This is a genomic window from Aeromonas popoffii (genome assembly GCF_037818705.1).
Lineage (GTDB): Bacteria > Pseudomonadota > Gammaproteobacteria > Enterobacterales > Aeromonadaceae > Aeromonas > Aeromonas popoffii.
In genome coordinates, this window is the sequence record NZ_CP149129.1 from 272,672 (window position 1) to 387,274 (window position 114,603).

Consider the following 114,603-nt stretch of genomic DNA (forward strand, 5'->3'; position numbering starts at 1 on the left):
ACCAAGTACCAGTTCTAACTGTGATGGTATGGTTACCAAAATTAAAGAATATTCAACGTTGAATCAAGAAGATCTCAAGACTCTTAGATATAAATTTTTAATTATACATTGGATGACTTCCGTCTTCGTTATGGCTCGGTAATTGATGACACAATTACTGAATTGGAAATGTCGACAGCGCTGACTCATGAACAAATCGGGCATCACGTACTTCGTAAATTACGTGTATTGGAATCATTTTATGTCAATATGGGATTTCGATTTTATCGAGTTGCTCAATCCCAAAAATGGGAACAACTTCATCAAGAATGCATCGACATGGATGGGAAGTGGTCCGCTATGTGAATAAGTGCAAAGTTCAAGTGGGCATCGCATTAAATCAGGTAAGAAATTTGATGTCCTGTTCGTCTTGGTAAATAACGGTAAGATCAGTTTCGAGTTTAACAAAAGAAAGAAAAGGCTTGATGGTTGTGAAGCGGATGAGCTGGCCATTATAAATCATGGCTTGTACTTAAGACTGTCGGTTTCTGCTGAAACTGATTGGAAATATTATTAACACAGGACCTTTGTCAGGAAGGGTTATGAAAAGTAAATTTTTCTTTGCAACTTTATTCATATGCAGCATTAGTGGTTATGCTAGTCAGCACAACCCTGAAAACGAAGACATAGAAAGCAATGTTTTAGGTGTGTGGGAGAATAAGATCCCTGGCATAAATTGTCATGAAATACGTGACTTCAGAAAAGATGGTATTGCATATGCCAGTGCGGCAAATCAATTTCTAAAGTTAAAATACAGTATTAGCCCTACCCCGACAGCCTCAGGTTTTTATAAATTAAATGAATCAGTTTTATCAGACAATAGAGGCCATGACTGCTTTGACAGCCCTATGTCAGACATACAGGACTACAGTTTTTATTTAAAGTTTTCAGCATCCCAAAATGCGTTTGCAGTATGTCTAGAAGAAAACATTGATACATGCGTTTCCCTCTATGTGAAAAAATTGCATAAAAAACAACCTGAATAAACAAGGGGGGCGCCCTCTGGGTGAGATCGCGCACGATTTTTGGGTATGTTCATCTTGTTTGAACGGTTCCTATGGTATTAGAAGTCAATTACTTTGGCCGATACACGTCAACTCTCCTGCCACTGGGGGATAGCCGATGTGAACGCGGACGGCACAACCGATCCGCTGTGCGATTGAGTTGAGCGTACACTTATTACCAATGTGGCAAAGCCCTCTTTAACAGGAGCTCTGCGTTGATGAATGCCCTGTGTTGACTCACCGTTTCTACTGCGCAGTCATAGACAGCTATTGATCCGGTCAATTGATTTGGATAACGATTTAAGAGGTATCAATGAAGCAGTATCAAAACTGGTTGGCCCACTATCTGGTCTGCCGTCGTGATGGCGATCATGCCATGGCGGCTGAATTGGCTTGCAGCATCTGTGGATTTTGGCAGGCTAGAGGCGATGAGGCTGAGCATGCCAAGTGGCAGAGGATCTATCAGGATCACTTACAGCAAACCACCTGACGAGCAAGGCTAATGGCCATGGACGGCGCCGCATCAGCGTTATGCCTGTCAGGTGGAGCCGCAGTATATCAGCCTCTCATGCGAGACAAAAAATAAAGGAAGCGGCCCTTATGGGCCGCTTCCTTATGCGGCTGGTAATCCACTTTCGACGAACTCCGCCCAGGTATCCATCATAGGCCTACGCTGGTCCAGCAGGTCAGTGCGGTGGTATGCCGCTTCCACCTTATTTTGGATAAGGTGCGCGAGTGCTCGCTCAGCCAAGTCCCTGGGATAGCCTTGTTCGCTACACCAATCCCGGAACGTTGAACGAAAGCCATGAGCAGTAGCCAGCCGTTCAGGCGTCGTGCTTGGGGCCTCGACTCTTCTGAGCAGGGTGGTCAGTGCCATATCTGTGAGCGGTACTTGTTTACGTGGGGACGGGAAAACCCATTCACCATGCAGCCCCCGCACCTTCTCCAATACGGCCATAGCCTGAAGAGATAACGGAATGCGGTGAATGACTTGGGTCTTCATCCTATCAGCCGGAATGGTCCAGGTTGCAGCATCTAGGTCGAGTTCTTCCCAGCGCATGCTTCTCGCTTCACCAGAGCGGCAGCCGGTCAGGATCACGAACGACAGTAGGGCTCGGCTGACATCAAAGCGCTCTGCATTCGCCAAGTGCTGTTGGTAGAACGCTGGCAGTATCCGCCAATCCATCGCTGGTTGGTGCTGAGTGCGGATTGCTTTACTGGGCTGTAGTGGCAGAAGCTTATCCACGACATCGACAGGGTTTGCTTGGCAGAAGCCATGAGCCCATGCCCAGGCCATCACAGCATGAAGTCTCTGTTTCACGCGGGTGGCGGTTTCCGGGATTTCCAGCCAGATAGGCTGTAGTACACTGGCGATATGTGCCGGGGTGATGGCGTTGATAGGCTGCCGACCGATGATCGGGAAGGCGTATTGCTCCAGGGTCGAGATCCATTGCTTCCCATGCTTGGGGTTACGCCAGCCGGGTAACAACTGCTCGTGCACCTGACGAGCCGCAATTTCCACTGTGGGTATCGCAGGCTTACTGGCTTCTTCTTTCTTTATCTCCAAGGGGTCCAGTCCCTTGGCCAATTGTTCGCGCATCAGGCGAGCCTGGTTGCCCGCATCGGCAATAGAAATTTCAGGATAGATACCGAGCCCTGCGTTACGTCGTTTGCCGGTCATAGGGCTGACATAGCGTAATACCCATTTCCCACGCCCTTTCGTGGTTGAGGGATGCAGGGTAAGGCCGGTAATGCCGCCATGAGGTAGAGGCTTGTCATCGGGTTTGATGCTACGTGCTTTCGCATCAGAGAGGAGTGCCATAACAGATCCTTGATAAAGGCATGGTATGCCATTCAGTATGCCACTTTGAGTTGGTTATGGTTAAGTGGGATTGGACAGGGATGAACAAGGTTTCAGTGTAAGTGTATGATTTTGATTGGTGAAATGAATTTGGTTGGAGTGTGTCGGGCTTATTTATAGCGGTCGTCCGCTCCGCCAGTAACAAGAAGCCCAGTCTAACGACTGGGCTTTTTTCGTTTCCGACCATTCGACACCCGCTTTTACCATTATCCCCCCCCTCTTCCTTTCTCTATGCCGAGCCATCTTGATGATCGCCGCTGGCTTTAGTTGTCGTTATAATGGCCGCCCTCAAGCAAGGTGATGGTATGACAGCAGAATATCTACAGCGATTCGGGGGCATTGCCCGTCTTTATGGTCAGAGCGCACTTGGCTCCTTCAGTCAGGCCAGGGTCTGCGTGGTGGGGATCGGCGGGGTAGGCTCCTGGGCGGCGGAGGCGCTGGCCCGTGCCGGCATCAACCAGATCACCCTGATCGACATGGATGATATCTGCATCACCAACACCAATCGCCAGATCCACGCCATGCAGGGTACGGTTGGTCGCCTCAAAACCGAGGTGATGGCAGAGCGCATTCGCGCCATCAATCCGGATTGCGAGGTGATCGAGGTGGATGATTTCGTCACGCCCGACAACCTGGCCGAGCATATCAAGCGGGAGTTTGACTATGTGGTGGATGCCATCGATTCAGTCAAGGCCAAGGTGGCGCTGATTGCCTTCTGCAAGCGCAACAAGATCCCTGTGATTGTGGCGGGTGGTGCCGGCGGGCAGATGGATCCGACCCAGATCACTGTGGCCGATCTGGCCAAGACCATTCAGGATCCGCTGGCGGCCAAGGTACGCTCGGATCTGCGCCGGCTGCACAACTTCAGCAAGAATCCTGCTCGCAAGTTCGGGGTGGAGTGTGTCTTCTCAACCGAGCAGTTGAGCTACCCGGATGGTCAGGGTGGCACCTGTCAGGCCAAGGCGGCCAGCGATGGCTCCATGAAGATGGATTGTGCCTCTGGCTTCGGGGCCGTGACGCCGGTGACGGCGACCTTTGGGCTGGTTGCCGCCTCCCGGGTATTGAAGAAGATTGCCGAACGGGGCGCTAGAGCCGAACGTCTGGCAAGTGAAACGACAACAGCGATAGAAGCACCCTTGGCCAGTGATCAGGCCGACGCCTGATCCCGGATTGCCAACACGATAGCCCTGAGCCCGTTACCCCGTGACGGGCTCAGGTGTTTTTCCAGCCCCAGCTCGGTGAAATAAGCCTCCATGTCAAAGGCCTGAATCACTTCTGCGGATTGGTGGTTGAGCGCCGCCAGTACGATGACGATGAGGCCGCGGACTATGCGGGCATCGGAATCACAGGCAAAGTGCCAGCATCCATCCTCGGAGCTCTCTCCTTTTAGCCAGGCCAGGCTCTCGCACCCTTTGAGGCGAAACTCCTCCTGCTGCCACTCGGGCGGCAGTGCAGGCAGCCGCTTGCCGAGCTGGATGATGAGCCGGTACTGGTTCTCCCAGCCGTGAGCGGCGGCAAACTGCTGGCGGATGGTGTCGGCGTTGGGCTCAAGGCCGATTTGGGTATAGGTTACGAGGCTGTTCATTCGGTGGTTTGCCTTAGAAGAAGTCACTGAGTTTGTGCAGGGCGGCCAGCAAGGCGTCGACATCGTCCCGATTGTTGTAACAGGCCAGTGAGGCGCGCAGGGTGCCGCCGATCCCGAGTGATTCCATCAGTGGCATGGCGCAGTGATGGCCGACTCGCAGGGCGATCCCCTGCATATCGAGCAGGGTGGCGGCATCTTGCGGGTGGATATCCTCCAGCAGGAAAGAGACCGCTCCGGCACGTTGGTCGGGCTCGCCGACCAGACGCAGCCCCGGCACCTGCTGCAAGCCAGCGACCAAATAGTCGGTCAGCGCCTGCTCATGGCTGGCGAGCCATTTCCGGTCTTGCCCCATCACAAAGTCGACGGCGGCGGCGAGGCCGATAGCGCCAGCAATATGGGGGGTGCCCGCCTCGAACTTGAAGGGCAGGGTATTGAAAGTGGTGCCGCTGAAACTGACTCTGTCGATCATCTCGCCGCCCGCCTGCCAGGGCGGCATGCGTTCCAGCAGTTCGGTTCTACCCCACAGCACACCGATCCCGGTTGGGCCATAGAGCTTGTGGCCGGAGAAGGCGTAGAAGTCGCAACCAATGGCCTGCACATCCACTTCAAGATGAGCCACCGCCTGGGCGCCGTCGATCAGCGTCACGGCGCCCACCGCTTTGGCCGCCGCCACTATCTGTTCGACCGGATTGACGGTACCGAGGGCATTGGAAACGTGAGCCACGCTCACCAGCTGGGTCCTTGGCCCCAGCATAGCGTGATAGGCGGCCAGATCGAGATCGCCCCGCTCATCGAGGGGAATGACCCGGATAACCGCGCCGGTGCGCTGGGCGACCAGTTGCCACGGGACGATATTGGCGTGGTGCTCCAGCGTGCTGAGGACGATCTCGTCCCCCGCCTTGAGCTCGCTCATTCCCCAGCTTTGGGCCACCAGGTTGATCGACTCAGTCGTTCCACGGGTCCAGATCACCTCGCGGCTGTGGGGGGCGTTGATGAAGCGGGTGACCGCCTCGCGGGCGGCCTCAAAGGCGCGGGTAGCGCGACCACTCAGGGCATGGGCGGCGCGGTGCACGTTGGCGTTGTCGGCCCGATAGTAGTGCGCGATGGCATCCAGCACTGCTTGCGGCTTCTGGGTGGTGGCGGCGTTGTCCAGATAGACCAGAGGGTGGCCGTTCACCTCCTGCGCCAAGGCCGGAAACTGGCCGCGCAGTCGGGCGTGCTGTTGCTGATTCATGCTCCCCTCGTCATCATCTGGAAAAGTCGGCCATGATCCTGAAAATGGCGTTCGAACACAAGGCGCACGATGCTAGCCGACTGATGGTGTGTGGCGCAGCGATGCGGCTCACCCGCTGATTTCTGTTACAATGCCGCCCCTCATCATAAGCCAAGAGATCCGGCCCATGAAGCTCAACCCCAATCAGAACGAAGCGGTCAAGTTTGTCTCCGGCCCTTGCCTGGTGCTGGCGGGAGCCGGATCGGGCAAGACGCGCGTCATCACCAACAAGATCGCCTACCTGGTACAGCAGTGTGGCTATAACGCCCGCAACATAGCAGCCGTCACCTTTACCAACAAAGCGGCGCGGGAGATGAAGGAGCGGGTCGGTCAGACCCTGGGTCGCAAGGAGGCGCGGGGACTCATGGTCTCCACCTTCCACACCCTGGGCCTCGATATCATACGCCGTGAGCACAAGAGTCTGAATCTCAAGGCTAACTTCTCTCTGTTCGACGATACCGACCAGCTGGCGCTGCTCAAGGAGCTGACCGAGGCTGAGCTGGATAATGACAAGGACAAGCTGTCTGCCCTCATCAGCCAGATCTCCAACTGGAAGAACGACCTCATACTGCCGGCGCGCGCCATGCGTATCGCCCAAGGGCCGGAAGAAGTACTGATGGCCCAGCTCTACGAGCGTTATCACCGCCAGATGGTGGCCTACAACGCGCTCGACTTCGATGACCTTATCGTGATGCCGACCCTGCTGCTCAAGAGCAATGACGAGGTACGCACCCGCTGGCAGAACAAGATCCGCTACCTGCTGGTCGATGAGTATCAGGACACCAATACCAGCCAGTACGAGCTGGTGAAGCAGATCGTCGGCGAGCGGGCTCGCTTTACCGTGGTGGGGGACGATGACCAGTCCATCTACTCCTGGCGTGGCGCCAAGCCGCAAAATCTGGTGCTGCTCAACGAAGACTTTCCGAGCCTCAAGCTCATCAAGCTGGAGCAGAACTACCGCTCCAAGGGGCGCATTCTGAAATGCGCCAACATATTGATCGCCAACAACCCCCACGTGTTCGACAAGGCGCTCTTCTCCGAGCTCGATTACGGGGTGCCGGTCAAGGTGCTGTTTGCCAAAAATGAGGAGCACGAGGCGGAGCGGATCGCCGCCGAGTTGATGGGCCACAAGTTCATGAACCGTACCCGCTTCAAGGATTACGCCATCCTCTATCGTGGCAACCATCAGTCGCGCATCTTCGAGAAGGCGCTGATGACCAACCGCATCCCCTATCGCATCTCGGGCGGTACCTCTTTCTTCTCCCGTACCGAGATCAAGGACATCATGGCTTATCTCAAGCTGCTGGTGAATCCGGACGAGGACACCGCCTTCCTGCGGGTGGTCAACCTGCCACGGCGGGAGATAGGTCCCACCACGCTCGAAAAGCTGGGTCAGTATGCCAACCAGCGCGGCAAGAGCCTGTTTGCCGCCAGCTTCGAGCTGGGGCTGGAGCAATCGCTCTCCGGCCGTGGTCTGGTGGCCCTGCAGGCCTTCACCAACTGGCTGGTGCGACTCGGCGATCAGGCGCAGCGCGGCAACCCGGTGGAGGCGGTGCGGGACATGATCAAGGAGATCCACTACGAGGAGTGGCTCTACGAGACCTCCCCCAGCCCGAAGGCGGCCGAGATGCGGATGCAGAACGTCTCCACCCTCTATCGCTGGATCACAGAGATGCTGGAAGGGGATGAACTGGAGGAGTCGATGACGCTCGCCCAGGTGGTGACCCGTCTTACCCTGCGCGACATGATGGAGCGTAACGAGGGGGAGGATGATGCGGATCAGGTGCAGCTGATGACACTGCACGCCTCCAAGGGGCTGGAGTTCCCCTACGTCTTCATGGTGGGGATGGAAGAGGGCCTGTTGCCCCACCAGACCAGCATCGATGAAGACAACGTGGAGGAAGAGCGGCGTCTCGCCTACGTGGGCATTACCCGCGCCCAGACCGAGCTCACCTTCACCCTCTGCAAGGAGCGGCGCCAGTATGGTGAATCGGTGCGGCCCGAGCCGAGCCGCTTCCTGCTGGAGCTGCCTCAGGACGATCTGGAGTGGGAGAACCAGAAGAAGGTGACGGCCGAGGAGCGCCAGCAGAAGGGGCAAGTCGGGGTTGCCAACCTGAGGGCGCTGTTCAAGAAGGATTGAGCCGGCGGCTAGCCACGCTCACCCTTGGTCTGGGTGAGCAGGGGTGTGATATCGGCTCCCGGCATGGGGGGGGAGATGTAGCGCCCTTGTCCCATCAGGCAACCCATGTCGATCAGCTTCTGTAGCTGTTGCTGGTTCTCGATCCCTTCGACCACCAGGGTGAAGTCCAGATCCTGGCAGATATCGCGCATGGCGCGGATCAGCGCCAAATCCTTGGGGGATTGCAGCATGCGATGGGTGAAGCTGTCATCCACCTTGATGTAATCCACCGGGAAGTGGAACAGGGCGTTGAGGGAGGAGAAGCCGGTGCCAAAATCATCCAGACTGATCTGAATGCCCTTGGCCCTCAGCTCGTGCAGGGAAGTGAGGGCGTCGGAATCTTGCCGCGACAGCTCCCGCTCGTTGAATTCAAAGATCAGATAGCCAGGCGCTATCCCCTCGGTTTCTATGATGTCCATCAGCCGCATGATCTGCTCGTGATTGACCAGATGCTTGCCGGAGAGGTTGATGGCGACCTTGAACTTGCACTGGCCTGAGATGGGCAACCACGCTTTCAACTGTTGGCAGGTGTGGCGCAGTATCTGGTAATCCAGCTCTTGAATGAGGCCGCACTGTTCCGCCAACGGGATGAAGTCGAAGGCATCCTTGAGCACCCCCTCTTCGGTGATCCAGCGTGCCATCACCTCCAGTCCGGTCAGGCGGCTGTCCTTGAGCCGGATCACCGGCTGGAAATAGGGCAGTATGCGGCCCTCCCGCAGGGCCTTGGCCAGCATCTCTTCTGGTGAAGCCCAGGTCTGGGCAGAACACTCCTCCGAATAGCTGACGATGCGACTGCGTCCGTTGCGCTTGGCCTGATACATGGCCAGATCAGCCTGATGCAGCAGTTGGCTGATGTCGGTGGTCTGCTCCGATACGCTAGCCACCCCGAGGCTGACCGTGATGCTCAGCTCGTTGCCTTGCAGCCGGAAGGGATAAGAGAGGCGGCTGATGATGCGGTTGAGCACAGGGCTGATATCCTCCTCGTTTTTGCTGCTATCCAGATAGATGACGAACTCGTCCCCTCCCAGTCTGGCCACCATGTCGTTTTGCCGGATGCAGCTTTGCAGGCGGCGGCTCATCTCCTTCAGCAGTTGATCGCCAGCGCCGTGTCCCAGGGTGTCATTGACTTGCTTGAAGTGATCCAGATCGATGAAGATCAGCGAAAACCCGGGTGACTTGTAACGGTGGAAGTGGGTCATGGCGTGGTTGAGGTGGTTCATCAACAGGGCGCGGTTGGGCAACTGGGTCAACGGATCGTGCAGGGCATCGAACTGAAGCCTGCGTTCCTGTTCCTGATGCTGCTTGAGCTGCTTCTGCAATCTGAGGTTGGTCTGTCGCAGCTGTTGCAGGCGTTGATTGATGGAGTCTTCCGAGTTGATGTCGTGCAGCTGTTGACGGATCCGTCTCAGCTCCAGCAGCAGGGTCAGCTGGCTGCGCAAGAAGTCAAGGAACAGCCGATCGTCCGTCTCCAGCAGCTGCGGGGTGCTGATGATGAAATGGGCAAAATATTGCTGCTGTAGCCGCAGGGGTTGGCTGTACCAAAACAGCTGCTCCTTATGCTGCTCTATGTTGTTGGTGCTGTGGCACATGCCCGCGATGAACTCATCGCCGTGCAGCGGCAGCTCGGGATAGATCTTTTCCAACTGGTGGCTGTCGATGCGTACCAGCAGCACGTCCTTAATGGCCAGCATCTGGCGCAGCACGGCTTCCAGTTGGGAGAACAGGGCCTGGCTGGGCAGGGTATTGGCCAAGCGAATGATGCGATTGATGCTCTCGATTTTTTTCTGCCAGTCCGGGTCCTTGCGGATGAGCGGAGAAGCCAGCTCCGAGAATTGCGAGCCGGCCTGGGTTTCATTCAATCGTGTGGCGAGGCACTCCAGCAGCAAGCGTAGGGTGGGTAGCTCCTTGGGCTGGCTGCAGGCCAGCAACCACTGCACCTGACCATGTTCGATGGGAAATACACACCAGCCCTGGGCTTCATCAAGTTGGGTTAGCTGTTCAGTGAGCAGTGACGCTTCCAGCCCCAGCTGCAGTTTGAAACTATCGGAAATCTGATGTTCACATACCCAGTGCAGCCCAGACTCTGACAACCCCAGCATGCCGAAATGCTGCAGCGGGCAGAGCTGGTCCAATTGCTGGATCAGGGTGTCGTACTCTTTGGGCGTGGCAGAGGAGGGGGCAGGAAAATCCATAATGGCGGACATTAACGCCAGCAAGGGAGTCGAATACTGTGATGCTCTGGGTTGCGCTGACATAGAAACTCCCAATGTGCCTACCCTACAAAGAGTAGTCGGAAGTGAACAGATTGAAAGGGCCGCAAGTGCGGCCCTTTCAATCACTTAGAGCTTGTCGATCATGTAGTGAATGGCGTTTTCGATCTCTTCATCGCTACAGGTGGCGCAAGTCCCCCGTGGCGGCATGACACCCGCCTTGCCAGTGAAGCCTTCGATGGCATGTTTCTTCAATGTATCGATGCCTTGGGCGATGCGTGGTTCCCACACTGCCTGGTCGCCGCGTTTGGGGGCACCGGCAATACCCATGTCATGACAGGCAAAGCACGCACCCTTGTACACGGCCTCGCCATCACGTGGGCCGGATGGTGCTGCCGCCACAGGAGCTGCGCCTGCGGTCGCAATCCCTTCCAGATCCTTGGCGGTATAGACTTGACCGACAGGTTTTATCCGTTCGGCAATCGCTTCCGGCGACATATCATCGGCAGCAAACACCACGCCGGACAGACTGGCAGCCGTCATCCCGACAACCAGCAAATAGCTCAGTTTTTTCAACACGCTCATGTACTCCCAGCAGGCTTTTATTATCCCTAGAAAACGACGGGATTATAACCGAATAGTTACAGCCATTTAAACGCTTGTGTGTGAAGTGTTAAGCACTCTGCGTGCAAAGTTTCTTCGTCAGATCACAAACTGGCGAGGAGAGGCGCAGAAAAAGAAACCCGGTCTTCACCGGGTTTCATGGGATTGAGCCGCCGGGAGGCTTATTTATCCCAGCTGAGGATCACCTTGCCGGACTGGCCGGAGCGCATGGCATCGAAGCCCTGCTGGAAGTCATCGATATCAAAACGATGGGTGATGATGGGGGACAAATCCAATCCGGACTGTATCAGGCTGGCCATCTTGTACCAGGTCTCGAACATCTCGCGACCGTAGATCCCTTTGATAAACAGACCCTTGAAGATCACCTTGTTCCAGTCGATGGCCATGGTGGCAGGCGGGATGCCGAGCATGGCGATCTTGCCGCCGTGGTTCATCTTATCGATCATATCCTGGAAGGCGCTGGGCACGCCGGACATCTCCAGCCCCACGTCGAAGCCTTCGGTCATGCCCAGCTCGGTCATCACGTCGGAGAGTTTTTCCTTGGCCACGTTGACGGCGCGGGTGGCGCCCATCTTGCGGGCCAGATCCAGCCGGTATTCGTTGACGTCGGTGATCACCACATGGCGGGCGCCCACGTGGCGACAAACGGCGGCAGCCATGATGCCGATGGGACCCGCGCCGGTGATGAGCACATCCTCACCCACCAGATCGAAGGAGAGGGCGGTGTGCACCGCATTGCCAAAGGGATCGAAGATGGCAGCCAGCTCGTCCGGGATGTTGTCCGGCAGCTTGAAGGCATTGAAGGCCGGGATCACCAGATATTCGGCGAAGGCGCCCGGGCGGTTGACGCCGACCCCAATGGTGTTGCGGCACAGATGGGTGCGGCCTGCACGGCAGTTGCGGCAATGTCCGCAGGTGATATGGCCTTCGCCGGATACCCGGTCTCCCACGGCGAAGCCGCGGACTTCCTGGCCGATGGCGACTACTTCACCGACATATTCATGGCCAACCACCATGGGCACCGGAATGGTCTTCTGGGACCAGTCGTCCCAGTTGTAGATGTGGATGTCGGTGCCGCAGATGGCGGTCTTGCGGATCTTGATCAGCAGGTCGTTGTGGCCGAGTTCGGGGGCCGGTACGTCCGTCATCCAGATGCCGACTTCTTTGTGCAGTTTGGAGAGTGCTTTCATGGTTGTTCCTTCATGCCAGTCAATCACGATGAATGCAGAAAAAAGGGGCTGCAGCCCCTTGATTCAAATCAGATAACGCCGAGTTCACGGCCGATGCGGATGAAGGCGTCGATCGCCTTGTCCAGCTGTTCGCGCGTGTGGGCGGCAGACATCTGGGTGCGAATGCGTGCCTGACCCTTGGGCACCACCGGGAAGGAGAAGCCCACCACATAGATGCCGGCAGCCAGCATGCGGCTCGCCATCTCGGAGGCGAGCTTGGCATCTCCCAGCATGACCGGAATGATGGCGTGATCGGCCCCCGCCAGGGTGAAACCGGCGGCGCTCATCCGCTCGCGGAAGTAACGGCTGTTCTCTTTGAGGCGAGCGCGCAGGTCGTGACCGTCGGCCAGCATGTCGATCACCTTGATGGTGGCGGCGACAATGGAGGGGGCCAGCGAGTTGGAGAAGAGGTAGGGGCGGGAGCGCTGACGCAGCCAGTCGATCACCTCCTTCTTGCCGGAGGTGTAGCCGCCAGAGGCGCCGCCGAGTGCCTTGCCCAGGGTGCCGGTGATAATGTCGACCCTGTCCAGCACGTCGCAATATTCGTGGGTGCCGCGACCGTTCTCGCCGATGAAGCCGACGGCATGGGAGTCATCCACCATCACCAGGGCATCGTATTTGTCGGCCAGATCGCAGATGGATTTGAGGTCGGCGATGACCCCGTCCATGGAGAAGACGCCGTCGGTGGCGATCAGTTTGAAGCGGGCGCCATCGGCATCCGCCTGTTTGAGCTGGGCTTCCAGCTCGGCCATGTCGTTGTTGGCGTAGCGATAGCGCTTGGCCTTGCACAGCCGCACGCCGTCGATGATGGAGGCGTGGTTGAGGGCATCGGAGATGATGGCATCTTCGGCGCCGAACAGGGTCTCGAACAGGCCGCCGTTGGCATCAAAGCAGGAGGAGTAAAGGATGGTGTCCTCGGTGCCGAGGAAGGCCGACATCTTCTGCTCCAGCGCTTTGTGCTGGTCCTGGGTGCCACAGATGAAGCGCACCGAAGCCATGCCGAAGCCATGGCTGTCGAGCCCCTGATGGGCGGCGGCGATCAGATCCGGGTGGTTGGCCAGCCCCAGATAGTTGTTGGCACAGAAGTTCAGTACCTGCTCACCGCCGACGGCGATGCTGGCTTGCTGGGCGGAGGTGATGATGCGCTCCTGCTTGTACAACCCCTCAGCTTGCACCTGGTTCAGTTGCTCGGTCAGGTGACGATAGAATCCGTTAGACATCCTCGATCCTTATTGGCTATTTCAGCTGCGTATCAACAGAGGGCAACATTTTACTGCAATCTGTTGCGGCAAATTCAAATGATTGTGCTGATATTCAACAAGTGTGAAACAGATCTCACTAAGCTGGTTGGGCCAGCTGACGGTAGTGTTGTTCCAGCTGCTGGATCTGTCCGGCCACCTGCGGTTGGATATAGGGGCGCAGCAAAAATAGTACCTTCAACACCCCCTGATAGAGCAGCGGTTTGGTGATGCGGGTATTGGGCGCCTGGGCAATCTGGAAAGGGATCCAGCAGGTCACCACCATCTTGATGGTCTGGCCCAGATCGGGCAGGTCTGCGTCGTTGACGTCTATGATGCCCCCTTCACGCAGGCTCCTGAGCAGGGCGACCACGGAGGAGCGCATCTGCTCCTGGGCCTTGAGGTACTTCTGCTGCAGCGGTTCGTCGCGGCTCAGAATGTCCGGCAGGTTGGCGTAGAAAAAGCGGAACTGCCACATCAGATAGAAGATGGCATCCAGATAGCCCATCAGGTTTTCCAGCTTGATTTCGTTACTGCGCGCGGGGGTGAAGCTCTCGCTCAGGTGGCGGGCGTATTGATCAAAAATCGAGTGGATGATGTCTTCTTTATTCCTGAAGTGGTAATAAAGGTTGCCAGGGCTGATGCCAAGATGGGCGGCAATGTGGTTGGTGGTGATGTTGCGCTCACCCTGATCGTTGAACAGCTCGGTGGCGCTGTGAATGATCCTGTCTCTGGTTTTCATCACTGTTCCCTCTGGCGGGCCCGTTGCATCAAGGTCGAATCCCCTTGCGGCCCGTGATAAACTTTTCGGCAATTTCAAATTGGTTCACTATACACAGCTTTAACAAGCAGTCACACGTGACCATCAACGTACGCGAGGCAAACTCCATGATCGTAGTAACTGGCGGTGCTGGCTTTATCGGCAGCAATCTGGTCAAGCAGCTGAACGCTCAAGGACGGACCGATATCGTGGTCATCGATGACCTGACCGATGGCACCAAGTTCGTCAACCTGGTCGATCTGACCATTGCCGATTACATGGATAAGGACGAGTTCCAGGCGCGGATCGTCTCCGGCGACGAATTTGAAGAGTGGGGCGACGGTATCGAGGTGATCTTCCACGAAGGCGCCTGCTCCGCGACCACTGAGTGGAATGGCAAGTTCATCATGGAGGTCAACTACGAGTACTCCAAAGATTTGTTCCACTACTGCATCGAGCGGGAGATTCCGTTCATCTACGCCTCCTCCGCCGCGACTTACGGTGGCCGCAACGACAACTTCATCGAAGATCCCAAGTTCGAGCAGCCGCTCAACGTCTATGGCTACTCCAAGCAGCTGTTCGACCAGTACGTACGCCGCTGGATGCCGGAGATCAACTCCCAGGTTGTGGGTCTGAAGTACTTCAACGTCTACGGTCCGCGTGAGCAGCACAAGGGCCCCATGGCTTCCGTTGCCTTTCACCTCAATACCCAGGTGAAGAAGGGCGAAAAACCCAAGCTGTTCGAAGGTTGTGACGGTTTCCCGAACGGCGGCCAGATGCGTGACTTCATCTATGTGGATGACGTCTGCAAGGTGAACCTCTGGTTCTGGCAGAACCCGCAACACTCCGGCATTTTCAACTGCGGCACCGGTCGTGCCGAGCCGTTCCAGAACGTGGCCGAAGCCGTGATCCAGCATCACCAGAAAGGGACTATCGAGTACATTCCCTTCCCGGATCACCTCAAGGGTCGCTATCAGAGTTTCACCCAGGCAGACATGACCAAGCTGCGCGGTGTCGGTTATGATGCCGAATTCAAAACCGTTGCCGAAGGGGTCGCGGATTACATGGCCTGGCTCAACCGCTAACGGGTGAGCACAACGCGACCGTTTGAGCGCAAAACCGGAAGCAGACACTCGCTTGCTTCCGGTTTCTGGCGTCTGGCACGGCTTGTCGTTCCTCTCTTCTCCACCGGGTAACCGCGCAATGAATGTATTGATGGCACTCTCCCAGCTCGAAGTGACGGGAGCTGAGGTCTATGCCACCACGGTCGGTAACGAACTGACCCGGCGTGGTCACAACGTTTTTTATGTTTCAGATACCCTGACCAAACCGACCCTTGGTCCCGTCTTCAAGCTTCGATTCAACAAGCGCAGCATACTGCGCCGCTTCTGGCACGTATTTTACCTCATCTATCTCATCAAGAAGCACCATATCCAGTTGGTGCATGCTCACTCCCGCGCCTCTGGCTGGAGTAGTTATGTGGCCTGCAAGCTGACCGGTACTCCCATGATCACCACGGTGCACGGTCGCCAGCCGGTACACGCGTCACGCAAGGCGTTCCACGCCCTTGGCTATCGGGCGGTTGCCGTCTGTGAGGATATTGCACACCAGATCATCGACAACCTGGGGGTGGATCCCCAGATTGTGCAGGTGCTGCGCAACGGTATTGAAACCGACAAGTTTCAGCCCGTACCCGCGCCGGATAATCCCAAGCCGGTGATCGCCATCATTGGGCGGCTGAGCGGCCCCAAGGGGGAGCTCTGCTATCGCCTGCTGGACGAGGTACTGGATCTGGATGCCTGTCAGGTACGGGTGGTAAGCGGCAGCCAGTTGCCCGAGCGTTTCCACCGCTTCCAGCACCAGGTCGATTTCGTCGGTTATGTGGACGATGTCCCTGCCTTGATGGCGGGATGTGATTTGGTGATCGGTGCTGGCCGGGTGGCGATGGAGGCGCTGCTGTGCGGGCGCCCAGCGTTTGCCATCGGTGAGGCCAAGGCGATTGGTCTGGTGACTGAACAGAATCTGGCAGAGGCGCTGGCGAGCAACTTTGGTGACATAGGCCCCAAGGATCTGGCGATCAACTTCACCACCTTGAGGGCAGAGATAGCGCTCGCGTTGACCAGCAAGCGTGTGCCTGAGGCCATTCGCCTGTGCATTCAGGATGAGTACGGCTTGCAGGGGGTTGTATCCGGACTGGAAGCTATCTATCAGGATGCGGTGGTGGAGACCCTGCGCCGTGAGATGCCGGTCATCATGTACCACCGTTTCATCGAGCATGACAGCGAGAAGGGGGTGCATGGCACCTGGATGCCGATCGCCATGTTCGAGAAGCATCTGCGACTGATGAAGTGGCTCGGCTACGAGACCCTGACGTTCCGCGATCTGGCGGACAAGGGTTTTATCCATCGCCTTGAATACGGCAAGAAGTACCTGATGATCACCGCCGATGACGGCTATCAGGACAACCTGACGCGCATGCTGCCACTGCTGGAAAAATATGGTTACAAAGCTGTGGTGTATGTGGTGACCGGAGAGGCACATAATCGCTGGGATGTGGAGCACCCGACCAACCCGGATTCCCAGGTTTCCTTGATGAATGGGGAGCAGATAAAGGCCCTGGTGGCCTCAGGCCATGTGGAGATTGGTGGCCATACCCTGACTCATCCCCGTCTGAGTCAGCTTTCATCCGAGCAACAAGCTCATGAAATACAGGAAAATAAACGTCAGCTGGAAGCCCTGCTCGGTTATTCGCTGGTCTCGTTTGCCTATCCGTACGGGGATATTAACGACAGCGCCAAGGAGCAAGCCATCGCCGCCGGGTATCGTTTTGCCGTCGCGACTAACAGTGGTCCCAGAGCAATGCATCAAGATCCTTACCGGATCCGGCGCATCGCCATTTTCCCTCGTACCGATGTTTTTGGGCTGTGGCGTAAGATCCGCGGGAATTATGTTTTTAGAAAGGCATGATTATGACGCTAGTTACAAAATACGTTCATAGAATTAGCATTGTACTCTGTTCAATGACGTTGTTTTTCACATTGTGTGGGCTATTTATTGTTCCATTAGGCCAACATTATTTGACTAAGTTGCTGGTTTTATCATCCATAATAGGGGTGATAAATTACTTTGTAGGGAATAAAGAGCTGATTGGTGTCTCAGCAAAAAATCTTTACTGGTGTGTGTTAATTTACATTGTGGCAATTGGCATCAGTAGACTGGTTCACGATGATGAAAGCTGGTTGATAAGGAACTTATTATATATTTTGGCATTCTTTTTATTAATGCCAAGAGAGCCAGTTTTGGTTAGTGTATTCAAACTGGGTTCCTTGGTCGGTGGGATTGCTATTGGTTTGCTTGCTATATGGCAATATCATAATGGAATGCTTCGGGTTGAAGGGTTTACCAATGCTATCCTGTTTGCTCAAGGTGCACTTATTTTGGCCATCTTGAATAGTTTTTTCGCACAGGAATCATCATCTCTTTTGGCTAGATGTCTTTATATTATCAGCTCGATATTTGCAATTTCAGCTATATATCTATCTCAGAGTCGAGGTGCATGGCTGGCACTGGTCGTCGTAGTTACATTTGTACTTTTTGTTAAAGCTATAAAAGAGCCAATAAAATATTTTTCGTGGTTTTTAATACTATCTTGCGTGCTGGTAATTACTTTCTATGAGAGTGATATGTTAAGAGCCCGGATTCTCGAAAGTATTTCTGAAGTTAATCTGATGGAGAGCAACGACTATACATCATCATGGGGACTAAGATTAATGGCTTGGAGGAGTGCCTGGGCTGGGTTTGTTGATAACCCATTGCTAGGTGTTGGGTTGGATGGATTTAAAACCATGCAGCAGCAACAACTCTTGGATGGCATAGTAAATAAATTTTATGTTGATTATGGCATGTATCATGCTCATAACCAATTTATTCAAAATATGGTAATCAGAGGCATTTTGGGGCTGCTAGCAGCATTGGCCATATTGGTTTATCCGATGTGGTTATTTTGGCAACAATCAAAATTGGTCTCTGTAGGTTTTATAATTACACTGAGTACATTTGTTTGTGCTCTTACTGATGTTCCGATAGAACACCAAAACACTCTTTATATATATTTGATTTCTTTGTTTTTTATCTTTTTTAAGAACGAAGGCAGATTCAATGAAAAGGTTGTCTTATGACTAAACGCCTTTTGTTTTTTATTCATTCTCTAGGTATGGGGGGGGCTGAAAAAGTACTGCTCACATACGTAAAAGGATTGGTGGATAATTATGAATACCATATTACTATTGTTACCAACGAGGATAGTAGTGAATATGTTGTTGCTAAGGAGATCGCCAAGGTAGCAGAGATAGTTAATCTCGACTTTAAAATTGGTAATTCATTTTTTGCAAAATTGAATGGGTCAATAAAAAAGCGATATGCTATTAATAAATTGGTTGAGAGTAGCGATCTGGTAATTGATTTTCTTGATGGCGATTTCTTCAAGTATTTGAATGATTGCCCTAAGCCAAAGGTGATGTGGTTACACTCAAGTTTTTATAACCTTGAGGGACGTAAACGCCATATGCGAAAGCGGTGCGCAAGTTATGATAGAGTGATCCTGATCTGCCAAGATATGCTTGCAGAACTTCAAAGAGAGCAGATGAGTTGGTTGAAGAATGCTCATGTTTTATATAATCCTTTTGATTTTTTACGAATTATTCATCAGTCTGAGCAATATGAAGAAAACTCTGCGTTAGACAGGAAGCTGCTGCAGGAGGAGTATATATTGAGCGTCTCTCGTCTAGATGAGCAGACCAAGGATATTGAGGGGCTGATCCTGGCTTATGCCAGAGCACTGGATGGTGGGCTGAATAAAAAACTGGTTATCATCGGTGATGGCCCAGATAGGGAACATCTAATATCTGTAGCCGAAAAATTGAAATTGCATGATCGAATTCATTTTATCGGGCTTAAAGCCAACCCTTATGTATGGATGAAGCATGCTGATACCTTCGTGCTGAGTTCCCGAGGGGAGGGATTTGGTCTGGTATTGGTAGAGGCGCTATTGTTGTGTGGCAGGGTTATTTCTACCGATTGCCCTGTTGGTCCCAGCGAGGTCCTTGAGCGGGGGCGGCTTGGTACCCTGGTTCCTATGGGGGATGTATCAGCATTGACAGATGCACTTCTCAATCCACCTTCTAAAATATCGAATATTGATCTTAATAAATATTCAAGCGAGAGTGTCTTGCGAGAGTTTGATATGATGTTGCGAGAGCTTTTATAGACTATTTTCTCACCCTTATTCACTGGATGAGGGGTTTCTGAACGGTAGATAACATGATCCCAGTTTTTGTCATCAGTCTTTCCCGTAGCGCCGAACGCCGAGAGATGGCGATCAAGCAGATGAAGCATCTAGGCATTGAGTTCAGCTTTTTTGATGCCATTGATGGCCGTAATTTGACGGGGGAAGATGTTGGGCTTGTTGATATGGTTGCAGCCAGGACCTTTTCAGGCCATGAACTGAGTCATGGCGAGATAGGGTGTGCACTGAGCCATATCAAGCTCTACGAGATGATGGTGGCAAAGGGAATCGAGCGTTGCGTCATTCTGGAAGATGACGCTTACCTACACATGCACTTCAAAAAAATCGTTGAAAGGATAGTTTCATGCAACAGCTCTGACATTGCTTTTCTGCACCATGGCAAGGCTAAAAAGTGGCCTCTTTTGCGAGCCCTGCCAGAGGGTTACCGGCTTGCCAAATACAGGACGCCCAGCAAACACTCCAAGCGTGCTGTGTTGTCTGCTGCCGGTTACATGTTGACGCTGAGTGGGGCCAAAAAATTATTGGCCAAGGCCTATCCGGTGCGAATGCCGGCGGACTACCTGACGGGTCTCCTGCAGCTGACTGGCCTGACCGCTTCCGGCGTTGAGCCCTGCTGTCTGGATGTGGATCTCTTTACCACCACGATTGATGATCGGGCTTATGGCCACTATCTGGAATAAGCATGGGTTGAATAATAATGCCTCTGTCATGGCAGTGGATAGCCCTGACAGCACGGGGTAGAAGATAGGCTGTTGCATTTTGGATAACGTATGAATTTCAAAAAATTGCTCATCAATCAGATTGCCAAGTGGATGATTGGCAGGCAGCCTCTTGCCATTCCAGGTGCGGTAGAAGTGGAACCGACCCGTGTTCTGGTGATTTGTTATGACGCCATCGGCGACTTCATTCTCTCCCTGCCCGCCATTGCCCGGCTCAGGGAGATGTACCCCGCCGCTCGCCTTGAGCTGGTGTGCAGCAGGCGCAACGAGATGCTGGCGGCCTCGGTCGCCGGGATCGATGAATGCCATGTGATCACCTTGAACGATACCCTGTTATCGGCGGGTATGTGGTGTAAGCTGCGTGAGCTCAGGCACCGGCAGTATGACATGGTCATCAACCTGTTCGATGAGCCCGATGACATTGCCATGGCCAAGCTGTTGTTTCTGGCCAATGGTCGCCTGCAGTCATTGCCCTTGCGTTTCAAGAGCGAAGCGCAGCAGCGGGTGCTGCCACTGTTCAACCAAAAGGCCACCATAGTATCGTCACGCCCCATCCGGGAGCATTTTGTCTATCGCATGCTCAGCATGACAGGCGATCAAACACATGTGCCGGTCACCATACCGTCACCTTGCAATGAACAGCTGGATACCCGTGCTTATGGCCCCTATCTGCTGGTTAATCTGACGGGCAGTCAGGTGGGCAATTCGATGGTGGATGAGCAAATCAACGGCATTCTGGCCCAATTGCCAGTGTATCCGGGGGTTTCCTACCTGGTCTTCTCCAAGCGCCCTCTGGCATGTCAGCGGCAGGATATGACAGCTCTGTTTCCCGACACCATTCTCGATGCCGCCAAGATCATCAAGGATGCTCGGGGTGTCATCTCGACGGATACCTCTATCATCCATATCTCGTCTTCGTTCGGGGTGCCCACTCTGGTGTTGATGAACAACGAGTCCTGGCGCGATGCGTTTATTCCGCTCTCTGGCCGCAATCTCATCCTGAGATCGACCACGGATAACCTTTCCGCGCTTTCGCCTGTCGAGATCAGCCGTCAGGTCGATGCCCTGATGACACTGTAGTGGTGTCAGCCTGTTATCATATCTTCCCAATTCAACGGCCATCCTGGTAGATTCATGTTATTAATCAACGACCTGCAACTCAAGCGTGACATTCTTCGCCGCAAGGTGGGACGGTTTCTGTTTGATCGAAAACGGCCTGAACCCACCAGGGATAGCGAGGGAAAAGTCGTTCTGCTGCGCTGGGATGCCAAACTGGGCGATGCGATCGTCTCGTCCTGGGTGGCCCGTGAGCTAAAGCGAGTCAACCCGGCACGTGAGGTATGGATCGTGACAACGGCAGCCATGGCTCCCCTGTTTCGCGATCATTTCGGCATGGATAGGGTCATCGAGGTGCCCAAGCGCCCCGGTTATTGTCAACTCAGGCGGCTGGCACAGTCACTGGGGGAGGTCGGTTGCCTGGTTCACTTTGGCAAGATGTTGAAGATGAAGGATATCTTTTTCATCAGCCAGGTCAGGGCAGACTGGGTCGCTGGTATGGATGATGCCCTGCAGGCCATCAATCTCAAGCTGGGAGCCGCGTCCAGCGGCATGCACTTCTCCGACAAGTTTGCCCTGCTGTTGAATCGACTTGGGGTGGCAGACCCGGATCAGCGCTACATCATCCCGGCTCCGGGCCAGGAGGCATCCGTTGCGGGCTGGTGGCCCGATGATGTCGTGCTCTGCTTCAACCCTTATGGCAGCGGCAGCTCTCGCCGTCTGAAGCCCGAGCTGATCCGGCAGATGTTGGAGAGGATGTTGGACGCTTGCCCATTTGCTATCTGCCTGCTTTATCCACCAGGCATGGAGGCTGAAGTAGCGGGGATCCGGGCCGGGCTCTCCCGACCCGAGCGGATGGTATTGTCACCCGATGCGCCCTCGCTGGCGGGCCTTTTCGCCCAGTTGCGCCAGAGTCAGGGTCTCATCTCGGTGGATACGGCGACCATACATATCGCGGCCGGGTTGGAGCAACCCATTCTGGGTCTCTACAACCCGGATATAGGGGGCGGCAACGAGAATTTCATGGAGTGGCATCCCAATTCCCCACTGGCGACCGTCCTGTTCTCGGAGAATCTCCGTGAACAGGACATCAACTCTCTCAACCTGACCGAGTTCGACCGGCTATTCAGGCAGTGGTTGCTTGCCAATCAGGCAGCGCTGTCAGTCGGGCAATCACCAGTTCGGGTGTGATGGCGCGCAACAGGGTGTCGTCGATGAAGTCTTTCTCCGCATTTTGCGGCAGCTGGAAGGCCGGCCCCTTGGCATCGAAGATATCGATGGCTTGATAACGGGGGTGGTTGACCGGATTGGCAATGATCTTGTCGCCGCCGGGGGCCACTATGGTCAGCAGGGGCAGGTCGATGGCCTGGGCCATGTGGCGGGGGCCGGTATCGTTGCCGACAAACAGCTGGCAATGGGCGAACAGTCCCACCAGCTCCCGCACCGAGCGGGTCTTGATCTGATCAAACACGCTGCCCTGCAAGGCGGTGGGCAGCAGCGGCTTGAGACCGCGGTTGTACTCCTCTTCCCCTGGCCCGCAGTAGATCAGGATCTGGGCGTTGTGCTGCTCGATGAGCCACTGGGCAACCTGGGCGAAGCAGTCGATAGGCCAACGTTTGTAGTGCCCCAGCGAGTTGACCCCCATGGCGATCAAGGGCCGAGCGAGATCGATGCCGGCCGCCTGCAAGGTTTCACGTCCCTGCTGTTTCTCCTCCTCGCTCAGCCAGAGATGGTAATTACGATCTTCTTTGGCCAGGTTGAGGGGCTTGAGCAGCGAGAAGCGGTCGTCGATCAGGGTACTGTTACCCTGGAATTCGGTGTCTTTGCGAAAGCGTACAATGCGGTTGTGGCCGAGCCGCCAGGGGAAGGAGTCAAATCCTATCCGCAACCTGGCGCCGGAGAAGAGGCAGGTCAGCAGGCCTATCATCTGGCCCTGGCTGTTGACCACCACGTCATAGTGTTCGCGGCGGATATCCAGCAGCAGGTCTTTCATGTAGCGCCAGTCGTTGCGCCTGGCTTTCTCTATGATGAGGAGTCGATCAATATTGGGATTGCCCTGCGCCATACCCGCGCAATAATCCATGACCAGATAGTGAACTTCCCCGCTTGGATCGTTCTGCTTGAGGTTGTTGCACAGCGCGGTGGAGATCAGCACATCCCCTATCTGTTTGGTTTGTACTACAAGGTATTTCATAAGGCGGGCCTCAATAGAGGTCGTTGTTGGGCATCAGCGTGACAGCATACCGCACAAGCGAGTCAGATGCTGTCGGACAGGAATGAAAATCCGATCTGGCTCAAGCCAATAGCGGTGTGGTGCAGGCATGGAGTAGAAGCCCGTCGTTGACGGGCTTCTTGCATCCATTACTCTATGTTCTGAATTTGAATGTAGTTAAAAATTAATTTTTCTTTTAAAATCAATTAATTGTATGCGTGCCGAATTGTGGTTTATGTGCCCATGATACCAATTTTGATACCTTTAATTCGAGCATGATTGGGGCTGAGCATTTTTCACCTAGCCGAGCAGATGTTCGACCTGAATGTTGAGGACGCTAACCAGCTGAGTGACCTGCTGGGGGGTGAATCTATGGTCTGGTTGTTCTATTGCCACCAGTTCAGTCAATGAAACTCCCAACTTGCCAGCCAACTCTACCTGACTCAGACCACGGTAACAGCGCCAGGCTGCCAGTAGTGAAAAACCTTGCTCGATTTGCAGTCCTACCACCTCGTGGGGAAAGTAGACCTCGGTTTTATTTGTAGCAATTGTTTTTCTCTGATGAATGGCCTCTTGGCCAGCCGATGGATCGGCTATGGAGTTATCTTCCCAAGCGCCATACCAGACATCGCTCAGCGGGGCGAGGCAGTGCGCAGTGACCCAGGATTGTTCTGCAAACCAGTAGGCGGCCAGAGCCCGGTCTGATTCGGTCAGCGAGCCACGATCATATCGGCAGAGATAGCCTTCTATCTCATTGTCCAATACAGAACCACCGCCGCCAAAGCACCAGCTTTGTGATTCAACGTAATCTATCCAGCCATCCAGGGCATCGTCAAAATTTTTCAGCTGCCTGTTGATGGTGAAGGTAATAGCAAAGCCAAACACCTGAAACTCGCCAACATGCAGTTTTTTGCGTAGGCGGCGCGAGCGTTTTTTATGTACATCAGCGGGGTGAACCACCATCTTATTTAAATCCCTATTGTTGTCGATTGAAGTCGGAAAATAGATTTTCTGCGTAGTTAGCTAAGCCCACTCTACCGCTACTGCAGATATGCTACTGCTCCGAATTTAGCCGTAGCGTAGTAACACTCCCACGGGCGTGGGGAAGACAGAGATCGCCGTGATGTCACCACATCACGCATAGAAACACCCCCACGGGCGTGGGGAAGACTGGCGGATCTGCTCGGCAGTGAATAGCTGGTGAGAAACACCCCCACGGGCGTGGGGAAGACTACGGAATCGGGTCGCTATCGTACACGTTTTCAGAAACACCCCCACGGGCGTGGGAAGACATCGCTTTGGCGCCATGATGGCGGAAAGACCCGGAAACACCCCCACGGGCGTGGGGAAGACTGCAGGCCAGCCACACCGAACAGGTATGACTTGGAAACACCCCCACGGGCGTGGGGAAGACACCGTCAGGCGGCGGCACTGGCGGCCTCGCTCAGAAACACCCCCACGGGCGTGGGGAAGACAAGATGGTCAGCATTTTTGACAGGAATGAAGTGGAAACACCCCCATGGGCGTGGGGAAGACGCTGCTTGCTCTGCTGGTTCAGCCAGTAAGAGGGAAACACCCCCACGGGCGTGGGGAAGACTCACGGCCGGCGCTGCCCTGGTGGCTGCCGATAGAAACACCCCCACGGGCGTGGGGAAGACAAGATCACCAAGCCTTCGAACCGGCCCATATAGGAAACACCCCCACTGGCGTGGGGAAGACCTGCTGACGCGCTGTCTGCTGGCTCCCTTTGGGGAAGACCTCCAAATCCCAGACAGCATGCGGCCAGCATCGGAAACACCCCCACGGGCGTGGGGAAGACCGGCAACCGCCTGAACAAGTACGGGATCTGCTAGAAACACCCCCACGGGCGTGGGGAAGACGCGCCGGCCGTTCCCTACTGCGCAGCCGCCGCAGAAACACCCCCACGGGCGTGGGGAAGACGCCTCAGTCAGACCGCCAACGGCTTTGCGATAGGAAACACTCCCACGGGCGTGGGGAAGACTTCCCATCTTTTGCAGGGCCCATTATCGACATGGAAACACCCCCACTGGCGTGGGGAAGACATAGCCGCACATACAGCAGCAAAAAGAGGCATGGAAACACCCCCACGGGCGTGGGGAAGACCCCCTCAGCTGGCGGAATCTTATCCGCAGAGTAGAAACACCCCCACGGGCGTGGGGAAGACTGGGAGGACTACAAGCCCGGGCGGCCTGACCCGGAAACACCCCCACGGGCGTGGGGAAGACTTAACAGAAGGCCGGGCGTATCGCCTCGGTCAGGAAACACCCCCACGGGCGTGGGGAAGACAGCATCAGTCGCACTCAGGCGCAGACGTTTCAGGAAACACCCCCACGGGCGTGGGGAAGACATACCACGCTTGCCGAGCTTCAAGCCGCTGGTGGAAACACCCCCACGGGCGTGGGGAAGACAGGAGATCACCAACGGTAGGGCGGGACGTTGGAGAAACACCCCCACGGGCGTGGGGAAGACTGCGTAATGGTCAAGTTCACATGACCAGCGCAAGAAACACCCCCACGGGCGTGGGGAAGACCACACTGGGATGATCACGTCGCTGGCCCCGGTGGAAACACCCCCACGGGCGTGGGGAAGACGCTGTGTCGAGCAGCTGCTGCGCCAGCTCATGGGAAACACCCCCATGGGCGTGGGGAAGACGCCAAGGAACTGGATGTGTCAGGGCTGGTACCGGAAACACCCCCACGGGCGTGGGGAAGACTTATACAGGGACGGGATAAGTCCAGTAAGGGTGGAAACACCCCCACGGGCGTGGGGAAGACTCCTGCTTGGGCCAGCGAACCCAAGTGCGATCGGAAACACCCCCACGGGTGTGGGGAAGACTCCAGCAGACTGGCCGCAAGCTGGACACTATCAGAAACACCCCCACGGGCGTGGGGAAGACGAGAGAAGGCGCGGCTTATCATATGGCTTTGGGGAAACACCCCCACGGGCGTGGGGAAGACCACCCATGAGTAAGAAAGTTCCAGCACAAAGAAGAAACACCCCCACGGGCGTGGGGAAGACGCTGGCATGGCACGCGGTTACGACTGGGACGAAGAAACACCCCCACGGGCGTGGGGAAGACGAGCTGGTCGGCGAGTCCAACATCGGGAAGTCGGAAACACCCCCACGGGCGTGGGGAAGACGAACAACGGCAACGCATTCATGGCTGCAACATGGAAACACCCCCACGGGCGTGGGGAAGACTTGGCGCGCGAGGTGTATTCCTGCCCCATGGCGGAAAAACCCCCACGGGCGTGGGGAAGACGCTAGTGTAGCAGGGCACTGAGCATACGGTCTGGAAACACCCCCACGGGCGTGGGGAAGACCAGAGTTACAGTCGAGAGCTGGCCGCCCAGGTGGAAACACCCCCACGGGCGTGGGGAAGACGACCATGCGCCCGCCCACTGTGCGTCTGACCGAGAAACACCCCCACGGGCGTGGGGAAGACCAGAGTTACAGTCGAGAGCTGGCCGCCCAGGTGGAAACACCCCCACGGGCGTGGGGAAGACGACCATGCGCCCGCCCACTGTGCGTCTGACCGAGAAACACCCCCACGGGCGTGGGGAAGACTTAGCCGCGCGCAACTCAGCCCCGTCCACCTCGGAAACACCCCCACGGGCGTGGGGAAGACGACCCGACTCGCTCCGTGCGCCAGTTGATGATGGAAACACCCCCACGGGCGTGGGGAAGACTTGCCCCTTGGCAAGCAACAACAAACCCAGAGGGAAACACCCCCACGGGCGTGGGGAAGACTTTCAACAGCGAGATGTTGAGCAGTGCCATAGAGAAACACCCCCACGGGCGTGGGGAAGACCGACATCAGTCAAACAGCCCAAGCTGGCGCTGAGAAACACCCCCACGGGCGTGGGGAAGACCGGCACTGCCGGGGCCCAGCACGAGCTCACCGGGAAACACCCCCACGGGCGTGGGGAAGACGCCCGCTCGGTCAGGAGGTGCTGGTCGCGCTCGGAAACACCCCCACGGGCGTGGGGAAGACCCGATAGTTAAATAAATGGCTTGAATGGTCATGGAAACACCCCCACGGGCGTGGGGAAGACATCCGCTGGCGCTGCTTACCGTTACCGCCGCCGGAAACACCCCCACGGGCGTGGGGAAGACGGCAGCTGCCGAGCAGCCAGCGATCGAGCAGGGAGAAACACCCCCACGGGCGTGGGGAAGACAGCAGGTAATCCTCAAACACGGACACCCCATAGGAAACACCCCCACGGGCGTGGGGAAGACATCGACGATAGTAAGGACGCAGATACTAACGAGGAAACACCCCCACGGGCGTGGGGAAGACTGGTACTTGTCCAGGTTGCGGTTGTCAGGGTCGGAAACACCCCCACGGGCGTGGGGAAGACTAGGCATCAGAAACGGTAGCATCCACGCCGTTAGAAACACCCCCACGGGCGTGGGGAAGACTTGAAGAAGGTGGAGCTGGCAGTCGTCCACTTGGAAACACCCCCACGGGCGTGGGGAAGACTGCCAGCTTTATGCGGTGGCTCAGCCTCATAAGGAAACACCCCCACGGGCGTGGGGAAGACTCAACCTTTTGAACGAAGTTTGTGATACTTCCAGAAACACCCCCACGGGCGTGGGGAAGACACCGCATCATCCATGCTCATACCTGCACTCATGGAAACACCCCCACGGGCGTGGGGAAGACCCTTGCGGAATCTGAAGGACTGGACAGTACCAAGAAACACCCCCACGGGCGTGGGGAAGACACAAAAGGAGCCCCATGGCGGGGCTTCCATCCAGAAACACCCCCACGGGCGTGGGGAAGACTCCGTGCTGGCGGGCCCGCAAGGCGCGATGTCGGAAACACCCCCACGGGCGTGGGGAAGACAATACCAGCCCTTCAGGAATACCACCTTATAAGGAAACACCCCCACGGGCGTGGGGAAGACGATCAGATCAGTACCTCGCTCGGCGGCTTCACGGAAACACCCCCACGGGCGTGGGGAAGACGTGGCCACCTCATCCCCACGGCCATCTGTGGTGGAAACACCCCCACGGGCGTGGGGAAGACTCAGCGGCTTCGGCTTGCTCGGCTATCAGCGCGGAAACACCCCCACGGGCGTGGGGAAGACACAATTCAGGCAACGAGCACATAGCGTACCTCGGAAACACCCCCACGGGCGTGGGGAAGACCCCAGCAAGTCGGCTACCAGATGCAGGACTTGAGAAACACCCCCACGGGCGTGGGGAAGACGTATTCGCGCCCTTATAGGGTTGCAGTGCCATGGAAACACCCCCACGGGCGTGGGGAAGACACCAATATATTGTTAAAGATCTTGCCAAGCCAGCTACAGATTGTGGTTGGCTTACTGGTTGAGTAGTTTTTCTACCACCAGCTGCAGGCCGCTTATCTCACAGAGAGTCTTGGTCGGTGACCCTATGGTGCGGATCTGATAACCAGGCGTTTTGGTGATGCTCTTGAATATCACCACTCCTGCTGCGGGTGAGCAGTGCTGGTAAAGGTATTCGATAACGGAGTCAGCCACTGAGTCCTTAATGCCAGAGACAAAGAGATTGGGTCGCGGCTCGATAAACCAAAGCTTCATTCGTCCTCGTACGGCAGGGGGCAAATCATTCGCCAGCACTATCAGCACAATCCCCTCCCAATAACTGTGGAATATCCAGTGCCAAACGTGCGAGCAAATCCTGTTCTATCACCCGTTCCCGAAAGCGGGATGAGACCAGCGCTTTCTCGTAGCGACCGGCCATCTCACGCGTTAGTGAAAAAGCAAGATCGATGCAGAGGCTCTCTTTGTAGAGATCGGCCAGATCGTAGACAAAGGGCAGCGGGCTGCCCGAGTGGATAAATCCCATATGGGGGGAGTAGCCCATGGCATGGAGTGCCGAACAGAGAATGCCGTAGAGAGCGGCATTGGCAGAGGTCAGCACTCGGTTGGTCGTATCACTCAGGTCCATTTTACCTGGAGTGAATTTACGCCCCTTCCAACCGACCCGATATTGCTGCGCCTTTTGCTGATAGAGGGCTCGTACTCTGCTCCCTTCCATGCCCATCATTTCTTTGAGGCTCCTGCCTGCCAGATCTGCATCGGGAAAGCGATAGGCGAACAGGCGACGGGCTACCTCAAGCGATGACTTTTTATTGCAGGCCAGCCGCATTTGGTGATTGAGGTTACGGGTATTGGCGGTCGGTAAAAAACCGGCCGCGTAGAAAAGCAGACTATCTTCCCCCACCCAGCAGATAGCACAGTTGGCTGCAGCGGCAGTCTTGACTGCCTCGTGAGTCAGGCTGGTGCCAGGGCCTAGCAAGATGGCATTGAGAGTCGCTACCGGCAGACGTACGACCTGGCCTTCGGCATCGAGCCACTTTAGACTGCTGTCGTCAATCTCGAGGCGCCCCCGCTCTAGGTAGATAAAGGGATATTTATCCTTGACCTGAGGCAGGGACTCCCGCGTGATCTTGACGAATAGACGCTGACCACCACCCATGTTTTAGCCCTCGTTTATCAGCGTCACCTGCCGATCCCGATAACGCTTATGCTGACCAAATTGCAGCGGAACATCGTTTAATGTCAGCAGCTCCCCCCCTTCAGTGGCTCCCTGGATCACCATAAAGTCCCGGGTTCGTTGCTTCTGCTCGGCCAGATTGAGGGCCGCAGCCAGTGCGTCATCCCGGTTGGCAAACTGTCCCTGAAAGATGAACTCGGTGGGCACGCAGGTTTTTCTGCCAAGGGAGAGATCCCAGACCGGGTTTTGCAGCGCCTGGGCGACCTCGGTTAGCAAGTCAGCGGGGACCTGGAGCAGTACGGCAAACGCCTGATCTTGCAGGTAGTAGCGGTAGGTCATCTTTGTGCCCGCTCCGTTTGGTTTCTTTCCTTCACTGGTTTTTGGGATCAGCAGACTCTGCCAGGGGTCCTTGTCATCGTAACCACTGCCCACCATATGAAAATCGCGCAACAAAGGCTCGCGGGGAGCTGGCTCCCCGTTCTTGTGACGACGGGCAAAGCTGTGGACCTGCATATCGAGATCGGCAAATCGGGCTAGCAGGGATGTCTGGGGGCCCCCAGCCCCCAGGGCAGCGCAGACCATCCCGAGTACCCCGGACTTGGTCGGGAAGTGCAGGGTATCACGCCGTCCAAAGCGGGAGTCGTGGCCCCAGCTTTGTAGCGGCCCTTCCAGCCATAGCAACAGGTAGGGTTGACTCATGACTTACTCCACATGGTTTTGCAGCTTAGCGATCAGGTGATCCAAACTGAATGTCTCGTCCTCGCCCCACTCGTAATCTCCCAGCTTGCCAAACAGGCTGCCGGTGAGCGCCTCTTTCTTGCAGAGATAGCCTTTGAGTGCTTCAACGCTAGGGACTAAAAAGCCATGGCCAGCGGCTTTTACCGGTGCATCAAATGGCACTTGCAAGCGCTGCCCCTTACGAACCAGCACTTTGGCAAACTCCCACGGACTGGCGCCGGATTGGGTAGTCTGACGAGCTGCGGGAACCGCGACAAACAGCGCCTTGGTAAAGGCGGCGATGGCCTGTTTCAACTGTTCTTTATTGAGTTCATCCCCATCCATGGTGTCGGCGAGCTGGCCCAGATCCAGGCTGATATAGCGGTAGTAGGTGGCGGAGTTAAACTCCAGGCTTCCCATGTGGGCCGAACCGGGCTCTTCTTGTCGATCATCGAGCGCTGTGAAGAACTCCACCTCATTGGCCACCTTGTGGGTCGAGATGGCATGACTGAAAGAGGCGGCAGCTTCGACATTCATGTCTGCTGCCTTGGCGACCATGCGACCGAAGAGAGCGATATCGAGCGCATCCAGGGCTGGGTTGAGGCTTTTTTTAGCAAGCTTTGCCAGCTCTTTATCTTTGATCTTGCTTGCATCGAACTCCTGCTCTTTGGCATAGCCAGCAAAGGCTTCGGCCTCACTGTCGCTGATAAACAGCAAAGTATCGTCGGCCAGCAGCTCGGCTATCTTACTTGCACACGACTGGGCAGGTTCCTGTGCTGCACCCAGTTTGATGCAATGCTCGGTGACAAGTTCGGCGACCTTTTTGGTACGAATACCCAGCTTGACGCCAAACTCTTGCAGGGCCAAACGCACCTGACGCTTCCAGCATTGGGAGCTGACTCTGGCGCGGGTTACGCCACCTACGACGGCCGTTTTGGGGGCTCCTACATCATCCCGGTTCAGACACGTAACGGGAAAAGACTGGAGGATGTGAAACTCGATACGGGTATTTTTCAGCGCGTTATTCATGATGATTCCTTGTCAGAAAAGGGGTTGTTCGATAAGGGGAACGACTTGCAGGAGGCCACAGCCAAAGGCGCGGCCACGGCCCAGCCCGCTGGCCACGCTCAGGGCGAAATGTTCGGGATCGGTCACGGTGATATAGCCGCTCAGGGTTGCCTGCTGCAGCGTGATGGCTCGCTCAGCTTTGCCCTTGAATTGGGCCACTCTCACGTCATCGACCTGAAGACGTACAGGGTCTATGCAAAAGCCCCAGTTTGTAGCTGCGCGCTCTATAAACCAGTCGGCAATGGCCTCGCGTCCTTTCACTGGCTTGAGTTGACGGCTCTGGTTATCCCGTCTGGTCGGAGAGATTGTGACGGTAAAGCGGTAGTGGCGGTGCGATAGAAAATCATCAGGCAGAGGGCGTGATTCAACCTCACCATACTCACTGGTTTGAGGAAGACGGTCCGAGAGAAGCAAGATCTGGCGACAAAGGTGATCACCCCCTTTATCGACCCATTGAATTCCGCTTGGTACGCTGGCCTGCTTTTGCGCCTCTGAACGAACGTCCTCAAACAGTCCGTAAACCACCCGGTGCAGTGAGTAGAGGTCGGTCACTCGCAGCTCTTTCACTGCTGCCCGATCTAGGCGTAACACACTGGCATAGAGGGTCATGCTGTCATCTCCTTTTCCTGCCTGCCGTAGAATTGTTGGGCCCAGCGTGCTTTGGCGCGATCTGCACTGCGATGAAACCAGCGTAAGTCCACCAGCAGTGCCGCGTAATCGAGGGGTTGATTGACCCGACTACGGATTAACGTTAACAACGGACGCAAAATGCGGCATACCTCTTCGGTATCGTCACAGGCAAGCAGGCGGCGCAGCCTGGCTTTGGCTTGATCGCTCTCGCGCCCCTCGCTAAAAGCGAGGGCTATCGCCTGCCCCAGTGGCAAGGCACCATTGCGTGCCTGATCACTGCGTGCCACGGCTGCGGCAATCAGAGCAAATGGCTGGCGTTCTTCAGCCCACTCCAGATTGATCCCGAAGGCGGCCAGGGTGTCCCAACTTTGATACTCGGTGGCGGGGTTATCGGCACGGCGCAGTCGGGCGGCAAATCCCTTGTCTTTTTGGCAGCGCTGACAGAGGTATGCGACAAAATCCACCTCGCGACTCTGTGACGCTTGCGGTTGCGTACTCATGGTTGCTCCTGTTGCAAATAGGCGGAGAGGTTTGGCTTGGCTTTGGCCCAGGCATCCATCTGCCGAGCCGTTTGATGGGGGCAGACCTGGTCAAATACCTGGGTGGTGTAGCGGGCAAATTGACGGTGCAGTTGTTGGCGAGCTGTGACCTCATCACAGCCATCGATCAGGGCCTGGCTCTGGCGCTCGCAGAGTTGCCAGAAGAGGTTGCTCGCCTGTTTGGCATATGATGTACCATCCATCAGCTGCGTCTTGTAGTAGCCCATCACGCAGCCGTAAAGGGTCTTGGCCAACCCATCTAACTGGCCAATCTCGGTTTGAAAATGGTTAAACCAGAGCTCGTTAAGGTGACTGGGAGAGAGCCAGCAGAGAGACTCGACCATGTCGTCTGAACCAGAGGCATACTGTTCACCTGCATTGCTGCTGACCCTTAATCCCCCAGACCATATAGCAAAGGGTGCTTCCTGCTTTTTGGCTTTGAGCAGTGCCAGTTTCAGCTGGTAACAATCAAGCGATCTTCCCCCTTGCCCGATAAAACCGAGCAAGCTGGTCAATTCGCGCCATGGGCGGCGCTCGGGGTCGGCCCAGCGCGCCTTGGGTTCCTTGCCGCTGATATCGACGGCTACTGAAGGGTCGAAAACGCCCTCTTTGTAGTTGCCATGTGCAATACCTTCGGAGTAATGCAGTCCCTCATCGGCCAATAAACAGAAGCGACAGAGGGGAACCAACCGCCCCATCAGAGAGCCCTTAAGCTGGTTGGCAATGTGGCAGTCTTCCCCCTCTGGCATCTGCTCCCAAGGAGGTGTCCCCAAGCCAAATGGATAAACTGTGAGATCGGCAATTTCAGTCTCGGTAAAGAGGTTGAGCCAGATGCTCTCTAGCAATGATGTGCCCAGACAGTAGTTATGCAGTAAGCCCATATGTGCAACAGAGGGACCGGGCTTGCCCGTTGATGGTTTGCCTTTGTCATTGCTCTTGCCGGTATAACCCTGTGTCAGCACTACACTGTTGTCGGTCTTTTTTCCCCCCAGCGCAAAGCCCATCTGAGTGAGCAAGAGCAGTGCCCGCTCGCCATCATCGAGCGGCTGCTCTGCTTGGGTTTGGGTCAACACAGTGGTATTGCCGGTCGCTACATCGGGCAGCACGGTGCCGAAACTCTTGATAGCTGCTTTGGCAATGGCAGGCATTTGAAGAAAGGGTTCCGGGCCGTAGAGATAGAAGCGATCGTGCCACTGGGCCAGATAGCTGCAGGCTCTGTCTGCCATTCCTTGCCAACCTAGTTGTTGCCACGCCTCCATATCTTGTGGGGTGGCAGCGGCTTGGGTGATAGCTTGCAGCAGCTTCAGAATGGCGGCCTTTTGCACCGGATTACCACCCAGGGTCCGGTATTCGGGGTGGGTGAAGATATCCTTGAGCCCGACCCGTCCCTTGTCGGCGACCGGGATCCAGGGTTCGTCGATCAGATTGAAGCGATGTTCCAAGGCTTACTCCTTGTATTTGGTAATGGTGAGACCGATGTCATCCCGATAGCGATAAGAGAGGCGATCGCTTAAGGGGAGTGAGCAACCATCGACGGCATGCAATTGATGATCTGTAGCGACCAAGGCAATAGAAATAGCGGCGTCATCCTGCTCTGGATGGCCTAGATACAACACATTGCCCAGGCCTGCTTTTTGACACCAGAGCCGTGCTGGTGGCCGAGGCAGTTGGCTTAAACGGCAGCTGACCAGATGCTGGGTCACCTGTGCCGCGCGGCCTCGCCACTCTGCTGGGGTAAGGCGATGTGCATGCCATGGAATAACAACCTGCTCACCGTCGAGAAAAGTCAGGAGCGTGGCCTGGTAGTGGTTGTCCAGAGACAGTTCAGACAGGAGCAGCAAGTCACCGCTCTCCTGTTCGTTGTAGCGGGTTTGCGCTTTGGCCTCGGGCAGGGTCTTGCCCCCTTTGGAGAGCGTAAGTCGTGCCAGTTGCCGAAGACTGTTGACCCCTTTACGCAGGCGAGTGCCGTCAAAGAGCTCTCGTTTCCAGCGAGCCATCACTTCATCTTCGCTGCGATCCTGATAGGTGAATTCCACCAGTGTGCGGATATGGTCGGGTAAGGAGACTGTCCCCTCCTTTACCTGGACAAGCCAAACCTCCAAAGAACGGCAGAGCAAATAAGGTGAATAAACGTGTGCTGTTGCACCAAAGGCCTGATAGGGATCTTGGTACGCTGTATCGAGGCCTGGGGCAAGGAGCCAGGCCTCTCTGCGGGCCTCGGTGGGCCTCGGGGTATGTTCATGACGCCAGAGACGACCAAGACGCTGAAACAACATATCGGTGGGCGCCATGCGGCTGACCAGGAAGTCGGCGTCGATATCAAGAGATTGCTCCAGTACCTGAGTGCCGATCAGGATGCGGCCTTGCTTCCCGCGGGCTGATCTGCCCGCTTTGCCATAGCAGCTAACCCAATGTGCCTCATTGTTTTGCCGATGCCGTGCGGTAAAGCGAGAGTGCAGTAGACCGCAGGCCACCCCCACTTCCTGTGCTCTGGCAGCCAGATCGAGATAACGTTCCTGTGCCTCGGCCACCGTATTTTCAATCCAAAGTACCTGCTGGCCCTGGGCCGCTCGCGTGAGCGCTTCCTCTAACACGGTCTGGTCCGCCATGGGTTTGCATTGCAGATGAACTGAGCGGGATTCTTCTGGTGTCACCGACAGCTCTTGCAGCAGTGATGGCGTGATACCCGTTGATACGGATATAAGAGGGTAGGAATCTTGCTGTGTCGGCTGCCCGAGCAACTCACTGCGGCGAGCCTGACTCAGCGTGGCGCTGAGAATAATTACGGTGCAGTGCAGGGTTCGAAGTAGTTGGATCAGCTCGTCGAGGATCACGCCAGTGTAGGCGTCATAACTGTGCACCTCATCGAGGATCACCACCTTGCCCGCCAGGCCAAAGGCCCTGACAAAACCGTGCTTGACGTTCATGGCGGCCATCAATGCCTGATCGAGGGTGCCTACGGCAAACGGTGCCAGCAAACCACGCTTCGCACTGTCAAACCAGCTGCGGCCGGGTTTGCCCTCTTCTCCCAACGCCTGATTGACCAACCAGGCACTGCCATGAAGTAGCAGGGAGTGACGGTGCGGACTCTCTTCGGTCAGGATCTGCTTGAGGTAGTCATTGAAGCGGTCTAACAGCTTGTTGGATGTAAGTTGAGTGGGTAGAGCAAAATAGATGCCCGTGGCCTTGCCTTCTTCCAACATTTTGTAGGCTGCATGGAGCGCGGCCTCGGTCTTGCCGAGCCCCATTGGCGCCTCAAGCACATAGACACCGACTCCCTGGATATGCTGGTGGAGAAGCTGTTGAGGTTCATTGGGTTGATAAGGTGTCCCATCCTCAGCCCTGAAAATATCACCAAAGGCCAGCCCTTTACGCACCTGAGGCAAGACAAATCCAGCATCATCCAATGCTTGTTCTATTCTTGGCTGCCAGGGGATTGTTGGGTCTTCAAAGTGATGACCAGAGCCAATCCAATCTGCCACAGTGGTCAGCCCTGCCAATAGTCTTGCTTGTTCCGGCGTCGTGATAGTGGGGATTTCTTCCCCCATAACCCGTTGTAACTCCCCCACCAGTCTGCACCGTTCTGCTTGCCAGGATTTCCCACCAAGCTGCTCGGCACTGGCGCTTAACATCGCATCAGGCGGATTAAAACCGTGGTGCTGCCCGGCGACTCGAGGAACAAACGGGTTGTTTGTGATTGCGGCGAGGGCCAGCTCACTGACACCGGCATGGCCACCCCAGTCACGTTCCTGTATTGCTCGGAATTGAGGCATTCGTTGCAGCCAAGAGGAGTGCTCCCCCTCCACCGCACACTGTAATTTGAGGAAAAATACGGGGCTGATCTTACCGATGTCGTGAAGGGCGGCCTGTAGGGCGCTCCCATGTGGAAAGAGGGCCTGTCGAATCGTCGCTGGTATGCGGTCCAGCAAAGCCCGTGCAGTTTCTCCCACTATCTGGCAGTGGTTAAACACACTCCGGCCAAACTGGGGTACGCCTTGCCGATCTTGGTAGGTCTTGGCCGGGCACAATTCAAAGGGGACAGCAGCGATCTCTGACTCAGTGTCCGTCGTTTTTCGTCTTCGGTTCATCATATTGCAGCCGCCCTTTGTTTCATCACGTTGGCCATTATCTTCTTCTCACTGGCTCACCGGCTGGACTACTGATGTGGTTGCTCCATGTTTTTTTAACCCCGCCTCCATGGCGGCTATCACGCGCTGACGTAGTTCAGGTGGTGCCAGTACTTCGATCTCACCGTTAAAGCGCATCAGGTCGCGCACCAGTTCGCGTTGGTCGGCATAGGGGAAGCTAAGGCGAATATGGCCGCTCTGCTCTAGTGTCTGGATTTGATCGCGATGCCACTGCACATCTCTGACCCAGGGGGCCGCGCTTGGATCAAAGCGCAACTCGGCTTGCTGCATGATATTGCCTGCGAAGATGCCATAGCCGTTGGAGAAGAGTGCGTCCAACTCCTGCGTCTTGCTGTCGTAGGCGACCTCATCAAGTTCAAGGGGGTCGGCAATGCGGCTCAAAGCGAAGATGCGGAGTGCCTTTCGTTCGTGGCACCAGGCGAGCAAGTACCAGTTGTCCCGATACCAGCACAGGCGCTGGGGAGAGACGCGCCGGATTTCGGCCTGATGCGAGGTGGCACTATAGTGGAATTGGACTCGGCGCCTGGCAAACAGGGCCTGCACCAGCGGCAGGAATAGTTCAGGTGCTACATACTGGCGCCCTATGCTCTCAACTCGCAGCCGGTCTGCCTGACTCTGCCACTGGGGACCAAGTAATGTACCGATGCGGTCCTGCAGTTGGGCCAGCCCTTGTTGGTGTAGGCCGGGCTGCACATCTTGTAGCAGGCGATTGGCCATCAACAGGGCGAAGGCTTCTGATTCGGTAAGCCAGACACCTGGCAAGGTAAATCGGCCATCATCGGTATCGTAACGATAACCTCGGGCGATCGGATCCCAGATGATCGGTGCCTGATAGCGGTCTCGCAACAATTCCAGTAGCCGTTTGAAGGTGCTGGCTGAACACTCAAGCCGCTCAAGGATGACGGAGCGTGGAACAGGGTAACGAAATTCCAATAGTAACTGGTGTAAGGCAAGGGCTCGATTAAGTTGTTCCATCTCGTCGTTAACTGATTGATAAATATTGACGAGGCTATCATTCCAGAGGAAATAAAACTCTATCGAGTCTCACATATGTCATCGCCAGATGCGGAAATATCAACTGTTGGCCACCAGCGTCTTCTTTTTATTCTACAGTAGCGTGGTTTAACAATACCGGATTGCTTTTGATACACCTCATCAGGCCCAAGCCTCAGTAACCTCGGTGAAAGGCTCTCCTTCTCCTTCGTCATCAGACCCACTGGCTGACAACTCATTATCATGCTGTGGATTGAAGTCATCTTCATCGAACAGCTCACTGCTTTGATGTGCAATCTCATTGGCCAGCGCCTTGGCAACTTCTGCTTGGCGCTGGGGTAGCCAGTTCCCCATAACCTCTTTCTGATCTGCCATGTAGGCTTGAGCCTGTGCTTCAAGTTCGGCCTCAGATATTCCGCCATCGGTATCAGTGACCGGTTCGATGAAGCTAACCTCTCTGGCGACTTCCATCCTGAGCGAGTAGGGGAGATCCAGCCCTTTCAGCTCTAGTTTCTGCGCAGTCTCCAAGGCACCCCAGCTGTTCTTTTTCCGTTCCAATAGTATTTGGGTCGTGCAGTCAGTCCGCTCTTTCATTGTTAATGAATGTTGTTCACATTCGACCTGCCGCTGTCGCCACAGGGCCGTCTTACGAACCCCAATTAACCGTTCCAGTTCGGCCAATCGTTGGGCTGGTGCTGTTTTTGCCTGCATGAGTGCCATCTCTTGCGTCATGGGCGTCATGGTGCCGGGGTAGTACCACATCTCTCCTTTGGCGTAGTCGGATTTCACCTGCTTAATGGCGCTCTCCTTACAGCTGTATAGCTGAAGGTAGCGCGCACAGGGCAGAACCAGCTCTTCGTCATCCCCGGCTAGTTCGATTGCCGCCTTCAGCAGATCATGATCCAGATTCAGGAGTGACGCATAGATGGCGATATGGCTTTGGGCCGTCAAGTTTTCCATATCGGGGGTCATTGACCCACTTATGCCGTGGAGGAGTCTAGGGTGATCATTTTCTGTATTTCCGACTAAGGGGGGTGTTGTAAGCCGGTGATTGCTCTTGTGTATATGCCCCCCTTCGTTCTGGAGTGATTTTTTATTATATCTTCTTGATTTTATTGTTTTTGATTCTTTTTTTGTGGCGAGCGATGTACAGGACTCTTCGACGGGGCGATCACTTGGTAAGTGATCATTCGCAGTAGAATGATCACTTTTTTGCTGACTCTTGGGTTGCGGCGCCATTTTGCCTTTAGTAGTTGCGCTTTTGACGCCACGCATGGCCCGGCGAGTCGTAGAGGGGTTTAACCCAAACAGGGCTGCATAGGCGGCCAACGTGAGTTCTGGGTACTCCTCTACATAACGTTTTTTGTGTTCTTCCCAATTATGCTTTGCCATATGTATCTCCTTCATTATTCAATTTGAATGCAACCATCAGTTATGTGTCGCTGGTGTCGTGGCAATTACGATTGCGTCACTTACTGCCCCCTTATGCAGCGGCTGATCTGGTAATCCTTGACTGCTGGTGGCCTATCTCCTTTTGTTTCTGCTTTTGCCAAATAGCTCAAGCGGTAGATCAGCGCTTGGAATCGCTGTATCTGGCTGCGATGAACTCTGTAGAAAGGGCATTTGGGGAGGCTCAAATAGCCGTGTTGCCAAATGCACTTTGCGAGTTGTTTGATAGTGTTGGAGTGTCTGACTTTGTGTCCGTCCACCAACAATGCGGTGTGGTAGTGCTGGGCAGTTGCATGGTTCTGTTCTCTCACCCAGATATACCCGTGATAACAGTGTCCGTAATGCTTGAATAACTTGCGTTTTAGCTGTTTGAAGAAATGGCCTACATGTTGATTATCCTGGCTCCATTGCTTCATCTTTAGCTCCAACCTGATCGCGATTAGCTTGCTGGATTTTTCGTAGAACTGGCCGAGTAGCTTAAATATGCCGTGCATGATGTCTTTACGGATCTGGTATCTGCTGATCACTGGCCAGTAATAGCCACCATACTCAAAGTTTGGCGTCAGGTATTCTCGAGAACTATTCTCAATAACAGCCATATTATTAATATCCTGGTGCTGTAAGGGATGGCTCATTGCTGGCAGCCCAGTTGGCCCGTGGCTTTGGTGCAATTTTGTGTCGGAAAAAATCAGGGTAAAAAGCGTAATAAATGTCACAGGTTGTCACACCTAGGGCCCAATAGAGGAGGCTCAAGGCCTCCATCGCAGAGCGTTAATTACGCTTTAACATGATATTTATTGATTTCCTGTCCCAACCAATCAGGCGCCTGTTCTTATGCCTGATTGGCGCAGGCAGTTTGTGGTGCTCCATCCAGCGATAGATGGTCATTCGAGAGCATCCTAATAAGGTGCATAGCTCTTTCATTTTGATGATCGAGGTTGGTTTCGGTGCTGGTGGTTTCAGATAGTCCAGGATGTTGTTGACCATTTGTAGCTCTCTCAGCGTGAGTGGATCCAGACCAACAGGTCCGAGAGCAACCAGGCACAACTTGCACCCAGCTTTTTGCGTTTGGGAAACTCCCCCTTTTGTTCCAATACCCAGGCGTGAGTTCGGGAGACGGTCGTGATGGATTTACGCTCATTTTCCCGTACCAAACGGTCTTGGGGGTGGCCATAGAGCGCAAGGATTTGCTGGCGGTTAGTCTCTGAATACATGAAATCCCTCCGGTTAAAACTTATAAGCTGTTTGGGCTTGTTCGGAGGGATTTTGAGTTGCTCGTAGGTGTTATGAAATGCAGGTAGGGGGGTACCTTAAGTTCGGGTGGTTATTTTTTGCACACATCGGTACTGTTAAGACTACTTAATTTTCTAGCAATGTAGCTGTGGTAATCGCGGATACCATCTGATTCTGAGCCAATTTTTTTGTATGGTTCCGGATCTTGTTTGATAAACAGCTCGACCTTCTGCTCAATCTGAGACGCGTAAAATTTCAGCGTTTTCCCTGGATTTATGGACTTCTCTAAAAAGAAAAGCCTTTTGATTTCTTCATGCAAGGGTTTGTATTTTTCTGCTTTGACCTCTCCCCCTATCCGACCTTCCTTTTTGGCTCTGCGTGTCGTTTTCTCCTGAAGGTGCTTACGAGGGATCGTCGCTGCAAGCTGTGTATCCCGAGCTATCAGGGTATTGATATGTCGTGAAAGCCGTCTGAGATTGAGGGCGGAAAAGGCCCGAACGAGATCCTGGTTCAGATTCAAGTAAGGGTCCTCTCCCTGTAATTGGTTATCACCTTGCAATCCCGATGCATCACGCATTATTAACGAGCCCAGCTGGGAAAAATCCTTGTTCCCCCATTGCTGTTCAAGTTGATGGTTGGCTCCTTCGAGCCACTCAAGCGCAGTTTTGATTGGCAACAACTTGTCTGCTAGTTCGGGATGCTTCTCCATGACTTCCCTCAGTGTTTTGTTCATGGGAAGTGTGTCGATGAAGTCTGGTGATGTTGTAGGTATGCTCAATGGATGGGCCTTATCATGCATATTGCTTGGTGAGTGGAATGACGTTCGGCATGTCGTTGATGATAGGGGTCAGAATGCAGGCTAATTTTTCAAATGCCTCTCTGCGCTCGTTCAGGTAGTCGTGACGGTTGTAGATTCCTTCAACACCCTTGAGTTTGTGGTTAAGGCAGCGTTCGGCAATGTGGCTTGGCACCCCTAACGATGCCAGCAAGCTGCGACAGGTACGGCGCATGTCATGCACGGTGAAGTGTTCCAGGCCTGCTTCACCAAGCAGATTGGCTGTCAGTTGTTTCTTGCTGTCGACCTTCTGGCCAAACAGTTTGGCTATGGCATGGTTCAGGGTGTCACTGGAGATATATCCTCGCCGTTTGCTGGCTCGCCGTGATGGAAAGACATAGGGAGAGCCGCAGGCGCGCACCTTCAGTTCGCTGAACCACTCCAGGCTGGTGGCACTAAGCGGTATGGTAATCGCCACATCGGTTTTGCTGCGTTCTGCCGGGAGTCGCCATACTCGCCCGTCAAAATCGATCTCATCCCACATCGCCGCAATCAGTTCGTTTTTACGCACCCCAAGATGAACCAGCAGGGCTATTGCCAGATAGTTTTCGCGCACGAACTGGTCGCGGTGTTTGCGCAGTACCCGGAACAACATCTCCAGCTCATCCAGACTCAAGATCCGTTCCCGACTTTTCTCCTGCCCACCAGCATCCGACATGGTGAAAGCCTGTGCTGGGCTGTAGTCAATCAAGTTGAGCTTGAGAGCGTGTTTGAACAACTGCTTGCAGACCATCAGGGCATCGTTCGCGGTGGCGTTGCGCCCAGAGTTGGCCACCTTGTGGATGATGGCGCGGATATCGCGGGCATTAACCTCTTTCAAGGCCAGCTTGCCAATGTGTGGGGCAATCTCTTTCCGGTAGATACGCTGGGGGATCTGCGGGTTCTTCAGTCGTCGGCTGACATCATGCTGATACCAGTCGAGAAACAGCTGTTCGACGGTTTTGACGGTCTCTTGCTGATCCCGTTTGCGCTCTGCTGATGGGTCTTTGCCATTTTCCACATCTGCGTTGAGTCGGGCGGCTTCACCGCGAGCTTGAGCGAGAGACAGGTGAGGATATGACCCTATCGTGAACCAGACCCGTTTCTTGGCGATATTGGTATAACGGAGTACCCATTTGCGGGTACCGCTGGGTAGTCTCCGAAGATACAGGCCATCACCCACATTGATGTTATTGGTGGCACCTAGCTTGCCCTCCTTTTCGTCTTCAGCATCCTGCTCTTTGATCTTCTTGGCGAGTTCACTGGCTCTCATACGGGGTCCTTTGGCTAGTGGTATCACGTACTGAAAAAGGTGGTATCACGTCGTGTCGTGATACCAAGCGTGATACCACTTTATCAGAACAGTGGCGGACATCTCAAATCACCAAAAAACAACAAACCCCTGAAAATCAGGGGTTTGGGAGTCATGTAAAACAGCGTGAAACGCTAAAAAACGTCATTCTATGTTCTGAATTTGCTCGCGCATCTGCTCGATGAGCACCTTCAACTCGACGGCGGACTGGGTCACCTCGGCATTGATGGATTTGGAGCCGAGGGTGTTCGACTCGCGGTTGAACTCCTGCATCATGAAGTCGAGACGACGGCCACAGGCGCCACCCTTCTTCATGATTTTAATGGTCTCGCTGATGTGCATCTCCAGACGATCCAGCTCTTCGGCCACGTCGATCTTCTGGGCCAGCAGCACGATTTCCTGCTCGATACGGGCCGGATCCAGCTCCACCTTGGCCTCGGTCAGGCGATCGGTGAGTTTCTGGCGCTGCCATTCGATGATCTGCGGCAGGTGTATGCGCACCTTCTTCACTTCCACCTGGATGCCATCCAGACGCTGCTGGATCAAGTTCTTGAGGTTGGCCCCTTCGCTGGCGCGGGAGGCAAGGAAATCTTCCATGGTCTGGTCAAACCCGCCAAGCAGCTCGGTGGCGACAGCGTCCATGTCTTGTTCGGCGGCGGCCATGACACCCGGCCAGCGCAGCACGTCGACCGGGTTGAGCTGGCCCTGGCCCGCTTCTTTCATTACCCAGTTGGCGCTGTCGATGATGAGCTTGGCCAGCTCTTCATTGATGTGCAGCTGGCTGGCGGCCGCCTGAGCGGCTTCGAAACGCAGGTTGCACTCCACCTTGCCGCGTTGCAGCTTGGCACGGAAACGCTCACGCAGCACCGGCTCCAGGCTGCGCAGTTGCTCCGGCAGACGGATATAGGTTTCCAGATAGCGCTGGTTGACCGAACGAATTTCCCAAACGGCTGTGCCCCAGTCGCCCTTGAATTCCTTGCGGGCGTAGGCGGTCATGCTGTGAATCATTGATTGTTCCGGGCTTGATGAAGTGTGCGGCCAGTATACTCAGCCAGACTTGTCCCGTCAGCCATGGCTGTGGCTTTAGAACCTGTTCCGGCTTTTGTGGGACTGTGTTGAGCCCGACCCAGTGCTGCCCTGAATCCTCATTGAGGGCGATAAACGTGGATTCCAGCTCGGTTCCTCACCACTCACGACCGATCAGGAACAGCGTCTTAGCGGCTGATATTTGGGGCTGGATCACTTATACTCCTGCGCCAATTCAGCCAGCCCAGAGGTCCGTTCCATGTCACGTCCCAGCGATCGCAGTGCCGCGCAACTTCGCCCGGTTACCATTACCCGCAATTTCACCAAACATGCAGAAGGCTCAGTGCTGGTGGAGTTCGGTAACACTCGCGTGCTCTGCACCGCCAGCGTCGACACCAGCGTTCCCCGCTTTCTGAAAGGCAAGGGTCAGGGTTGGGTCACTGCCGAATACGGCATGCTGCCGCGCTCCACTCACTCCCGGATGAACCGCGAAGCGGCTTCCGGCAAGCAGAGCGGCCGTACCCTGGAGATCTCCCGTCTGATCGCCCGCTCCCTGCGCGCGGCGGTAGACCTGACCGCACTGGGTGAGCACTCCATCACAGTTGACTGTGACGTGTTGCAAGCCGATGGCGGCACCCGCACCGCCTCCATTACCGGTGCCTGTGTGGCGCTGGTGGATGCGCTGAACTGGATGGTCGAGAAGGGCATGCTCAAGCAGAGTCCGCTCAAGCAGATGATCGCCGCCGTCTCTGTCGGCATGTATCAGGGCGAAGCCATCTGCGATCTGGAGTACATCGAAGACTCCGCCGCCGAGACCGACATGAACGTGGTGATGACCGAAGATGGTCGCATCATCGAGGTGCAGGGCACTGCAGAGGCCGAGCCCTTCACCCATGAAGAGCTGCTGGCGATGCTGGGGCTCGCCAAGGGCGGCATTGAAGAGATCATTGCGCTGCAGAAGCAGTCACTCTCCTGATTTCTGTTTTGAAAAACGCGGCATTGACCGCGTTTTTTTATACCCCACACCAGTAAACGACAAGCCAAGCAAGGAGCCAGAATGAAAGCCTACCAGCGTCAATTTATCGAGTTCGCCCTGGAGAAACAGGTCCTCAAATTCGGTGAATTTACCCTGAAATCCGGTCGTAAAAGCCCCTACTTCTTCAACGCCGGTCTGTTCAACAGCGGCCGCGATCTGGCCCGCCTCGGCCGCTTCTATGCCGCCGCCCTGATGGATGCCGGCATCGAATTCGATGTGCTGTTTGGCCCGGCCTACAAGGGGATCCCCATCGCCTCCGCCACCGCCGTGCAGCTGGTGGAGCAACACGATGTGGATGTGCCCTGGTGCTTCAACCGCAAGGAGGCCAAGGATCACGGTGAAGGCGGCAATTTGGTGGGCAGCCCGCTCAAGGGTCGCATCATGCTGGTGGACGACGTCATCACCGCCGGGACCGCCATCCGCGAATCCATGGATCTGATCCAGGCCAACGGCGCCTCGCTGGCTGGCGTGCTGATCGCGCTGGACCGTCAGGAGAAGGGCAAGGGCGAGCTCTCCGCCATTCAGGAGGTGGAGCGTGACTACGGCGCCCACATCATCGCCATCATCCAGATGAGTGATCTGATTGCCTATCTGGAAGAGAAGCAGGCCGAGCAGCCGGAGTTGGCGGTGCAACTGGAAGCCATGAAGGCTTACCGCGCCCAGTACGGCATCTGATCGCCCGCTGTTCTAGCGCTAACAAGCCATGCATCGGCGCTCGCCTCTTGCCCGGGTAATCCGGCAGGGGGCGGGCGCCGTTTTTTCATGTTTAAAAAGTGCGAGTCGTGGCTTGAGCTTGCCCTTGCAGTAAAGGTTAGGGTTTGGCGGTCGGCAGCCAGTTCGGCCGATTGGTTCCGAGGAGGAACAGCATGAGCACCCCACTTCAACACCCCATTCATCTGCAACTGCCGCTCAGTGGCATGAGCTGCGCCAACTGTGCCAGCCGCATCAGCACAGCACTCAACAAGCTCGACGGCGTGACGGCAACCGTCAACTTCGCGTTGGAGCAGGTGGCCATCGAACTGGGTGACCCGGCCAGCTTGCCCGCGGTACTCGACAGCATCACCGGGCAGGGTTACGGCTACGGCCACGAAACCCTCTCCTTTCAGATCAGCGGCATGACCTGCGCCGGTTGCTCCGCACGTCTCAACAAGATGCTGGCGGCGCTGACCGGCGTGCTTTCGGCCGAGGTCAATTTTTCCATCGAGCAGGCCCGCATCGAGCTGGTGCCCGGCATGCAGACCCCGGCCTCGCTACGCGAACATATAGAGGCGCTCGGCTTTGGTGCCCAGCTGGTGCAGGGCTCGGCCAGTGCGCGCCGCCAACAGCTGCAGGCCCGTGAAGAGCAGGAAGCGGCCGCCACGCACAAGGCGCTGATCCAGGTTGTGATTTCGGCCCTGCTGACCCTGCCGCTGCTGGTGGGCATGATCGCTATGGCGGGGGTGCTCCCCTGGCATCTGCCCGCCTGGCTGGAGCTGCTGCTCGCCACGCCGGTGCAGTTCTGGATTGGAGCCCGCTTCTATCGCGGTGCCTGGCTTGCCCTCAAGAACCGCTCCGCCAACATGGATGTGCTGGTGGCGACCGGCACCAGTGCCGCCTACTTCTACAGCCTCTACCTGCTGCTGACTCTGGGGATGGCCGCCAGTGGCAAGCTCTATTTCGAGGCGAGCGCCATCATCATTACCCTGATTTCGTTGGGCAAACTGCTGGAGGCCCGCGCCCGCCGCAGCACCCAGTCCGCCATTCGCGAACTGATGGCGCTGCGGCCGGAAACCGCCACCGTCTGGCGTGGCGAGCGCTGGCAGAGCGTGGCCATCGACGAGGTGCTGCGCGGTGATCGGCTGCGGGTGCTGGTGGGCGAGCGTGTGCCGGTGGATGGCAAGATAGTGATCGGCGCCAGCGAGCTGGACGAGTCGATCCTCACCGGCGAGAGCCTGCCGGTGCCGCGCAGTGCGGGCGACAAGGTGCTGGGCGGCGCCATCAACTGCTCCGGGGTGCTGGAGATTGAAGCCACGACTGTGGGGGAGGAGTCCAGCCTCAGCAAGATCATCGCGCTGGTGGAGAGTGCCCAGATGGGCAAGGCGCCGCTGCAACAGCTGGTGGACAAGGTCTCCGCCGTGTTTGTACCGGTCGTGATGGCGATCGCCCTGTTCACCCTGCTGGTGTGGTACGCCATCGGCAACGATTTCGGTCAGGCGCTGCAGGCCGCCGTGGCCGTACTGGTGATCGCCTGTCCCTGCGCGCTGGGACTGGCGACGCCGGCAGCCATCGTCACTGGTACCGGGGTGGCAGCCCGTCACGGCATCCTGATCAAAGACGTGGATACCCTGCAGAAGGCTCACGCCATCAAGGCGCTCATCTTCGACAAGACAGGTACGCTCACTCAGGGGCGGCCGGTGCTGGCGAACTGGAGCGGCAGTGACGAGCAGTTACGGCTCGCTGCCGCCTTGCAGCAGGCGAGCGAGCATCCGCTGGCACTGGCGATGCGCGAGGCCGTCGGCACAGAAGTGGCGCTGCCCCAGCCGGAGGCGGTGGAGGTGCGGGTCGGTGCGGGTATTGTCGGTCAGGTGGCAGGCCACAGGGTCGCCATCGGCAATGGATCCCTGCTGGCTCAGCTCGGCATTGATCAACCGCAGCAGGATGAACAGCCCGCCGACGGCGCGACCCGGGTCTGGGTCGCCATCGACGGCGTGGTGGCCGGTATCGCGGCACTGGCCGATACCCTGCGCCCCGAGAGTGCGCAAGCCATCGCTACCCTGCGCCAGCGTGGCATCGCCAGCTGGCTGGTGAGCGGCGATGCGCCAGCCCCCGTGGCCCATATCGCTGCCAAGCTGGGGCTGGACGGGGCGTTTGACTCCGTGCTGCCCGCAGGCAAGGTTGAAAAAGTCGAGGCGCTGCGGGCGCAAACCCATGGGCTGGTGGCCATGGTGGGGGATGGGGTGAACGATGCCCCCGCGCTGGCCGCGGCGGATGTCGGCATCGCCATGGGCTCCGGTTCCGATGTGGCGATGGAGACGGCCTCCATCACGCTCATGCGGTCGGATCCGCGGTTGGTGGCCGATGCCATCGACATCTCGGCAGCAACCTGGCGCACCATACAGCAAAATCTGTTCTGGGCCTTCGTGTTCAATATCATCGGCATTCCGCTGGCGGCACTGGGGTATCTCAGCCCCGAGCTGGCGGGGGCTGCCATGGCCCTGAGCAGCATCACGGTATTGAGTAATTCCCTGTTACTGAAACGCTGGCAGCCCAAGACGGGCACCCATGCCGGTCACCATGTCAGCACTGAATCGAACCGCTAAGGAGTCATCCATGAATATCAGCAAGGTAGCCAAGGCGACGGGACTGACCGCCAAGACCATCCGTTACTACGAGAGTATCGGTCTCATCTCGGCGCCGGTGCGCAGCGATAACGGTTATCGCAGCTACACCGAGGGGGCACTGCGGGAGCTGCGCTTCGTCAAGCGAGCGCGGGAGACCGGCTTCAATCTGGAGGAGTGCCAGGAGCTGCTGGCGCTCTACCGGGACGAGCACAGAACCAGTGCCCAGGTGAAGAAACTGGCGCAGGAGAAGATCGTCGATCTGCGGGCTCGCATCGCCGGCTTGCAGGCCATGCTGGCTTCCCTCGAGGGGCTGGTATGCTGCTGCCACGGGGATGAAAGTCCCGAGTGCCCGATCCTGGACGAGCTGGAGCGCGGTTGACTAACCGCTTAATAACAGACGTTTGATTGTTGGTCCGGAAGGGGGAGTGGTAGACTGTGCGGCTTTTGTACAGGGAGTACACAGTTGACTCAGAGTGTGACACGTCAGGTGAAGCAGGCCATCATGGCCCAGCTCTATACTCACGCCTCATTCAGCCTGCCTTGTCTGGGTCTGCTGGCGCTCGGCTGGAGCCTGTTGTTCAACGATTACCTGCCCGCCGGCGAGGCGTTCGGCTGGTTGGGACTGGTCAGCCTGTTGTTGTTTTGTCGCGGCTGGCACCTGCGTTGGCGTCAGCCCAGGCTGACGCAGATCCCCTTGCCGGTGCTGGAGCGCGAGCTTTTCATCGGGGTCACCATCACCTCCATCATCTGGGCGCTCGGCGTGCTGCTCTACATGGACAAGCTGCCCGACACCTATCGCGCTGCCATGATGATGCTCTCCAGTCTGCTCCTCACCGGCAGCGCCATCATGCTGTTTGGCAGCCGCCGTTCCCTCTACGGTGCCGTCTTGCCACTCGGGCTCGCCATGCTGTTCGAGCTGGGGGTCGGCAACGAGCAGGAGCGGATCGTCTCCTGCATGCTGGCGGGCTATCTGTTTGTCTTCTTGCCGACGCTGCTGCGCCGTCTGCGGCGGGATCAGGTCGCCTCCCTCTATCATCGCTTTTCCAACGCCGATCTGGTGGCCGAGCTGAAGGCGGTCTCAGAGCATCTCAAGCTCACCTCCCGGCTGGATGGTCTGACCGGCATCGCCAATCGCGCCCATCTGGATGACAGCCTGGAGCGGGCCTGGCGCCGCTGTCATCGCGCACGCACCCCCCTGTCACTGGTGCTGGTGGATGTGGATTACTTTAAGCAATTCAACGATCTCTATGGTCATCAGCTGGGTGATGAGTGCCTGCAGCAAGTGGCGGGATTGCTGGCCGAGGTGCAGCGCCGCGAGGATGATCTCGCTGCTCGTTACGGCGGAGAGGAGTTTGCTCTGCTGCTGCCTTGTACCAGCATGCAGGGGGCGCTGCAGATAGCCGAAAACGTGCGGGTGGCGCTCAAGGAACTGGGCATTCCTCACCAGAAATCCCTGGTCTCCAACCGGGTCAGTTGCAGCTTCGGGGTGGCGACCCTGGTGCCGGATCAGAGCAGTTCTATCGCCCAGTTGATCCAAAAAGCGGATGCGGCCCTCTATCAGGCCAAGCATAATGGGCGGGATCGTATCGAAGTAGCCTTGATGGGTAAGGTTGCCTGAGTTTCACATGACAGATTTAAAGAGGTTGTCTATGCAATGTCATCGTATCGAAGAGCTGCTGGAGTTGTTGCAGCCTGCCTGGATCAAGGAACAGGACCTCAGCCTGGTGCAATTCGTTGCCAAACTGGCGGCGGAAGCCCGCTATGAGGGTGCCTTGCCCGACCTGACCGACGACATGCTGATCTACCACCTCAAGATGCGGGAGTCCGACAAGCAGGCGATGATCCCCGGCCTGGCCAAGGATCATGTACCCGATTTCAAGGAAGCTCTGCTCAAGGCCCGTGGCATCAAGTGATTCCGGCGCGGTGCAAATAGCGCCAAAAGATGGTTTCAAGAGAATCTCTCAAAAAGGTGTTTCGTCAACTGGCGACACGCCTTTTTTGTTGCTTGAAATTGCGACGTCACTCGAACATTAGATACATTTTACCCACACAATTAGCAGGTTGTTTAAGATATAATCCGCTCCATAACAATTAATGAGTGGAGCTAAGTGTTGCAATGGCCGACCAGGACAAGATCGATATCAAGGATGTCACCGGCGATGTAACGGGGACGTATAACCCCAATACCTTCAAAGCCAGCGACGACAGGTTCAATCCCGGCAACAGCATCTATGTGAGGGCGCAACCCGGCTACTGGCAGCGGGTACGCAAGGCCATGGGCTGGTTCTTCGTGGTGATCTTCGTCGCCTTGCCCTGGTTGCGTTATGACGGTCGTCAGGCCGTGCTGTTCGATATCGATCATCAGCAGTTCCATATCTTCGGTGCAACCATCTGGCCGCAGGATCTGACCCTGCTGGCCTGGCTCTTCATGATCGCTGCCTTCGGGCTCTTCTTCGTGACTACCTTCCTCGGCCGGGTCTGGTGTGGTTATCTCTGCCCGCAGACGGTGTGGACTTTCATGTTCATCTGGTTCGAAGAGAAGCTGGAAGGGGCGGCCAATAAACGGCGCAGGCTGGATGCGGCTCCCTGGAGTGGCGAGAAGCTGGCCCGCAAGGGCGCAAAGCATCTGGCCTGGATCCTGCTCTCCCTCGGTACCGGTCTTACCTTTGTTGCCTATTTTCAGGATGCATTCCAGCTGGTGCCTGACGTTCTCACCCTGCAGGCGAGTGGCTGGGTCATCTTCTGGGTGCTGTTCTTTGCCGCCTGCACCTACGGCAACGCAGGCTGGATGCGCGCCATCATGTGTATCCACATGTGCCCCTATGCCCGCTTCCAGTCCGCCATGTTCGACAAGGACACCTTCATCGTCGGCTACGACACCAAGCGTGGCGAGAGCCGTGGTGCCCGTGCCCGCAAGGTGGATCACAAGGCGCTGGGGCTGGGGGATTGCATCGACTGCGATCTCTGCGTGCAGGTCTGCCCGACCGGCATCGACATCCGCGACGGTCTGCAGTACGAGTGCATCAACTGCGGCGCCTGCGTCGATGCCTGTGACCAGACCATGGATCGCATGGGTTATCCGAAGGGGCTGATCAGCTATACCACTGAGCACAAGCTGGCCCACAACAGCACCCATGTGGCGCGGCCCAAGCTGCTTGGCTATGGCCTGGTGATGGTCATCATGCTGGGGGTGTTCGTCTACAATGCCATGTCCATCATGCCGATGGGGCTCGACATACTGCGGGATCGCAACCAGCTGTTCCGCGAGAACAGTGAGGGGCTCATCGAGAACACCTACACCCTCAAGATCCTCAACAAGACCCTGCATGCCCAGACCTATCAGCTGGATGTGGAAGGGTTACCTGAGCACCAGTGGTTTGGTCCGCGCGACGTGACCCTGAAGGCGGGCGAGATCTACACCTTGCCGGTGAGTGTGGCCGTCGACCCCTTCAACCTGAAGAAGCCGACCCTGGACATCCAGTTTGTGCTCAAGCGGGATGGCGCGGCGCCGGACGACAGCAAGGGCACCCTGCGCCAGGCCAGCAAGTTTATCAGCCGGCTGTGATGCCGGGAAAGGCGAGGGCTGACTGGTCAATTCAGGCCCCCAGTGACCGCAGTGATGACGGGAAAGCGTGGCGCAACCGGTTGGGTTGAACGCCATTGAACCGAGTAGTGATAGACTGGGGCGCAACGGCGCCCCTTTCTTATGGTGGATGACATGCGTTTCAACTATTCCGACCTCAATCCCGATCTCATCATGGATGCGCTGGATCTCAGCGGCCTGCGGCTCGACTCCGGCCTCATCGAGCTCAACAGCTACGAGAACCGGGTCTACCAGTTCCAGGATGAGGATCGTCGCCGCTATGTGGTGAAGTTTTATCGTCCCGGCCGCTGGAGTCGGGCCCAGATCCTCGAGGAGCATGAGTTCGCTACGCGTCTCTGGGATGCGGAGATCCCGGTCGCCGCGCCGCTCGCCTTCGCTGGCGAAACCCTGCTGGAGCACGAAGGCTACCCCTTTGCCATCTGGCAGAGCGTCGGTGGCCGCCAGTTCGAGGTGGATAACCTCGACCAGCTGGAGTGGGTGGGGCGTTTCCTCGGCCGCATCCACCAGATCGGCGCCTGTCGCCCCTTCCATCACAGGGTCCGGCTCGATGTGGAGAGCATGCTGCACGAGCCGCGTCAGCTGCTGGCGTCCGGTGAGTGGCTGCCGAGCGGGTTGGCCAAGCAATTTTTCGGGGTGCTCGACGAGCTGATCAAGCATGTCAGCGATGCCATGACCCTGGATGTGGCACAGATCTCCCTGCATGGCGACTGCCACCCGGGCAACATCCTGTGGCGCGACGGCCCCATGTTCGTCGATCTCGATGATTGTCGTACCGGTCCCGCCATCCAGGATCTCTGGATGATGCTGAGCGGCGAGCGCCACGAGCAGCAGATCCAGCTCGATACCCTGCTGGCGGGCTACGAGGAGTTCATGGAGTTCGACTCGCGTGAGCTGGCGCTTATCGAGCCTCTGCGGGCAATGCGGATTGTCCACTACATAGCCTGGCTGGCGCGGCGCTGGGAAGATCCCGCGTTCCCCCGTCACTTCCCCTGGTTCAATACCGATCACTACTGGCGCCAGCAAATCGCCATCCTGCACGATCAGCTGGAAGCGCTGAAGGCGCCGCCCTTGACCCTGATGCCAAACTGGTGACATTGAGGGGATATTGAGCGACAGAAGGGACTCGAACTCCTGCTCTGACCATTGACGGCGGGATGGCGACACAATAGGCTTGGCACTGCTTCGGTTCGCCGGGCGTGCCTCACAGTGATCCCTTAACAGGAAACATCATGAAAAAAGTTTTATTTTTCCTTGCTGCCATGCTGATGATCCCCATGGTTCACGCCGCCCCCGAGTTCAAGGAAGGCGTCAACTACGATGTGGTCAAACAGACTGGCACTGCCCAGCCGGAAGTGATGGAGTTCTTCTCCTACTTCTGCCCGCACTGCGCCACCTTCGAACCGATCGTTGAACAGTTGAAGGCTGGGTTGCCAGAGGGTGTGCCCCTCAAGAAGAACCCGGTTGCCTTCCTCGGCCGCGAGATGGGTCCGGAGATGCAGCGCGCCTACGCCGTCGCTAGCCTGCTCAATGCCGAAGCCAAGCTGACTCCGGCCATCTTCACCAAGATCCACACCCAGCGTCAGCCGCCGATGAGTCGCGATGACGTGAAGCAGATCTTTGTGGACAACGGTGTGCCAGCGGAAGAGTTCGACGGTGCCGTCGACAGCTTCGCCGTCTCCGGCATGGTCTCCCAGTTCGATCGCAACACCGAGAGCTACAACATTCGCGGTGTGCCGGCCTTCCTGGTCAATGGCAAGTACATGGTGAAGATCGAATCCATTACTTCCCAGGAGCAGTTCAACCAGCTGGTGAAATTCCTGTTGGCCAAGAAAGATTGATGGTGGCCTGACATCATGAAAAAAGCCCGCCGGTGCGAACCGGCGGGCTTTTTGTTTTCTGGCGCTCTGGAAGATCAGACCCCGACGTGAAAGGCCTGCTTGAGGTTGCGTATGAAGTCCGCATCCCGGCACAGGGTCTTGCCCGGGCTGTCGGAGATCTTGGCTACCGGGCCGCCGTTGCACTCCATCAGCTTGAACACGATGTTCATGGGACTGACGCCGGGCAGATCGCAGGTGAGCTTGGTGCCGATGCCGAAGCTGGTGTTGATACGGCCCCGGAAGTGACGGAACAACTCGACGGCCTTGTCGAGGTTGAGCCCATCGGAAAAGACCAGCGTCTTGTCGGTGGGGTTGATGCCGAGCCGCTGGTAGTGGCTGATGGCCTTCTCGCCCCACACCACGGGATCGCCCGAGTCATGTCGCAGCCCCTGATAACGGCTGGCCAGCTCGAAATCGAAGTCACGCAAGAAGGCATCCATGGTGATGCAGTCGGTCAGGGCGATACCGAGGTGGTTGGTGAACTCATCCAGCCAGCTGGTGAGGGCGGCGCGCTGGCTGTGCTCCAGCGGGAAGCCGAGCTGCTGATGGGCCTGGAACCACTCGTGGGCCTGGGTGCCCACAGCCGACAAGTGGTACTTCTGGGCCAGCAGGTAGTTGCTGGTGCCGCGAAACGCCGGCAGGCGCTCCTTGAGGCGGCCCACCACGGCATCCTGCACCGCGTGGGAGAAGCGGCGGCGGGTGCCAAAATCGATGAGGTTGAACTCACTCATCTCCTCAGCGCTGAGTGTATGTTCCAGCTTGTCGATCTTCTGATCGAGCCGCTCCAGCGCCTGGCTGACGCCAAACTGGGGGTAGCGGAAGCGGTTGCGCATCTCGCTGATGATGGCGAGCACCGGGATCTCCCACAGGATCACATCCTGCCAGGGCCCTTCGACTCGCACATTGATGCGGCCATCCTGCTCGAACACTTTCAACAGGGAAGCATCGAGCGGCTTGCGACGGAGGTGGTCGAGGTAGTCAGGGGTGAAGAAGGGGCGCTCGGCCAGAAAATTGAGTTCGGGTCTGGTCAGCCGCAAGGAACCGGCGAAGCGAAGCTGCTCCTCGATCTGGCCCATCATGGGCAGCAGATCCTCTTCGTTGCGGCTGTGGAATTCGGCCACCACCTCGGCATCCGGATAGCGATGGAACACCGCCTGCTGCATATGCAGCTTGTAGGCGTCGGTGTCGAGCAGGCTGGTGAGAATCGGTGGCATATCAGGCGTCCAGCAGGCGTTGTACATCGATCAGGGTCTGGGCCAGTTCGGCGCCAGCCTCGATCATCTGGGTGTGGGCGCTGGCAACCGTCGCGGGGGCGATGCCACGGCAGGCATCGAGATGGACGATCACCCGGAAACCGGCGTGGCGCAGCTGCAGCACGCTGGTCTTGACACAGTAGTCGGTGGCAAGGCCGCCGACCAGCACTGTGCTGACCTTGCGGGCTTGCAGAAACTCGATGAGCCCGGTGCTGCGTTGTTCGGCCAGATCGTGGAAGCAGGTGCCGTAGGGATGCAGATCCGGCTCGATCCCCTTCCAGACGAAGAAGTCGTAATCGATGGGAGCGGGCAGACCATCGAGCAGTTCGAACCCCCGGGTGCCCGGTACGCAGTGCACCGGCCAGGTGAGGTCGGCGTTGGGCAGATTCAGCGGCAGCAGCATGCCGGCAGGATCGGAGACGGCCCAGTCGGCATTGGCGGGGTGAGCGTCCTTGCTGCCGATCCGCAGCGTGGCGAGGGTGGCCTGAGCGTTGAGCGCAGCCACAATATCATCACCGCCCGCGACGGGCAGTTCGTTCGGGCAGAGGGGGGTAAATCCCTTCTGCGCATCAATATCCAGGCTGGCGACGGTTCCCATTGAGTGGCTCCTGCACATACTATTCGTGTGATATTATCTACCAAACATTAATCGAAGGCGAGCAGGGCGATCGGCATGTTGAGAATGAGTCTGGATATGGTGGTGCTGCGCTTGCATGACGAGCGGATCGAGCTGCTGCTCGAGACCCGTGATCGCCCCCCCTTTGCCCACTGCTGGCAGCTACCCGGCTTGCGTATCGACGAGGCACTGGATCGGGATCTCGATGCCGCCCAGCGCCGCCTGCTGGCGGAGTGGGGGCTGGGCCACTGCTACAGCGAGCAGGTCTGCACCCTCGGCAATCTTGAACGGGATCCCCGTGGCTGGTCCACGACCCTGGTCTATCTCTGTCTGGTCGATCCCGGGATCGAGGCCATTCACGGCTGCTGGCATCCGCTCTCCAACCTGCCGGGGCTCAGCCTCGCCTTCGATCACACCCAGCTGATTGCCAAGGGGCTGGAGCGGCTGCGGATCAAGAGCCGCTACAGCACCTTGCCGCTGCAACTGCTGGGGTCCGAGTTCACCCTCTCAGAGGTGCAGCGCGCCTTCGAAATTATCCTGCAAACTCCTATGAATACGGCAGCGTTTCGCAAGCGGATCCATCGCGCCGACATTCTGGTGGATACTGGCCGCAAGCGTACCGGCAAGCAGCGCCCCGCCATTCTCTACCGGCTGGAGAGTCCCTGCTGCGTGATGTTCGATCAGGTGATGCATGGAGCAGAAGCATGAATGCGGATCCCGTCCGTGTGCTGGTGAGTGCTTGTTTGCTGGGTCAGCCAGTGCGTTACGACGGCCATAGCAAGGGAATTGTCAGCGACTGGTTGAGTGCGCTGGGTGCCGAAGGGCGAGTGCTGGCCTTCTGCCCCGAAGTGGCGGGCGGTTTGCCGACCCCGCGTCCCCCTGCCGAGCGACAGGACGAGCGGGTGGTGACCGCGAGCGGGCTGGATGTGACGACCGAGTTTGATCGCGGCGCCGAGCTGGCCCTCGCGCTCTGTCAGGCGCAGGACATTCGCTTCGCCCTGCTCAAGGAGGGGAGCCCCTCATGTGGCCGCGGCCGTATCTACAACGGCCGCTTCGAAGGCGTTTCTGTGGTGGGTGAGGGCAAGACCACGGCCCTGCTGCGTCGGCACGGCATCGCCGTTTTCTCGGAAGATCAGTTGGCCGAGCTGGCCTCTGCACTCTCTTTGGGTCCCTCTTTGGCGGCCACAGGCAGCGGTTCCTGATCCCTCTGCCAGCTGTCCAGCAGCTGGTCTTTCTCCTGCCAGCGCTGGTTCAGCCACTCCTGAAAGCCCCGTTTGAATTGCTTGTCATTGAAGTAGTCGCCGACCAGCGTCTCATCCACCGGTAGCTCCTCGATACGCACCTGAATGCGTTTTACCCGTCCCATCAGGAAGTCCTTGAACGGGGTCTCGGCGTTCTCCGGATAGCGGATGGTGACGTTGATCAGGCTGTCGAACTGCTCCCCCATGGCCGCCAGGGTGAAGGCGAGCCCGGCTGCCTTGGGCGGCATCAGGTGACGGTAGCGGGAGCGCGCCGCATCCCGCTTGGGCTCGGTGAAGCGGGTGCCCTCCACGAAGTTGATGACGGTGGTGGGGATGTGGCGAAACTTTTCGCAGGCGTTGCGGGTGCTCTCTATGTCCTTGCCGCGCAGATGCGGGTTGCGCAGCAAAAACGCCCGTGAATAGCGGCGCATGAAAGGCATGTCCAGCCCCCAGCAGGCGAGTCCCAGCAGCGGTATGTAGATGAGCTCGTGCTTCATGAAGAATTTGGGCACCGGCAACCTGTCTCGGAACAGATGGCCCAGCACCACTATGTCGGTCCAGCTCATGTGATTGCTGACGATGAGATACCAGCCATCCTTGCGTAGTTGAGAGTCATCTTCAACCTGCCAGTCAATGCGGGTGGTGAGGCGGATCACCAGGGCGTTGCAACCGAGCCACAGCCTCATGAAACGGTTGTTGAGCCGGCTGCAGGCGCGGCCAAAGGCCGGAATGGGCAGCAGCTTGGCCAGCGACACCAGCATGATCAGGCTGGCGCACAGGGCGGTGAACAAAATGGTCAGGCTGGTGCTGATGAGCAGCACCAGGGGGCCGGGGAGCATGGTTAGCATGGGCGTCGTTTACTGCGTCTTGTCTGCCAGCAGCTGGCTCAGGGTCTGGTCTTTCTCGTGCCAGATCCCGTTCAGCCACTGTTGAAACTCTTGTTGGAACTCGGGGTCATTGAAGTAATCCCCCACCAGCTTGCGGTCGATCGGCAAATAGCGGACCTGAACCTTGATTTGCCCGACCCGGCCGCACATGAAGTCCCAGTAGCTGGGGATACCGCCCGGATAGGCGATGGTCACATCCACCAGTTTGTGCAGTTGATCGCCCATGGCCGCCAGGGTGAAGGCGATGCCCCCAGCTCTCGGGTGCAGCAGGTGGCGATAGGGGGCGGCCTGTTTGTCGTGTTTGTGGGCGGTGAAGCGGGTGCCCTCCACGAAGTTCATCACACTCACCGGAATGTGGCGGAATTTGGCACAGGCCCGGCGCGTTGTTTCTATGTCTTTTCCCTTCAGATGTGGCCTTTTTTCCAGAAATTTACGGGAATAGCGTCGCATGAAGGGGAAGTCGAGCGCCCACCAGGCCAGACCGAGAAAAGGTACCCAAATCAGCTCTTTCTTGAGAAAAAACTTCAGAAACGGGATTTTTTGATTAAAAACCCGCTGCAGTACCAGTATGTCGACCCAGGATTGATGGTTGGCAATGACCAGATACCACTCATTCCGGCTCCCTTTGTCCACTCCGACCACCTCGAAAGGGGCTTTGATGATGGTTTTCTGGATAAGATTGTTGAAACCGATCCAGCAGCTGGCACAGCCATCGAGCAGGGCGTTGCAGAGGGTTCGCCAGCCCTTGAGCGGTAGCGGCAGCTTGAGCAGACCCAGCAAGAAGATGGGGATGCACCAGAAGAGGGTGTTGAAAAAATAGAGCAGGGTGGAGAGGCTGCCGCGCAGTCGCTCTGTCAGCTTGTTGGGCATGAGTTCGGGTCCGTCTTGCTGTCGATAAAGGGTCATCAAGTGGTCAGATCTGTGGCCATAATATCAGCCGATCGCCCGCGAGACCATGGAGAGCGCTCTCGGCAGCAAGGGACTCAGTTTACGCAATTCGGCCTATTCAGCCGCTGCGCAGCCGTGACAGCAGCCGATCCATGGCGCGGTAGCCGAGCGCCTCGATCAGATGCTCCTTGCCGATGGCGGGCTGTCCTGCCAGATCGGCGATGGTACGTGACACCCGCAGGATACGGTGCCAGGCCCGGATGCTGAGCCCCAGCTTCTGGATGGCGTTCTCCAAAAACTCAGCATCTTGCGGCGATAATCGGCAAATATCCTCTATCTCGCGACTATCCAGCAGATTGTTGAGCTTGCCATTGCGGCTCAGCATGCGCTCCCGCGCCGCCAGTACCCGATCGCGGATCTGCTGGCTCGACTCCCCCCGCTCCGCTTTGCCGGTGAGGCTCCCCTTGGGCAGCAGCGGCACCTCCACCGTGAGGTCGAAGCGGTCGAGAAAGGGGCCGGAGAGCTTGCCGAGGTAGCGCAGGATCTGATCCGGGCTGGAGCGGGTCTGGCCGTCGCCATAGTGGCCGCAGGGGCTGGGGTTCATGGCGCCGATCAGCTGGAATCGGGCGGGGAAATCCACCTGACGGGCGGCCCGGCTGATGGTGATGTGGCCCGTCTCCAGCGGTTCGCGCAGAGAGTCGAGTACCTTGCGCTCGAATTCGGGCAGTTCGTCGAGAAACAGCACGCCATTGTGAGCCAGCGATATTTCGCCGGGGCGCGGGTGGCTGCCGCCGCCCACCAGCGCCACGGCGGAGGCACTGTGATGGGGCGTGCGATAGGGTCTGTGGTGCCAGTGACCGGCGCGCGGGGTCAGGCCACCGATGGAGTGGATGGCGGCGGTCTGCTGCGCCTCCTGCTCGCTGAGTGGCGGCAGAATGCCGGGCAGGCGGCTGGCCAGCATGCTCTTGCCGGTGCCGGGCGGGCCGATGAACAGCAGGTTGTGGCTGCCGGCGGCGGCGATCTCCAGCGCCCGCTTGGCCTGTGACTGGCCGATCACATCCTGCAGATCCGGCACGTCGGGCAGGGCATCCGTGGTTTGGGGATCCGGCAGCGGCAGCTCGTATTGTCCCGCCAGCCAGGCGGTGACGGCCAGCAGCTGGTGGGCGGTGCGCACCTCGGCATCCTGGATCAGCGAGGCCTCTGGGCCGTTCTCCCGCGGTACCAGCAGGGTGCGCCCTGCATCGCGACAGGCAAGCACGGCGGGCAGCACCCCAAGCACGGGACGGATCTCGCCGGTCAGGGCCAACTCCCCCAAAAATTCGTGATCGAGCAGGTATTTTGCGGGGATTTGCTTGGAAGCGGCGAGAATGCCGATAGCGATGGCCAGATCGAAACGGCCTCCCTCCTTGGGCAGATCGGCGGGCGCCAGATTGACGGTGATGTGCTTGCTCGGGAACTCGAAGTTGCCGTTGAGCAGAGCGCTGCGCACCCGATCCCGCGACTCTTTCACCGAGGTTTCCGGCAGGCCGACCATGTTGAAGGCGGGCAGGCCGTTGGAGAGGTGAACTTCCACCGTGACTTGTGGTGCCGCGATCCCGAGGCTGGCACGGCTATAAACCACAGCTAATGACATAAATCCCGTCCTTGAGTTGATATATGTTCTGACTAACGGCTTATTGTTGGTTTTTTATTCCAGGGTTCCGGCTGGGGAATAGCCAAAATCAGTGGGTTGTCACAGAAAAAAGGCTTGCCCAATAAAAATCACCATGCTAGTTCTAATAGCCATTCGCGGTGCAAACCGCCCCAATTTCACAGGATTTCCGGTTGTAACTATGAACATGGCCTCCCGTTTCGTCAGCATTATTGTGGTCCTAGTGGTGATTATTATCTCACCGCTCGGGGCTCGTTTAGCTGCACGGAACAAGGGATAGACCCACCACCGGACAGAACGAAACAAGCGACCCCCGAGCCTCACAGCTCGGGGGTTTTTTTTCGACTACAGGACAGGATTTTCCACATGAACGGCGCGCAGTTTTTGGTACAGGCTCTCAAGAAACAGGGTGTGACCCAGGTGTTTGGTTACCCGGGCGGAGCCATCATGCCGGTCTACGACGCCCTGTATGACGGGGGTCTTGCCCATCAGCTCTGCCGCCACGAGCAGGGGGCCGCCATGGCGGCGGTGGGTTATGCCCGCGCCTCCGGTCAGGTGGGGGTCTGCATCGCCACCTCGGGCCCGGGCGCCACCAATCTGGTGACCGGTCTGGCGGAGGCGCTGCTCGATTCCGTGCCGCTGGTGGCCATCAGCGGTCAGGTGCCCTGTTCCGCCATCGGCACCGATGCGTTTCAGGAAGTCGACGTGCTCGGCATGTCCCTCTCCTGCACCAAGCACTCCTTCATGGTGACCGATGCCGCCGATCTGGGGCGTGTGTTGGCAGAAGCGTTCGCCATCGCCACCGAAGGGCGTCCGGGGCCTGTGTTGATCGATTTTCCCAAGGATGTGCAACTTGCTGCCGTGCTGGCCCAGAGCCCGCTGTTTGCGGTGGAAGAGCCAGAGGTGCTCAATCCCTCGGAGTTGACCGCTGCTCGCACTCTGATCGCCGCTGCCGAGCGCCCGGTGCTCTACGTCGGGGGCGGGGTGGGCATGGCCAATGCCGAGCAGCAACTGCGCGACTTTGCTGCCGTCACCGGCATGCCTGCGGTCACTACCCTCAAGGGGATTGGCGCGCTCGACCCCGATAGCGCCGTTTATCTGGGCATGCTCGGCATGCACGGCACCAAGGCTGCCAACTACGCGGTGCAGCAGTGCGACCTGCTGGTGGTGGTGGGTGCCCGTTTCGACGACAGGGTAACCGGCAAGCTGGAGGAGTTCGCTCCCGAGGCGAAAGTGATCCATCTCGATGTGGATGCTGCCGAATTTGGCAAGCGCCGCGCCGCCGAGGTGGGTATCACTACGGATCTCAAGCTGGTGCTGCCAGCGCTTGGGCAGCCTCTCGCCATCGACCCATGGCGTGAGCACTGCGCGAACATGGCCCGCGAGTATGCATTTCGCTATGACCATCCCGGTCAGCCCATCTATGCCCCGGCGCTGCTCAAGCAGCTCTCCGCCCGGCTGCCGGAGACCAGCGTGGTGGCCTGTGACGTCGGTCAGCACCAGATGTGGGTAGCCCAGCACATGCGCTTTACCAGCCCGCGCAACCACCTCTCCAGCGCCGGTCTTGGCACCATGGGGTTCGGTCTGCCCGCCGCCATCGGCGCCAAGATGTCTAGACCGGAGGATGAAGTGGTGCTGGTGAGCGGTGACGGCTCTTTCATGATGAACGTGCAGGAGCTTGGCACCATCCGCCGCGCCCAGCTCAAGGTGAAGATGGTGCTGCTGGATAATCAGCGTCTCGGCATGGTGCGCCAGTGGCAGGAGCTGTTCTTCGACGGCCGCTATAGCGAGACCATCCTCTCCGACAACCCCGATTTCGTTGCCCTGGCTGCCGCTTTCGGCATTCCGGGTGAGACCATCACATGTAAGGAGCAGATAGCCGGTGCCCTCGAACGCCTGCTTGAGAGCGAAAGCGCCTATCTGCTGCATGTGGCTATTTCAGAGGAAGAAAACGTCTGGCCCCTGGTTCCGCCGGGAGTCGCCAACCACAAGATGATGGAGCAACGCCCATGAACCCGCACACCCTTGCACAGCCAGCATTTGCACAACACACCCTGCATATCCACGCCCAGCCCAGACCCGAAGTGATGGAGCGGGTGCTGCGGGTGGTGCGTCACCGTGGCTTCAATCTCTGCGCTCTTAGTATGGAAACGAGAGCGGAGCAGGATTGCCAACAGCTGCGGATCACGGTTACTGTCGAGTCGGTTCGTCCCATCCAGCAGTTGTGGAGCCAGCTGGTGAAGCTGGTGGACGTCTCCCGGGTCGATGCACTGGAACAGCAACCCCGGATCAGAGCTTAAGGAGCAACGTCAATGTCACAGTCTTCCCAATCCGCCACTCACCCGCAATACATCTGGTTCAATGGCAAACTGGTGCCCTGGCAGGATGCCCAGGTACACGTCATGAGCCACGCCCTGCACTACGGCTCCTCGGTGTTCGAGGGGGTGCGTGCCTACGATACCCCCAAAGGCACCTGCATCTTCCGGTTGCAGGAGCACACCCGCCGCCTGTTCGACTCCGCCAAAATCTACTGGATGGACGTGCCCTACAGCGAGTCCGACGTGAATGAAGCCTGCCGCACCGTGGTGCGCGAGAACGGCCTGAAGAGCGGCTATCTGCGCCCGCTGGCCTTTGTCGGCAACGTGGGGCTGGGGCTGCATCCGCCGCTGGATGCCAAGGCTGATCTGATGGTGGCCGCCCTGCCGTGGGGCGCCTATCTGGGTGAAGAGGGGCTGAAAAACGGGGTGGACGTCTGTGTCACCTCCTGGAACCGGCTGGCCCCCAACACCATCCCCACTGGCGCCAAGGCGGGCGGCAACTACCTCTCTTCCCAGCTCATCAGTCGCGAGGCCAAACGCAACGGCTTCGCCGAGGGGCTGGCGCTGGATGTGAACGGCTACCTGAGCGAAGGGGCGGGGGAGAACCTGTTCCTGGTGAAGAATGGCGTGCTCTTTACCCCGCCCGCCACCGCCGCCATCCTGCCCGGTATCACCCGCGACACCATCATGACGCTGGCCCGTGATCTGGGTTACGAGGTGCGTGAGCAGGCGCTGCCCCGCGAGGCGCTCTATGTGGCGGACGAGATCTTCATGACCGGCACCGCCGCCGAAGTAACGCCGGTACGCTCGGTCGATCGGATGAAGGTGGGCGCTGGCAGCCGTGGCCCGGTGACCGAGCAGCTGCAAAACGCCTTCTTTGGCCTGTTCAACGGCCAGACCGAGGACAAGTGGGGCTGGCTGACGCCAGTTCACGACTGATGAGAGAGGGGAGGTGCCATGCCTCCCCGAGTCGCTTCCGGTGAGGGCTGCCCAGTGGCGTCCTCACCAGGATCGATTCCGATCCACTCGTATCATCACCGCATAACGCATCGAGCCCATATGGGCATTCAGGGAGTAGAGATAATGCCGAAGTTGAGATCCGCCACCACCACCCACGGACGTAACATGGCCGGGGCCCGCGCCCTCTGGCGTGCTACCGGCATGACCGATCAGGATTTTGGCAAGCCCATCATCGCTGTGGTCAACTCCTTCACCCAGTTCGTACCGGGTCACGTGCATCTCAAGGACTTGGGGCAACTGGTGGCCCGCGAGATCGAAGCTGCGGGCGGAGTGGCCAAAGAGTTCAACACCATCGCCGTGGATGACGGCATCGCCATGGGCCACGGCGGCATGCTCTACTCCCTGCCATCACGCGAACTCATCGCCGACTCGGTGGAGTACATGGTCAACGCCCACTGCGCCGATGCCATGGTTTGTATCTCCAACTGCGACAAGATCACCCCGGGGATGCTGATGGCTGCCCTGCGCATCAACATTCCGGTGATCTTCGTCTCCGGCGGTCCCATGGAAGCGGGCAAGACCAAGCTGTCGGATCAGATCATCAAGCTGGATCTGGTGGATGCCATGATCCAGGGCGCCGATCCCAAGGTCTCCGATGCCCAGAGCGAACAGGTGGAGCGCAGCGCCTGCCCCACCTGCGGCTCTTGCTCCGGCATGTTCACCGCCAACTCCATGAACTGCCTGACCGAGGCGCTCGGCCTCTCCCAGCCGGGCAACGGCTCCATGCTGGCGACTCACGCCGATCGCGAGCAGCTGTTCAAGCTGGCGGGCCAGCGCATCGTGACGCTGGCCAAGCGCTGGTATGAGCAGGATGACGAGACCGCCCTGCCGCGCAATATCGCCACCAAGGCGGCGTTCGAGAACGCCATGGCGCTGGATATCGCCATGGGCGGCTCCACCAATACCGTGCTGCACCTGTTGGCGGCGGCGCAGGAGGCCGGGGTGGACTTCACCATGGCCGATATCGATCGCATGTCCCGCAAGGTGCCCCAGCTCTGCAAGGTGGCGCCCTCCACCCAGAAGTACCACATGGAAGATGTACACCGCGCCGGTGGTGTGGTGGCAATTCTGGGCCAGCTGGAAAAAGCGGGACTGGTGCACGGGGATACTCGCACCGTACTGGGTGGTTCCCTGGCCGAACTGCTCAACGAATATGACGTCAGCCGCCAGCCGAGCCAGGAGGTGGTGGACTTCTATCGCGCCGGGCCCGCCGGGATCCGCACCACCAAGGCATTCAGCCAGGATTGTCGTTGGCCCGAGCTGGATGTGGATCGCGCCGAAGGCTGTATCCGCTCGCTGGAAAATGCCTACAGCCAGGAGGGCGGCCTCGCCGTGCTCTCCGGCAACCTGGCGCTTGATGGCGCTATCGTCAAGACGGCCGGAGTGGATGACGAGAACCTCTGCTTCCGTGGCCCGGCCCGGGTATTCGAGAGCCAGGACTCGGCGGTTGCCGGCATTCTGGACGGTACCGTCAAGGCTGGTGAAGTTGTGGTGATCCGCTACGAAGGGCCCAAAGGGGGCCCCGGCATGCAGGAGATGCTCTATCCCACCACTTATCTGAAATCCATGGGATTGGGCAAGCAGTGCGCCCTGATCACCGATGGCCGCTTCTCCGGCGGTACCTCGGGTCTCTCCATCGGTCACGTCTCGCCGGAGGCTGCCTCCGGCGGCACCATAGGTCTGGTGGAGGATGGCGACATCATCAACATCAACATCCCGGCCCGCAGCATGGTGCTGGAGGTGGCCGACAGCGTGCTGGCCGCCCGCCGTGTTGCCGTGGAAGCCCGTGGCTGGAAGCCGCTCGACCGTCAGCGTCAGGTCTCCTTTGCCCTGCGCGCCTACGCCATGCTCGCCACCAGCGCTGACAAGGGCGCGGTGCGTGACCGCAGCAAGCTGGAGGAGTAAACAATGGTCTCTGCGGCTGATTATCTACGCAAGGTGTTGCTCTCCCCCGTCTATGAGGCGGCGCGGGTGACACCCTTGCAGACCCTTAAAAAATTGTCCGAGCGGCTCGGCAACCATGTCAGTTTGAAGCGGGAGGATCTGCAACCGGTCCACTCCTTCAAGCTGCGCGGCGCCTACCACAAGATTGCCACCCTGACCCAGGAGCAGAAGGATCACGGTGTCATCGCTGCCTCTGCCGGTAACCATGCGCAGGGGGTCGCCCTGTCGGCGGCCAAGCTTGGCATCAAGGCGATCATAGTGATGCCCAAGACCACGCCGGACATCAAGATCGATGCGGTGCGTCGTCAAGGTGGCAACGTTATGCTGTTTGGCAACAGCTTCGACGAGGCTTACGGCGAGAGCCGCCGTCTCGCCGAACTGGAGGGCTACACCCTGATACCGCCGTTTGACGACGTCGAGGTGATCGCCGGGCAGGGCACTATCGGCAAGGAGCTGCTGGATCAGGACATTCACCTCACCCACGTCTTCGTGCCGGTGGGCGGCGGTGGTCTGGCCGCCGGGGTGGCGGTCTACATCAAGCAGCTGCTGCCGGATGTGAAGGTGATTGGGGTGGAGGCGGAGGGCTCTGCCTGCCTCAAGGCGGCCATGGCGGCGGGCGAGCCGGTCAATCTGGAGCGGGTCTCGCTGTTTGCCGACGGGGTGGCGGTCAGGCGCATCGGCGAGGAGACCTTCCGGCTCTGCAACCAGTATCTGGACGAGGTGGTGACCGTCTCCAATGACCAGATCTGCGCCGCGTTGAAAGACATCTTCGATGACTGCCGCGCCATCGCCGAGCCGTCGGGGGCTTTGTCGCTGGCGGGGTTGAAAGCCTACAGCGAGCGTGAGCAGGTCAAAGGGGGGCGGATGGCGGCCATTCTGTCGGGTGCCAACGTCAACTTTCACAGCCTGCGCTACGTGTCGGAGCGTTGCGAGATCGGCGAGAAGCGCGAGGGCATGTTGGCGGTGACCATCCCCGAGCGCAAAGGGGCCTTCCTCGACTTCTGCCGTCAGCTTGGGCCCCGCATGGTGACCGAGTTCAACTACCGCTACTCGGATGCGGCGCAAGCTTCGCTGTTTGTCTCGGTGCGCCTCACCGGCGGTGACGAGGAGCTCGGGCAGATCATCGATCAGCTCGGCGGCAACGGCTATCCGGTGGTCAACATGACCGAGAGCGAGCTGGCCAAGAACCATGTGCGCTACATGATTGGTGGCCGCCCGGCCCGGCCCCTTGGTGAACGTCTCTACAGTTTCAAGTTTCCGGAGCAACCGGGCGCCCTGATGCGCTTCCTCGAGACCCTGGGCTGCCGCTGGAACATCAGCCTGTTCCACTACCGCAACCACGGCGCTGACTATGGCCGGGTGTTGTGTGCCTTTGAGCTGCCAGACGAAGACGTGGCCGCCTTCCACGACTACCTGCGCGAGATTGGTTACGGCTGGAAAGAGGTGAGCGACGACCCCGCCTACCGGCTGTTTCTGGCGAGCTGATGATGAGCAGAACACAAGCAGGGAGGCCGCAAGCCTCCCTCTTTTTTTGCGGCCGTGGCGGTTGGTAAACAGGGCAACTTATTGGGCCCGGTTGCTCCCTGCCGCTCTCTACGACGATTCTGCGTCTGCACCGTTTTTCCAGTCGGAAATGTCGGCAGCTTCACACTATTGAGTCCCAAGTCATTTGAGGCCGGCGATAGATGGGATAACCTGACGAACGGTGCCGTATTTGCCCCATCAGGGAAGATAAGCGCATAACGACTCATTGCAGAGGCTTTCACCATGAATAAATCGATACTTGCCGTGCTGGTCTGCGGCCTGCTTACGACGGGGGCCGTGCAGGCAGCCGCCCAGGACAACACCTGGTATGCCGGCGGCAAGGCCGGTTGGTCCAACTTTTACGGTGTGGATTACAACGAGCAGGTCAAAGCCGTCGTCGACCTTGTTGAACCAGACAAGACGCACAGCGATCTTGGCCTGGGGGCGTTTGTCGGCTATCAGCTTAACCCCAACCTGGGTTTCGAGCTGGGTTATGACTGGCTTGGCAAGTACAAGCTGGACAAGACGGTATCACAGGGCACCGTGTCAGCCGGGCTGAATGGCGAAGCCAAGGCGCAGATGGTGCAGGCCACCATGAAAATCAGCCTCCCGGCCACCTCGGATCTGGATGTTTATGGCCGGTTGGGGGGGGCTTACGCTTGGACTGAGAGCGCGTATTCCGGATGGAACAAAGACTCCGCCAATCCAGCCAATGATCTCTCATTCGAGAACAAGGGACACAAGTATCACGGGGCCGCATTTGTGGGGGCGCTGGGCGTTGAGTACGCGATTGAGCGTGATTGGGCCGCCCGCATCGAATATCAGTACACAACGCCGCTGGGGGATACCTCCCTCGATCGCTCCGGCATTGAGATGGATAACGGTCTGCTCTCCGTCGGCATGCTCTACCGCTTCGGTCAGCATGGGAGGGATGTGGTGGCCCCGGCACCGGCGCCCGCCGTGGCGCCGGCTCCTGCTGCCGTGGTCGTCACCCGGCAGTTCAGCCTTAGCTCGGACGTGCTGTTCGAGTTCAACAAGGCCACCCTGAAGCCGGCTGCCCGTCAGGCGCTCGATACCCTGTTCAGCCAGATAGTTGCCGCCAATCCCAAGGATGGTGAGGCGACTGTGATCGGGCATACCGACCGCCTAGGTTCCCATGCCCACAACCAGACCCTGTCGGAGCAGCGTGCCCGCAGCGTGGCCGACTACCTGATCGCCCGGGGACTGGTTGCCGACAGGGTGCGGGTCGAGGGGCGTGGCAAGTCCTACCCCGTGACCGGCAACAACTGCACCAGCAACTCCAGATCTGAGCTGATCGCCTGTCTGGCACCGGATCGTCGGGTGGAGGTGCGGCTGGAAGGTGTCTCCCTGGCCGCCAAGTAACTGTACTGGTGTGAATCACAACAAGGGAGGCACGGCCTCCCTTGTTGTTTATATGGCCTTGAGTTGCCACTGCCTCAACCGCTGAAAGCCGTGACTCAGCAGGATCAGGAGCAGGGCACCGGGCAGCACGGTTTGCCACAGGAAGGGCCACTCCTGTCCCGTCATCAGTACCAGCAGGGGGTTGGCACCGGCGGGAGGGTGTATGAGCGCTATTCGGTGCATCAAGGTGATGGCCAGACCCACTCCCAATGCCAGTTGCAGCTCCAGCGGCAAGGGGAGCGACTGTACCAGCAAGCCGACCGTGGCTGTCAGCAGGTGGCCTCCGAGCACATTGTTCGGGCGGGCCAGCGGGCTGGCGGGCAGTGAAAACAGCAGCACGCAGCTTGCTCCGAAGGGCGCCATGATCAGGACAGTGTGCCAGCTGATGTTCAGCCAGCCCAACACCCCGATCGCCAGTGCCGCGCCCACTCCTGCCCATAACGGGTCATGCCATTTTGTCATCACGTTTCCCTCTTGGTTTGTCTGACGTGATTAGGCACATTAGGTAGACAGATCGGTGTACTTCAAGGGGAAAATGACGTGAGTGAAAAACGGCAGCAGCTGATGGAAACCGCCTATCGTCTGTTCAATCGTCATGGTTTTCACGCAACCGGCATAGATCGCATCTGGGCGGAGGCGGGTAGCACCAAGCGAACCCTCTACCGCCATTTTCCCACCAAGGATGCCTTGATCGAGGCTGTACTGCTCTCCCGCGAGCAGGAGTTCTTCGCCCTGCTCGCGGGGAAGCTGGCAGGTCTGGAGGGGAGGGAGAGTCGGTTGCACGCCCTGTTCGACGGATTCGGGGAGTGGTTTGGCCGCAGCGACTTCTATGGTTGCAACTTCATCAATGCCAGCGCCGAGTTTGCCGACTCGCGTCATCCGGTCCGCAAGCTGGTGGTGGCACACAAGCAGGTGCTGCTGAACTGGGTCAGGGAGCAACTCGGGTGCAGCCTCTTGCAAGCCACCGGGATCTGCCTGCTGCTGGAGGGGGCTGTGGTGATGGCTCACAGCTATCAGCAGCCGCTGGCGCTGGAGCAGGCCAGATCACTGGCCCTGGCCGTGTTATGTGCCGATGGCGAGTCACCACTGCTGGCGAGTTGCCGCCAGCGCCTGAGCGGCAGGTGAACTGGCTCAGTTCAGCTCGGTGGGGTCTATATCCAGACTCCAGCGCACCTTCTTGGTCTCCGGCCAGCCCTCCAGCTCCTTCACCGCCCAATCCAGCAGCTGGGCCAGCGGTGCCCGGTTCGGCCCCTGCACCAGCAACTGCATGCGGAACTTGCCCGCCTTGCGCTCCATAAAGCCACTGATGGGCCCCAGCACCTGCAGATGGGGATAGCGGGCGCTGCGCAGGGTATCGGCGAGGCGGGTAAGGAACAACTGCACCTCGTCGCGCCCCGTGGCCTCAGCACGGAACAAGCTTTGATAGCTAAATGGCGGCAACCCCAGCAGGCGACGCTCTTTCAGCGCCGTGTCGGCAAAGTGACCGTAACCGTTCTGGGTCAGATCCTGCAACAGGGCGTGCTCCGGATGATGACTCTGCAGCACCACCAGCCCTGGCTTGCTGGCGCGACCGGCGCGGCCCGCCACCTGGGTGTAGAGCTGGGCCAACTTCTCGGCGGCGCGAAAATCGGCGGAAAACAGAGCGCCATCCACATCCAGCAGGCCCACCAGGGTTACATCCGGAAAGTGGTGCCCCTTGGCCAGCATCTGGGTGCCGATCAGGATCTTGTACTTGCCCGCCTTGATGTCGCCGAGGTGAGTTTCCAGCTCCCCCTTGCGGCGAGTGTTGTCCCGATCGATGCGCACCACGGGGTAGTGCGGGAAAACCGTGGTGAGCAGCTGTTCCAGCTGCTCGGTACCCACTCCCGAGCCGATCAGCTCGTTGCTGCCGCACTCGGGGCAGCTGTGGGGCAGCGGGCGCACGCTGTCGCAGTGGTGGCAGTGCAGGCGACGCCCTGCCTGATGCCAGGTGTACCAGGCGTCACAGCGCTCGCAGGCGGCGCTCCAGCCACACTGGTGGCAGATAAGGGACGGGGCATAGCCGCGCCGGTTGAGAAACAGCATTACCTGATTGCCTGCCGCCAGGTGCTCCGCCATCAGCTGCTCCAGCTGGGGGGAGAGCCCGGCCTGCAGCCGCACGCTCTTGATGTCCAGGATCACCTGGCGGGCGGTCTGGGCGTTGCCGGCGCGCCGCGTCAGGCTGAGGTGGTGATACTTGCCACTGCGGGCATTGTGCAGCGTCTCCAGCGAGGGGGTGGCCGAGCCGAGCAGTATGGGGATACCGGCGCGATGGGCCCGCATCACCGCCAGATCTCGGGCGTGGTAGCGAAAACCGTCCTGCTGCTTGAAGGATCCGTCGTGCTCCTCGTCGATGATGATGATGCCGAGGTTCTTGAACGGGGTGAAGACGGCGGAGCGAGTGCCGATCAGGATGGCGGCGCCGCCATCGCGGCAGGCGAGCCAGGCGTCAAGCCGCTCCCGATCGTTCATGGCCGAGTTCATCGCCACCACGGGCACCTTGAAGCGGCGACGGAAGCGGTTGATGGTCTGGGGGGTGAGGCCGATCTCCGGCACCATCACCAGCGCCTGCTTGCCCGCCCTGAGCAGGGGCTCGAGAATGCTCAGGTACACCTCTGTCTTGCCGGAGCCGGTGATACCATCGAGCAGGAAGGCGCCGAACTGGTTGCTCTGGCTGGTGATGGCGGATACCGCCAGCGCCTGCTCGCCGTTGAGTCGCAGCCCCTCTCCCGCGTCAAAAGACGTCGCCCAGTCGCCGTCATGGCTCGGCTCCAGCGAACGCTTCTCCAACAGCCCCTTCTTCTCCAGCGCCGTGAGCGCCGCGCTCTGGATCTCTTCCTGCTTGAGGGCTGACGGCGTCTGCGGCCCCTTGCGCAGCAAGGCGAGGGCCTGTTGCTGCTTGGCGGCCCGCTTGAGCTCATTGAGATCGATCGCCATGCCGGCCTCGGTGGCAAACCAGAACTCCAGCTCCCGGTAGGCGGCGGGCTCCCCCTTGCGCACCAGCACCGGCAGGGCGTGAGGCAGCACCTCCCCTAGCGGATGCTGGTAGTAGTTTGCGCTCCAGGCCATCAGCGCCAGTATGTCCGGCCCCAGCACGGGGGAGTTATCAAGCACTCGCTTGATGGGCTTGAGCTTGTTGCGGGGCACCAGGTTGTCGGTCGGATGCTCCACCACCAACCCGACCAGGGTCTGGGGACCGAAAGGGATCTCGACCCGACAGCCGGGCTCAGGCAGGGGCAAGGGAGAGAGATAGTCGAAGTGACGGCGTAACGGTACCGGCACAGCCACACGAACCAGATCCAGCGTTTGGGAAGAATTCACCAGGGATTGCCTATTTTTTCTGCGAAGCCACTTGCCTGATCTCAGGCATTTCCTATATTATTCGCAGCCTTTGAAACTGTGTTCAACAATCGTGTGGTGTCCGACAGAAGATCGGATAGCGACACGGCCTGATAATTGAGGTTGTCCATGAAAGCTGGTATTCATCCTAACTACGTAGCCATCACCTGCAAGTGCTCCTGCGGTAATGTGATCAACACTTTCTCTACCCTGGGTAAAGATCTGAACCTGGACGTGTGCTCTGCATGCCACCCGTTCTATACCGGCAAGCAGAAAGAAGTTTCTAGCGGCGGCCGCGTAGACAAGTTCAACAAGCGTTTCGGTGGCTTGACTGCCAAGAAGTAATCTTGCTTCTGAAGAATTCTGAAAAAGGCGCCCATCGGGCGCCTTTTTTATTGGTTGGCGTTTTGTATTGAAGCGGTTTGCCCTATGGTGTTGGCTCAATCATGGGAGAAGAACAGATGCGCACATGTCTGGTGATGGGAGCTGCGGGGTATATAGGGTCTTACCTGGTGCCCCACCTGCAAGGGCTGGGTTATCAGGTGATCGCCGGGGCTCGTCGCCCTTGTCGTCTGCCGCCGGGTGTGGAGTTTCGCCTCGCCGACAGCCTCAAGCCCATCACACTGCTGCCCGCGCTGACGGGCATAGACACCGTCTTCTATCTGGTGCACGCCATGGGGGCTGGCGCCGACTTTCACCGGCTGGAGCAGCAGGGGGTGAAGAACTTCGCCGCCGCCGCCCGCGCCGCCGGGGTGCGCCGCATTATCTATTTGGGGGCCATCCAGCCCGAGCGTTGCAATAGCCGTCATCTCAACTCCCGCCGCCATTGTGGCGAGCTGTTTCGTGACTCCGGCGTGCCGACGGTGGAGCTGCGCTCCGGCATCATCGTAGGGCCGGGCTCGGCCGCCTTCGAGGTGATGCGGGATCTGGTGTTCAACCTGCCCATGATGGTCACGCCCAAGTGGGTACGCTCTCGCACACCGCCCATAGCGCTCTCCAACCTGCTGTACTATCTGGGCGGGCTGGTGGAGGTCGAGGGGGTGGATGGTCAGGTGCTCAACGCCGTTGGCCCCGAGCTGCTCAGCTATCAGCAGCAGTTGCAGAAGTTCGCCGCCCATATCGGCAAGCGCTGCCCCATCATCCCCATCCCGTTTCTGAGCCCGCGGCTCTCCGCCTGGTGGCTGCAATTTGTCACCTCTGTGCCGCAACCCGTCGCCAAGGCGCTGGTGGGCGGCCTCAAGCACGACATCCCGGCCGATGACGGCCCGCTGCGGGCCCTGCTGCCACAAACCCTGCTCAGCTTCGACGAGGCGCTCGGGGAGAGCCTGGCGCTGGAGCAGAAACTGGGGGCCGAGCAGCAGGGGCTGGAGACGCCGCTGGGGCTGCGCTGGCGCCATCCCGAGTACGGGTTTTATGACCGCACTGCCAGCGGGGAGGCCATCTGTCTTGCCGCTCCCGAGGTGGTGTGGCAGGTGTTGCAGCAGCTGGGGGGCGAGCAGCGTTACTTCTACATGAACGAGCTGTGGGTGGTGCGGGAGTGGATGGATCACCTGATCGGTGGCCCGGCCCGCACCCGTGGCCGCACTAACCCGGATCGCTTCGTGAAGGGGGACATGCTGGATTCCTGGCAGATCCTCGGGGTCGACGAGGGACGCAGACTGGATCTGCTGTTCAACATGAAGGCCCCGGGAGTGGGGCGGCTGGCGTTCAACATACTGCCGGAGGAGTCCGGCCTGACCCGCATCAAGGTGACGGCCCACTGGCATCCTCAGGGCGCCTGGGGGCTGGCCTACTGGCTCGCCATGCTGCCATTCCATCTCTTCATCTTCCAGGGGATGACGGAGGCCATCGCCAGACAGGCAGAGCTGAAAGCGGGCATCCCTGTGACGGAGTGAAACCATATCTATAACTAAATGGGTATTGGTGATTGGTGTGACATGCTAATTACTGGCTTGTCAGTGGCGGCAAAACGATACTTTCCTCTGTGAAAGCGCGATGGTTTTCTTTATGATCCCCAGCCCTCGCCCGCTGGCGAGCCCATGCACCACTCTATTCACTTCCGTATCGGGGTCCCCCATGTCCGATCTTCGTCAACAAGCACTCGATTACCATGCCCAGCCTGTGCCGGGCAAAATTGCCATCGCCCTCACCAAGCCCGCCGAGACAGCTCACGATCTGGCACTGGCCTACAGCCCGGGTGTGGCCGAGCCGGTGCGCGAGATTGCCGCCAATCCGGCCGATGCCTACCGCTATACCGGCAAGGGCAACCTGGTGGCCGTCATCTCCAACGGTACCGCCATCCTGGGACTGGGCAATCTGGGCCCGCTGGCGTCCAAGCCGGTGATGGAGGGCAAGGCCCTGCTGTTCAAGCGCTTCGCCGGCATAGATGCCATCGACATAGAGGTGAAGCACGAGACCAGTGCGCAGTTCATCGACACGGTTGCGGCCATCGCCGACACCTTCGGTGGCATCAACCTGGAAGACATCAAGGCGCCAGAGTGCTTTGAGATCGAAGAGGCGCTGATCGCCCGTTGCGACATCCCGGTGTTCCACGATGACCAGCACGGTACCGCCATCGTCACCGCTGCCGGTCTGCTCAATGCGCTGGAAGTGCAGGGCAAGCGCATCGAACAGAGTCGCATCGTCTGCATGGGTGCCGGGGCTGCAGCCACCGCCTGCATGGACTTGCTGATCAAGTGCGGTGCCGCGCCACACAACATCTTCATGCTCGACCGCCAGGGGGTGATCCACACAGGCCGCAGCGATCTGAACCAGTACAAGCAGCGCTTCGCCAACGACACCCCGCTGCGCACCCTGATGGATGTCATTGAAGGGGCGGATGTGTTTGTCGGTGTCTCCGGCCCGGATGTGCTGCCCGCCGAAGCGGTTGCCCTGATGGCGCCGCGCCCGGTGATCTTCGCCTGCTCCAACCCGGACCCGGAGATCAAGCCGTCCCTGGCCCACGCAGTGCGCGATGATCTCATCATGGGCACGGGCCGTTCGGATTATCCGAACCAGATCAACAACGTGCTCTGCTTCCCCTTCATCTTCCGTGGCGCGCTGGACGCCCGCGCCAGCCGCATCAACGATGCCATGAAGATAGCGGCGGTGGAGGCGATCCGCGGTCTGGTGAAGGAGCCGGTGCCGGCCGAGGTGCTGACCGCAGCCGGGGTGAGCGAGCTTTCCTTCGGCAAGGATTACGTCATTCCCAAGCCGATGGATGCCCGCCTGCTGCCACGGGTGGCCCGCGCCGTGGCGCTGGCGGCGGTAGCCTCCGGCGTGGCGCGCATCGCGCTGCCGGCAGACTACATGCTGGAATAAGTCGTCGGCGCTATACCGACCACGACAAAAGGGGCCCCATGATTGGGCCCCTTTTTGTTACAGGAAGCTTGATATGTCGTTATTTGGTCTTGGGGGCGACCTGGACGGCCGGTGCTTTGGCATGAGTGGCATTGTGATGCTTTTTCACCACCTTGGTCGGGGTCGCCTCGGGGGCGGCGGCCTTGGTGGGGGTGGCGGCCATGGTGAAGCCGGAGGTCAGGGCGAAGACTGCGGCCAGGCTCAGGGGGATCAGCTTGTTCATATTCCAGTTCCTCATTCGGGTTGATGACATGGAGCGTTGCTCCATGACGTCATCCTAAGGCCGTTCCGCTGGCGCTTCAGTGAGTGGCTGGTGACGGTTTGTATCCAAATGTACAGGTAGCGTCAGGCAGAAGCGGGCGCCGACCGCGCTGGGCAGCAGCTGCACCTCACCGCCGTGGTGGCGCGCTATGCTGCGCACGATGGCGAGGCCGAGGCCAGCGCCGCCGGTGCGGCGATCCCGGCTCTGATCCAGGCGCATGAAGGGTTCGAAGATCTGGGGCGCCAGCGCCGGATCTATGCCGGGGCCGTCATCGACCACCTCCAGCAGATAGTGATCCTGTTGCTGGCTCATGGCGAGGGTCACCCGGCTGGTGGCGTGGCGCAGGGCGTTGCCGATGAGGTTCTCCAGCGCCCGGTCCAGCAGGCGGGGATCGCCGTGCCAGCGCAGGGGATGGGCGGGACGACTGAATTCGAGCCGGGTTTGTGGCCGCAGCGCTTGCCAGTCCGGGAGGCGGCTGCCGGCCCAGCTGGTCAGCTCCAGTTCGCTGTATTGCAGCGGCAGCTCGGGGCGATCCAGCCTGGCGTAGGTGAGCATCTCCTCGATGAGGGCGTCCAGTGCCCCCAGATCGCGTTCCAGCCCCTGTTGTTCCGTTGCCGATGGTTGCGGATCCAGCATGGCGAGCCGGTAGCGCAGCCTGACCAGCGGGGTGCGCAGCTCGTGGGCGATGGCATCGGTCAGCTGTTTGCGAGTGGCCAGCATGGCTTGCAGCTGTTCCGTCATCTGATCGAAGGTGCGACCCACCCGGCCCAGGCTGCTGCCTGCGGGCAGGCCGGTGCGGCTGGAGAGATCCCCGTCACCAACCCGGCGGGCGGTTTGTTCGAGCCGTTGCAGACCACGCCAGTGCGGGCGCAGCCAGAGCAGTAGGGGCAGACCGAGGGAGAGACCGATGGCCAGCAGTAGCCCCACATCGACCCAGTGCAGCTCGTGCAGATAGGAGAGATAGGGCACGGGGCCGACGATCAGCACCTGATCGGTGCCCGTGATGCGCTGCAGGAAGGTGTCATCCCCCTCGACGATGACTATGTTTCCTGCCTCGAGAAAGGCCTGATCCTCCTTGGCCAGCGGCTGGTTGGCGAGGGCGCCGATATGCAGCGGCAGGGTGAGCTGGCGGCTCTGCTCCCCCATGCGCGCGGGCCAGTGTTCCGGCGGCAGGCGGGCCAGTTCGCCGGTGAGCAGGCCGAGGGAGCCTTGCATCATCCGCTCCAGATAGCGGTCGCCCGCCCGCTCGGCACTGACCTGATAGACAAAACCGACCAGCAGTATGGCCAGGGTGAAACAGCCGATCAGCAGCAGGTAGAACTGGATAAACAGACGGCGCATTGGGTGTGCTCTCCCGTGGTCAGAGGCGGATGGCCCTATGATTCCCAGGCCTGGGGCACCAGCAGATAACCCTTCTGGCGCACCGTCTTGATGCGGGTCGGGTTGTTGCTGTCATCTCCCAGCTTGCGGCGCAGGCGGGAGATGGCCACATCCATACTGCGGTCCTGACCGTCGTAGTCGCGGCCACGCAGGTTGCGAAACAGCGCCTCCCGTCCCAGGATCTGGCCCGCATGGCAGGCCAGTTCCCACAAGAGGTCGAAGTCAGCGGTGGAGAGGGGGATGCTGTCGCCATCGAGGCGCACATCCCGACCCGGCCCGTCGATCTGCAAGCGGCCGAACTGCAGGCGCTGGGGCGGCGTACTGGCCAAGGCTGTTTGCGGTGCCTGCCCCTGCTGGCGAAACTGGACCCGCAGCCGAGCCAGCAGCACAGGGGGTGGCGTTGTCTTGAGGATGTAGTCGTTGGCACCCAGCTCCAGACTCAGGATCTGGTTCATGTCGCTGTCGAGGGAGGTGAGCATGACGATGGGGCCCTTGAAGCGCGGGCGCAGATCCCGGCACAGGGAGAGACCATCCTGCCCTGGCAACATTATGTCGAGCAGCACCAGGTCTGGTTGCTCGGCTTCGATTCTGGCAAGTGCCATGTCGCCTCTGGGCTCCAGCAGCACCTCTATGTCGTGGCGGGCAAGCCAGCTGCTGATGAGCTGGCCTATTTCGGGATCATCTTCAACAAAAAGAATGCGTTGCATTGTGGCATGACACCCAGGCTGTGGCGCGGATGCGCGTGCCGCCAGCATAATGGCTCCCGGCCCGGCATGCACAGGGATAACTAATCAAACAGGGCCCTTGGGCCCTGTTGTCATGCTGGTCGTGGAGACCCGCCGAATCAGCCAGCCTTGCGCTTCAAGTAGACCCCGGCTTCCATGTGATGAGTCCAGGGGAACTGGTCAAACAGGGCGAGGCGGGCGATCTCGTGGGTCTCGCCAAGCAGCTGCATGTTGGCTTGCAGTGTCTCCGGGTTGCAGGAGATGTAGAGGATGTTGTCGTACTCCTGCACCAGTTTGACGGTGGCATCGTCGAGACCGGCGCGGGGCGGGTCGACGAAGATGGTGTTGCACTGGTAACTCTTGAGATCGACCCCCTTGAGGCGGTTGAACTCCCGCTCGCCGCGCATCGCCATGGTGAACTCCTCGGCCGACATGCGCAGTATGATCAGGTTGTCGATGCCGTTGGCGGCGATGTTGAACTGGGCTGAGTCGACGCTCGGCTTGGCGATCTCGGTGGCCAGTACCTTGCGAAAATTCTGGGCCAGCGCGATGGAGAAGTTGCCATTGCCGCAGTAGAGCTCCAGCAAGTCGCCTTCGCTCCCCCTGGTCACATCCAGCGCCCAGCCCAGCATCTGCTCATTGATGGCCGCGTTGGGCTGGGTGAAGCTGTTCTCCACCTGCTTGTAGACGAGCTCACGGCCCTGCACTGTCAGCCGCTCGATGACAAACTCCTCACCCAGGCAGATCTTCTGTTTGTGGGCGCGGCCAATCAGCCGCAGGTCGAACCCCTGAGCACGCAGAGCGGCTTGCAGCGTCTCGGCGGCTTGCTGCCACTCGGCTTCCAGCTTGCGGTGATAGAGCAAGCTGACGCAGAGCTGACCGGATTGGGTGGAGAGGTAATCGATCTGGAACAGCTTGTGGCGCAGCACGGGGTGCGGGCGCAGCCCTGCCAGCAGCAGCGGCATCAGCTGGTTGATCAGAAGGCTGGCGGTGGGGAAGTGATCGACCCGGATGATCTCCTTGGTGGCCGGTGCATACATGCAGTGGAAGAGGTCATCCCCCTCGTGCCAGATGCGAAATTCGGCGCGCATCCGGTAATGCTCGGCGGGGGAGGCATGCACCTCCAGTGAAGGCGGATTGAACCCGGTAAACAGCTGGGTGAGTCGCTCGCTCTTCTCATCGAGCTGGGCCTGATAGTCGGCGGGGGTCCGCAGGGCCTGAGAATTGGCGACAGCCCGCTGGGGTTGAGCATCGGCGGGAGTCCGCTGGGATTGGGTCATGATTTACCTCACATGCACGCCGGCCGGGCCGGGTCGAAATCGGGGGAAGGCAACGGGCCACCCAAAGGGTGTGGATTTTAAAAGGCCGTTGCAGATTGTCCAGTATTTTGTGGTCAAGAAGTGTTCAGTCAGGCCGATACCTGATCTACAGGCATGGTGGGAGGACACATTATGCAAATCGATGGCGTGGGCTCAGCCCAAACCAAGGGGGTGGGCGTTTCGCCCAAGGCACCCCAACAGGCACAAGAGAAGCAGACCCGCAGCGCAGAGGAGGTCTCCCTGCACAAGCCGCCCAAATGGGCGCAGGTGCTGGTGCAGCAGGCGTTGCAGTTTGCGCTGGAGATCAATGGCCAGGGTTATCAGGCTCCGAAGGCAAAAGAGCCCGAGGAGATAACGCCGGAGACACTGTTCGACTTCCAGTCGGTGGCGGACAACGTGTTGCAGTTCATCACCGGGCGGCTTGGCGCCGCGCGGGCCGATGGCAAATCCGACGACGACCTGACCAGAATGATGGAGCAGGCCCGCAAAGGAGTGGACAAGGGCTTTGGTGATGCCCGCAAGCAGTTGGGTGACTGGGCTACCGATAACGAAGACATCAAGACGGGCATAGATCAGAGCTACAAGCTGATCCAGAAGGGGCTCGATCAGTTCGAGAAAGAGTTCTTTGGCAAGGTCTCTTCCACCGACATGGGGCAGGCCGAAATGGCCAGTCGCCAGCAGGGATCGCTGGAGATCCAGACCAAGGATGGCGACAAGGTAGTGCTGCGCTTCAATGACAATTGGCAGCTCAAGTCACATAAAGACGACAGCGGCAGCCAGTTCAGCCTCAAGTCGAGCCAGAGCTTCAGCTTCTCGCTGGAAGGGGATCTCAGCAGCGAGGAGATGGACTCCATCGGCAAGCTGGTCAAGGGGATCGACGATCTGGCGGGCAATTTCTTCTCCGGCAACTTCGAGGATCTGCTGAAGAAGGCGGGCGAGCTGAAGCTGGATGACAGCCAGCTGGCCTCCTACTCCCTCAAGCTCAAGCAGAGCGTCAAGCTGAGCCAGACCTACCAGGGGGCCAGCTCGTTGCAGGATCTCCTCAAGCCGCTGGCGGACTATCTGCCCAAGCTCGATCAGGTGCAGCAACAGGCGGATGCCCTGCTGCCGAAATCGCAGCAGCAGGCACTGACTCCTGCGGTGCTGGCGGCCCGCGGCCAGAGCGAACCGGCCCAGGCCAACAGCTTTACCAGCTTCAACCAGCGGATGCTGGAGGCGCTGCGAATGATAGGCCAGTTCCAGCCTGCGACCGAGCCCACCAGCAAGCGCGTCTGAGCCGCCAGCCTGCAACGCAAGCCATGACCTGCCGTTTGCCAGCTCCCCCGGGGGCTGGCAAACTGGCTCTTTTCCCAATCCGGCGACCTTATGAACCCCAAGAAGCCCAGAGACAAGCGCGAGCTCTGCTACCCCTTCATCTTCGAAACCCAGTTCCAGTGTGATTACGAGATCGCCACCGACGAGCTTTGCTGTCAGGTGGGGGCCGTGCTCGCCCAGTTGCCACTGGCAGAGGGGACCCGGGAGGTGGTGGCCGACCTGGGGGCCCTGCAGCGGCTTATCTACAACCTCAACGGCTCGGTACGGGGCAAGCTCGGTATTTTTGAAGAGGATCTGGCGTGGCTGAAAACACGGTATGACCACTACAACGAGGCGAGCCGTGGCCGGGTTACGGGTTTCGTGCTGCCCCAGGGGCCCCAGCCCATTCCCACCCTGCACCTGTGCCGCTGCGGCAGCAAGAAGGTGGTTCGTCTGCTGGTGCGCCTCGAGGAGAGCGGTGTCCGCTTTGATCCCATCCTCTATCGCTTCGCCAACCTGCTGGCCAACTTCTTCTTCGTGCTGACCGTCTACCTCAAGCAGCTGTGGCAGGTGGAAGAAGTGCCCTACGTCAGCATCAATTACTGACGGGCAGGCTTATCGCAAGACAGTTGCTAGCTGATTGCCCTGCATAAAAAAAACCGGAGCCTTGCGCTCCGGTGTTGATTTTCAGCGCGCCAGCAGCGCACTCAGCTGGAGAGCAGCACTCTGGCCGAGTTGGCCGGGATGGTGAGCTGTACTTCACCCTGCACCACTTCGAACTTCTCACCGTTGAAGGCGTCTGTGAAGCGGCTGGCCGGGCTGGCGGTCTGCCACAGTGGCAGGCTGATGGTGCGCGGCTCGGTCGGATGACGGTTGCAGGCAACCACCACCTGATCGCTTTGCAGGGTGCGGGCGAACACATAGCTGTGCGGGCCTGCATAGAGGGTCTGAATGTCACCACGGCGCAGGGAGGGGCGCTGGCGGCGTATCTGGATCAACCGGCGGTAGTGGTCGTGCAACACGTGATCCCAGGCCGTGGTTTCCCAGGGGAAGCAGCGACGGCAGTCCGGGTCGTTGCCACCCGAGAGCCCCACCTCGTCACCGTAGTAGATGGAGGGTACGCCGATATAGGTGAGCAGCAGGGTGGCGGCCAGGGCCATGCGCTGCTTGTCTTCGCCCAGCAGGTGGAGGAAGCGGGCGGTATCGTGGCTGTCCAGCAGGTTGAACTGGGCCAGCTGGTTCTTGAACGGGATGTGGGCCCGTGCCAGCTTGAGCCAGCGATCCAGCTCCTCGGCGCTGATCTTGATGGGGTGATAGGCGATGTCCTGCCCCGTCAGAAAGGCGCGGATCGGGTGGGCGAAGCCATAGTAATTCATGGCGCCATCCTCCTGATCTCCTTGCAGCCACTGGCTCGCCTCGCAGAAGTGCTCACCGAGCACATAGGCATCCGGGTTCTCCTGCTTCACGGCGCCGCGAATGGCGCGCACATGGCCGCGATTGCCCTCGGCCGTGCCACGCTCCCCCAGCATGTGGATCACATCGAAGCGCCAGCCATCGATCTGGTAGGGGGCACGCATCCAATAGCGCAGGATGGCGTCATCGGCGCGATAGATGGCGTCCTGCACCTGTTCGCTGGCAAAGTCGAGTTTGGGCAGGCTGCGAATGCCCTTCCAGCTGACATAGTCCCCTTCGTTGTCAAAGGTGTAGAAGCTGCGCCACGGCGAATCCGGGTTGCGCTGGGCCCCCAGCGGCGGGCAGAACCAGGGGTGCTGGGTCGAGGTGTGGTTCACCACGGCATCCAGGATGACCTTCATGCCGCGCTGGTGCAGGTTGCGGGTCAGCTCGGCGAACTGCTCGTTGCTGCCGAGGTGGGTGTCCACCTTGAAGTAGTCCTGGGTATCGTACTTGTGGTTGCTCGGCGAATCGAAGATGGGGTTTAGGTAGAGGGCTGTGACCCCGAGAGATTGCAGGTAGTGCAGCTTGGCATCGATGCCCGCCAGATCCCCGCCGTAAAATTCACAGGCGCCATGCCCCTCTTCGTGACGGCTGACCGGCTCACCCCACGCCTTGCTGATGACCGCCTTGCCTCTGTACTCGTATTCGTGATGCTTGACGCTCAACGAGGGATCGCCGTTGCAGAAGCGGTCGGGGAAGATCTGGTAGAACACCTGATCCTGCACCCAGGCCGGGGGTTGATGCAGGCTGTTGAAGCGAAAATGTTGCTCGCGCGGCGGTATGGCCGGGCTGACACCCGCACCGTGCAGCCACCACTGTTCCTCGTCGGTCAGGCACTTGAAACAGTAAAGGTGGATATCCTGTCCTTTGACCAGCGGCAGGGTCGCCTGCCATACCTGCAACCTGTCCCGGGTGGAGACTGGCGTCATGGCCACCAGGTACTCCTCGTTGTCTGGCTCGTGGCGCAGCCACACCTCCCGAATGGGGGTATCCAGCGCGCTGAACAGGGTGAGTTGCAGGGTGTTGGCGCTCTCTTTGAACCAGGGCGCCACCTGGGGGTGAAACAGAAATGGATGGGTCATGATGCTTATTGAGTCAGAAGGTCGGCGAGGGCATTACCCTGTTCGTGAAGTGTTTCGAGCTGGCCTGCCAATGACACGGGATCCAGCCCCAGCTGATCGGCGAGCGGCTTGGGGAAGCGGGCAATGATGGTCTGGGCTGGCACACCCGCATTCCAGGCGAAGGAGATGAAGACGGCGAGCCGGATCAGCACCGCCTCCTTGCTGACCGGATCGTGGGAGAGGGGCTCCAGCTGCTGTGAGATGGCGTTGACGAAGGACTCCGACAGGTTCCAGCGCCGCGCCAGCTCGGCACCGAGCTGGGCATAGTCGTAGCCCAGCATCTCCCGCTGAGCCTCGACCCGACTGCTGCCTTTCTGGATCGCCATGTTGATGATCTCGGCCTCTTCCGGCAAGGTACTCTGGATGAGCAGCTCACCTATGTTGTGGATCAGCGCACAGGTGAAGGCGGTCTCGGGATCGAGCACCTTGGCCTCTTGGGCCAGGGTCCGGGCTATGGTGGCGACCTGGAAGGTCTCGGTCCAGAACTTGTTCTTGTCGAAGCTGGGGGGCGCCTTGAAGCTGCTGATGATGCCGGAGGCGACCACCACGGAGCGCAGCCGGTTGAAACCGAGGCGGATCACCGCCTGTTCGATGGAGGTGACCTCATTGCCGCGGCGCAGGGCGGCCGAGTTGGCCATTCGCAGCACCTTGACGCTGATCACCTGGTCCATGGCGATCTTGGCCGCGATCTGGTCGATGCGGGCGTTTTCATCGTTGAAGCTCTGCATCAACTCATGCAGCAGCTGCGGGATAGTGGGGAGTTGTTTGATCTTGCCAAACAGACGATCCATCGACATGGCTGAGACAGCCTCCATTGCGAACACTGCCTCACATTGTGCCACAGGCGGGGCACATGTTCCTGTTTGTGGTACCGGTTTGTGAGCGTCAGCGCACCCAGTCTTGCAGCTGGTATTCCAAACGGTGCCGTTTCCCTTCCAGGACCAGGGTCTGGGTAGTGCCGCTCAGGGTGACCCCTTCGGTCAGGGTGGTGATGACGGCCTGTTCTATGGCGTCGAGCTGTGCCTGACAGGCCATCTCTGTGCTGCCCAGGCTGGTGACCCAGAATCTGTCGCCCTCGAGGTGCCCCTGGCCAAAGTAGCGATTGCAACCGGCGATACCGTTGACGGTGAAGTGCTCACCTATCTCGAAATCGGGCGGGTTGTCTCGTGAGGCAGTGATGGCCTGGCCATCCAGCTTGTCGAGCACCCAGTGATGATGCTGTAACTCTTGCTGGACGAACGAGGGAGTACTGCTGCAGGCGCTGAGCAGGATCAGGGCGAGCAACAGTAGCAAGAATCTGGGCATGGAAGGGCTCCAATAGTGGGGGCGACAAGCATACCTCCTGCACCGCCCTCGGGGCAGGGCGAGGGGGGCGGCCCCCGACCACTTCTGTCGCCCTGCTGGTCAGCCCTGTGTCGTTAAATAGCAACACTTGTTGGTCGGCGGGATTTGTTCGATGCCAACAAGGCGACCGTAACCCTGAGCGCTTTGCATCAGCGGTTGAACAGACGCTCGGCGTAACGGGCAAGCCCTGCCGCCACCGAACCGAAGTCATCGCCACCTTCAAGCGGAATCGTGGGCAACTTCTGACGAATGTAGGCGGCGATGAGCGGCGAGCGGGCACTGCCGCCGGTGACGAAGATACGGTCGGGCTGCACACCCGCGGCGGCAATGGCTTGCTCCATCAGCTCGCCAATCTTCTCCAGCAGCAGGGCCGAGGCGTTGGCCAGCTGCTCGCGATTGAGTTCAGCCTCCAGTCCCTTCTCCAGCTCGCTCAGAGACTGATGACTCGATGCCTGCTCCGAGAGGGCGATCTTGCCCTGCTCGGCGCGCCACACCAGCTGGTGGCTCAGCTTGTGGGCCCGCAGATTGGCAAGGCGACCCAGCTTGCTGCCTGGCTGGCTGTCGAGCTGCAGATCCTGCAGCTGACGGGCGGTATCCAGGCTGTAGAAGCGGCCCTGGGCACTGACGTCGTTGATGGCGGCCGCATCCCAGAACAGCGGGTGGGGCAGTGGCTTGCCGGTCTTGAGGGTCTCGTGCATGCCGAGCAGCGGCATCATGCCTTCCACCGTCAGCCGGATGTCGAAGTCGTTGCCGCCGATGCGCTGGCCGCTGTGGCCGAGCAGATCGCCGCTGCGATCCAGCTGGTCGCGATGGCTCGGGCCCATGCGCAGCATGGAGCAGTCTGTGGTGCCGCCGCCGATATCCACCACCAGCACGATGGCGTCTTCGTCCAGCCGTGCCTCGAACTCGAAACCGGCCGCCACGGGTTCATAGAGGAACTCCACCTGTTCGAACCCGGCCAGACGGGCCGCCTCGGTGAGGATAGCGATGGCCTGGCTGTTGCTTTCCTCCCCGGCCAGCCCCTGGAAGTTGACTGGACGACCGATCACGGCGCGGCGCACCTGAGTGCCGAGCTGCTGCTCCGCCTCGCGGCGCACGTGCAGCATCATGGCGCAGACGATGTCCTCGAACAGCGCGATCTGGGGGGCCTTGAGGCCGTAGGCGCCGAGGAAGGATTTCGGCGACTTGATGTAGTAGCCATCGTCCGGTTCCTCCAGATAGCGCTCCAGCGCCGCGGCACCGAAGCTCAGCTCGTCGATCAGCCCCTCTTCCCGCATCTGGCGGCGCACCGCCTGGGCCCGGGCGACCACGGGGCCGCGCAGCTTGAGGTATTCTGCCTGCTGGGCCGGGGCCAGCCCTTCGGCCAGGAGACCTGCGATGGCATCTCTGTGGGGCGCATGCAGGGTGGAGGGGAGATAGTGGGAACCGCACAGGGTCAGCAGCCTGGGGCTGCCTTGTTCCATCACGGCGACGGCACAGTTGGAGGTACCGTAATCAAATCCGATAAACATGGGCAGCCAGACTCCTGAATAAAAAAGGGCTGGTAGCCTACCCGATGGCGTCAGGTCTCACAACCCGGCGCCATGGTTATTGCGGCTGCAGGGGAGAATTGTATGACGAAGAGCATGTTGGTGTGGAAAACAGAGGGAGTAGCTCCCTCTGTTGCTCATGACTGCGGGGGCGAGAGGATTACTCCACCTCGTTGTCGCTGCGGCCCTGGCGCTCGATGGCCTTGAGGTTGCCGAGGGTGGTATCGGCGATGGCGTGCAGCGCCTCGCGGGTCAGGAAGGCCTGATGACCGGTGAACAGCACGTTGTGGCAGGCCGACAGGCGGCGGAACACATCATCGGTGATCACCTCGTTGGACTTGTCGGAGAAGAAGAGATCCTCTTCCTCTTCGTAGACGTCCAGCCCCAGCGCGCCGATGCGGGCGGTCTTGAGTGCCTCGATGGCGGCATTGGAGTCGAGCAGGCCACCCCGGCTGGTGTTGATGATCATCACACCGTCCTTCATCTTGGCGAACGCCTCCTTGTTCAGCAGGTGATAGTTCTCCTTGAACAGCGGGCAGTGCAGGCTGATGACGTCGGACTGGCGGAACAGGGTGTCGAGATCCACGTATTCGGCCCCCAGCTCGATGGCCGCCTGACTCGGGTAGGGGTCACTCACCAGCAGCCGCATGCCGAAGCCCTTGAGGATACGCAGGGTGGCGATGCCGATCTTGCCGGTGCCGATAATGCCGGCGGTGCGGCCGTGCATGTTGAAGCCGACCAGGCCTTCCAGCGAGAAGTTGGCATCGCGGGTGCGCTGATAGGCCTTATGGATGCGGCGGTTGAGGGTCATCATCAGCCCCACCGCGTGTTCGGCGACGGCTTCGGGGGAGTAGGCAGGCACGCGTACCACTTTCAGCCCCAGCTCCTTGGCGGCGACCAGATCCACGTTGTTGTAACCTGCGCAGCGCAGCGCGATCACCTTGGTGCCGTTGGCGGCCAGCTCGGTCAGCACCTCCCGATCGGCATCGTCATTGACGAACAGGCACACCACGGGGAAGCCGTGGGCCAGCCGGGCTGTCTTGGCCTCCAGCCGCACGTCGAAGAACTCCAGCTCGTAACCGTACTGGCTGTTGGCCTGATTGAAGTGGTCCTTGTCGTAGCTCTTGGTACTGAAAACGGCGACGTTCATGGTGGGCTCTCCGCAAATAATGATGTAGTTAAATTACAACAAATAAAGCGCGTCATCACGGGTTAAATGGTGGTTTTTCAGCCCCATGGCATGATGGGAACCGCGCTCACTGCACTTTTATACGAACCATTCACCAGTTTGGTGCTGTAGGTCAGATAGACCAGCGCATTGCGCTTTTCGTCGTAAAAGCGCACCACTTTCTGCTCTTTGAACACCAGCGAGGTGCTGACGTCGAACACCTCTTCCCCCGCCTTCAGCTTGGCAGGCAGTGTGATGGGGCCAATCTGGTGGCACGACAAAGAGGCGTGGGAGGGGTCTTCCGCCAGCCCCAGCCCGCCCTTGACGCCCCCGGTCTTGGGGCGAGCCAGATAGCAGGCGACGCCCGTGATGCGGGGGTCATCGAACGCTTCCACCAGGATCTTGTGGTTGGGGCCCACCAGCTTGAAGGCGGTGCTTACCTCACCTATGGGATCGGCTTTGTCGGCCAGGGCCGGGCCGGCGAGTAGTGCCCCCAGCAGCAGGGGCAGGGCAGGACCGAATCTGTTACTGGGCGTGTGACGGTATGACATGGTCTCTCCTGTTGGCCTCCCTCAGTAGGGAATGCCCAGACGACGATAGAGGCTGGCCAGCACTGCCATCGCCTCTGCGTCTCTTTACGCGAGCTAGGTCATGGCGCTGGGTCATCCCCACGCTGAGCCCCGGATCCCCTTATTGGGGTGGATATTCCCAATATTGGGCCGGAATGCTCCTGAGCAAGGGGGTCATGTCCGGATTGGGCAGTGAAATGGTGACCCGCTGGTTCAGATTGGCGCTGGCGAGGGCCTCACGGATCTTGGGGTTCTCACGGAAGAACGTCATGAAGCTGCCATCGGCATAAGCACGTTCCAGCCCGGTCTGGATCGCCTTGGCCAGCTTGGGATACTCGGGGCTGACGAAGAAGAACTCGGCAAAGGGGTAGCGGATCAGCAGGTGCTGATCTATCACCAGATTCGGATATTGCGCCGCCAGCTCGCTGCGTTCGGCGAAGATTTCTACCAGATTGCGCGGGAAGAAGTCGAGTTTGTCGCCGTCGTTGGTCAGGCGAAACAGGTTGCTGTAGCGTCCCGAGTAGGTCGGAATACCGGCATTCTCCAGGATCTTGTTGTCGGCCCAGCCGATCCCCTGGGCCGCCTTCAGTTGCTTGAGATCGGTCAGCGAGTTGACCTGATTGAACTTCTCCTGGGCATCGGCGTGGATGAAGGAGAGGCGTAGCCCTTCCAGACCGCGAAACAGCGGTATGGGGACGGCGATGAGGGAGGATTCGAGTGCGCTGGAGGTGCCCATCCAGAACACATTGATGGTTTGGCCCTTGCTCAGCTGCTGTTGCAGGCTGTGCTGGTTGAGGTTGAGTTCGACCTGCTGGATGCGAAATGGCTGCCCGGCATGGGTCAGCGCCAGTTCCAGCAGCTTGAGCTGGTATTCCTTGTCGAGATCGTTGATCGGTCGGCTGGGGACCTTGACCGCGAGGGTCTGTGCTTGTGCCAGCAACGGCAGACACAAGCACAGTTTGAGGAACCATTTCACTCTCTGCTCTCCTGTAGATTCCGGACTTGCCCGGAGTCTAACAGAACTTGTCACTCTCTTGTGCGACGCCGTGATCAGGGCTCATGTGCAGCTTTTGGTCCGCATTTATCAACATAAACGCCGGTTCCTTTGCTGCGCATGGTTGACGACTTCTCGCGACCGGCTCGTGACGGTTCTTCGAAGAATCAGGCGACGCGACGATACACATGGGTATCGTTGAACTCCTTGGTACTCTGGCATTCGAGACAGAAGCGGGACTCGGGACGAGCCTGAAGTCGCTTGAGTGAGATCTCGTCACCGCAAGATTCGCAGTAACCAAAATCCCCTTCGTTGATACGCCTTAATGCACCCTGCAGCTTGCGCAGGTGCAACTTGTCATGCTCGATGCGGTTCAGCTCCAGACGACGGGCTTCCTCGATACTGGCACGGTCAATTTCATCTGCCATCTCGTTGGTATCGGTGGCGATGGCCTGGCTGGCCTGGGAATTGAGGCGATCCTCGAGTTCGAGGATCTGGCGCTCGATCTGCCCCTTGTAAAAGGCCAGTTGGTCTTTAGTCATGAAATCACACATACGGTTTACTACCAGTCAGTTACTAACCCAATTATCCCTGTTTATGGGGGCTGTCTGCCTGCAGACCAAGCCCTGTGTCCTGCATTTGCACCAAATCCAAGCAGGAGAGTGCAAATCAGGGCGGGCCTTGTACCAAAAAAAAGCAGGTATGCAAAGCAAATAGGGCAAGGATTGTGCGCCCTTGCAAAAAAATGACCCGATTCGGACAGGGGCTGACTGAGAGCATGGGGGATCAGGCCCCCTCGGTGGCACCGGGATTGCCGTCAGCGTTGAGGGCGCCAGGGTGTTTAGTATTTGGTGTCGCCATGGTCATTATATGCACCGTTACTTATCATTTTTTAAACACCACTGCTTGACATTGGCTATAACGGCGGGCTTTTATGGTGGCGTTGATTACAATTCGATAACAAGGGTGTTCCATATATTAGACACCTTTGCCAATGGCAATCGTAAAGTCGGGGTTTAACATGGACAGTATCAAGGGCTGGATGGAGAGCAATCGCATCACGGAAGTGGAGTGCCTGTTTCCGGATTTCACCGGTAATGCCCGAGGCAAGATCATTCCAGCCAACAAATTTTTGCGCGAAGGGGGCATGCGGCTGCCCGAGGTCATCTTCACCCAGACGGTGACCGGCGAGTACCCGGATGACGACAGCATGATAGACCCGCTGGAGCGGGACATGCAGCTCTACCCGGACCCCAACACCATTCGTTTTGTGCCCTGGGCGCTGGAGCCGACCGCTCAGGTGATCCACGACTGTTTCGACATCAATGGCAAGCTGATCGACATAGCGCCGCGCTCCGTGCTGCGTCGGGTACTGTCATTTTATGAGAAACAGGGCTGGAAGCCGGTGGTGGCGCCCGAGCTGGAGTTCTATCTGGTCAAGCGCAACGAAGACCCCGACTACCCGCTGGTGCCGCCCATTGGCCGCAATGGCCGTCCCGAGACGGCCCGCCAGTCGTTCAGTATCGATGCGGTCAACGAATTCGACCCCATCTTCGAGGACATGTACGACTACTGTGAGGCGCAGGAGCTGGAAGTGGACACCCTGATCCACGAATCCGGCGCCGCCCAGATGGAGATCAACTTCCTGCACGGCGATGCCATCGATCTGGCGGATCAGGTGTTCCTGTTCAAGCGCACCATGCGTGAGGCGGCCCACAAGCATGGCATCTACGCCACCTTTATGGCCAAGCCGATGAGCGACGAGCCGGGCTCCGCCATGCACATCCACCAGAGCCTGGAAGATGTGGACGGTCGCAACCTGTTCGGCACGGAAAATGGCGGCAATACCGAGCAGTTCATGCACTTCATCGCGGGCCTGCAAAAGTACACCCCGGCGGTGACCGCCTTGCTGGCGCCGAACGTCAACTCCTACCGTCGCCTCACCTTCGGCGAGAGCGCGCCGCGCAACGTGCAGTGGGGGGTGGAAAACCGCACCTGCGGCCTGCGCGTACCCTTCTCCGAGGCCGGTGCACGCCGGGTCGAAAACCGCTTCGCCGGGGCCGATGCCAATCCGTATCTGGCCCTGGCCGCCACCCTGGCCTGTGGTTACCTCGGCATGATGGAGAAGCTCGAGCCGCTGCAGGAGATGAAGTCGAGTGCCTATGATCTGCCCTACAGCCTGCCCCGCTCGCTGGAGGAGGCCCTGAGTCACCTGGAACAGTGTGAGCCCATCAAGGAGATGCTGGGGGAGCGCTTCATCCGGGCCTTTGTCGCGGTCAAGCGCAAGGAGTACGAGACCTACTTCGGGGTGATCAGCCGCTGGGAGCGGGAGTTCCTGCTGCTGAACGTGTGATCCGGATGCGTGCTTGCCACGCGCCGCCCAGATACGGGGAGGCCAATGACGGCCTCCCCTCTGCTCATATCGCATCAACACCCCACCGGTGAGTGGCAGTGCTGTGAGCGCGCCAGCCGTCCTCAACGACTGACGAAACCGTCTCGCTTAAATCGAAGGAACCGAGGAGCAAGCAATGAAGCAGACCACACGTGAGTGGCAACAGCTGGATGCCAGCCACCACCTGCACCCCTTTACCGACTTTCAGGCGCTCAACAAGAAGGGCAGCCGCATCATCACCAAGGCAGAAGGCATCTATCTGGAAGATTCGGAGGGGCGCCGCATACTGGACGGGATGGCGGGTCTCTGGTGCGTCAACATGGGTTATGGTCGGCAGGAACTGGTGGATGCCGCCACCAAACAGATGCAGCAACTGCCCTACTACAACCTCTTCTTCCAGACCAGCCACCCGCCTGCGGCCGAGCTGGCGACCCTGCTGGCCGAGATCACCCCCTCCCATCTCAATCACGTCTTCTTCACCGGTTCGGGCTCCGAGTGCAACGATACCGTACTGCGCATGGTACGCCACTACTGGGCCAGCAAGGGGCAGCCGGACAAGCAGGTGATCATCAGTCGCCACAATGCCTACCACGGCTCGACGGTGGCGGGCGCCAGCCTGGGCGGCATGAAGGGCATGCATGCCCAGGGTGGCCTGCCCATCCCCGGCATAGTGCACATCGATCAGCCCTACCACTTCGGTGAGGGGCAGGGGATGAGCGCCCATGAGTTTGGTCTGGAGCGCGCCCGCCAGCTGGAACAGAAGATACTGGAACTGGGGGTGGACAAGGTCGCCGCCTTTATCGGCGAGCCCATCCAGGGTGCTGGCGGCGTCATCATCCCGCCCGACAGCTACTGGCCCGAGATCCAGCGTATTTGCGATCACTACGGCATCCTGCTCATCGCCGACGAGGTGATCTGCGGTTTCGGCCGTACCGGTCACTGGTTCGCCAGCGAAGGGTTTGGCATCAAGCCGGACCTCATGTGCCTGGCCAAGGGAATCACCTCCGGCTATCTGCCGATGGGGGCCGTGATGGTGGGTGACAGGGTCGCCAAGGTGCTGGTGGAGGAGGGCGGCGAATTCAACCACGGCTTCACCTATTCCGGGCATCCGGTGGCCTGCGCCGTCGCTATCGCCAACATTACGCTTATGCAAAATGAAAGCATAGTTAAGCGAATTCATGATAATATCGGCCCCTATTTGCAGCGCCGCTGGCGCGAACTGGCAGAGCATCCGCTGGTGGGAGAAACCCGTGGCAAAGGCCTGGTGGCCGCGCTGGAAATAGTGCAGGACAAACAGACCAACAGCCGCTTCCCGGCTGCGCTGCAGGCCGGTATGACCTGCCGGGAGTTCTGCTTTAACAATGGCTTGGTGATGAGGGCTGTCGGCGATACCATGATCATATCGCCCCCCTTGGTGATCACTGAGGAACAGGTGGATGAATTGGTCAATCTGGCCAGGCTCAGTCTGGATCTGACGGCTGCAAAGCTGAAAGGTTAGGTGAGTGCCGGGCAGGTTGGCTTGCGCATACAATTTGCTTAGGAGACAAGGACGATGTCTTTCAAAACGGGAATGATTGCCGCTTCTGTCGCGCTGGTCATGATGAGTACCGGGGCGATGGCTGAGAACAAGGTGTTGCACGTCTACAACTGGAGCGACTATATCGCGCCGGATACCCTGGAAAACTTCCAGAAAGAGACGGGCATCAAGGTGGTATACGACGTGTTCGACAGCAACGAGGTGCTGGAAGCCAAGTTGTTGGCGGGTAGTTCGGGCTACGACATAGTCGTGCCGTCCAACCCCTTCCTGGCCAAACAGATCAAGGCGGGCGTGTTCCAGAAGCTGGACAAGTCCAAGCTCTCCAATTGGCAAAACATGGATGTCGACCTGTTGAAGGCGCTCGATCCGAGCGACCCGGGCAACCAGTACTCCATTCCTTACATGTGGGGCACCATTGGCTTCGCCTACAACGCCGAGAAGGTGAAAGCCGTGCTGGGCAAGGACGCGCCTGTGGACTCCTGGGACCTGGTGTTCAAATCGGAGAACATGGCCAAACTGAAAGAGTGTGGTGTCTCTTTCCTCGACTCACCGACCGAAATGCTGCCGGCTGCCCTGCAATATCTGGGCTTCAAACCGGATAGCCAGAAGCCGGACGAGTTGAAGCAGGCAGAGGCACTGTTCCTCTCCATCCGTCCCTATACCGCTTATTTCCACTCCTCCAAGTACATCTCGGATCTGGCCAACGGCAACCTGTGTGTCGCTGTCGGTTACTCGGGAGACTTGCAGCAGTCCAAGGCGCGGGCGGCGGAGGCCAAGAACGGCGTGACCCTGACCTACACCATTCCGAAAGAGGGGGCTGGCAGCTTCTTTGACATGCTGGCCATTCCGGCCGATGCCAAGAACGTCGAGGCCGCCCACACCTTCATCAACTACCTGATGAAGCCGGAAGTGATCGCCAACATCACCAACGTGGTGCAGTTCCCGAACGGCAACAGGGCGGCGACCCCGCTGGTGGATGAGCCTATCCGTACCGACCCGGGTATCTACCCGAATGCGGAGACGCTCAAGAAGATCTATACCTTCCCGGATCTGCCGGCCAAGACGCAGCGTCTGATGACCCGCAGCTGGACCAAGATAAAATCAGGCAAGTAAGTGATGAGTGCCCCTCCCGGTCTGCAGTTCGGCCGGGAGGGTGGTGGCAACCCGACAGGTTGGACGGCGCGCATGGATGCGCACTGGCATACCAAAAAACATGAGGACTGATATACGTGCACACAACCAAGATAGTGACGATGGCCCTGGCGTTGGGGTTGGCAAACGTGGCCCAGGCAGCCCCAGTGGTTCATTTTTACAACTGGTCCGATTATATCGGCGAGACCACCCTCAGTGACTTTCAGCAGGCAACCGGGATCCGGACCGTCTACGACGTGTTTGATTCCAACGAGACCCTGGAAGGCAAGCTGCTGACCGGACGCACCGGTTACGATCTGGTGGTGCCTTCCAACAATTTCCTGGCCAAGCAGATCAAGGCCGGCGCGTTCCAGAAGCTGGATCCTGCCCTGCTGCCCAATCTGGTCAATCTGGATCCTGTGTTGCTCAAGCAGCTCGACAAAGTGGATCCGGGTCATCAGTACGCCGTGCCCTACCTGTGGGGTACCAATGGCATCGGTTACAACGTTGACAAGGTCAAGGCCGTGCTGGGGGTCGACAAGATTGACTCCTGGGCCATGATTTTCGAGCCGGAAAACATGCAGAAGCTGGCCCGTTGCGGCGTCGCCTTTCTCGACTCGGCCGACGAGATGATCCCGGCGGCGCTCAACTATCTCGGGCTAGATCCCAACAGCCAGGAACCGGCCGATCTCAAGCGTGCCGAGAGCCAGTTGCTCAAGGTGCGACCCTATGTGGCCTACTTCCACTCCTCCAAGTACATAGGCGATCTGGCCAATGGCGACATCTGCGTCGCAGCCGGCTTCTCCGGCGACATATTGCAGGCGGCGGCTCGTGCCGACGAGGCGGGCAAGGGGATCAAGATTGCTTACAGCATCCCGAAAGAGGGGGGCAACCTCTGGTTCGACATGATGGCGATCCCGGCGGATGCCACCAATGTGAAAGAGGCGCACGCCCTGATCAACTACGTACTCCAGCCAGAGGTGATAGCCAAGATCAGCAACCATGTGGGCTATGCGAATCCCAATGCCAAGGCGGGAGAGTACATGGACGAGAGCGTGCGTGATGACGAGTCCGTCTATCCACCCCAGGCGGTGCTGGAACGGCTGTATGTGCAGCAGGCACATCCCCGTGCGGTGCAGCGTCTGATCACCCGGAGTTGGACCAAGATCAAGTCCGGAACCTAACCTGGCGCCCGTTCGGGGGCGCCAGACTGTTTTATGGATCGGCCCAGGCCGGTATCACGTTTGGGAGTTTGGTAATGGCGATAGCCTCCAGTGCCTACAAGAAAGCCCTCGAGGGCAACCAGCAGCGCAAAGAAGTGCTGGTGAAGATTGACAGGGTAAGCAAGCAGTTCGATGAAACGCTGGCGGTCGACAACGTGTCCCTCAACATCCACAAGGGCGAAATCTTCGCCCTGCTGGGGGGGTCCGGTTCCGGCAAGTCGACCCTGCTGCGGATGCTGGCTGGATTCGAGCGCCCCACCGAGGGGCGCTTGTTTCTCGATGGTGTCGACATCACCGACATGCCGCCCTATGAACGTCCCATCAACATGATGTTCCAGTCCTACGCTCTGTTCCCCCACATGACGGTGGCGCAGAACATCGCCTTCGGTCTCAAGCAGGATGGCCTGCCCAAGGCGGAGGTGAATGCGCGGGTGGAGGAGATGCTCAAGCTGGTGCAGATGACCCAGTATGCGCGCCGCAAGCCGCACCAACTCTCCGGTGGTCAGCGCCAGCGGGTCGCCCTGGCCCGTTCCCTGGCCAAGCGCCCCAAGCTGTTGCTGCTGGACGAACCCATGGGAGCATTGGACAAGAAGCTGCGTTCGCAGATGCAGTTGGAGCTGGTCGAGATCATCGAGCGCGTCGGTGTAACCTGCGTCATGGTGACACACGATCAGGAAGAGGCCATGACCATGGCCGAACGGATCGCCATTATGCATCTGGGCTGCATCGAGCAGATCGGCAGCCCCATGGATATCTACGAGACTCCGGCCAGCCGGCTGGTGTGCGAATTTATCGGCAACGTCAACCTGTTCGACGGTCTGTTGGTGGAGGATGAGCAGGACCATGCCACCATCGCCTGCGCCGACTTGGAACAACCCATCTACGTGGGCCACGGCATCAGTTCCCGCGCCGAGAACAAGAAGGTGACCTACGCCCTGCGGCCGGAAAAACTGCTGATGAGCACCCAGAAACCGACCGAGATTGAGCACCCGGACTTCAACTGGACCAAGGGTGAGGTCTATGACATCGCCTATCTGGGCGGCCACTCGGTTTACCACATCCAGCTGCCCTCGGGCAAAATCGTTCAGGCTTTCATCGCCAACGCCGAACGCCACGGCAAGCGGCCAACCTGGGATGATCAGGTGTTCCTCTATTGGGAAGATGACAGCGGCGTGGTGTTGCAATCATGAAGGCATTGAGACGACTGAAGCGACTGGGTGGGCGCCAGCTGGTGATCGGCATTCCGTTCTTCTGGCTGTTCCTCTTCTTCTTGCTGCCCTTCATCATAGTGGTGAAGATCAGCTTCGCCGAAGCGGACGTGGCGATCCCGCCCTACACGGACGTGGTGAGCTGGGCCGACAATCAGCTCACCATCTTGCTCAACATGGGCAACTACCTGCTGCTGTGGGAGGATGAACTCTACATAGCGGCCTATCTCGGTTCTCTCAAGATTGCCTTCGTCAGCACCCTGCTCTGTCTGCTGATCGCCTATCCCATGGCCTACTCCATCGCGCGGGCCAACAAGGAGACCCAGACCGTTCTGCTGCTGCTCATCATGATGCCGACCTGGACCGCGATCCTGATCCGGGTCTATGCGTGGATGGGGATCCTCAGCAACAACGGTTTGCTCAACAGCGTCTTGCTGGGGATCGGGGTGATCGATGAACCGCTGCAGATCCTCAATACCAACCTGGCGGTCTATATCGGCATCGTTTACTCCTACCTGCCGTTCATGGTGCTGCCGCTCTACGCCAACCTGGTCAAGCACGATCAGAGCCTGCTGGAGGCGGCCTCTGACCTCGGTGCCCGCAACCTGACCCGCTTCTGGCAGATCACGGTGCCGCTGTCCAAGAACGGCATCATAGCCGGCTGCATGCTGGTGTTCATTCCCGTGGTGGGCGAATTCGTGATCCCGGAACTGCTCGGCGGCCCCGAGACCCTGATGATCGGCAAGGTACTGTGGCAGGAGTTCTTCAACAACCGCGACTGGCCTGTGGCGTCTGCCCTGGCGGTGGTGATGCTGGCAGTGCTTATCGTGCCCATCATCCTGTTTAACCGCAACCAGGCGAAAGAATTAGAGGGCAAGGTATGAAGCGTTTCGGTTTTGCCAAGCTGATGTTGTGGCTGGGGCTGCTGTTTATCTACCTGCCCATGGTCATCATGGTGATCTACTCCTTCAACGCCTCCAAGCTGGTGACTGTGTGGGGGGGCTGGTCGCTCAAGTGGTACTTCGGCCTGCTCGACAACAAGCAGCTGATAGGCTCTGTGCTGCGCTCGCTGGAGATTGCGCTCTATACGGCGGTTGCCGCCGTGGCGCTGGGGACGGTGGCGGCCTTCGTGTTGACCCGGATCCCGCACTTCCGCGGCCGGACCCTGTTCGGCGGGCTGGTGACGGCACCCCTGGTGATGCCCGAGGTGATCACGGGTCTGTCGTTGTTGCTGCTGTTTGTGGCCATGGCCCAGCTGGTGGGTTGGCCTGCCGAGCGTGGCATGGTGACCATCTGGATCGCTCACACTACCTTCTGTACCGCCTATGTGGCGATCGTGGTGTCGGCGCGCCTGCGGGAGCTGGATCTCTCTATCGAGGAGGCAGCCATGGATCTGGGTGCAAAACCCTGGAAGGTGTTCTTCCTGATCACCATCCCCATGATAGCCCCCTCGCTGGCGGCGGGTGGCATGATGTCGTTTGCTCTGTCGCTGGATGATCTGGTGCTGGCGAGCTTTGTCTCGGGTCCGGGGGCGACCACCTTGCCGATGGAAGTCTTCTCGGCGGTGCGACTCGGCGTGAAACCCGAGATCAACGCGGTAGCCAGTCTGATCCTGTTATCGGTGTCGCTGTTCACCTTTGGTAGCTGGTACCTGATGGCCAAGGCTGAGAAACGCCGTCGCGCCGAGATAGCCATGACCACCCAGATGCAGGCCGTCGTCTGACGCCATGATAAGATCCGCCTACTCTCGTCGACCTAGAGGATGAGTATGCGGATCTCCCTTTTTAGCGGTCGTGGCACCGAGCTGGTGCCCGGCCTCACCACCGCCATTCACAAGCAACCGATCTCTGCGTCCGTTCGCTGTACCTTTGCCGGTCTGGAAGGCGATGAGCAGTGTGACCTGCGCCACCACGGTGGCCCGGATCGGGCGCTCCACTACTATCCTGCCGATCACTATCCCTGGTGGCAGACCTGGCAAACCGCCATGGGCCTTGCTGCGCCCCGCACACCCTGGCAACCCGCCGCTTTTGGCGAGAATCTGTCCGGCCTTGGGTTGACCGAGCCGCAGGCCTGTATTGGTGATATCTATCGGCTCGGTGAGGCGCTGATCCAGATAAGCCAGCCGAGATCCCCCTGTTTCAAGCTCAACCAGCGTTTCGGTTATGGTCAAATATCACAGGTGATGCAGCTCAATGGCCGCTGTGGCTGGCTGTTGAGGGTGCTGGAGGAGGGGGCGGTCGCACCGCAGGAAACTATGGTGCTGGTCGACAGGCCCTATCCCGCCCTGACGGTGAAGCGGACCGCCGATATCCTGTTCAATCAGGTACGGGACGAAGCGGATCTGCTGTTGCTGCTGGAGAACCCGGCGCTCTCTCCCAATTGGCGCCAGCATGCGGCCAACTGGCTGGAACATGGGGAGGTGGCCGACTGGCAGCGCCGCTTGCTGGGACCCGCCGAATGTCAGCTTTCCTAGGGTGGGTTGGAGAAATGTCACGCCCTTACGCCCTTTCTGTGAACCCGGTGCCAAAGCGCTGAATAGTTGAACGAACGGCCATTTTTTTCCCTTAAAACACAAAAAAGGCTTGTGTCATGTCGGGGCATTAGGTAAATTCTCGCCCCGCAGACATCGGTGTGTAGCGCAGCTTGGTAGCGCACTTCGTTCGGGACGAAGGGGTCGGAGGTTCGAATCCTCTCACACCGACCATATTAGAAAAGGCCGCTCAATGAGCGGCCTTTTCGCATTCGGATTTTACCGATCCCGGTACGGAATGTCTGGCTGGTTGTGGCATGCCGAGGCCGTTGCAGCTTTCTTGCCCATCTATCCGGGTGCCGTCGTAGTGTGCAGGCATTAAAAGGGCCACCGCTCGGTGGCCCAGGGTGGAGTCTGATCCTGACTCCGGCACTCTAGATTGTGGCAATCTCACTATGGGTCTTGTCTATGGTGCCCTCCTTGCGCGCAAGGCGCTTACTCAGATATGCCAGTGCTGATGCCGCAATGCCTTGAAGCTGTGTTGAGGTTGCAAGGCCGCGTGCTTGGGGTACTCACTAATGAAATGTTCGATTCCCTCCATCAGTTGTGAACGTAATGAAGACACGGGTTCATGCCAGGCTTGCAGGCATAAATGGCCGGGGATCAACTGCTCCTGATAATCTTCCAGCAGCTGCTCTGGCCAGGGTTCAATACCGGAATTGCGTTGCAGTAGATAATGGGTGGCGGGTTCACGGGCATAGATGAACTGAATCTGGGCCAGATCGCGTTGGCTTAGCGTTTGACTGTTGATATGACAGGTCAAATATTTTCCCGTCTTCAGATCCATGAAGTGGCCGCGTTGCCGACAGGCTACGATGCGATACCAGGGCAGGGGCGAACAGAGAGAGTATCCCTCAAGCTCCTGTTCCAGCCAGTGGCGACACTCGGGTGTCTGCACCTCGTCGAGCATGGACTCGATCTGTGTCAACAAGGCTCTGGATGGTTTGGTGGCCCGTTTCGCACTCATCGCCTGCAATCCTCCCTCTGCACACAATCCCGAATGTCAGTATGGACCCGTGGGTGGCAGAGGGGGTAACGATTCTAATGATTAAAATCAGATTAGCAGTGTTGTTTTTATGCAATCGGTGAGTCAGCCCACCAGATAGGTGCCGGTCCCGAAGGCGATGTGGGTGCCCTCTTCATTGTGCAGTTCCATCCGGGCGACGGCGACTTTACTGCCGGCACGGATGATGTGGGCGGTGGCGATGAACTCGTTGCCGCGGCCCGGGCGCAGGTAGTCCACGCGCAGGTCTATGGTGCCGAGGCGGGAGAAGCGTTCTTTGAGGTAGTTGGGGGAGAAGTCTGCCAGCTCGTCGGTGCAGGAGGCGGCGACTATCATGCCGCCAGCCACATCCAGCAGGCTGGCGGTGACGCCGCCGTGCAAGATGTTGTGGAAGGGGTTGCCGATTAGCTTGTCATCCATCTTGATGCGCAGCTCCACCTTCTCGAAGTCGTAGTGGGTCACCTGTATGCCAATCAGCTTGTTGAACGGCATCCGCTCGGCGAACAGGTTGGCAATACCACTGAGCGCCATCTTCTTCAGCATGTGTTTCATTCTCTGATACCGCTCCCTGTCATCAACGCCGAGTAAAAACGCCAGCCAGTCTGCAACACTTCATTAACAGTCGCAATGGCAGGTTTATTGTGAGCGGCGGCTGCTTTAGAATGGCGACCCCAAAGGAGAGCCCATGACCGTCATTGCCGAAACCTTGCCCTATACACCTCTTGCCCTGTTGCAGGCGGTATTCGGCTACCAGCAATTTCGGCCGGGCCAGCTGGAGATCATCGAGCAGATAGTGGCGGGACGTGATGCCATGGTGCTCAAACCCACCGGTGGCGGCAAGTCACTCTGCTTCCAGATCCCGGCGCTGCTGCGCCCCGGGCTCGGGGTGGTGGTCTCCCCACTTATCTCGTTGATGAAGGATCAGGTCGATAGCCTGCGGGCCAACGGTGTGGCGGCCATCTACATCAACTCGGCCCTGAGCCGGGAGGAGATGATCCAGAACTTTGCCGCCATGCGCCGTGGCGAGATCAAACTGCTGTATGTATCCCCCGAGCGCTTGCTGCAGCATGAGTTCATGGATCGGCTGGCGGAGCTGCCGCTCGGCTTGTTCGCCATCGACGAGGCCCACTGTGTCTCCCAGTGGGGTCACGATTTTCGGCCGGAATACGCGGCGCTCGGGCGGCTAAAGCAGTGGTTCCCCCAAGTGCCAGTCGTGGCGCTCACCGCGACCGCCGACGAGGCGACCCGCAGCGACATGCTGCACCGATTGGAGCTCAACGATCCCTTCGTCCACACCGCCAGCTTCGACAGGCCCAACATTCGCTACAGCCTGGTGGAGAAGTTCAAGGCGGCGGAGCAGTTGCTGCGCTACGTGCAGAGCCAGAAGGGTAACTGCGGCATCGTCTACTGCTCCAGCCGCAACCGTGTGGAAGAGGTCGCAGAGCGCCTCTCCCGCCATGGCAGCAAGGCTGCGCCCTACCACGCCGGCCTGCCGTTGGCCCAGCGCCAGCAGACCCAGGATGCCTTCCTCAAGGATGACGTCGAGATAGTGGTGGCGACGGTGGCATTCGGCATGGGTATCGACAAGCCGAACGTGCGTTTCGTGGTCCACTACGACATCCCCAAAAACATCGAGTCCTACTATCAGGAAACGGGCCGAGCTGGCCGTGACGGTACCCCGGCCGAGGCGCTGCTGCTGTACGATCCCGCCGACATAGGCCGGGTGCGGCGCCTGCTCGACAACATAGAAAATCCCCAGCAGTTGCAGGTTGAGCAGTACAAGCTCAACGTGATGGCGGCCTTTGCCGAGGCGCAGACCTGCCGCCGTCAGGTGCTGCTCAACTATTTCGGCGAGTACAACGACAAGCCGTGCGGCAACTGCGACATCTGTCTGGATCCGCCCAAGAGTTATGACGGTACCGAAGATGCCCAGAAGGCGCTCTCCTGCGTCTGGCGGGTGGGCCAGAACTTCGGGGTGGGTTACGTGGTGGAGGTATTGCGTGGCTCTCTCAACCAGCGCATCAAGGATCACGGCCACGACAAGCTGTCGACCTACGGCATCGGCAAGGATCAGAGTCACGAGTACTGGATGAGTGTGATCCGCCAGTTGATCCACAAGGGGCTGCTGACCCAGAACATCACCCGCAATCTGGTGCTGCAGCTGACCGAAGCGGCCCGCCCTGTGCTGCGTGGCGAGATGAAGCTGGAACTGGCGGTGCCACGGTTGCAGCCCATCTCCAGTCGCAAGGAGAAGCGCAACGGCCTGCTGGACAACGCCAACTATGACAAACGGCTGTTCAAGGAGCTGCGCGGCCTGCGCAAGCAGATCGCCGAGGATGAAGAGGTGCCGCCCTACGTGGTGTTCAACGACGCGACCCTGGTGGAGATGGCCCAGCTGATGCCGATGACCGAGGGCGAGATGCTGGCCATCAATGGCGTCGGACATCGCAAGCTGGAGCGCTTCGGTGAAGCCTTTATGGACCTTATCATCGACTACTGCCGCCGCTAGGAAAGCAGGTCCATCAGGAATGGGGCGCCCGTCCGCCGGGCACCACGAGGCTATTTCAAGCTGGCGTAGTAGGCCGCCAGGTTTTCCATGTCGGCCTCGGTTAGCGGGGCCATGAAGGGCAGCATCAGGGGTTCCTTGCGACTGCCCTCCTTGAAGGCTTTCAACTGTTTCACCAGATAGGCGGCATTCTGGCCGGCCAGATGGGGATAGCCGGGGATCAGTGCCTTGCCCTCAACCCCATGGCAGGCGGAGCAGACCACCGCCTTGGCCTTGCCCGCCTCGATATCGGCAGCCAGGGCTTGTCCCCACAACAATATCAGCAGGGGCAGGGCGCCCAACCATCTTTGCATCTTTTTCCCCTTGAAATGAAATAGCGCGATCGCCTGTTAGCCTGAGTGGGCCGACGGCGGTATAAAGAGTGACACGAGCATACGCAGGGACGAATCGCACTACCATGAAGCTGATCAACACTTTTGCCACCGAACTGCCCTGGGCCTGTGAGCCCGTGGCCCCCCAGCCGCTGCACGAACCCAGATTGCTGCACCTCAACCACAGCCTGCTGAACGAGCTGGGACTGGGCGATGTCAGCGAAACAGACTGGCTTGCCTGCTGTGGTCTGGGTCAGCCACTGTCCGGTATGCAGCCGGTGGCCCAAGTTTATGCGGGCCATCAGTTCGGCGGTTACAGCCCACGCCTCGGTGATGGGCGTGCGCTGCTGCTGGGTGAGCTGCGGGCGCCGGATGGTCAGGGCTGGGATCTGCACCTGAAAGGGGCGGGCAAGACGCCTTTCTCCCGCTTTGGTGACGGTCGCGCCGTGCTGAGATCCAGCATCCGCGAATATCTCGCCTCAGAGGCGCTGCATGCCCTTGGCATTCCCACCACGCGTGCGCTGGTACTGGTTGGCAGCAAGGAGCCTGTCTACCGGGAGCAGGAAGAGACGGGCGCAACCGTGCTGCGAACCGCTCCCAGCCACCTGCGGTTCGGTCACATCGAATATTTCGCCTGGAGCGGGCAGGGGGAGAAGATACCGCTGCTCATCGACTATCTGCTGTGTCACCACTTCCCCGAGCTGGACAGCGGGGCTGAGCTGTTTGCCGAGGTGGTACGACGTACCGCGCGGCTCATCGCCAAGTGGCAGGCGGCGGGCTTCTGTCATGGGGTGATGAACACCGACAACATGTCGCTGCTCGGGCTGACCCTGGATTACGGCCCCTACGGTTTCATCGATGCCTATGTGCCGGATTTTGTCTGTAATCACTCGGATCCGGGCGGTCGTTATGCACTGGATCAGCAACCCGCTGTGGGTTACTGGAATCTGCAAAAGCTGGCGCAGGCGTTGGCAGACCATGTGGATGGCGACGCCCTGGCCGCCGCGCTGGCCCAGTACGAGCAGCAGCTGATGCTGCACTACTCCGAACTGATGCGCGCCCGGCTCGGGTTGGTGGTGTGGGAAGAGGAGGACCCGACGTTGTTCCGCGAGCTGTTCCAACTGCTGGCGAGCCAGAGAGTGGACTATCACCTCTTCCTGCGCCGCCTGGGTGAGCTGACTCAGCAGGGGGAGTGGCCAGCCGCCCTGCTGGCTCTGCTGCCGGATCCTGCGCGTTGGCAGCAGTGGCTCGCGCTCTATCGGGCGCGACTGGTGCGGGAAGGAAGCGAGGATGCCGCCCGCAAGCGGCAGATGGATGCCATCAATCCCAAGTACGTGCTGCGCAATGCCCTGGCTCAGCAGGCGATAGATGCCGCTGAGGCGGGGGATATGACTCCGTTCGAGCGGTTGTTTGCGGCCTTGCAGCACCCCTATGACGAACAACCCGAGTATGACGACCTGGCGACCCCGGTTCCCCAGTGGTATTGCGGTGGTGAGCTTTCTTGCAGCAGTTGAGGGATGAGCGATGGATTGGCGTGTAACGCGGACAGACACGGAGTCAGCCGTGCTGATGCTGGATTGCCCCGGGCTCTGCTGGGATACCTTCCCGGCGCTGGCAGAGGCCTTGTTGCAGGATTGGGAGCTCAGGCTGCTCGACAGGGAGTGGGGCGCCGATCGCCACGGCTGGTTGCTGGAATTTGAAGGGAGCCAGCTCAGGCTGGAGTATGAACACCATAGCGGTTGCTGGCTGACGGCGGTGCAGCCGGTCGATCGCGAGGTCTTGTTCTGGCTTGGCTGTCAGCATAACAAAGGCTGAGCGGGCTGCTTGGGGGCATGACCTTGCCCTTTGATGACAATGGCCGCTGGTTGAATCAATAGCATAAAGATTGAACTATCAGTTGGGGGGCGTATAATCGCGCCCCTCAATTATCGCCAATGGTGGCGGTATGGGTTCCCTAACCCCATTAACCAAAAAGGTCACAATATGAATCTGACCCCTGCTCAGCACCAGACGGCGCTGGTGCGTCTCTCGTTGTTCCACATCCTGATCATTGCCAGCAGTAACTACCTGGTGCAGCTGCCGATTACCATCTTTGGCTTCCACACCACCTGGGGTGCCTTCAGCTTCCCGTTCATCTTTCTGGCCACCGATCTGACGGTGCGGATTTTCGGTGTCGGTCTGGCCCGCAAGATCATCCAGACCGTGATGCTGCCTGCGCTGGCTGTTTCCTATGTGCTCTCCGTGCTGTTCTTCGAGGGCAGTTATCAGGGCATGGGCAATCTGGCGGAGTTTAACTTGTTCGTGGCTCGCATCGCGCTGGCCAGCTTTATGGCCTATCTGGTGGGCCAGTTTATGGACGTGGTGGTATTCAACCGCCTGCGGCGGCTCAGGGCCTGGTGGGTGGCACCCGCCGCCTCGACCCTGTTTGGCAACCTGGTGGATACCATCGCCTTCTTCAGCATCGCCTTCTGGCGTAGCACGGATCCCTTCATGGCCGAGCACTGGGTCGAGATCGCAACCGTGGACTATGTGTTCAAGTTGCTGATAAGCCTTGGTCTGTTTGTGCCTCTCTACGGCGTCTTACTGCGTTATCTCAGCAGCAAGCTGGTGGGTGAGGCCGGATTGGCCGGCCTGCAAGCGGCGACGCGCCAAGCCTGACGCAATTGACCATCCCCCGGGATGGTCAATTTTTTTGCACTTTTGGCAAATAAGAGTTGCTTAGTTAAATGAGAATGATTATTGTTAACTTGTTTTCCGGGAAAGACTTCATTCGTTCCAACGTGATGGACTTCTTGTGAAGGCACGACATTGCTCACATTGCTTCCAGTTATAGGGCCAGTTCTTCTGGCCCTCTTTTTTTGTTTTTTTCAGCAAGTGACAGCCATAAAAAATGGGAGCCAAGGCTCCCGTCGTTACATAGGTTGCGGCTTACTCGATATCGAGCGCCTCAGGGGAGAGGATCACCCCCGTGGTATCGGCGTAGAGGTGGTCATCGGGCAGGAAGGTGACGCCACCGAAGTTGACCGGCAGATCCGTCTCCCCCACGTCCTTGCTGTCGGCGCCCACCGGAATGGCAGCCAGTGCCTGAATACCGATATCCAGATCCTCCAGGATGTCGACTTCGCGCACGCAGCCGTAGCAGACGATGCCTTCCCACTCGTTCTCGGCTGCTGTAGTGGCAATTTCGCTGTCGATCAAGGCACGGCGCATGGAGCCACCGCCATCGATCAGCAGCACGCGGCCGACGCCGTTCTCTTTAACGATCTCACGGATCAGGCCATTCGATTCGAAGCATTTGACTGTGGTGATGACGCCGCCGAAAGAGGCACGGCCGCCGAAGGAGCAGAGCATGGGTTCGAGCACATCCACCATGTCCTGATAGATGTCGCACAGTTCTGAAGTGTTGTATTCCATAGTGTCAAATCCACGGCTGGAAACAGGTGGGATCCAGTATAAGGAGTGGGACTGGCATTTCAATGAATATTCCTTGAACAACAACGGGGATAGCGTTTTCTGCGTAATCTCAATGCAGTCAATGCCCTGTTCGTGAGAGGTCCATCGTGCTGATCCGTCATAAGTTGATCCTGAACACAGTGCTGGTGGTCAGCGAGGTGAACCGCAACGTCAACAACATCCGCGACATAGCCCAGGAGGCGGGTCTGATGGCGGAGGAAAATGCCACATCCAACCATGGCTTGACCGAGCAGGCCAAGCTGCTCAATCAGGCGGTGGCTAGGTATCGGGTCTAGCAGCCCGCCCCCTGGAACAGAAAAAGGGGTCCGTGCAGGACCCCTTTTTTGATCGGGACGACTCGTCCTTACTAGATGAGGAACAGGGTCGCCAGCCCGAGGAAGATGAAGAAGCCGCCGGTATCCGTGATGGCGGTGATCATCACGCTGGCACCGATCGCCGGATCCCGGCCGAGACGTGACATCGTCATGGGGATGATGACCCCCATCAGGGCGGCGACCAGCAGGTTGATCATCATGGCCAACGTCATCACGGCGCCCAGTGCGGCATCCTGATAGAGGGCATAGGTGGCCAGCCCCATGGTGCCGCCCCACACCAGGCCGTTGATAAGTGCCACCCCCAGTTCGCGCCACAGCAGGAAGGAGACGTTGCCAGCCTGGATGTGCTGCAGCGCCAGCGCCCGCACTATCATGGTGATGGTCTGGTTGCCTGTGTTGCCGCCGATCCCCGCGACTATGGGCATCAGGGCCGCCAGCGCCACCAGTTGCGATATGGTGTGCTCGAACAGACCTATGACCCGGGAGGCCACGAAGGCGGTACAGAGGTTGATGGCGAGCCAGGCCCAGCGGGTCTTGACCGCTTTGCTGACCGGGGCGAATACGTCTTCATCTTCGCTGATCCCCCCCATGCGGCGCAGATCTGTGTCGCTCTCCTCATACACCAGATCCACCACTTCGGCGACGGTGAGGCGGCCCATCAGCTTGCCGCGTGCGTCCACCACTGCGGCGGAGATCAGGTCATCCCGCTCGAAGGTGCGGGCCGCTGCCTCGTCGTTGTCCTCCGGATCGAAGGTGACCGGATCCCGCTCCATTACCTCGGCGACCAGGGTTGCCGGCTTGTGCAGCAGCACTGTGGTGAGCGGCAGCTCCCCCTGCAGTCGGTTGCGCCTGTCGATGACGAACAGCTTGTCGGTGTTGACGGGGATCTTGCCACGCAGGCGCAGGTAGCGCTGCACGGTCGCCAGACTCACCTCGGCGCGCACCGTGATGAGCTCGAAGTCCATCATGGTGCCGACCGTGTGCTTGCCGTAGCGGATCACCTCTCTCACCTGATCGCGCTGGGGAGGTGCCATGGAGGTGAGCAGTCGGCCCATCAGGTTGCGGGGCAGATATTGGCCGAGGTAGATCTGATCGTCTATGTCCAGGGTGCGCAGGGCGTGCAGCAGCGCCTTGTCGCTCATGCCGCTGATCAGGCTGTCCCACACTGTCTCCGAGGCCTCGACCAGAACCTGGCCATGCTTCGCCTCATCCACCAGTTGCCACAGCACGTGGCGCTCGTCCGGTGGCAGGGATTCCAGCGCATCGGCGATATCTGCGGCGGGCAGGCGGTTGACCAGATTGGTGATCTCGCTGGTCTGGTCGCGTAGCTCGGCATCCTGTACCGCCTGCGGATCCAGCAGGCTGTCGGTGAGGGCATCATCGACCAGCAGTAGGGTGAGAATGCGCGATCTGTCTTGTTCACGCTGCTTGGCGCTGTTCTTGACGGGGAGAGACATGACACAGAATTCCTGAATTCGGTTGGCCGGATGACCTTCCCTATAGGATACCAGACTCAAAACAAGAGGTTATGACCATGAATGCGGTAAGTGCGGATAAAAAACTGCCACCATGATGGTGACGGTCTCAATGGCGAGCCTGACGGCGGGCTCAGGCCAGTGCAGCGCACCTGTCTGGCCGGGATGCAGTGCGGGCAGCGACGTGAGACTGAAATGGCATAAAAAACGCCTCCACAGGGGGAGGCGTCTTGGTACGGAAGGGTGCTGCGCTTGTGCTTACAGGATGAAGCGGCTCAGATCCTCGTCCTCGATCAGCGCACCGAGGTGGGCGTTGACGTAGTCGGTATCGATGACGAAGGTCTCGCCTGACTTCTCGGAGGCATCATAGGAAATGTCTTCCATCAGCCGCTCCATGACGGTGTGCAGGCGGCGGGCACCTATGTTCTCGGTGCGCTCGTTGACCTGCCAGGCCGCTTCGGCCAGACGGCGGATACCATCTTTGGTGAACTCGATCTTGACCCCTTCGGTGGCCATCAGCGCCTGGTACTGATCGGTGAGCGAGGCGTTCGGCTCGGTCAGGATGCGCTCGAAGTCGTCTGTGGTGAGCGCGGTCAGCTCGACCCGGATGGGCAGGCGACCCTGCAGCTCTGGGATGAGATCGGACGGGCGGGCCACCTGAAAGGCACCGGAGGCGACAAACAGTATGTGGTCTGTCTTGACCATGCCGTGCTTGGTGCTGACCGTGCAGCCCTCCACCAGCGGTAGCAGGTCGCGCTGTACCCCCTCGCGGGAGACATCGGGGCCCGAGCTCTCGCCGCGCTTGCAGATCTTGTCGATCTCGTCGAGGAAGACGATGCCGTTGTTCTCGACCGCCGCAATCGCCTTCTGCTTCAACTCTTCCGGATTGACCAGACGGGCCGCTTCCTCTTCGATCAGCACCTTCATGGCCTCTTTGACCTTGATCCTGCGCTTCTTCTTCTGGTTCTGGCCCAGGTTCTGGAACAGCCCCTGCAACTGGCTTGCCATCTCTTCCATGCCCGGGGGGGTCATGATGTCGACACCCATGGGACTGGCTGACAGCTCGAGTTCGATCTCCTTGTCATTCAGCTGGCCTTCTCGCAGCTTCTTGCGGAAGATCTGGCGGGTGTTGGAGTTGTCTGCCTTCTCCTCCTCGCCCCAGCTGTTGCGCGGGTTGGGCAGCAGGGCGTCGAGGATGCGCTCCTCGGCGGCTTCCTCGGCGCGGTATTTCATCTTCTCCATCTCGGTCTCGCGCACCAGCTTGATGGCGACGTCGGTCAGATCGCGGATGATGCTGTCCACTTCCTTACCCACATAGCCCACCTCAGTGAACTTGGTCGCTTCCACCTTGATGAAGGGGGCGTTGGCCAGCTTGGCCAGACGACGGGCGATCTCGGTCTTGCCGACCCCGGTCGGGCCTATCATCAGGATGTTTTTCGGGGTCACTTCGTGACGCATCTCTTCATCGAGCTGCATCCGGCGCCAGCGATTGCGCAGGGCGACGGCGACGGCACGCTTGGCGTCGGCCTGGCCAATGATGTGTCGGTCCAGCTCGTGGACGATTTCTCTCGGGGTCATCTCGGACATGATGGAGTTCCTGTATCCGGGGCGGGCAGGGCCCACCCCTTGGAGAATGGGTTACGTGGCTGGCTTATTTAGCAGAATAGTTCAGCACTTCAATGGTGTGGTGGCCATTGGTGAAGACGCAGATGTCGCCCGCAATCTTGAGGGACTTCTCGACGATGGTCTTGGCATCCAGCTCGGTGTTTTCCAGCAGCGCGATGGCGGCGGACTGGGCGAAGTTGCCACCCGAGCCGATGGCGATCAGGTCATGCTCCGGCTGCACCACATCACCGTTGCCGGTGATGATGAAGGATTTGTTTTCATCGGCCACCGCCAGCAGGGCCTCGAGACGGCGCAGGGCGCGATCGGTGCGCCAATCTTTGGCCAGCGCCACGGCGGCGCGCTCCAGATTACCCTGATGGGCCTGCAGTTTGGCTTCGAAGCGCTCGAGCAGGGTGAAGGCGTCAGCGGTGCCGCCGGCGAAACCGGCCAGCACCTTGCCGTTATAGAGACGATGAACCTTGCGGGCGTTGCCCTTCATGACGGTGTTGCCAAGAGAGACTTGGCCATCGCCACCGATGACGACCTGACCGTTGCGGCGAACTGAAACTATGGTAGTCACTTTACTTACCTCGCTTGAGCCGAATAACGGCCAGACTGTGCATGGCAAGAAAGATGGGGATGGCAAGCGGGTTTTTCAAGCCTGTTGTTTGGCGGGACAACACGGGGCGGGACAGGTGCAGTGGCGAGTGGCACCAAAAGAAACAGGGCCGGGTGTTGCTACCCGGCCCTGTCGCAAATTGTCCCGCAGAGCGTTTGGCTAGGCGTAAACATACATTGAGGTGAAATCTTGGCAAGCTATCCGCATTATGTTGCTTCAGACCAGACAACCGCTTGGCACACGATCACAGTTTGGCCATTGAATGTAGCCGAGGGAGAACCATACAGCGTGTAGCCTTGAGCAAGTGCTTCGCTGACACGAAAACAAAATGTTGCGTCATCAGGCCCGGTAATTAAGCGGTAAATCGGAAGGCCATTGGGTGGCTGTTTCGAATTTTTCATGCTCTTGCTCTCCCTGTTGGTTCAACCTGACAGAATGCTAGCCCTTTTTGGGGATGCAGCCGCTGATGCCGGCGCTTTGCAGCTTGCGGTTGGCCGCATCGACGGCCGCCTTGCCGCTAAAGGGACCCACCATCACCTTATAGACGGTGCCATTGTCGCCATTTACCATCTGCAGGCTGGAGGAGAGGCCGGCGCCAAAGGCGATACGCGCCTTGAGCGACTCGGCAGAATCCTGCGAGCGCAGCGCGGCACATTGCATCATGTAGCGACCGCTGTCGGCCGCCGCCTGAGCCCTGGTGGTCTCGGCCCGTTCCCGTTCCAGCTCGGCCCGCAGTTCACGCTCCATCCGTTCCCGCTCAGCTTGGCGGTCGATCACCTGCACCTGGGCTGTGGCCACGGGGGCGGGCTTGGCGGGTTGAACCGGTTGCGGCTTGTAAGGCTGCACCTGACCTATGGGGGTGCCCGGCTGGGGAATGTCGGTCGGCACCGGCTGCGGCAGTTTCTCCGGCTGCAAGGTCAGGGTCTGGGCAGGGGGCGGTGGCAGCACACCCGGTCGGGGGGGCGGCTCTGTGATATCGACCTGCTTGTTCTCCAGCCGTTCGATATAGCTCCACTTCTCCTGCGGCAACCCGTTGTTTTGCGTCTTGGGCTTGTTGGCCTTGACCTGTTCTTCAATGGTGGGGGCATCGCTGCCCTTGCCGTTGATCATGTAGAGGAAGCCACCAAAGCCTGCCAGCAGTGCCACGACCAGCAGGATTGGAATAACAGGAAAGCGGCGAGGGGCCGCTTTCTTGGTATTGCGGCCACCCGCCCGACGTCGCGGGCGGCTGCCGACATAATCTCGGGTTGCCATCTATTACATGCGCTCCAGGGTATGGATACCCAGCACGCCGAGACCCAGTTTCAGGACCTTGGCGGTGGCGGCGCACAGCAGCAGACGGCTCTGACGGCTTGCTTCGTCCACGCCATCCTTGTTGATCGGGCAGGCTTCATAGAAGGTCATGAAGTTGCCGGACAGCTCGTAAAGGTAGGTACAGAGCAGGTGTGGCATGCCTTTGTCTGCCACGCCGTTGACCGCGTCGGAGAACTGGATCAGTTTCTGGGCCAGGGTCTCTTCGGCTTCCTCGTTCAGGGTCACAGTGCCGGTCAAGGTCTCGGCATTGACGCCGGCCTTGCGGAAGATGGACTGGATACGGGTGTAAGCGTACTGCAGGTAAGGGGCCGTGTTGCCTTCGAACGACAGCATCATGTCCCAGTCGAAGATGTAGTCTGTGGTGCGGTTCTTGGAGAGATCCGCATACTTGACCGCACCCATGGCGATGGCGTGTACCACTTCGGCCTTCTCTGCGGCGGAGAGATCGCTGTTGCGGTTCTCCAGCAGGGCGCTCGCGCGCTCCTCGGCTTCGTTGAGCAGATCAACCAGCTTGACGGTGCCGCCGGAGCGGGTCTTGTAGGGCCGACCATCTTTGCCCAGCATCATGCCGAAGGCGTGGTGCTCAAGGGGGACGGATTCCGGCACATAGCCCGCTTTGCGGGTGATGGTCCAGGCCTGCATCAAGTGCTGGTGCTGACGGGAGTCGATGAAGTACATGACGCGGTCGGCGCCCAGGGTCTCGTAACGATACTTGGCACAGGCGATGTCGGTAGTGGTGTAGAGGAAACCGCCATCGCTCTTCTGGATGATGACGCCCATGGGCTCGCCATCCTTGTTCTTGAACTCGTCCAGGAACACCACGGTCGCCCCTTCGCTCTCGACCGCCAGCCCCTTGGCTTTCAGGTCGTCCACGATTTGCGGCAGCATGTCGTTGTACATGGACTCGCCCATGATGTCCTTGTTGGTCAGGGAGACATTCAGGCGGTCGTAGTTGATCTGGTTCTGCTCCATGGTCATGTCGACCAGCTTCTTCCACATGGTGCGGCAGTACTCATCGCCACCCTGCAGCTTGACCACGTAGTTACGGGCACGCTCGGCGAAGGCTTCGTCTTCGTCGTAGCAACGCTTGGCTTGGGTGTAGAAGGCTTCGAGATCCTTGAGCGCCATGTCGCTGGCGTGCTCGTTGGCCATCTTCTCCAGATAGGCGATCAGCATGCCGAACTGGGTACCCCAGTCGCCGATGTGGTTGGCGCGCACTACCTTGTGGCCGAGGAATTCCAGGGCTCGGGCGGCGACGTCGCCGAGCACTGTGCTGCGGATGTGGTGCACCGCCATCTCTTTGGCCACGTTCGGCGCCGAGTAATCTACCACCACGGTCTGCGGGCTGGGCAGTTTCACGTTGGCGTTGGCGCTGGTCACCATGGCCTCGACCTGGCCGGCCAGCCAGCGCTGGTCGAAGAAGAAGTTGATGAAGCCGGGGCCGGCGATCTCGACCTTGGCGATCAGGTCCGAGGCGGGCAGGTGCTCTATGATGGCAGCGGCCAGCTCACGGGGGTTCTTGCGGGCCGGTTTGGCCAGCAGCATGGCCAGGTTGGTGGCCAGGTCACCGTGAGCCTTCTCCTTGCATCGGTCTACTTGCACCCGGGCTTCCAGGTCCGCCGGCAACACGCCTGCTGACTTGAGATTGGCTACCGTTTGTTCAAGTAGATGATGAATATGCTCTTTCATAACTGACCACCGAGGTTGCGCGTCGAAAAATGACTGATATATAAGGGCGTGAATTTTACCCGCATCGGCCCGAGAAAACTATAGGGACGGCCCGCCAGAGTTGGTCGGGCGGATATTTCACTGCATTTGTCACCCGTATCCAGAATATTCAATGGAATAAATGGTGCTTATCCATTTCTACTGCATATCGAAGCGGCTTGTCCAGGCTATTTTCCCCTGATTGTTAAGGGTTTTTTTTATTCCAACTCGGTCTGAATGATCTGCCCTTCCACGGCGGTCGTATCCACAGGTATCTTCCACAGAGGAATATTCTGATGAAACTGGCGCTGTTTCCCCTCTCGGCTCACCTGCTGCCCGGTGGCATCATGCCGCTGCGCATCTTCGAGCCCAGATACCAGCGCATGATCGCCGCGGCGGGAGATCAGGGCTTCGTGCTCTGCATGCTCGACCCCCGTCAGCCTGATGCGCTGCGTAACATGTATCCCATCGCCACCCGGGTGCGGATCATCGATTTCGATCAACTGCCAGATGGTCTGCTGGGGATCACAGTGCTCGGCATTGAGCGAGTCAGGATCGCTGAGCTGTGGCAGGAGCCCGACGGGCTGAGGATCGGTGAGGTGGCGCTGCTGCCGCCCTGGCAGGCGGGTCGGCTCAATGCCGATCAGCACTCCCTGGCCAGGGCACTGCAGGATGTGTTCAATGACTACCCGGAATATGCGGCGCTCTACCATGATCCCGACTGGTACGATGCCAGCTGGGTGGCTCAGCGTTGGCTGGAGGTGCTGCCCATTCCCGTAGAACAGAAGCAGTGGTTGCTGGCGGCGGAAGACAACCAGCCAACACTCTCCCTGCTGAGCGGCCTGCTGGTTGCCAGCCATTGAGTGTATATTTTCGGCCCTGCCAGTGATCCTTTTTCCACACCCGGCGTAATGGTGATGACCACAACATTGAAGGCATGGCGCAATGGCATATACTGGCCAACCCCAATCGACTCAGCGCAGGATATCGCCCCCCATGGACAGCCCAGATGGCGATCTGAAGTCTCTTCTCATCCGGGTCGCCGAGCAGGCCGACAAGGCTGCCTTCGCCCGCTTGTTTCACCACTTTGCGCCGCGCATCCGCAGCTATGGGCTGCGTCACCTCGGCAGCGAAGCCAACGCCATGGAGCTGGTGCAGGAAACCATGTTGCTGGTGTGGCAGAAGGCCCGCCTCTACCACCCCGAGAAGGGGGCGCCGACCACCTGGATCTACACCGTCATGCGCAACCAGAGTTTTGACATGCTGCGCCGCCGCCGCGCCAGCAAGGAGGATCTCTGCGCCGAGGAGTTGTGGCCCATGCTGGAGTTCAGGGCGGAAGAGGAGCACCTGAGCGGTGGTGAGGATGCCGTGCTGACTCGCCAGATGGCGCACTACCTCGCCACTCTGCCGGAACCGCAACAGCAGGTGGTGCGCGGCATCTATCTGCAGGAGTTCTCCCAGCAGGAGCTGGCGGAGCGACTCGGCGTGCCGCTTGGTACCATCAAATCCCGCCTCAGACTGGCACTACAGAAATTGAAAGAGCAAGTGGAGCAAGGCCATGATTAAAACCCATCCGATTCACGCCATGTTGCGCGCCTTCGCTGCCGACGAGCTGCCCCTGCCGCTGGCGGTCGGTGTCTCTGCCCATTGCGAGCTCTGCCCCGAGTGTGCCGCCCGTTTGCAGGCCTGTGAAGAGGCGCTGGCCCGTCAGTATCTGGAGCCGGTAGATGAGCCCGCTGAGACAAGCGAAAGCATGCCGGTGGAGCTCGATGCCATGCTGGCCGGCATACTGCAACAGCCGGTGGCCAGCCCGGCCGAACTCGGCCAGCCGGTGCGGCCAGCACCCGAGTTGCAGGTGGCGGGCCAGTCATATCGGTTGCCCAGGGTGTTGGCTCGTCACCATGCCCCCAAGTGGCGTCACATAGGTGCCATTCGTCAGCACAGCTTGCCGCTGGACGAGTTGGGGGCCCGTGCCAGCCTGCTGCAT

Annotated in this window: 105 protein-coding genes, 1 tRNA gene and 2 CRISPR repeat arrays (1 of these 108 running past the window's edge); of the genes, 51 read left to right on the forward strand and 55 right to left on the reverse strand. The window is 58.8% G+C overall.

Annotation, left to right across the window (positions count from 1 at the left end; all coding sequences use genetic code 11):
• Nucleotides 1–581 precede the first annotated feature (581 nt).
• Together WJM78_RS01350 and WJM78_RS01355 are read left to right on the forward strand one after the other, a co-directional pair.
• Nucleotides 582–1,025, forward strand: a complete 444-nt coding sequence (locus WJM78_RS01350) for a hypothetical protein (protein WP_339012868.1) — start codon at nt 582–584, stop codon at nt 1,023–1,025.
• Between the two features lie 331 nt (nt 1,026–1,356).
• A complete protein-coding gene (locus WJM78_RS01355) occupies nt 1,357–1,533 on the forward strand; it encodes a hypothetical protein (protein ID WP_339012870.1) in 177 nt (58 codons plus the stop codon).
• A gap of 123 nt (nt 1,534–1,656) precedes the next feature.
• On the opposite strand, the gene WJM78_RS01360 is transcribed toward WJM78_RS01355, so the two are convergent.
• Nucleotides 1,657–2,865, reverse strand: coding sequence for a tyrosine-type recombinase/integrase (locus WJM78_RS01360; RefSeq protein ID WP_339012873.1), 1,209 nt, complete (start codon nt 2,863–2,865; stop codon nt 1,657–1,659).
• Between the two features lie 344 nt (nt 2,866–3,209).
• Here WJM78_RS01360 and tcdA point away from each other — a divergent pair, with 344 nt between their 5' ends.
• A complete protein-coding gene (gene tcdA / locus WJM78_RS01365; protein WP_212514844.1) occupies nt 3,210–4,067 on the forward strand; it encodes a tRNA cyclic N6-threonylcarbamoyladenosine(37) synthase TcdA in 858 nt (285 codons plus the stop codon).
• Here the strand turns inward: tcdA and WJM78_RS01370 are convergent.
• Nucleotides 4,052–4,489, reverse strand: a complete 438-nt coding sequence (locus WJM78_RS01370) for a SufE family protein (protein ID WP_275931066.1) — start codon at nt 4,487–4,489, stop codon at nt 4,052–4,054. The two genes, tcdA and WJM78_RS01370, sit on opposite strands and share 16 nt — an antisense overlap.
• A 13-nt stretch (nt 4,490–4,502) precedes the next feature.
• Nucleotides 4,503–5,723, reverse strand: coding sequence for a SufS family cysteine desulfurase (locus WJM78_RS01375; protein WP_275931067.1), 1,221 nt, complete (start codon nt 5,721–5,723; stop codon nt 4,503–4,505).
• Nucleotides 5,724–5,889: 166 nt separating this feature from the next.
• Here WJM78_RS01375 and rep point away from each other — a divergent pair, with 166 nt between their 5' ends.
• Nucleotides 5,890–7,902 carry a DNA helicase Rep gene (gene rep, locus WJM78_RS01380; RefSeq protein ID WP_042035850.1) on the forward strand — a complete coding sequence of 671 codons (2,013 nt, stop codon included), beginning with the start codon at nt 5,890–5,892 and terminating at the stop codon, nt 7,900–7,902.
• Nucleotides 7,903–7,910: 8 nt separating this feature from the next.
• On the opposite strand, the gene WJM78_RS01385 is transcribed toward rep, so the two are convergent.
• The 5 genes from WJM78_RS01385 to WJM78_RS01405 all read right to left on the reverse strand — a co-directional run bounded on the left by WJM78_RS01385 (nt 7,911) and on the right by WJM78_RS01405 (nt 13,984).
• Entirely contained in the window at nt 7,911–10,196 is a 2,286-nt protein-coding gene (locus WJM78_RS01385; protein WP_042035851.1) for a putative bifunctional diguanylate cyclase/phosphodiesterase, read from the reverse strand.
• Between the two features lie 84 nt (nt 10,197–10,280).
• Entirely contained in the window at nt 10,281–10,736 is a 456-nt protein-coding gene (locus WJM78_RS01390) for a c-type cytochrome (protein WP_275931068.1), read from the reverse strand.
• Nucleotides 10,737–10,936: 200 nt separating this feature from the next.
• On the reverse strand, nt 10,937–11,965 hold the full coding sequence (gene tdh / locus WJM78_RS01395; RefSeq protein WP_108537302.1) for an L-threonine 3-dehydrogenase: 1,029 nt from the start codon (nt 11,963–11,965) through the stop codon (nt 10,937–10,939).
• 68 nt (nt 11,966–12,033) lie between these two features.
• Nucleotides 12,034–13,224: a glycine C-acetyltransferase gene (locus tag WJM78_RS01400; protein ID WP_212514848.1), complete on the reverse strand. Its 1,191-nt coding sequence runs from the start codon at nt 13,222–13,224 to the stop codon at nt 12,034–12,036.
• Between the two features lie 118 nt (nt 13,225–13,342).
• Complete coding sequence (locus WJM78_RS01405) at nt 13,343–13,984, reverse strand: TetR/AcrR family transcriptional regulator (protein ID WP_042035855.1); 642 nt, start codon at nt 13,982–13,984, stop codon at nt 13,343–13,345.
• Nucleotides 13,985–14,130: 146 nt separating this feature from the next.
• Here WJM78_RS01405 and rfaD point away from each other — a divergent pair, with 146 nt between their 5' ends.
• The 7 genes from rfaD to WJM78_RS01440 all read left to right on the forward strand — a co-directional run bounded on the left by rfaD (nt 14,131) and on the right by WJM78_RS01440 (nt 22,273).
• Nucleotides 14,131–15,087 carry an ADP-glyceromanno-heptose 6-epimerase gene (gene rfaD / locus WJM78_RS01410; protein ID WP_042036026.1) on the forward strand — a complete coding sequence of 319 codons (957 nt, stop codon included), beginning with the start codon at nt 14,131–14,133 and terminating at the stop codon, nt 15,085–15,087.
• 118 nt (nt 15,088–15,205) lie between these two features.
• On the forward strand, nt 15,206–16,969 hold the full coding sequence (locus WJM78_RS01415; RefSeq protein WP_339012890.1) for a polysaccharide deacetylase family protein: 1,764 nt from the start codon (nt 15,206–15,208) through the stop codon (nt 16,967–16,969).
• A 2-nt stretch (nt 16,970–16,971) separates the two neighbouring features.
• Nucleotides 16,972–18,180 (forward strand): O-antigen ligase family protein, encoded by a 1,209-nt coding sequence (locus WJM78_RS01420; protein WP_339012893.1) that lies wholly within the window; start codon nt 16,972–16,974, stop codon nt 18,178–18,180.
• The gene (locus tag WJM78_RS01425; protein ID WP_339012896.1) at nt 18,177–19,268 is read left to right on the forward strand and encodes a glycosyltransferase; all 1,092 of its coding nucleotides are present in this window, start codon (nt 18,177–18,179) and stop codon (nt 19,266–19,268) included. The genes WJM78_RS01420 and WJM78_RS01425 overlap by 4 nt, the downstream gene beginning before the upstream one ends.
• A gap of 53 nt (nt 19,269–19,321) precedes the next feature.
• Nucleotides 19,322–19,987 carry a glycosyltransferase family 25 protein gene (locus tag WJM78_RS01430; protein WP_339012899.1) on the forward strand — a complete coding sequence of 222 codons (666 nt, stop codon included), beginning with the start codon at nt 19,322–19,324 and terminating at the stop codon, nt 19,985–19,987.
• A 90-nt stretch (nt 19,988–20,077) separates the two neighbouring features.
• Nucleotides 20,078–21,106 carry a lipopolysaccharide heptosyltransferase family protein gene (locus WJM78_RS01435; protein WP_339012901.1) on the forward strand — a complete coding sequence of 343 codons (1,029 nt, stop codon included), beginning with the start codon at nt 20,078–20,080 and terminating at the stop codon, nt 21,104–21,106.
• Nucleotides 21,107–21,160: 54 nt separating this feature from the next.
• On the forward strand, nt 21,161–22,273 hold the full coding sequence (locus WJM78_RS01440; RefSeq protein WP_339012903.1) for a glycosyltransferase family 9 protein: 1,113 nt from the start codon (nt 21,161–21,163) through the stop codon (nt 22,271–22,273).
• On the opposite strand, the gene WJM78_RS01445 is transcribed toward WJM78_RS01440, so the two are convergent.
• The 18 genes from WJM78_RS01445 to WJM78_RS01525 form a co-directional block, all read right to left on the reverse strand.
• Nucleotides 22,209–23,276, reverse strand: a complete 1,068-nt coding sequence (locus WJM78_RS01445) for a glycosyltransferase family 9 protein (protein ID WP_275931075.1) — start codon at nt 23,274–23,276, stop codon at nt 22,209–22,211. The two genes, WJM78_RS01440 and WJM78_RS01445, sit on opposite strands and share 65 nt — an antisense overlap.
• Before the next feature lie 318 nt (nt 23,277–23,594).
• Nucleotides 23,595–24,257, reverse strand: a complete 663-nt coding sequence (locus WJM78_RS01450) for a 50S ribosome-binding protein YggL (protein ID WP_339012907.1) — start codon at nt 24,255–24,257, stop codon at nt 23,595–23,597.
• 119 nt (nt 24,258–24,376) lie between these two features.
• A CRISPR array of direct repeats spans nt 24,377–25,014; the repeat unit is 28 nt; unit sequence GAAACACCCCCACGGGCGTGGGGAAGAC.
• Nucleotides 25,015–25,085: 71 nt separating this feature from the next.
• A CRISPR array of direct repeats spans nt 25,086–28,591; the repeat unit is 28 nt; unit sequence GAAACACCCCCACGGGCGTGGGGAAGAC.
• A gap of 51 nt (nt 28,592–28,642) precedes the next feature.
• Nucleotides 28,643–28,882: a type I-E CRISPR-associated endoribonuclease Cas2e gene (cas2e, locus tag WJM78_RS01455; protein ID WP_339012909.1), complete on the reverse strand. Its 240-nt coding sequence runs from the start codon at nt 28,880–28,882 to the stop codon at nt 28,643–28,645.
• Between the two features lie 25 nt (nt 28,883–28,907).
• Nucleotides 28,908–29,783, reverse strand: a complete 876-nt coding sequence (gene cas1e, locus WJM78_RS01460) for a type I-E CRISPR-associated endonuclease Cas1e (protein WP_339012912.1) — start codon at nt 29,781–29,783, stop codon at nt 28,908–28,910.
• 3 nt (nt 29,784–29,786) lie between these two features.
• Nucleotides 29,787–30,500, reverse strand: coding sequence for a type I-E CRISPR-associated protein Cas5/CasD (gene cas5e / locus WJM78_RS01465; protein WP_339012915.1), 714 nt, complete (start codon nt 30,498–30,500; stop codon nt 29,787–29,789).
• A gap of 3 nt (nt 30,501–30,503) precedes the next feature.
• A complete protein-coding gene (gene cas7e / locus WJM78_RS01470; protein WP_339012918.1) occupies nt 30,504–31,547 on the reverse strand; it encodes a type I-E CRISPR-associated protein Cas7/Cse4/CasC in 1,044 nt (347 codons plus the stop codon).
• A 12-nt stretch (nt 31,548–31,559) separates the two neighbouring features.
• Nucleotides 31,560–32,195: a type I-E CRISPR-associated protein Cas6/Cse3/CasE gene (gene cas6e, locus WJM78_RS01475; RefSeq protein ID WP_339012921.1), complete on the reverse strand. Its 636-nt coding sequence runs from the start codon at nt 32,193–32,195 to the stop codon at nt 31,560–31,562.
• Nucleotides 32,192–32,716: a type I-E CRISPR-associated protein Cse2/CasB gene (gene casB, locus WJM78_RS01480; RefSeq protein WP_339012924.1), complete on the reverse strand. Its 525-nt coding sequence runs from the start codon at nt 32,714–32,716 to the stop codon at nt 32,192–32,194. Before casB ends, cas6e begins: the two co-directional genes overlap by 4 nt.
• Nucleotides 32,713–34,197 (reverse strand): type I-E CRISPR-associated protein Cse1/CasA, encoded by a 1,485-nt coding sequence (casA, locus tag WJM78_RS01485; RefSeq protein ID WP_339012927.1) that lies wholly within the window; start codon nt 34,195–34,197, stop codon nt 32,713–32,715. The genes casB and casA overlap by 4 nt, the downstream gene beginning before the upstream one ends.
• 3 nt (nt 34,198–34,200) lie before the next feature.
• Nucleotides 34,201–36,846, reverse strand: coding sequence for a CRISPR-associated helicase Cas3' (cas3, locus tag WJM78_RS01490; protein WP_339012929.1), 2,646 nt, complete (start codon nt 36,844–36,846; stop codon nt 34,201–34,203).
• A gap of 45 nt (nt 36,847–36,891) precedes the next feature.
• On the reverse strand, nt 36,892–37,836 hold the full coding sequence (locus tag WJM78_RS01495; protein ID WP_339012932.1) for a WYL domain-containing protein: 945 nt from the start codon (nt 37,834–37,836) through the stop codon (nt 36,892–36,894).
• Between the two features lie 222 nt (nt 37,837–38,058).
• Entirely contained in the window at nt 38,059–39,288 is a 1,230-nt protein-coding gene (locus tag WJM78_RS01500) for a hypothetical protein (RefSeq protein WP_339012935.1), read from the reverse strand.
• A gap of 80 nt (nt 39,289–39,368) precedes the next feature.
• Complete coding sequence (locus WJM78_RS01505) at nt 39,369–40,061, reverse strand: YagK/YfjJ domain-containing protein (protein WP_242796945.1); 693 nt, start codon at nt 40,059–40,061, stop codon at nt 39,369–39,371.
• A 55-nt stretch (nt 40,062–40,116) separates the two neighbouring features.
• Nucleotides 40,117–40,332, reverse strand: a complete 216-nt coding sequence (locus WJM78_RS22755; RefSeq protein ID WP_422388427.1) for a helix-turn-helix transcriptional regulator — start codon at nt 40,330–40,332, stop codon at nt 40,117–40,119.
• An 11-nt stretch (nt 40,333–40,343) separates the two neighbouring features.
• A complete protein-coding gene (locus WJM78_RS01510) occupies nt 40,344–40,559 on the reverse strand; it encodes a helix-turn-helix transcriptional regulator (RefSeq protein ID WP_098981424.1) in 216 nt (71 codons plus the stop codon).
• 110 nt (nt 40,560–40,669) lie between these two features.
• On the reverse strand, nt 40,670–41,311 hold the full coding sequence (locus WJM78_RS01515; protein ID WP_339012939.1) for a hypothetical protein: 642 nt from the start codon (nt 41,309–41,311) through the stop codon (nt 40,670–40,672).
• A gap of 58 nt (nt 41,312–41,369) precedes the next feature.
• Nucleotides 41,370–42,665, reverse strand: a complete 1,296-nt coding sequence (locus tag WJM78_RS01520) for a site-specific integrase (protein ID WP_339012941.1) — start codon at nt 42,663–42,665, stop codon at nt 41,370–41,372.
• 183 nt (nt 42,666–42,848) lie between these two features.
• Nucleotides 42,849–43,712 carry a YicC/YloC family endoribonuclease gene (locus tag WJM78_RS01525; RefSeq protein WP_108535479.1) on the reverse strand — a complete coding sequence of 288 codons (864 nt, stop codon included), beginning with the start codon at nt 43,710–43,712 and terminating at the stop codon, nt 42,849–42,851.
• A gap of 277 nt (nt 43,713–43,989) precedes the next feature.
• Between WJM78_RS01525 and rph the strand changes: the two genes are divergently transcribed.
• The 9 genes from rph to WJM78_RS01570 all read left to right on the forward strand — a co-directional run bounded on the left by rph (nt 43,990) and on the right by WJM78_RS01570 (nt 53,528).
• A complete protein-coding gene (gene rph, locus WJM78_RS01530) occupies nt 43,990–44,706 on the forward strand; it encodes a ribonuclease PH (RefSeq protein WP_021138508.1) in 717 nt (238 codons plus the stop codon).
• A gap of 81 nt (nt 44,707–44,787) precedes the next feature.
• Nucleotides 44,788–45,441, forward strand: a complete 654-nt coding sequence (gene pyrE, locus WJM78_RS01535; RefSeq protein ID WP_339012944.1) for an orotate phosphoribosyltransferase — start codon at nt 44,788–44,790, stop codon at nt 45,439–45,441.
• Nucleotides 45,442–45,632: 191 nt separating this feature from the next.
• Nucleotides 45,633–48,065, forward strand: coding sequence for a heavy metal translocating P-type ATPase (locus WJM78_RS01540; protein ID WP_339012946.1), 2,433 nt, complete (start codon nt 45,633–45,635; stop codon nt 48,063–48,065).
• A 10-nt stretch (nt 48,066–48,075) separates the two neighbouring features.
• Nucleotides 48,076–48,465 carry a Cu(I)-responsive transcriptional regulator gene (gene cueR / locus WJM78_RS01545; protein WP_042035872.1) on the forward strand — a complete coding sequence of 130 codons (390 nt, stop codon included), beginning with the start codon at nt 48,076–48,078 and terminating at the stop codon, nt 48,463–48,465.
• Between the two features lie 84 nt (nt 48,466–48,549).
• Nucleotides 48,550–49,704: a GGDEF domain-containing protein gene (locus WJM78_RS01550; protein ID WP_339012950.1), complete on the forward strand. Its 1,155-nt coding sequence runs from the start codon at nt 48,550–48,552 to the stop codon at nt 49,702–49,704.
• A 31-nt stretch (nt 49,705–49,735) separates the two neighbouring features.
• Nucleotides 49,736–49,999, forward strand: a complete 264-nt coding sequence (locus tag WJM78_RS01555; protein ID WP_275931008.1) for a YihD family protein — start codon at nt 49,736–49,738, stop codon at nt 49,997–49,999.
• Between the two features lie 203 nt (nt 50,000–50,202).
• A complete protein-coding gene (ccoG, locus tag WJM78_RS01560; protein WP_287146403.1) occupies nt 50,203–51,651 on the forward strand; it encodes a cytochrome c oxidase accessory protein CcoG in 1,449 nt (482 codons plus the stop codon).
• A 141-nt stretch (nt 51,652–51,792) separates the two neighbouring features.
• Nucleotides 51,793–52,782: a serine/threonine protein kinase gene (locus WJM78_RS01565; protein WP_339012956.1), complete on the forward strand. Its 990-nt coding sequence runs from the start codon at nt 51,793–51,795 to the stop codon at nt 52,780–52,782.
• 137 nt (nt 52,783–52,919) lie between these two features.
• Nucleotides 52,920–53,528 carry a thiol:disulfide interchange protein DsbA/DsbL gene (locus WJM78_RS01570; protein WP_108537416.1) on the forward strand — a complete coding sequence of 203 codons (609 nt, stop codon included), beginning with the start codon at nt 52,920–52,922 and terminating at the stop codon, nt 53,526–53,528.
• Nucleotides 53,529–53,602: 74 nt separating this feature from the next.
• On the opposite strand, the gene pncB is transcribed toward WJM78_RS01570, so the two are convergent.
• Together pncB and WJM78_RS01580 are read right to left on the reverse strand one after the other, a co-directional pair.
• On the reverse strand, nt 53,603–54,781 hold the full coding sequence (pncB, locus tag WJM78_RS01575) for a nicotinate phosphoribosyltransferase (protein WP_108537415.1): 1,179 nt from the start codon (nt 54,779–54,781) through the stop codon (nt 53,603–53,605).
• A 1-nt stretch (nt 54,782) separates the two neighbouring features.
• Nucleotides 54,783–55,418, reverse strand: a complete 636-nt coding sequence (locus tag WJM78_RS01580) for a nicotinamidase (protein ID WP_339012962.1) — start codon at nt 55,416–55,418, stop codon at nt 54,783–54,785.
• A 75-nt stretch (nt 55,419–55,493) separates the two neighbouring features.
• On the opposite strand from WJM78_RS01580, the gene WJM78_RS01585 reads away from it, so the two are divergent.
• Entirely contained in the window at nt 55,494–56,144 is a 651-nt protein-coding gene (locus WJM78_RS01585) for an NUDIX hydrolase (protein WP_212512842.1), read from the forward strand.
• Nucleotides 56,141–56,638 (forward strand): DUF523 domain-containing protein, encoded by a 498-nt coding sequence (locus WJM78_RS01590; RefSeq protein ID WP_339012967.1) that lies wholly within the window; start codon nt 56,141–56,143, stop codon nt 56,636–56,638. Before WJM78_RS01585 ends, WJM78_RS01590 begins: the two co-directional genes overlap by 4 nt.
• Here WJM78_RS01590 and WJM78_RS01595 read toward each other — a convergent pair.
• The 3 genes from WJM78_RS01595 to WJM78_RS01605 all read right to left on the reverse strand — a co-directional run bounded on the left by WJM78_RS01595 (nt 56,569) and on the right by WJM78_RS01605 (nt 60,085).
• Complete coding sequence (locus tag WJM78_RS01595) at nt 56,569–57,525, reverse strand: acyltransferase (RefSeq protein ID WP_339012970.1); 957 nt, start codon at nt 57,523–57,525, stop codon at nt 56,569–56,571. The two genes, WJM78_RS01590 and WJM78_RS01595, sit on opposite strands and share 70 nt — an antisense overlap.
• A gap of 9 nt (nt 57,526–57,534) precedes the next feature.
• Entirely contained in the window at nt 57,535–58,434 is a 900-nt protein-coding gene (locus WJM78_RS01600; RefSeq protein WP_339012972.1) for an acyltransferase, read from the reverse strand.
• 136 nt (nt 58,435–58,570) lie between these two features.
• On the reverse strand, nt 58,571–60,085 hold the full coding sequence (locus tag WJM78_RS01605) for a YifB family Mg chelatase-like AAA ATPase (protein WP_339012975.1): 1,515 nt from the start codon (nt 60,083–60,085) through the stop codon (nt 58,571–58,573).
• Nucleotides 60,086–60,469: 384 nt separating this feature from the next.
• Between WJM78_RS01605 and ilvG the strand changes: the two genes are divergently transcribed.
• From ilvG to ompA, 6 genes are all read left to right on the forward strand, one after another.
• Nucleotides 60,470–62,116, forward strand: coding sequence for an acetolactate synthase 2 catalytic subunit (ilvG, locus tag WJM78_RS01610; protein WP_339012978.1), 1,647 nt, complete (start codon nt 60,470–60,472; stop codon nt 62,114–62,116).
• Nucleotides 62,113–62,403 (forward strand): acetolactate synthase 2 small subunit, encoded by a 291-nt coding sequence (gene ilvM, locus WJM78_RS01615; protein WP_339012979.1) that lies wholly within the window; start codon nt 62,113–62,115, stop codon nt 62,401–62,403. The genes ilvG and ilvM overlap by 4 nt, the downstream gene beginning before the upstream one ends.
• Nucleotides 62,404–62,415: 12 nt before the next feature.
• A complete protein-coding gene (locus WJM78_RS01620) occupies nt 62,416–63,360 on the forward strand; it encodes a branched-chain amino acid transaminase (RefSeq protein ID WP_275930875.1) in 945 nt (314 codons plus the stop codon).
• 144 nt (nt 63,361–63,504) lie between these two features.
• The gene (ilvD, locus tag WJM78_RS01625; RefSeq protein WP_339012984.1) at nt 63,505–65,346 is read left to right on the forward strand and encodes a dihydroxy-acid dehydratase; all 1,842 of its coding nucleotides are present in this window, start codon (nt 63,505–63,507) and stop codon (nt 65,344–65,346) included.
• A gap of 3 nt (nt 65,347–65,349) precedes the next feature.
• Nucleotides 65,350–66,870, forward strand: a complete 1,521-nt coding sequence (gene ilvA, locus WJM78_RS01630; RefSeq protein ID WP_042035892.1) for a threonine ammonia-lyase, biosynthetic — start codon at nt 65,350–65,352, stop codon at nt 66,868–66,870.
• Between the two features lie 282 nt (nt 66,871–67,152).
• Nucleotides 67,153–68,292 carry a porin OmpA gene (gene ompA, locus WJM78_RS01635; protein WP_339012988.1) on the forward strand — a complete coding sequence of 380 codons (1,140 nt, stop codon included), beginning with the start codon at nt 67,153–67,155 and terminating at the stop codon, nt 68,290–68,292.
• Nucleotides 68,293–68,340: 48 nt separating this feature from the next.
• On the opposite strand, the gene WJM78_RS01640 is transcribed toward ompA, so the two are convergent.
• Nucleotides 68,341–68,793, reverse strand: coding sequence for an HPP family protein (locus WJM78_RS01640; RefSeq protein ID WP_422388428.1), 453 nt, complete (start codon nt 68,791–68,793; stop codon nt 68,341–68,343).
• A 78-nt stretch (nt 68,794–68,871) separates the two neighbouring features.
• On the opposite strand from WJM78_RS01640, the gene WJM78_RS01645 reads away from it, so the two are divergent.
• Nucleotides 68,872–69,456: a helix-turn-helix domain-containing protein gene (locus tag WJM78_RS01645; protein WP_339012991.1), complete on the forward strand. Its 585-nt coding sequence runs from the start codon at nt 68,872–68,874 to the stop codon at nt 69,454–69,456.
• A 6-nt stretch (nt 69,457–69,462) separates the two neighbouring features.
• On the opposite strand, the gene priA is transcribed toward WJM78_RS01645, so the two are convergent.
• Entirely contained in the window at nt 69,463–71,670 is a 2,208-nt protein-coding gene (gene priA / locus WJM78_RS01650) for a primosomal protein N' (protein WP_339012993.1), read from the reverse strand.
• Between the two features lie 147 nt (nt 71,671–71,817).
• Here priA and rpmE point away from each other — a divergent pair, with 147 nt between their 5' ends.
• From rpmE to WJM78_RS01665, 3 genes are all read left to right on the forward strand, one after another.
• Nucleotides 71,818–72,033, forward strand: a complete 216-nt coding sequence (rpmE, locus tag WJM78_RS01655) for a 50S ribosomal protein L31 (RefSeq protein ID WP_042035896.1) — start codon at nt 71,818–71,820, stop codon at nt 72,031–72,033.
• Nucleotides 72,034–72,149: 116 nt separating this feature from the next.
• Complete coding sequence (locus WJM78_RS01660) at nt 72,150–73,583, forward strand: DUF2867 domain-containing protein (protein ID WP_339012997.1); 1,434 nt, start codon at nt 72,150–72,152, stop codon at nt 73,581–73,583.
• A gap of 181 nt (nt 73,584–73,764) precedes the next feature.
• A complete protein-coding gene (locus tag WJM78_RS01665) occupies nt 73,765–75,009 on the forward strand; it encodes a malic enzyme-like NAD(P)-binding protein (protein WP_042035897.1) in 1,245 nt (414 codons plus the stop codon).
• A gap of 79 nt (nt 75,010–75,088) precedes the next feature.
• Here the strand turns inward: WJM78_RS01665 and WJM78_RS01670 are convergent, their stop codons facing one another.
• From WJM78_RS01670 to trmA, 4 genes are all read right to left on the reverse strand, one after another.
• A complete protein-coding gene (locus WJM78_RS01670) occupies nt 75,089–75,271 on the reverse strand; it encodes a hypothetical protein (RefSeq protein ID WP_042035898.1) in 183 nt (60 codons plus the stop codon).
• A 54-nt stretch (nt 75,272–75,325) separates the two neighbouring features.
• Nucleotides 75,326–76,651, reverse strand: a complete 1,326-nt coding sequence (gene rstB, locus WJM78_RS01675; RefSeq protein WP_339013002.1) for a two-component system sensor histidine kinase RstB — start codon at nt 76,649–76,651, stop codon at nt 75,326–75,328.
• Between the two features lie 35 nt (nt 76,652–76,686).
• Nucleotides 76,687–77,397 carry a two-component system response regulator RstA gene (rstA, locus tag WJM78_RS01680; RefSeq protein ID WP_339013005.1) on the reverse strand — a complete coding sequence of 237 codons (711 nt, stop codon included), beginning with the start codon at nt 77,395–77,397 and terminating at the stop codon, nt 76,687–76,689.
• A gap of 137 nt (nt 77,398–77,534) precedes the next feature.
• Nucleotides 77,535–78,695 carry a tRNA (uridine(54)-C5)-methyltransferase TrmA gene (gene trmA, locus WJM78_RS01685; protein WP_339013008.1) on the reverse strand — a complete coding sequence of 387 codons (1,161 nt, stop codon included), beginning with the start codon at nt 78,693–78,695 and terminating at the stop codon, nt 77,535–77,537.
• A gap of 171 nt (nt 78,696–78,866) precedes the next feature.
• Between trmA and WJM78_RS01690 the strand changes: the two genes are divergently transcribed.
• Together WJM78_RS01690 and WJM78_RS01695 are read left to right on the forward strand one after the other, a co-directional pair.
• A complete protein-coding gene (locus WJM78_RS01690; RefSeq protein ID WP_339013011.1) occupies nt 78,867–80,009 on the forward strand; it encodes a DUF5610 domain-containing protein in 1,143 nt (380 codons plus the stop codon).
• Between the two features lie 90 nt (nt 80,010–80,099).
• Complete coding sequence (locus WJM78_RS01695) at nt 80,100–80,633, forward strand: ATP--cob(I)alamin adenosyltransferase (protein ID WP_287146121.1); 534 nt, start codon at nt 80,100–80,102, stop codon at nt 80,631–80,633.
• Nucleotides 80,634–80,734: 101 nt separating this feature from the next.
• Here the strand turns inward: WJM78_RS01695 and malZ are convergent, their stop codons facing one another.
• The 8 genes from malZ to WJM78_RS01735 form a co-directional block, all read right to left on the reverse strand.
• Nucleotides 80,735–82,564, reverse strand: a complete 1,830-nt coding sequence (malZ, locus tag WJM78_RS01700; protein WP_339013015.1) for a maltodextrin glucosidase — start codon at nt 82,562–82,564, stop codon at nt 80,735–80,737.
• 5 nt (nt 82,565–82,569) lie between these two features.
• On the reverse strand, nt 82,570–83,418 hold the full coding sequence (locus WJM78_RS01705; protein ID WP_042035904.1) for an HDOD domain-containing protein: 849 nt from the start codon (nt 83,416–83,418) through the stop codon (nt 82,570–82,572).
• A 70-nt stretch (nt 83,419–83,488) separates the two neighbouring features.
• Nucleotides 83,489–83,908 carry an META domain-containing protein gene (locus WJM78_RS01710; protein ID WP_042035905.1) on the reverse strand — a complete coding sequence of 140 codons (420 nt, stop codon included), beginning with the start codon at nt 83,906–83,908 and terminating at the stop codon, nt 83,489–83,491.
• 188 nt (nt 83,909–84,096) lie between these two features.
• Nucleotides 84,097–85,458: a molecular chaperone gene (gene yegD, locus WJM78_RS01715; protein ID WP_339013019.1), complete on the reverse strand. Its 1,362-nt coding sequence runs from the start codon at nt 85,456–85,458 to the stop codon at nt 84,097–84,099.
• Nucleotides 85,459–85,636: 178 nt separating this feature from the next.
• Nucleotides 85,637–86,626, reverse strand: coding sequence for a 2-hydroxyacid dehydrogenase (locus WJM78_RS01720; RefSeq protein WP_339013022.1), 990 nt, complete (start codon nt 86,624–86,626; stop codon nt 85,637–85,639).
• A gap of 77 nt (nt 86,627–86,703) precedes the next feature.
• Nucleotides 86,704–87,195 (reverse strand): CreA family protein, encoded by a 492-nt coding sequence (locus WJM78_RS01725; RefSeq protein ID WP_108537728.1) that lies wholly within the window; start codon nt 87,193–87,195, stop codon nt 86,704–86,706.
• A gap of 139 nt (nt 87,196–87,334) precedes the next feature.
• The gene (locus WJM78_RS01730) at nt 87,335–88,189 is read right to left on the reverse strand and encodes a hypothetical protein (protein WP_339013026.1); all 855 of its coding nucleotides are present in this window, start codon (nt 88,187–88,189) and stop codon (nt 87,335–87,337) included.
• 185 nt (nt 88,190–88,374) lie between these two features.
• Entirely contained in the window at nt 88,375–88,761 is a 387-nt protein-coding gene (locus WJM78_RS01735; RefSeq protein WP_042035910.1) for a TraR/DksA family transcriptional regulator, read from the reverse strand.
• 467 nt (nt 88,762–89,228) lie between these two features.
• On the opposite strand from WJM78_RS01735, the gene WJM78_RS01740 reads away from it, so the two are divergent.
• The 9 genes from WJM78_RS01740 to WJM78_RS01780 all read left to right on the forward strand — a co-directional run bounded on the left by WJM78_RS01740 (nt 89,229) and on the right by WJM78_RS01780 (nt 98,402).
• Nucleotides 89,229–90,560 (forward strand): glutamine synthetase family protein, encoded by a 1,332-nt coding sequence (locus WJM78_RS01740; protein ID WP_042035911.1) that lies wholly within the window; start codon nt 89,229–89,231, stop codon nt 90,558–90,560.
• 175 nt (nt 90,561–90,735) lie between these two features.
• Nucleotides 90,736–92,097, forward strand: coding sequence for an aspartate aminotransferase family protein (locus WJM78_RS01745; protein ID WP_042035912.1), 1,362 nt, complete (start codon nt 90,736–90,738; stop codon nt 92,095–92,097).
• A 54-nt stretch (nt 92,098–92,151) separates the two neighbouring features.
• Nucleotides 92,152–93,249, forward strand: coding sequence for a polyamine ABC transporter substrate-binding protein (locus tag WJM78_RS01750; protein WP_339013033.1), 1,098 nt, complete (start codon nt 92,152–92,154; stop codon nt 93,247–93,249).
• Nucleotides 93,250–93,389: 140 nt separating this feature from the next.
• Nucleotides 93,390–94,451 (forward strand): polyamine ABC transporter substrate-binding protein, encoded by a 1,062-nt coding sequence (locus tag WJM78_RS01755; protein ID WP_219927925.1) that lies wholly within the window; start codon nt 93,390–93,392, stop codon nt 94,449–94,451.
• 74 nt (nt 94,452–94,525) lie between these two features.
• Nucleotides 94,526–95,680: a polyamine ABC transporter ATP-binding protein gene (potA, locus tag WJM78_RS01760; protein WP_042035915.1), complete on the forward strand. Its 1,155-nt coding sequence runs from the start codon at nt 94,526–94,528 to the stop codon at nt 95,678–95,680.
• On the forward strand, nt 95,677–96,582 hold the full coding sequence (locus WJM78_RS01765; protein WP_339013039.1) for an ABC transporter permease subunit: 906 nt from the start codon (nt 95,677–95,679) through the stop codon (nt 96,580–96,582). The genes potA and WJM78_RS01765 overlap by 4 nt, the downstream gene beginning before the upstream one ends.
• Nucleotides 96,579–97,421: an ABC transporter permease subunit gene (locus WJM78_RS01770; RefSeq protein ID WP_042035917.1), complete on the forward strand. Its 843-nt coding sequence runs from the start codon at nt 96,579–96,581 to the stop codon at nt 97,419–97,421. Before WJM78_RS01765 ends, WJM78_RS01770 begins: the two co-directional genes overlap by 4 nt.
• A 45-nt stretch (nt 97,422–97,466) precedes the next feature.
• Entirely contained in the window at nt 97,467–98,171 is a 705-nt protein-coding gene (locus tag WJM78_RS01775; RefSeq protein ID WP_339013042.1) for an MOSC domain-containing protein, read from the forward strand.
• Between the two features lie 154 nt (nt 98,172–98,325).
• Nucleotides 98,326–98,402: transfer RNA gene (locus WJM78_RS01780), tRNA-Pro, on the forward strand.
• A 265-nt stretch (nt 98,403–98,667) separates the two neighbouring features.
• Here the strand turns inward: WJM78_RS01780 and WJM78_RS01785 are convergent.
• Together WJM78_RS01785 and WJM78_RS01790 are read right to left on the reverse strand one after the other, a co-directional pair.
• Nucleotides 98,668–99,195, reverse strand: a complete 528-nt coding sequence (locus WJM78_RS01785; RefSeq protein WP_108536125.1) for a hypothetical protein — start codon at nt 99,193–99,195, stop codon at nt 98,668–98,670.
• A 123-nt stretch (nt 99,196–99,318) separates the two neighbouring features.
• The gene (locus tag WJM78_RS01790) at nt 99,319–99,783 is read right to left on the reverse strand and encodes a thioesterase family protein (protein ID WP_339013046.1); all 465 of its coding nucleotides are present in this window, start codon (nt 99,781–99,783) and stop codon (nt 99,319–99,321) included.
• A gap of 133 nt (nt 99,784–99,916) precedes the next feature.
• On the opposite strand from WJM78_RS01790, the gene recQ reads away from it, so the two are divergent.
• The gene (recQ, locus tag WJM78_RS01795; RefSeq protein WP_339013049.1) at nt 99,917–101,740 is read left to right on the forward strand and encodes an ATP-dependent DNA helicase RecQ; all 1,824 of its coding nucleotides are present in this window, start codon (nt 99,917–99,919) and stop codon (nt 101,738–101,740) included.
• 50 nt (nt 101,741–101,790) lie between these two features.
• Here the strand turns inward: recQ and WJM78_RS01800 are convergent, their stop codons facing one another.
• Nucleotides 101,791–102,090: a cytochrome c gene (locus WJM78_RS01800; protein WP_339013052.1), complete on the reverse strand. Its 300-nt coding sequence runs from the start codon at nt 102,088–102,090 to the stop codon at nt 101,791–101,793.
• Nucleotides 102,091–102,194: 104 nt separating this feature from the next.
• On the opposite strand from WJM78_RS01800, the gene WJM78_RS01805 reads away from it, so the two are divergent.
• The 3 genes from WJM78_RS01805 to WJM78_RS01815 all read left to right on the forward strand — a co-directional run bounded on the left by WJM78_RS01805 (nt 102,195) and on the right by WJM78_RS01815 (nt 104,766).
• The gene (locus WJM78_RS01805; RefSeq protein WP_339013055.1) at nt 102,195–103,622 is read left to right on the forward strand and encodes a protein adenylyltransferase SelO; all 1,428 of its coding nucleotides are present in this window, start codon (nt 102,195–102,197) and stop codon (nt 103,620–103,622) included.
• Between the two features lie 10 nt (nt 103,623–103,632).
• Nucleotides 103,633–103,923: a DUF3630 family protein gene (locus tag WJM78_RS01810; protein ID WP_339013058.1), complete on the forward strand. Its 291-nt coding sequence runs from the start codon at nt 103,633–103,635 to the stop codon at nt 103,921–103,923.
• Nucleotides 103,924–104,091: 168 nt separating this feature from the next.
• A complete protein-coding gene (locus WJM78_RS01815; protein WP_042035925.1) occupies nt 104,092–104,766 on the forward strand; it encodes a 7-cyano-7-deazaguanine/7-aminomethyl-7-deazaguanine transporter in 675 nt (224 codons plus the stop codon).
• A 270-nt stretch (nt 104,767–105,036) separates the two neighbouring features.
• Here WJM78_RS01815 and rraA read toward each other — a convergent pair whose 3' ends face one another.
• Nucleotides 105,037–105,522: a ribonuclease E activity regulator RraA gene (gene rraA / locus WJM78_RS01820; RefSeq protein WP_026456861.1), complete on the reverse strand. Its 486-nt coding sequence runs from the start codon at nt 105,520–105,522 to the stop codon at nt 105,037–105,039.
• 146 nt (nt 105,523–105,668) lie between these two features.
• Between rraA and WJM78_RS01825 the strand changes: the two genes are divergently transcribed.
• Complete coding sequence (locus tag WJM78_RS01825) at nt 105,669–105,857, forward strand: hypothetical protein (protein WP_108537669.1); 189 nt, start codon at nt 105,669–105,671, stop codon at nt 105,855–105,857.
• Between the two features lie 71 nt (nt 105,858–105,928).
• Here the strand turns inward: WJM78_RS01825 and mgtE are convergent, their stop codons facing one another.
• The 6 genes from mgtE to argS form a co-directional block, all read right to left on the reverse strand.
• Nucleotides 105,929–107,353 (reverse strand): magnesium transporter, encoded by a 1,425-nt coding sequence (gene mgtE, locus WJM78_RS01830; RefSeq protein WP_339013061.1) that lies wholly within the window; start codon nt 107,351–107,353, stop codon nt 105,929–105,931.
• Between the two features lie 276 nt (nt 107,354–107,629).
• The gene (hslU, locus tag WJM78_RS01835; protein WP_042035928.1) at nt 107,630–108,958 is read right to left on the reverse strand and encodes an HslU--HslV peptidase ATPase subunit; all 1,329 of its coding nucleotides are present in this window, start codon (nt 108,956–108,958) and stop codon (nt 107,630–107,632) included.
• 64 nt (nt 108,959–109,022) lie between these two features.
• A complete protein-coding gene (gene hslV, locus WJM78_RS01840; RefSeq protein WP_108537143.1) occupies nt 109,023–109,556 on the reverse strand; it encodes an ATP-dependent protease subunit HslV in 534 nt (177 codons plus the stop codon).
• Nucleotides 109,557–109,801: 245 nt separating this feature from the next.
• Nucleotides 109,802–109,996, reverse strand: coding sequence for a DUF1737 domain-containing protein (locus tag WJM78_RS01845; RefSeq protein ID WP_100294131.1), 195 nt, complete (start codon nt 109,994–109,996; stop codon nt 109,802–109,804).
• 37 nt (nt 109,997–110,033) lie between these two features.
• Nucleotides 110,034–110,849, reverse strand: coding sequence for an SPOR domain-containing protein (locus tag WJM78_RS01850; protein ID WP_042035932.1), 816 nt, complete (start codon nt 110,847–110,849; stop codon nt 110,034–110,036).
• A gap of 3 nt (nt 110,850–110,852) precedes the next feature.
• The gene (gene argS, locus WJM78_RS01855; protein WP_042035933.1) at nt 110,853–112,598 is read right to left on the reverse strand and encodes an arginine--tRNA ligase; all 1,746 of its coding nucleotides are present in this window, start codon (nt 112,596–112,598) and stop codon (nt 110,853–110,855) included.
• A 314-nt stretch (nt 112,599–112,912) separates the two neighbouring features.
• On the opposite strand from argS, the gene WJM78_RS01860 reads away from it, so the two are divergent.
• The 3 genes from WJM78_RS01860 to WJM78_RS01870 all read left to right on the forward strand — a co-directional run.
• The gene (locus WJM78_RS01860) at nt 112,913–113,479 is read left to right on the forward strand and encodes an LON peptidase substrate-binding domain-containing protein (RefSeq protein ID WP_287146897.1); all 567 of its coding nucleotides are present in this window, start codon (nt 112,913–112,915) and stop codon (nt 113,477–113,479) included.
• A 133-nt stretch (nt 113,480–113,612) separates the two neighbouring features.
• Nucleotides 113,613–114,182 (forward strand): sigma-70 family RNA polymerase sigma factor, encoded by a 570-nt coding sequence (locus WJM78_RS01865; RefSeq protein ID WP_339013078.1) that lies wholly within the window; start codon nt 113,613–113,615, stop codon nt 114,180–114,182.
• Nucleotides 114,175–114,603, forward strand: partial view of a ChrR family anti-sigma-E factor gene (locus tag WJM78_RS01870; protein ID WP_339013081.1) — the 5' portion only. 249 nt of this gene lie beyond the right edge of the window; only the first 429 of its 678 coding nucleotides appear in the window; the start codon lies at nt 114,175–114,177; its stop codon lies off the right edge, out of view. The genes WJM78_RS01865 and WJM78_RS01870 overlap by 8 nt, the downstream gene beginning before the upstream one ends.

Bases quoted from the DNA above. Each gene is read 5' to 3' on its own strand.
- WJM78_RS01350 (WP_339012868.1), top strand. From the start codon at position 582: ATGAAAAGTAAATTTTTCTTTGCAACTTTATTCATATGCAGCATTAGT.
- WJM78_RS01355 (WP_339012870.1), top strand. From the start codon at position 1,357: ATGAAGCAGTATCAAAACTGGTTGGCCCACTATCTGGTCTGCCGTCGT.
- WJM78_RS01360 (WP_339012873.1), bottom strand. From the start codon at position 2,865: ATGGCACTCCTCTCTGATGCGAAAGCACGTAGCATCAAACCCGATGAC.
- tcdA (WP_212514844.1), top strand. From the start codon at position 3,210: ATGACAGCAGAATATCTACAGCGATTCGGGGGCATTGCCCGTCTTTAT.
- WJM78_RS01370 (WP_275931066.1), bottom strand. From the start codon at position 4,489: ATGAACAGCCTCGTAACCTATACCCAAATCGGCCTTGAGCCCAACGCC.
- WJM78_RS01375 (WP_275931067.1), bottom strand. From the start codon at position 5,723: ATGAATCAGCAACAGCACGCCCGACTGCGCGGCCAGTTTCCGGCCTTG.
- rep (WP_042035850.1), top strand. From the start codon at position 5,890: ATGAAGCTCAACCCCAATCAGAACGAAGCGGTCAAGTTTGTCTCCGGC.
- WJM78_RS01385 (WP_042035851.1), bottom strand. From the start codon at position 10,196: ATGTCAGCGCAACCCAGAGCATCACAGTATTCGACTCCCTTGCTGGCG.
- WJM78_RS01390 (WP_275931068.1), bottom strand. From the start codon at position 10,736: ATGAGCGTGTTGAAAAAACTGAGCTATTTGCTGGTTGTCGGGATGACG.
- tdh (WP_108537302.1), bottom strand. From the start codon at position 11,965: ATGAAAGCACTCTCCAAACTGCACAAAGAAGTCGGCATCTGGATGACG.
- WJM78_RS01400 (WP_212514848.1), bottom strand. From the start codon at position 13,224: ATGTCTAACGGATTCTATCGTCACCTGACCGAGCAACTGAACCAGGTG.
- WJM78_RS01405 (WP_042035855.1), bottom strand. From the start codon at position 13,984: ATGAAAACCAGAGACAGGATCATTCACAGCGCCACCGAGCTGTTCAAC.
- rfaD (WP_042036026.1), top strand. From the start codon at position 14,131: ATGATCGTAGTAACTGGCGGTGCTGGCTTTATCGGCAGCAATCTGGTC.
- WJM78_RS01415 (WP_339012890.1), top strand. From the start codon at position 15,206: ATGAATGTATTGATGGCACTCTCCCAGCTCGAAGTGACGGGAGCTGAG.
- WJM78_RS01420 (WP_339012893.1), top strand. From the start codon at position 16,972: ATGACGCTAGTTACAAAATACGTTCATAGAATTAGCATTGTACTCTGT.
- WJM78_RS01425 (WP_339012896.1), top strand. From the start codon at position 18,177: ATGACTAAACGCCTTTTGTTTTTTATTCATTCTCTAGGTATGGGGGGG.
- WJM78_RS01430 (WP_339012899.1), top strand. From the start codon at position 19,322: ATGATCCCAGTTTTTGTCATCAGTCTTTCCCGTAGCGCCGAACGCCGA.
- WJM78_RS01435 (WP_339012901.1), top strand. From the start codon at position 20,078: ATGAATTTCAAAAAATTGCTCATCAATCAGATTGCCAAGTGGATGATT.
- WJM78_RS01440 (WP_339012903.1), top strand. From the start codon at position 21,161: ATGTTATTAATCAACGACCTGCAACTCAAGCGTGACATTCTTCGCCGC.
- WJM78_RS01445 (WP_275931075.1), bottom strand. From the start codon at position 23,276: ATGAAATACCTTGTAGTACAAACCAAACAGATAGGGGATGTGCTGATC.
- WJM78_RS01450 (WP_339012907.1), bottom strand. From the start codon at position 24,257: ATGGTGGTTCACCCCGCTGATGTACATAAAAAACGCTCGCGCCGCCTA.
- cas2e (WP_339012909.1), bottom strand. From the start codon at position 28,882: ATGAAGCTTTGGTTTATCGAGCCGCGACCCAATCTCTTTGTCTCTGGC.
- cas1e (WP_339012912.1), bottom strand. From the start codon at position 29,783: ATGGGTGGTGGTCAGCGTCTATTCGTCAAGATCACGCGGGAGTCCCTG.
- cas5e (WP_339012915.1), bottom strand. From the start codon at position 30,500: ATGAGTCAACCCTACCTGTTGCTATGGCTGGAAGGGCCGCTACAAAGC.
- cas7e (WP_339012918.1), bottom strand. From the start codon at position 31,547: ATGAATAACGCGCTGAAAAATACCCGTATCGAGTTTCACATCCTCCAG.
- cas6e (WP_339012921.1), bottom strand. From the start codon at position 32,195: ATGACCCTCTATGCCAGTGTGTTACGCCTAGATCGGGCAGCAGTGAAA.
- casB (WP_339012924.1), bottom strand. From the start codon at position 32,716: ATGAGTACGCAACCGCAAGCGTCACAGAGTCGCGAGGTGGATTTTGTC.
- cas3 (WP_339012929.1), bottom strand. From the start codon at position 36,846: ATGATGAACCGAAGACGAAAAACGACGGACACTGAGTCAGAGATCGCT.
- WJM78_RS01500 (WP_339012935.1), bottom strand. From the start codon at position 39,288: ATGGCAAAGCATAATTGGGAAGAACACAAAAAACGTTATGTAGAGGAG.
- WJM78_RS22755 (WP_422388427.1), bottom strand. From the start codon at position 40,332: ATGGTCAACAACATCCTGGACTATCTGAAACCACCAGCACCGAAACCA.
- WJM78_RS01510 (WP_098981424.1), bottom strand. From the start codon at position 40,559: ATGTATTCAGAGACTAACCGCCAGCAAATCCTTGCGCTCTATGGCCAC.
- WJM78_RS01515 (WP_339012939.1), bottom strand. From the start codon at position 41,311: ATGAACAAAACACTGAGGGAAGTCATGGAGAAGCATCCCGAACTAGCA.
- WJM78_RS01520 (WP_339012941.1), bottom strand. From the start codon at position 42,665: ATGAGAGCCAGTGAACTCGCCAAGAAGATCAAAGAGCAGGATGCTGAA.
- WJM78_RS01525 (WP_108535479.1), bottom strand. From the start codon at position 43,712: ATGATTCACAGCATGACCGCCTACGCCCGCAAGGAATTCAAGGGCGAC.
- rph (WP_021138508.1), top strand. From the start codon at position 43,990: ATGTCACGTCCCAGCGATCGCAGTGCCGCGCAACTTCGCCCGGTTACC.
- pyrE (WP_339012944.1), top strand. From the start codon at position 44,788: ATGAAAGCCTACCAGCGTCAATTTATCGAGTTCGCCCTGGAGAAACAG.
- WJM78_RS01540 (WP_339012946.1), top strand. From the start codon at position 45,633: ATGAGCACCCCACTTCAACACCCCATTCATCTGCAACTGCCGCTCAGT.
- cueR (WP_042035872.1), top strand. From the start codon at position 48,076: ATGAATATCAGCAAGGTAGCCAAGGCGACGGGACTGACCGCCAAGACC.
- WJM78_RS01555 (WP_275931008.1), top strand. From the start codon at position 49,736: ATGCAATGTCATCGTATCGAAGAGCTGCTGGAGTTGTTGCAGCCTGCC.
- ccoG (WP_287146403.1), top strand. From the start codon at position 50,203: ATGGCCGACCAGGACAAGATCGATATCAAGGATGTCACCGGCGATGTA.
- WJM78_RS01565 (WP_339012956.1), top strand. From the start codon at position 51,793: ATGGTGGATGACATGCGTTTCAACTATTCCGACCTCAATCCCGATCTC.
- WJM78_RS01570 (WP_108537416.1), top strand. From the start codon at position 52,920: ATGAAAAAAGTTTTATTTTTCCTTGCTGCCATGCTGATGATCCCCATG.
- pncB (WP_108537415.1), bottom strand. From the start codon at position 54,781: ATGCCACCGATTCTCACCAGCCTGCTCGACACCGACGCCTACAAGCTG.
- WJM78_RS01580 (WP_339012962.1), bottom strand. From the start codon at position 55,418: ATGGGAACCGTCGCCAGCCTGGATATTGATGCGCAGAAGGGATTTACC.
- WJM78_RS01585 (WP_212512842.1), top strand. From the start codon at position 55,494: ATGTTGAGAATGAGTCTGGATATGGTGGTGCTGCGCTTGCATGACGAG.
- WJM78_RS01590 (WP_339012967.1), top strand. From the start codon at position 56,141: ATGAATGCGGATCCCGTCCGTGTGCTGGTGAGTGCTTGTTTGCTGGGT.
- WJM78_RS01595 (WP_339012970.1), bottom strand. From the start codon at position 57,525: ATGCTAACCATGCTCCCCGGCCCCCTGGTGCTGCTCATCAGCACCAGC.
- WJM78_RS01600 (WP_339012972.1), bottom strand. From the start codon at position 58,434: ATGCCCAACAAGCTGACAGAGCGACTGCGCGGCAGCCTCTCCACCCTG.
- WJM78_RS01605 (WP_339012975.1), bottom strand. From the start codon at position 60,085: ATGTCATTAGCTGTGGTTTATAGCCGTGCCAGCCTCGGGATCGCGGCA.
- ilvG (WP_339012978.1), top strand. From the start codon at position 60,470: ATGAACGGCGCGCAGTTTTTGGTACAGGCTCTCAAGAAACAGGGTGTG.
- ilvM (WP_339012979.1), top strand. From the start codon at position 62,113: ATGAACCCGCACACCCTTGCACAGCCAGCATTTGCACAACACACCCTG.
- WJM78_RS01620 (WP_275930875.1), top strand. From the start codon at position 62,416: ATGTCACAGTCTTCCCAATCCGCCACTCACCCGCAATACATCTGGTTC.
- ilvD (WP_339012984.1), top strand. From the start codon at position 63,505: ATGCCGAAGTTGAGATCCGCCACCACCACCCACGGACGTAACATGGCC.
- ilvA (WP_042035892.1), top strand. From the start codon at position 65,350: ATGGTCTCTGCGGCTGATTATCTACGCAAGGTGTTGCTCTCCCCCGTC.
- ompA (WP_339012988.1), top strand. From the start codon at position 67,153: ATGAATAAATCGATACTTGCCGTGCTGGTCTGCGGCCTGCTTACGACG.
- WJM78_RS01640 (WP_422388428.1), bottom strand. From the start codon at position 68,793: ATGACAAAATGGCATGACCCGTTATGGGCAGGAGTGGGCGCGGCACTG.
- rpmE (WP_042035896.1), top strand. From the start codon at position 71,818: ATGAAAGCTGGTATTCATCCTAACTACGTAGCCATCACCTGCAAGTGC.
- WJM78_RS01660 (WP_339012997.1), top strand. From the start codon at position 72,150: ATGCGCACATGTCTGGTGATGGGAGCTGCGGGGTATATAGGGTCTTAC.
- WJM78_RS01665 (WP_042035897.1), top strand. From the start codon at position 73,765: ATGTCCGATCTTCGTCAACAAGCACTCGATTACCATGCCCAGCCTGTG.
- WJM78_RS01670 (WP_042035898.1), bottom strand. From the start codon at position 75,271: ATGAACAAGCTGATCCCCCTGAGCCTGGCCGCAGTCTTCGCCCTGACC.
- rstB (WP_339013002.1), bottom strand. From the start codon at position 76,651: ATGCGCCGTCTGTTTATCCAGTTCTACCTGCTGCTGATCGGCTGTTTC.
- rstA (WP_339013005.1), bottom strand. From the start codon at position 77,397: ATGCAACGCATTCTTTTTGTTGAAGATGATCCCGAAATAGGCCAGCTC.
- trmA (WP_339013008.1), bottom strand. From the start codon at position 78,695: ATGACCCAATCCCAGCGGACTCCCGCCGATGCTCAACCCCAGCGGGCT.
- WJM78_RS01690 (WP_339013011.1), top strand. From the start codon at position 78,867: ATGCAAATCGATGGCGTGGGCTCAGCCCAAACCAAGGGGGTGGGCGTT.
- WJM78_RS01695 (WP_287146121.1), top strand. From the start codon at position 80,100: ATGAACCCCAAGAAGCCCAGAGACAAGCGCGAGCTCTGCTACCCCTTC.
- malZ (WP_339013015.1), bottom strand. From the start codon at position 82,564: ATGACCCATCCATTTCTGTTTCACCCCCAGGTGGCGCCCTGGTTCAAA.
- WJM78_RS01705 (WP_042035904.1), bottom strand. From the start codon at position 83,418: ATGGAGGCTGTCTCAGCCATGTCGATGGATCGTCTGTTTGGCAAGATC.
- WJM78_RS01710 (WP_042035905.1), bottom strand. From the start codon at position 83,908: ATGCCCAGATTCTTGCTACTGTTGCTCGCCCTGATCCTGCTCAGCGCC.
- yegD (WP_339013019.1), bottom strand. From the start codon at position 85,458: ATGTTTATCGGATTTGATTACGGTACCTCCAACTGTGCCGTCGCCGTG.
- WJM78_RS01720 (WP_339013022.1), bottom strand. From the start codon at position 86,626: ATGAACGTCGCCGTTTTCAGTACCAAGAGCTACGACAAGGACCACTTC.
- WJM78_RS01725 (WP_108537728.1), bottom strand. From the start codon at position 87,195: ATGTCATACCGTCACACGCCCAGTAACAGATTCGGTCCTGCCCTGCCC.
- WJM78_RS01735 (WP_042035910.1), bottom strand. From the start codon at position 88,761: ATGTGTGATTTCATGACTAAAGACCAACTGGCCTTTTACAAGGGGCAG.
- WJM78_RS01740 (WP_042035911.1), top strand. From the start codon at position 89,229: ATGGACAGTATCAAGGGCTGGATGGAGAGCAATCGCATCACGGAAGTG.
- WJM78_RS01745 (WP_042035912.1), top strand. From the start codon at position 90,736: ATGAAGCAGACCACACGTGAGTGGCAACAGCTGGATGCCAGCCACCAC.
- WJM78_RS01750 (WP_339013033.1), top strand. From the start codon at position 92,152: ATGTCTTTCAAAACGGGAATGATTGCCGCTTCTGTCGCGCTGGTCATG.
- WJM78_RS01755 (WP_219927925.1), top strand. From the start codon at position 93,390: ATGGCCCTGGCGTTGGGGTTGGCAAACGTGGCCCAGGCAGCCCCAGTG.
- potA (WP_042035915.1), top strand. From the start codon at position 94,526: ATGGCGATAGCCTCCAGTGCCTACAAGAAAGCCCTCGAGGGCAACCAG.
- WJM78_RS01765 (WP_339013039.1), top strand. From the start codon at position 95,677: ATGAAGGCATTGAGACGACTGAAGCGACTGGGTGGGCGCCAGCTGGTG.
- WJM78_RS01770 (WP_042035917.1), top strand. From the start codon at position 96,579: ATGAAGCGTTTCGGTTTTGCCAAGCTGATGTTGTGGCTGGGGCTGCTG.
- WJM78_RS01775 (WP_339013042.1), top strand. From the start codon at position 97,467: ATGCGGATCTCCCTTTTTAGCGGTCGTGGCACCGAGCTGGTGCCCGGC.
- WJM78_RS01785 (WP_108536125.1), bottom strand. From the start codon at position 99,195: ATGAGTGCGAAACGGGCCACCAAACCATCCAGAGCCTTGTTGACACAG.
- WJM78_RS01790 (WP_339013046.1), bottom strand. From the start codon at position 99,783: ATGAAACACATGCTGAAGAAGATGGCGCTCAGTGGTATTGCCAACCTG.
- recQ (WP_339013049.1), top strand. From the start codon at position 99,917: ATGACCGTCATTGCCGAAACCTTGCCCTATACACCTCTTGCCCTGTTG.
- WJM78_RS01800 (WP_339013052.1), bottom strand. From the start codon at position 102,090: ATGCAAAGATGGTTGGGCGCCCTGCCCCTGCTGATATTGTTGTGGGGA.
- WJM78_RS01805 (WP_339013055.1), top strand. From the start codon at position 102,195: ATGAAGCTGATCAACACTTTTGCCACCGAACTGCCCTGGGCCTGTGAG.
- WJM78_RS01810 (WP_339013058.1), top strand. From the start codon at position 103,633: ATGGATTGGCGTGTAACGCGGACAGACACGGAGTCAGCCGTGCTGATG.
- WJM78_RS01815 (WP_042035925.1), top strand. From the start codon at position 104,092: ATGAATCTGACCCCTGCTCAGCACCAGACGGCGCTGGTGCGTCTCTCG.
- rraA (WP_026456861.1), bottom strand. From the start codon at position 105,522: ATGGAATACAACACTTCAGAACTGTGCGACATCTATCAGGACATGGTG.
- mgtE (WP_339013061.1), bottom strand. From the start codon at position 107,353: ATGTCTCTCCCCGTCAAGAACAGCGCCAAGCAGCGTGAACAAGACAGA.
- hslU (WP_042035928.1), bottom strand. From the start codon at position 108,958: ATGTCCGAGATGACCCCGAGAGAAATCGTCCACGAGCTGGACCGACAC.
- WJM78_RS01845 (WP_100294131.1), bottom strand. From the start codon at position 109,996: ATGAAAAATTCGAAACAGCCACCCAATGGCCTTCCGATTTACCGCTTA.
- WJM78_RS01850 (WP_042035932.1), bottom strand. From the start codon at position 110,849: ATGGCAACCCGAGATTATGTCGGCAGCCGCCCGCGACGTCGGGCGGGT.
- argS (WP_042035933.1), bottom strand. From the start codon at position 112,598: ATGAAAGAGCATATTCATCATCTACTTGAACAAACGGTAGCCAATCTC.
- WJM78_RS01860 (WP_287146897.1), top strand. From the start codon at position 112,913: ATGAAACTGGCGCTGTTTCCCCTCTCGGCTCACCTGCTGCCCGGTGGC.
- WJM78_RS01865 (WP_339013078.1), top strand. From the start codon at position 113,613: ATGGACAGCCCAGATGGCGATCTGAAGTCTCTTCTCATCCGGGTCGCC.